Consider the following 115,343-nt stretch of genomic DNA (forward strand, 5'->3'; position numbering starts at 1 on the left):
TAACGCCAGAAATGGTGGAAAAAATAGCCTAAATAGGCTGATTCGATGTGTTTGCGGGAAAAAAATCGGCCCAGATCCGCGAAATTTTAATCAGCGAGTCAGCTTGGGAAGAAATGACCTGCTTATTCGCACCTTCCTTAGCTTCGGTGATGTGCGGCGTATATTGGCAGGTAAATTTCTCGAGCAAATGATCGCAAAACTACCCGCTGGATTGCGTGGTGCCGATCTATTAATTGAAACAAGCTTTGGCGAATTACTTCAGATTATTGAAAACGATCTGGAACTACAACACATTGTGCCCATTAACAATCGTCGAAAAGTTATTGAGCATGTCTTACTCTATCTTCATCGGCAGGAGATTTTAACGCTCAACCATGGCATGACGGTAATGCGCCGGGCCATGACCATAGAAGTGAATAAAGATGATAAGCGCAAGACTTTCCTTAAGGAAGATTTTTTGCGTCTTGATGAACATTATCGTGAAAAGCGTATACAGGTACACGTAATGCGCGAATATGCGGAACAAGCCCTCGAAAATATGGCAAAGGCACTACGGCTGGTTCTTGATTACTTCACTGGTTCCAAACAGGATTTTATAAAAGGGTATTTTACTGGTCGAGAAGAGGTGCTCAAACTGGCGACCAGTGAAGAATCCTGGAATTCGATTATAGGGATGTTAAATCCGACGCAAAAAGACATTGTAGCTGATGATGACGATCTCAATCGTCTAATTCTGGCAGGCCCCGGTTCTGGAAAAACGCGAGTGATCGTGCACCGCATTGCTTATCTACTTCGTGTGCGTCGCATTGCGGCATCTAGCATCGTAGCGTTGACGTTTAATCGCCATGCCGCTAATGAAATTCGTAAGCGTCTGTTAGCACTGGTTGGCGCGGATGCTTACGGTGTGAGCGTCATGACTTACCATAGTATGGCGATGCGTTTAACCGGTACTCGCTTTGAGCGTGGCTTTGACGTAAATAGTGGTTCCCTTGATCAAGTCTTAAGGGATGCAGTCGAGTTACTGGAGGGTAAACGGAATATCGAGGGTGAGGATGACCTTCGGGAACAACTACTCCGTGGCTATCGTTATATTCTGGTCGATGAATATCAAGATATTAATGAAATGCAATACCGATTAGTCAGTGCGCTTGCAGGCCGTCATGCTGAAGAAGATGGGCGTTTATGTATAATGGCAGTAGGGGATGATGATCAAAATATTTACGCATGGCGCGACACGAATAATATTTATATAGAGCGTTTCCGTGAAGATTATACGGCGTTAACCAGCTACCTGACTGAAAATTATCGTTCCTCCCGCAATATTATCGATTCCGCTAACCAAATAATTAGCCTGAATCCTGGGCGTATGAAAGCGGTGAATCCAGTACAGATTAATCACGCGAGAGCCGCTCTGCCTTATGGTGGAGAATGGGAAGTGCGCGACGCACAGCGGCAGGGGCAGATCCTGAGAATGCAGATCGACTCAGTGGATGCGCAGCAGGTGAATGTGCAGGCGCAAGCAGCCTTTAGTGAGTTAAGCAGACTTATTGCGCTTGATAATGGAGGCTGGAACGGGTGTGCGATTATGGCACGAACACACCGCTACTTAGTGCCGGTTCAGGCGTTGTGTGAAAAGTACCATATTCCCTATTTTATGGCCGCAGATAAAGACGCGCTTCCCCCGATTACTCGCCAACGCAGTTTTGTTGCTGTTATCGATTTCTTACGCAAAATCGACAGCGCATCCCCCAGCGAGGTTTGGGAACGCATAGCTGGCTGTTATTTATTGAAGGATGCAGAGTGGGAACGATTTTTTCGCGATGCTTTTGAACAACTGCAAGGAGAACTGGGTGATAGTCAGTTATGGGGGCAGGCCTTCATCGACTGGATGTATGACTATGCTCATGAAATTCGTCAGCAACCCAAAAGCGGGCTTTATCTTGGAACGGTGCATTCGGCAAAGGGGCTCGAGTTTCGTCACGTCGTGCTTTTGGATGGTGGCTGGAATACAGATAAAGAGAATATAGAAGCTGAGCGTCGTCTTTATTATGTGGGGATGACCAGGGCTGAGCAAACTCTTACATTATGCGAGCTTGCTGACGGTCACTCGTTAAGTCGTTCTTTGAAAAACAATGTTGCGCATGACGTATTCCAGGGGAAGTCACTCCCGGAACTGGAAGTTAGTTTTCAGTCTCTCGCGTTACAGGAGATAAATATTGGCTTTGCTGGGCGTCACTCTCCTGACGACCGGATACACTCGCATATCAGTAAGCTCCAGGAAGGTGATGTCCTTACTCTGAAACGGGATGGAGCGGTATATCAAATTCTGGATAACCAGGGATGTGTCGTTGGAAAAACCTCAAGTAAATTTATACCGCAAATCGATTTTGCTCACTGTGAAGTGGCGGCAATCCTTGTCCGGTTTGCTGAGGATGAGGGAGAGGAATACAGGAGCGGGATCAAATCTGCGCGTTGGGAAGTTGTTGTGCCACGCGGAAAGGGGAGAAAGCTGTAGAAATATTATCAGGCAAAATCAGGACATTTTAGGGGATTGGCCCTCTGTGCTTGATTGTGAGGGCCAGCGAATTAAGTGAAAACTCAGCTAGCGCTGCACAGGTGCCTCAATCGTCAGGTTCGTTGATTGTGATTCTTTTTTATCCTGATGATGGTGCCACGCGCCGATAGAAGAGTAGACGAAACGCCCAAGGAAGAACATCAAACTGATGAGTAGTATGATTCGAATCATTCGACCATTGAATTGGTGTCGTTTTCGCATACTGGTAGCCTGGCTCACAAAGGGGTCCTTTAACAATACCCACAAACGGGGCGATGTCTACATTAAGGCATAGGGAATCATCGGGGTCAATCAATGACAATGTAAAAAAACGTCAAATGAATCATTAATTAATGTTATATAAGATAATAATGCTATTTACAAAATCCATTAATTAATCTGCCCCACCGCAAAAAATTGAAACTTTATGTTTTTAGGCGCGTTATTTGTTGATTTGTATCAAGCGCTCATGCCTGTTGACCTCTAGAATTCCCAGTCCGAACCGCAGGATAACTTACTTTGCGGGCCACTAAGCCAGGTTGGATGCCTGTCTGAATATACCCAGCAGGATTTGGGATATCCTTAGAGCATCTATGTATTTCTGTAAAACATATAAAAAATATCGTGACTACTGGTGGGCATTACCGCTTGTTTTGCCCTTGATTTTACTACCAATCATAAAGCTTGCTAATACATATGCATGGATTGATGGGGGCAAGGTATCTCTTTATTATCTGCCACTGCCATTTATGCTGTCTCTGATGCTTTTTTTTGGCTGGAAAGCGATACCGGGTATTGCTGCAAGCATTTGGCTCTACCTGAGCAAAGACCTCTGTTTTCTTGAGAGAGTTGGTATCGTCCTGCATTTTCTAATCCCGCTGGTTCTTGCCTGGGGTGGATATCATATTTTTATCCCGCGTCGCCAAATGGTTTCTCATGGTGATACGCGGCTGATTGCACATCGCCTGTTCTGGCAGATGTTCTTCCCGGCGACCGTATTCCAGCTGTTGTTTCAGTTTGCAATCTACGTGGGGCTCTATCCCAGCCGCAGTGATTTTCAGTGGGTATCGCCGCTGACATTACGCAGCCTGATTAACTATCAATCGCTGTTAGTGAGTTGTTTAACCGGCGTACCGTTCTGCTACATGCTGATTCGTCTGGCGCGTAACCCTTGCTACATTCGTGGCCTGATTTCGCAGATGCGCCTCGATTTCGATCCTAAAGTAAAGTGGATGGAAGTCGTCGCCTGGCTGATTGCTCTCTCATCGCTGCTTGTTCTCCTGCTGATGCCTTTGACCAATCAGAGCACTATTTTCAGCACCAACTACACGTTGTCGCTGCTGCTGCCCGTGACGCTGTGGGGAGCAATGCGTTTTGGCTATCGTTTTATCTCACCGTTGTGGACTCTATTGCTGATTGTGGCGATTCATTTCCATTATCACTATTTGCCTATTCATCCTGGTTATAGTTCTCAACTGGCGATCACCTCATCCAGTTATCTGGTGTTCTCCTTTATCATTGCTTACATCGCCGTGCTGTCGACGCGTGAGCGAACTATCCATGCCCGAGTACGGAGGATGGCATTCCTCGACCCGGTAGTGCATTTACCCAACCTCCGCGCCCTGAATCGGGCAATTGATGCTGCGCCCTGGTCGGTGGTCTGTTTCCTGCGAATGCCCGATCTGGAAGTGCTGGGCCGCCATTATGGCGTGATGCTCCGCATAAACTATAAACAGAAACTGGCAGAGTGGCTGAGCGAGGTACTGCGGCCCGGGGAAGATGTATACCAGCTTTCTGGGCACGATCTGGCAATGCGGTTGAATACTGAAGACTACCAGCAACATATCGCGCGGGTAGATGCCAGAGTGAAGCAATTTCGCTATATCTGGAACGGGATGCCGCTTCAGCCACAGGTCGGAATGAGCTACTGCTACATTCATTCGCCGGTTTCACACCTTTCCCTGCTGCTGGGAGAGCTGAGTACCATAGCCGATTTGTCACTGATTTCTCACCAGCCGGAAAACCTTCAGCGGCGCGGCGCTCTTCATTTGCAGCAGGAGTTAAAAGATAAAGTGGCGATGATGCTACGCGTGCAGCAAGCGCTGGAGAACGATCGTTTTTGTCTGATGGCACAACCAATCGTCAGCGTTCGTGGCGATGATTATCATGAAGTACTGCTGAGGATGATTGGTGATAACGGGGAACTGATCTCCCCCAATGATTTTCTGCCTGTCGCCCATGAATTCGGTATGGCATCGCGGATTGATCTTTGGGTTCTGGAACATACATTGCGTTTTATGGATAACAATCGGGAACATCATCCTGGAATGCGCTTGTCGGTTAATTTATCGCCGTCGACGGCCTGCGGGCTGGATTTTTCTCAGAAGGTGGCTGATTTACTGGCGAAATATAATATTGAAGCCTGGCAGTTGATTTTTGAAGTCACGGAAAGCCATTCGCTGAGCAACCCGGAGCAGGCTCGTCAGACGCTGGCAGTGCTTCAGGATATGGGATGCCGCGTGGCGATTGATGATTTTGGCACCGGTTACGCGAGCTATGCGCGACTGAAAAACGTCAGCGCCGATATCTTAAAAATAGATGGGAGCTTTATCCGCAATATCGCGACCAGCAGCCTCGACTACCAAATTGTCGCCTCCATTTGCCATCTGGCACGGATGAAAAACATGCGCGTGGTTGCGGAGTTTGTCGAAAATGAAGAGATTCGTGAAGCAGCGATATCGCTGGGGATTGATTACCTTCAGGGATATTGCATCGGCAAACCAGCTCCTCTGGAGGAGCTGGCCACGGAGCATTTACCGCTACTGCCGCAATCAGGCAGCGATTTCCGGTGAACTTTCTTCGGTAATTTTTAACAACCAACCGGAAACGCCTTCCCAGTATTCCTGCTCTTTTTCCAGATCGAGCAGGACCAGCGCATTCTGGCTAAACCAGCCGTGCGGGAAACAGAGCGTCCAGTGATGGGCCTCTGTTTTCAGCGTCAGCGTCGGCGGTTTAGTGGTGGCCTGACGCTGATTATTCAGCAGCACGCCAAGGCGCAGTAACTGAATCATCGGCAGGAACTGTTTTTTCTTGAACAGTGTAAAGCGCGGAAGATCATCCAGCTTAATGCCTTTACGATGATAGCGAACCAGCGTCGCCATAAGTAATTGCTGTTCCTGATTGAATCCCGGCAGGTCGCTATTTTGCAGAATATAAGCGGAGTGGCGATGCATACCGCTGTGATTTATATTCAGTCCGACTTCATGCAGCAACGATGCCCATTGTAGCAGAGCCGCCAGCTGTGGGTGTCCCAGCTTCGGATTCTGCGCCAGCCACTGTTCATACATATGCGTGGTGGTTTCCAGCACGCGCTGTGCCTGCTCGCGGTCAATGTTGTACTGGTTTGCCAGACTTTGCGCGGTACGGCTACGAACATCCTGATGACGGAAACGGCCTTCCATTTCATACAGTACGCCTTCGCGTAGCGCGCCATCGGACAAACGCAGCTCTTTAATCGCCAGTGAGTCAAACACGCCGCACAGAATCGCAAGCCCTGGAACAAACACGTTTTTGCGCTCTTCGGAAAGACCCGGTAGGCTTAGCGCCGAAAAGTTCTTACATTTCAGCACGCCTTCCACCAGCATCTCGAGGCGTTCGGGGGTAATGAAACCATCCTTTTCACCCATTTCGATCAGCACTTCATGGGCGGCTTTTATCGTGCCTGATGCGCCCAGCGCAACATTCCAGCCCTGAATACGATATTGCCAGGAGAGCGTCTCTAGCTTTTGTACCGCCGCCAGACGGGCGCGCTGGAAGCTTTCGCGGGTAATCACGCCGCCCGGGAAAAATTGCTGTGCGAAGCTGACGCATCCCATGCGACGGCTCTCAACCAGTTTAGGTTCGAAATCTTCGCCGATCACCAGTTCCGTCGAACCACCGCCGATATCCAGTACCAGTTTGCGGCCTTTTTCCGGTTGGGTGTGCTCTACGCCCATAAAAATCAGACGCGCTTCTTCATTACCCGAAATGATTTCAATCGGGTAGGGGATCACTTTTTCAGCTCGGGTTAAAAAATCCGTGGCGTTCGCGGCCTGGCGCAGTGAGTGTGTACCCACGATACAGACGCTGGAAGGGGAGAACCCTTGCAGACGTTCGGCAAACAGCGCCAGGCAGCTTAACCCACGCTCCATCGCTTCTTCGCTAAGCATGTTATTTTCATCCAGACCATCAGCCAGATGCACACGTTGCTTCAGGCGGCCGATTATCTGCATCGCGCCGTCAACTACACGGGCGATGACCATATGAAAACTGTTCGAACCAAGGTCTACCGCCGCAAATTCTTGCGGGCGAGGGGCTTTGCTTTTTATGGGCATAGGTTATTCAGGTTGTTCAAGGGATTTTATATAGTCGTAGATCGCCTGCTGGGCCCGCACCTTACGGCGGTTACCACGTGGAACATAGCGATTACTCAGCTCTTTATCGATGTAACGTGCTTTGACCGTGTCGCTGAACAGAATCTCGATAATATCGAGAATGCGCTGCTTCAGGCGCGGATCGAGCAGCGGCGTCGCCACTTCAATTCGGTAGTCAATGTTACGCGTCATCCAGTCGGCGGAAGAGAGATAAACCTGCTTGTCGCCGCCGTTTTCAAAAATATAGACCCGGTCATGTTCGAGGAAGCGGTCAACGATACTGATAACGCGAATATTATCGCTCAGCCCTTCCAGTTCCGGGATCAGCGAACACATGCCACGAATCAGCAGGTTAACCTGCACGCCCGAGCCTGATGCGGCATACAGTCTGTCGACCAGGCCTTTATCAACCAGATTGTTCAGTTTAAGCGTAATGCCTGCTTTCTGGCCGTTTTGCGCGTTGGCGATTTCCCGGTCAATCATCTCATAGAGCAGACGGCGGGAGTTTTGCGGTGACACCATCAGGTAATCGAAGGTGACCGGGCGATACGGGTTCTCAATAAAGTTGAACACCCGACGCACTTCATTGGTGATACGCGCATCGGCGGTCAGCAATGAATAGTCGGTATAAATGCGTGCGGTTTTCTCGTTAAAGTTCCCGGTACCGATATGGGCGTAACGCACCACATCCTCGCCTTCTTTACGCGAAATAAGGAACAGTTTGGCGTGAATTTTGAGTCCCGGTGCCGAGAAGATTACGTGAACCCCCGCTTCCGTCAGGCGCTTGGCCCAATGGATATTGGCCTCTTCATCAAAACGCGCCTGTAATTCCACCACTACCGTCACTTTCTTGCCGTTGTGCGCAGCGTGGATCATGGCGTCGATGATGCGGGAATCTTTGGCCACGCGGTAAATGTTGATTTTAATGGCCAGCACGCTCGGGTCGAATGACGCCTGACGCAGCAGTTCCAGCACGTGCTCAAACGTGTGATACGGATAATAGAGCAGCACATCGCGTTCGCGAATGGCATCAAAACCGTTGCGGAATTTGTCGAACCAGATATGGCGTAAACGCGGCATCGGTTTATTCACCAGATTGGCTTTGCCGACGTTCGGGAAGCCAATAAAGTCTTTAAAGTTGTGATAGCGCCCACCCGGAACGATGGAGTCGTAGCGGGAGATAGTGAGCTTTTTACGCAGCATTTCCACCATCGCGTCAGGCATATCGCGCTGATAGACAAAACGGACCGGCTCGGCGGTTAAACGTTGCTTCAGACTGGAAGACATCAGCTCCATCAGGCTCGATTCCATTTCGTGAACCAGATCGTATTCGGCATCACGAGTCATCTTCATCGAGTAGGCGTTCAGGGCATCGTAGTCAAAGAAGCCTTTGAAGATGTCATCCAGACAGTAACGCAGAATGTTATCCAGCAGGATCATTGGTTTGCGACGACGCGGCGTTTCCGGCGGCAGATTCACAAAACGGGGAACCTTATCAGACGGAATTTCCAGCAGCGCGTAGTTGGTGTCGTTGCCGCGAATAATCTCCACCGCCAGATAGGTGTAATCATCTTTCAGGAACTGCACCAGGTCCGTTTCCCGGTTCAGCAGAATCGGGGTAATGTGTTGACGCAACTGATGTTTAAAGTAATGACGCAGCCAGCTTTGCTGATTCACTGACAGCTGACGCTCGTTAATCAGGAAGATCTGATTACGCGCCATTTCCAGCAGCAGTTCGTTGTAGAGACCGTCAAATTCCTGATCGGCTTTCAGTACGCGGGATTGGATCTTGCCCAACAGATGACGAGAGTGGGCCGTGGTGCCCTGTTCTTCGCTGATGATAATGCGCCGCTTCAGTTCGGCGAAACGCACTTTGTAGAATTCATCCAGATTATTGGAGTAAATCCCCAGAAAACGCATGCGTTCAATCAGCGGATTGCTTTTATCCGCGGCTTCCTGGAGAACCCGCTCATTGAAGGATAACCAGCTTAGCTCTTTCTCGATATACAGTTTGTCCTGACCCATTACTACTTACACTCCGTTCCATCCACGCGTTATGGCCTGGCTATTATGGCGAGCATTCCAGTTGAATGTCCAACTGTGCCAGAAGAGTATGACACTTATTAAGCGGTGGCAGGGAAATTCATGCCCAAAATACTATTCGCCGGGCGGCTTTGGTGGGAGGATTGATTGTATTAAAATCACCGCAGCGGAAACTGCGGTGAATAAGATTACTCATCTTCAGACGCATAACCACTGACTGGCAGTTTTACGCCATCCAGCCAGGCGCTGTTATCACGCATGGCCAGCCGACCGTCAACAAACCAGCTCACCACCAGTGGGTAAATGGCATGTTCCTGAGCCTGCACGCGCGCGGTAATATCGCCTTCGTCGTCACCGTCAAACACGGGGACTTTCGCCTGTAAAATTACCGGCCCGCCGTCCAGTTCTTCGGTGACAAAGTGTACCGAGGTACCGTGTACAGCATCGCCGTTTTCCAGCACCTGTCGATGGGTATCGAGGCCGGGATATTTTGGCAGCAGGGAAGGGTGGATATTCAGCAAACGCCCCTGATAGTGGCTGACAAACTCGGCGCTCAGAATACGCATATAGCCTGCCAGCACCACGACATCGGGCGCATAAGCGTCGATTTCGTGCATCAGCTCGCGGTCAAACGCTTCACGGCTGGCGTACTGGCTGGCGGTTAACGCGTGCTGCGGGATACCGGCATCAAGGGCGCGCTGAAGGCCGTACGCGTCGGCCTTATTGCTGAATACCGCACGAATGGTGCCCTTTATTCTCTTCTGCGCACAGGCGTCGATAATGGCCTGTAAGTTGCTTCCGTTACCGGAAACGAGCACCACGATATTTTTCATTATTCGATGACCACACGCTGTTCGGAATCAGTGGCTTTGATATAGCCGATTTTCCACGCGTTTTCACCTTTTTCGTTCATCAGGGCGATGGCTTTATCCGCTTCATCGGCTGCCAGCGCAATCACCATACCCACGCCACAGTTAAAGGTGCGGTACATTTCATGGCGGCTGACATTGCCTGCGTCCTGCATCCAGTTAAAGATGGCCGGCCACTGCCAGGAGGACTCGTCAATCACCGCCTGGGTGTTGTCCGGCAGTACGCGTGGGATATTTTCCCAGAAACCGCCGCCGGTAAGGTGGGCGATGGCGTGAACGTCGACATTTTCGATCAGTTCAAGAATCGATTTCACGTAGATGCGGGTTGGCGCCAGCAGATGGTCGGCCAGAGACTTGCCTTCCAGCTGTGTGGTTTCCGGGTCGCAACCGCTGACTTCCACGATTTTACGCACCAGTGAATAGCCGTTTGAGTGCGGGCCGCTGGAGCCCAGCGCGATCAGCACGTCGCCGTCGGTGACTTTTGAGCCATCGATGATTTCTGATTTTTCTACCACCCCGACGCAGAAGCCTGCCACATCGTAATCTTCACCGTGGTACATGCCCGGCATTTCCGCCGTTTCGCCGCCCACCAGGGAGCAGCCAGACTGTAAACAGCCTTCCGCGATGCCGTTGATCACGCTGGCCGCGGTGTCGACGTCCAGTTTGCCGGTGGCGTAGTAGTCGAGGAAGAACAGGGGCTCAGCACCCTGAACCACAAGGTCGTTCACACACATGGCGACAAGGTCGATACCAATGGTGTCGTGACGTTTTAAATCCATTGCCAGACGCAGCTTGGTGCCAACGCCGTCAGTGCCAGAGACCAGCACCGGTTCACGATATTTTTGCGGCAGCGCGCACAATGCGCCGAATCCACCTAATCCACCCATCACTTCCGGGCGACGGGTTTTCTTCACCGTACCCTTGATTCGGTCAACCAGAGCGTTTCCTGCGTCAATATCAACACCGGCATCTTTATAGCTGAGAGAGGTTTTGTCGGTCACTGCTAAGTCTCCACGCGTTTGCGTTAGCAAGAAAAATCGGCGCAATTCTAACAGTCTAAGCAAACGTTTGCGAGCCCATTATGCATCCATTTTTCAGGGCGTGGATTTTTGCCGTTCGGCCTGAGAACGCGGTCAAGTTTGATACCGTTCACGAAAATGAAACCGGGTACATTTTTGTCCTTGCATCAGTTGCATTGAATGCACATGATGCCACTGAAACCGGTTTCTGTTTTGGCGAAAACGAGAAGTCAGCGTGTCGTTTTACCATTCTGGAGGGATGAGAACGATGAGCATTGCAGCATTTGATATTGGCGGCACCGCGCTAAAAATGGGCGTTGTGGACGCACAGGGCTCGATTGTAGAGAAAGGCAAAGCGACCATCCTCGACAGCGACGGCGACCAGATTTTGCAGGCTATGCTCGACTGGGTTGCTGCGCATCCTCAATGCACGGGCATTGCTATCAGTGCGCCGGGCTACGTTAATCCTCATACCGGGTTTATCGAAATGGGCGGCGCTATTCGTCGCTTCGATAATTTCCCCATGAAAGCGTGGCTGGAGGCGAAAACATCACGCCCCGTAACGGTTGAAAACGACGCCAACTGCGTGCTACTGGCGGAGCGCTGGCTAGGTAAAGCTAAGAAGATGAATGATTTTCTGGTGCTGACTATCGGCACCGGTATTGGCGGCGCGATTTTCTGCAATGGCAAACTGGTTCTCGGTAAGCGTTTTCGCGCCGGCGAGTTTGGTTACATGTTTACAGACAGACCGGGCTCGCGTCACGTAACGAATTACACCATGAATACAACCTGTACGCTGCGCGTGCTGCGTAAACGCTACGCGGACAGCCTCGGGCAACCGCTGGATGCCGTCACCGGCGAAGCGGTTTTTGATGCCTGTGAAGCAGGCGATCGCGCGGCGCTTCGTCTGGTCGATGACTTCCTGAATGGCATCGCTACCGGGCTCTATAACCTGGTCAATCTTTTCGATCCTGAAACCATTTTTATTGGCGGCGGCATTATCGAGCGCCCCGGATTCCTGGCGTTGCTGCGTGAGCATCTGCGCTGGTTCGGAATTGACGACTTCGTGTGTGCGGCAAGCCAGGGCAACGACGCCGGGCTGTTGGGCGCGGTTTACCATTTCAATCAACAGAACGCGACTGTTTAATGAGGGAAAGCTATGTCTGGATTTAAAGCGGGATTTCTGTGGGGCGGCGCGGTGGCTGCGCATCAGCTGGAAGGTGGCTGGCAGGAAGGCGGGAAGGGCATCAGCGTGGCTGATGTCATGACGGCGGGTGCGCACGGCGTGCCGCGTGAAATCACCGATGGCGTATTGCCCGGCCAAAATTACCCCAATCATGAAGCCATTGATTTCTATCATCGCTATAAAGACGATCTCAAACTGTTTGCCGAAATGGGCTACACGTGTTTTCGGACCTCTATCGCCTGGACGCGTATTTTTCCGAAAGGCGACGAACTGGAACCGAATGAAGCCGGATTGCAGTTCTATGACTCTCTGTTTGATGAGTGCCTGAAGCTCGGCATTGAGCCGGTGATCACCCTATCGCACTTCGAGATGCCGTATCATCTCGTCACCGAATATGGCGGCTGGCGTAACCGTAAACTCATCGACTTTTTCGTACGCTTTGCACAGGTCGTTTTCGCGCGCTATCAGCACAAAGTGAAGTACTGGATGACCTTTAACGAGATCAACAACCAGGCCAACTTCCATGAGGATTTTGCGCCGTTCACCAACTCCGGGCTGAAATATCAGCCGGGTGAAGATCGCGAGCCGGTGATGTATCAGGCGGCGCACTATGAGCTGGTGGCCAGCGCCCTGGCCGTAAAAGCGGGGCGTGAAATTAATCCTTCGCTGCAAATTGGCTGCATGATTGCCATGTGTCCTATCTATCCACTGACCTGCGCACCTGGCGACATGATGATGGCGATGAACGCCATGCATCGCCGCTACTGGTTCACCGATGTGCACGTACGCGGGAAATATCCACAACATTTGCTGAACTACTTCGAACGTCGCGGATTTGCACTGGATATCACCGAAGAAGACAAACAGGCGCTCACCCAGGGTTGTGTCGATTACATCGGTTTTAGTTATTACATGTCGTTTGCCACCAAAGCGACCGACGATAACCCGCAGCTTGATTACGATGAAACCACCAGCCTGGTTTCTAACCCGTACGTGCAAAAATCCGACTGGGGTTGGCAGATTGACCCGGTAGGACTGCGTTACTCGCTGAACTGGTTCTACGATCACTATCAGTTGCCGCTGTTTATCGTCGAAAATGGCTTTGGCGCAATCGACGTGCTGGAAAGCGATGGCACGGTGAACGACCAGTACCGTATCGATTATCTCGCGGCGCACATTAGCGAGATGAAAAAAGCGGTTGTGGAAGATGGCGTTGACCTGATGGGCTACACCCCATGGGGCTGTATTGACCTCGTTTCCGCAGGCACCGGCGAGATGAAAAAACGCTACGGTTTTATCTACGTTGATAAAGATAACGAAGGCAACGGCACGCTGGCGCGCAGCCGTAAAAAATCCTTCAACTGGTATAAAGAGGTGATCGCTTCTAACGGCGAGAAGCTGTAATTGCTTTTAAGCGGTCAACCCCGGTTGGCCGCTTTCCTTTGACAACGCGTGTCTGCGCCGATAATCGTTTCTCTCTTCACTGCAACCCCGCCTATGCTTGATCAGCATCAAGTAAAAAAATGTTGCTGGCGAAAAGAATGGCGGTATAATCCGTCGATTTTTTTTGTGGCTGCCCTATTCAAAGGAGAAAGAGAATGAAGATTGTGGAAGTGAAACACCCACTCGTCAAACACAAGCTAGGCCTGATGCGCGAGAACGATATCAGTACTAAACGCTTCCGTGAACTCGCCTCCGAAGTTGGCAGCTTACTGACCTATGAAGCTACCGCCGATCTGGAAACCGAAAAAGTGACTATCGAAGGCTGGAACGGCCCGGTAGAAATCGACCAGATTAAAGGCAAGAAAATTACCGTTGTGCCCATCCTGCGTGCGGGCCTCGGCATGATGGACGGCGTGCTGGAAAATGTTCCGAGCGCACGTATCAGCGTAGTGGGTATGTACCGCGACGAAGAGACGCTGGAGCCGGTACCGTACTTCCAGAAACTGGTTTCCAACATTGATGAGCGTATGGCGCTGATCGTTGACCCGATGCTGGCAACCGGCGGTTCCGTTATCGCTACCATCGACCTGCTGAAAAAAGCGGGCTGCAGCAGCATTAAAGTGCTGGTGCTGGTTGCGGCACCTGAAGGTATCGCCGCGCTGGAAAGCGCGCACCCGGATGTCGAGCTGTACACCGCATCCATTGACCACGGGTTAAACGAGCAAGGATACATTATTCCGGGCCTCGGCGACGCCGGTGACAAAATCTTTGGTACCAAATAAGAGAATAAATCATCAAGAGCCGACTCAAGAGTCGGCTTTTTTTTGAATAAAACTAAATGCAAATCTAATAACACTGAGGAAAACATTATGACGCGCCGTGCTATCGGAGTGAGTGAACGACCGCCGCTGTTACAGACGATCCCGCTTAGCTTGCAGCACTTGTTCGCCATGTTTGGCGCCACCGTTCTGGTGCCCGTCCTGTTTCACATCAACCCGGCAACCGTATTGCTGTTCAACGGCGTCGGTACCTTGCTCTACCTTTTTATCTGTAAAGGCAAAATTCCGGCGTATCTGGGGTCGAGCTTTGCGTTTATTTCACCGGTAATGCTCCTGCTGCCACTGGGGTACGAAATGGCGCTTGGCGGCTTTATTATGTGCGGCGTGCTGTTCTGTCTGGTGTCGTTTATCGTTAAAAAAGCCGGTAGCGGCTGGCTGGATGTGATGTTCCCTCCGGCGGCGATGGGCGCAATCGTTGCCGTCATCGGTCTTGAACTGGCCGGCGTGGCGGCGAATATGGCAGGCCTGCTTCCCGCTGAAGGGCAAACACCGGATAGCAAAACCATTATTATCTCCATGGTTACGCTTGCGGTTACCGTATTTGGTTCAGTTCTGTTCCGCGGCTTTCTTGCTATTATCCCCATTCTTATTGGTGTGCTGGTGGGCTATGCGCTCTCCTTCGTAATGGGCGTTGTCGATACCACGCCAATTGCGCAGGCGCACTGGTTCGCGCTGCCAACCTTCTACACCCCGCGCTTCGAGTGGTTCGCTATTCTGACAATTCTGCCTGCTGCACTGGTGGTGATTGCAGAGCACGTCGGCCACCTGGTGGTGACCGCGAATATCGTTAAAAAAGACCTGATTCGTGACCCGGGTCTGCATCGCTCTATGTTTGCTAACGGTCTGTCGACGGTTATCTCTGGCTTCTTTGGCTCCACGCCAAACACCACATACGGCGAAAACATTGGCGTAATGGCGATTACCCGCGTCTACAGTACCTGGGTTATCGGCGGCGCGGCGGTGATTGCGATTCTGCTCTCCTGCGTCGGTAAACTGGCTGCGGCCATCCAGATTATTCCGCTGCCGGTGATGGGGGGGGTATCTCTGCTACTGTACGGCGTGATTGGCGCATCCGGTATTCGCGTCCTGATTGAGTCGAAAGTTGACTACAGCAAAGCGCAAAACCTGATCCTGACCTCGGTGATTCTGATCATCGGCGTCAGCGGCGCGAAAGTGCACATTGGCGCTGCTGAGCTGAAAGGCATGGCCCTGGCGACCGTTGTGGGCGTCTGCCTGAGCCTGATCTTCAAACTGATTAGCGTGCTGCGCCCGGAAGAAGTGGTGCTGGATGCTGACGACAGCGACGTCTCCACCCGCTGATCCTCTGACCGGGCGGTGCGCCGCCCGGTTCTCTCATGGGATAATTCTGTGATAAACTCATCGCGTTTTTACGTAAGCTCATGAAGAGGTCCCTCTGAACGCACCGGCACAGCTCTCTTTGCCACTCTATCTTCCCGACGACGAAACGTTTGCGAGTTTCTGGCCGGGTGATAATCCTTCTCTCCTTGCAGCCGTGCAAAACGTCCTGCGTCAGGAACACAGCGGATACATCTATCTTTGGGCGCGGGAAGGGGCAGGGCGTAGCCATCTGCTGCACGCAGCCTGTGCTGAACTCTCGGCGCGCGGTGATGCCGTGGGCTATGTTCCGCTGGATAAACGCACCTGGTTTGTGCCGGAAGTGCTGGAAGGGATGGAACAGCTTGCGCTGGTGTGTATCGATAACATCGAGTGCGTCGCCGGAGATGAACTCTGGGAGATGGCGATTTTCAACCTGTATAACCGGATCCTCGAAACAGGGAATACCCGGCTGCTGATCACCGGCGATCGCCCGCCGCGCCAGCTTAATCTCGGCCTGCCGGATCTCGCTTCTCGCCTGGACTGGGGGCAAATTTATAAGCTTCAGCCCCTCTCTGATGAAGACAAACTGCAGGCATTACAGCTGCGCGCGCGTCTGCGCGGGTTTGAGCTGCCGGAAGATGTGTGCCGTTTCCTGCTTAAACGGCTGGACAGAGAGATGCGTACACTCTTTTTAACGCTCGACCAGTTGGATCACGCGTCGATTACTGCCCAGCGAAAACTCACGATTCCGTTTGTGAAAGAGATTCTGAAGCTGTAACGGTTAGTGCGTGCTGCTACCTAACAGTTCCGTATCCAGGACGCCAGTAATCTCTTTTACCAGTACCGGCTCCATTCCGTTTTTCAGCAATGCAAGCGCAATGCGCCGTGCTTCTTCACCTCGCCCCTCTTCAACTCCTCTGGTCCAGCCTTTCTGCTCAAGATATTCGGCAATAGTCATAAGCGTTCCCTCATGATGTGACGTGCGCTGAGAAAGCTCCTGAATCAGCTTCTCAGGATTCTCGGCGGTACCGGTATGCAGCATGTAATTCAGTATGGCAAGCAGCCGATCCTTGCTAGTGTATCCCATCGTTAAAAGTGCAGCTAGCGGGGCGATCTGTTCGGAAAGATCCCGTAAACGGATGTGTTTTTGCAGCAGTTCAAGGGTGGCAATTCGTCGATGCTGCATAATTTCGCTGTCGGGAACGACGGTAATATCGACCAGCGGAAAAGGCTGGCTATACAGACGCTTAGCCAACTCTGGATCGGAAAACTCGTCAAACCAGCGCAGGCTGTAGGGATAGGGCGTCGCCTCGCCGTGATAAAACAGCAAGGGGATAACGATCGGCAACTGTTTATTTTTGGCATCCAGATGCCGTTGCATAACGTCCAGCGAGTAGCGCAGCATTCGAAAAGCCATGTGTTTTTCCGGACGACTTTGATGCTCAATCAGCGTGTAGATATAGCCGTCGCCTGCCTGTGTTTTCACCGAATAAAGAATATCAGAAATGCGCGATCGCAGATTCTTCTCCACCATGCTGGTGGCTTCCAGTTTTAAGGTGCTTAGATCACAAATGGCGCGTAACGGGGCGGGCAGATAAATGTCGAGAAAATCACGCGCCGTGTCCACGTGCGCCATGAAATGTTTAAAAATCGCATCGTGCGGCGTGGATGTGCTTTGTTCTTCCATAAATCCCTCCATGGGATGATGACCAATGGAGGGACTCTGGCAGGGGATAGGCCAAACAACAACATGAGGACTTGCAGGTTGCGAGGCGTTATCAGGAGAACATTCACTCGCATGCAACGTTGCATCAGAACGACGTAAATGCTCGCATTTCAGGGGGACGGAATGGGCCGCAGCCGGTAAAACACGGCTGCGGTAAACTCACACTAGCTAACGATTTCCAGAACCTGCTCCGGCGGGCGGCCAATTCGCGCCTGGCCATTGCTGACCACAATCGGGCGTTCAATCAGTTTCGGGTTCTCAACCATCGCCTGAATCAGTTGCGCTTCAGTCAGTTGGTTATCGGCCAGATTGAGTGATTTATAGAGATCTTCTTTCTGGCGCATCAGTTCACGGGCGCTGTTCATGCCCAGCATTTGCAGCAACTGCTTGATGCCTTGCGCATCGGGCGGCGTTTCCAGATAAAGCACCACTTCCGGCTCAACGCCGTTGGCTTTCAGCAGGCTTAAGGTTTCGCGGCTCTTGGAGCAGCGCGGATTATGGTAAATTTTTACCGCATCAGTCATAAAATCTCCCGTGATTCTGACGTTTTTTGCTCCGGCCTTACATTTTCGTGTAAGGGCGGAAACGTTCCTGTAATTGACGAAGCTGGTCGATACGCGCGTCGTAGCGCGCCTGTTCCAGACTTCTGAGTTTGACCTGGGCGCTGGCGCTGCTCAGAAGAGAAATCGCCTGGTCGAGCCTTCCCACTAACGCCATATTCTCGGCTCGGGCGGCCAGTTCCTGATCGCGATGGCCCAGTTTAGCCTGCGCCTGTGCCAGCAGCTCCCAACCATTGGTGTCATCTTTATAATTAAACGTGTAGCGGTTAAGAATTTTCACCGCTTCGGACGCCTGGCCTGCTTCCAGCAGGGCGTTGGCCAGGTTGAGCTGCAGCACCGGGTTGGTGCGCAGATCGCGCGCGCTTTTCAGGCGGGTAATGGCGTCGGCGGCTTTGTTCTGGCCCAGATCGATATCGGTCGCCAGGTCAAGATACCAGGGGTTTTGCGGGTCGGCGGCCAGTAATGGGCGCAGCAGGTTACTCGCCTGCGCGTTGTTCTTCGCTTCCATCGCCTGAAGCGCGCGGCCATACTGCGCGGCATTTTGTTCGCGAACATTGCCTTTTGACCAGGCGTCGAGCAGATCGCTGGTCAGTTGATTCTGCCCGGAGTTATACATACCAAGCGTACGCGCTTTCGCCAGATAGAAATCAGCGGAGGATTGCACCACCATCGGTTTCATCTGGTTGGCGCGGTTACGCGCATCGGCCAGACGGCTTTCCGGCAGGGGGTGAGTCAGCAGCATTTCCGGCGGGCGTGATGAGTAGCGCGCCTGGTCGAGCAATTTATCCATGAATGCCGGCATCGCCTGCGGGTCGAAACCGGATCGTTGTAACACCTGAATGCCGATACGATCCGCTTCTTCTTCATTCTGACGGGTGAAGCTTATCATGCTCTGTTGCGTACCAGCGAGCGTACCGCTCAGCGCCGCCATCCCTGCCTGCGGGCTGGCCATTGCCAGCAAGATTGAGCCGAGTGCGCCAACCCAGGTGAGCGGAGCGTTACGTTTCTGGTCTTCCATCGCTCGTGCCAGATGGCGCTGGGTGACGTGGGATATTTCGTGCGCCATGACCGATGCCAGTTGGCTTTCGTTATCGGAATAGCGGAACAACGCCGAGTGCAGCACCACGTTACCGCCGAAGAAGGCGAAGGCGTTGATATCGTCGTTGTTGATTAAATAGAAGTGGAACGGCGTACGTACCGACCAGGCGTGCGACACCAGACGCATCCCCAGCGTATTGATGTACTGCACCAGCAGGGGGTCATTAATCAGTGGCGCGCTGCCGCGCAGCTGGCGTACGTAGAAATCCCCCATTTGCATCTCCTGACCAATGGAGAGCGTGCTTCCTGCGGAGGTGCCCATATCAGGCAACGTATCAGCCGCATCCGCAAAAGCGGGGGCTACCTGGCCGAGCGTGAGCGTTGCAATAAGGGATGCCACCAGCGTTTTTTTCAACTGCCTGAACATAACCTCTGTCCTGTAATGTGGGATGTTTCAGTTTGACCGACAGGGCGGCGTTACGTTCCCTGAATGGCTGTTTGGGCAGTTTATCTGGCCTCATAGAGGTTGAAAATGATATTCACATAACTTTTGCTGTTTGTGTCGATAAATAGAAAAAGCGAAGTCTTTTCTGTGACATTTAGATACAATTCGGACACTGTGATCCGCCAATGTGCGTCAGGGAAGTCTATATGCTCGAAATGTTGATGCAGTGGTATCGCCGCCGTTTTAGTGACCCGGAAGCGATAGCGCTGCTGGTTATTCTGGTGGCCGGTTTCGGTATCCTGTTTTTCTTTAGCGGCCTGCTGGCGCCGCTGCTGGTGGCGATTGTGCTCGCGTATTTGCTGGAGTGGCCCACCATTCGTCTGGAGAAACTCGGCTGGTCGCGACGCTGGGCCACCACCGCCGTGTTGGTCGTCTTTGTCGGTATTCTGCTACTGATGGCCTTTGTGGTGATGCCGGTAGCCTGGCAGCAGGGTATCTATCTGATTCGCGATATGCCCGGCATGCTCAATAAGCTTTCTGATTTTGCCGCCACGCTGCCGCGTCGCTATCCGGCGCTGATGGACGCAGGCATCATCGATGCGATGGCGGAAAATATGCGCGCGCGCATGCAGACCATGGGCGACTCGGTGGTGAAATATTCGGTGGCTTCGCTGGTCGGCCTGCTGACGCTGGCGGTTTATCTGGTGCTGGTGCCGTTAATGGTCTTTTTCCTGGTGAAGGATAAAGAGCAGATGCTGAACGCCGTGCGCCGCGTGCTGCCGCGTAACCGCGGTCTGGCCGGGTTAGTCTGGAAAGAGATGAATCAGCAGATAACCAACTACATTCGCGGCAAGGTGCTGGAAATGGTGGTGGTCGGCGTAGCGACCTGGATAGGCTTTATTCTGTTCGGCCTCAACTATTCGCTGCTGCTCGCAGTGCTGGTGGGGTTCTCCGTCCTGATTCCCTATATCGGCGCGTTTGTGGTCACCATTCCGGTGGTGTGCGTGGCGCTGTTCCAGTTTGGCCTGGGGACCGAGTTCTGGAGCCTGTTTGCGGTGTACCTCATTATTCAGGCCCTGGATGGTAACCTGCTGGTGCCGGTGCTCTTTTCTGAAGCAGTGAATCTGCATCCGCTGGTGATTATTCTGTCGGTGGTGATTTTCGGCGGGCTGTGGGGATTTTGGGGCGTTTTCTTCGCCATTCCGCTGGCGACGCTGATTAAAGCGGTGATGCATGCCTGGCCGGATGGTCTGGTGGCCGACGAAGAGTAAATAAAAAGCCGACGCGAAAACGTCGGCTTAAGAACGCTGGCAAAGTGCGCTTTGTTCATGCCGGATGCGGCGTGAACACCTTATCCGGCCTACAAAATATTGCAGAAACCTTGTAGGCCTGATAAGCGTAGCGCATCAGGCGCTCTCTTTAAGCCAGTTCAGCACCACGTCGTGGTGATTGCTGGTTTTGAAATCATCAAAGACGTGCTCAACTTTTCCATCGCCATCAACCAGGAAACTGATGCGGTGGATACCGTCGTAGGTTTTGCCCATAAAGGACTTTTCGCCCCAGACGCCAAACTGTTCACAAACCTGATGATCTTCATCGGACAGCAGGGTGAAGTTCAGCAGCTCTTTTTCGGCAAAGCGGGAGAGTTTTTCCGGCTTATCGGTGCTGATGCCCAGCACTTCCACGCCCGCTTTTTTCAGTTCATCCATATTATCGCGCAGACCGCAGGCCTGCACGGTGCAGCCCGGCGTCATGGCCTTCGGGTAGAAATAGACCAGTACGCGTTGTCCCTGGAAGTCGGTCAAATTTACTTGCTCGCCGTCTTGATCGGGCAAACTAAATTTCGGTGCGATGTCACCGGCTTTCAGTGGGTTCATTAGGCAACTCCATCTTGTTCGTCATGCTGGGAATGATTTATGACGTTTATACTGCCTTGTGCATTCAATTCTGTACATAGGGCTTTGAACGCTTGCTCAATATTTGATGCATTTTTCGTAGCCGGGCTGTGCGCGGTTATCTGAATAAACAGCTGTGGCTGCGCACTTTCATCGCCGGGTTGGGTTCGGGAAACCAGTTCGGCAATGTTCATCTCCCATGAATCGATAAGCGCGGTGAAGCGTTCGATAATATGCGGAGAATCAGGCACCTCAACCTGTACCCACACGGTGGAAGGCATCGCCGGACGTGGTCGCGCGGTGGTGCGCTTCATCACAATCAGCAGATCCAGTTCGGCCCCTTTCAATGGCAGGGTGGACTCAATCAGGGTGATCGCATTCCAGCTACCGGAAAGCAGCATGATGAAAGTGAACTCATCACCCAGCATGGCCAGCCTGCTGTCCTCGATGTTGCAGCCGCAGCTACTGACGTGACGCGTGATGGTATTGACAATGCCAGGGCGATCGGCCCCCAGAGCTGTAATGACCAAATAGTGTTGTAATGTGGCTGTCAAACCGGTGCTTCCTTTAAAAAGGTGAGGTATTCCCTAGGAAAGCATAAAAAAAACCGGCATACAACATTCTGAGGGGCTTCAGTCGCTTGCTTTTATTACGGTACCAAACGTACCATTGAGACTCATGTCCGCACGTCAGCACAGAGGATGGCTCCATGTTCACGGGAAGTATTGTAGCGCTTGTCACGCCGATGGATGAGAAAGGTAATGTCGACCGTTCAAGCCTGAAAAAACTGATTGATTACCATGTCGCCAACGGGACCTCGGCGATTGTATCTGTAGGGACGACTGGAGAATCGGCGACGCTTGGCCACGACGAGCATGGCGATGTCGTGATGATGACCGTAGAGCTGGCCGATGGCCGTATTCCGGTTATCGCGGGCACCGGGGCGAACGCCACCGCAGAGGCGATAAGCCTGACCCAGCGCTTTAACAACACCGGCGTAGTCGGTTGCCTGACCGTGACTCCTTACTACAACCGTCCAACTCAGGAAGGTCTGTTCCAGCACTTTAAAGCGATCGCAGAACATACTGACTTGCCACAAATTCTGTATAATGTGCCGTCTCGTACGGGTTGCGATATGCTGCCAGAAACCGTGGGTCGTCTGGCTGAAATAAAAAATATTATCGCAATCAAGGAAGCAACAGGGAACTTAAGTCGTGTTCACCAGATCAAAGAGCTGGTTTCAGACGATTTCATCCTGCTGAGCGGTGATGATGCCACGGGTCTGGACTTCATGCAGCTTGGCGGTCAGGGTGTGATTTCCGTCACTGCAAACGTTGCTGCGCGTGATATGGCAGAAATGTGTAAGCTGGCCGCGGCTGGCGAGTTTGCGAAAGCGCGCGTCATCAATAATCGTCTGATGCCGCTGCACAATAAATTATTTGTCGAACCCAATCCTATCCCGGTTAAATGGGCGTGTAAGGAGTTGGGACTTGTAGCAACCGATACGATGCGTCTGCCGATGACACCTATCACCGACCACGGTCGTGATATCGTCGCCTCTGCAATGAAGCACGCCGGTTTGCTGTAAAGTTTAGGGAGATTTGATGGCTTACTCAGTACAGAAGTCGCGCCTGGCAAAGGTTGCGGGTGTTTCACTTGTCCTGCTGCTTGCAGCGTGCAGTTCCGACTCGCGTTATAAGCGCCAGGTGAGCGGCGATGAATCCTATCTGGATGCCGCGCCGTTAAGTGAACTTCACGCGCCGGCTGGCATGATCCTGCCGGTTCAACGCGGTGATTATAACATTCCGGTTGCTAACGGTAGCGGCGCAGTAGGTAAAGCCCTGGACATCCGTCCGCCGGCACAGCCTCTGGCGCTGGTTTCTGGTGCGCGCACGCAGTTCACGGGCGATACCGCCACGCTACTGGTTGAAAGCGGCCGTAGCGGTAACCTGTGGCCGCAGGTAGTGAGCATCCTTCAGGGTAAAAACTACACCATCGATAAACGTGATGATGCCACCCAAACGTTAACCACCGATTGGGTTGAGTGGAACCGTCTCGATGAAGACCAGCAGTACCGTGGTCGTTATCAAGTCTCCGTAAAACCACAGGGCTACCAACAGGCCGTAGTGGTTAAACTGGTTAACCTGGAACAAGCGGGCAAACCGGTTGCCGATACTGCATCGCTGCAGCGCTACAGCGCCGAGATGCTGAACGTTATCTCCGCAGGTCTCGATCAGAACGCCACCGCCGCGCAGAATGCTTCTCAGAGCACGGCAGGGTCTTCCTTCGATGTGCAGAGCGCAGCGGATGACACGGGCTTGCCAATGCTGGTGGTACGTGGTCCGTTCAACCAGGTATGGCAACGTCTGCCTGGCGTGCTGGAAAAAGTGGGCATGAAAGTGACCGACAGTACCCGTTCTCAGGGCAGCATCAACGTGACCTACAAGCCGCTGTCTGACAGCAGCTGGCAGGAACTGGGTGCGACCGATCCGGGTCTGGTCTCCGGTGATTACAAACTGCAGGTCGGTGACCTCGATAACCGCAGCAGTCTGCAATTCATCGACCCGAAAGGTCATACCCTGACGCAGTCTCAGAACGACGCGCTGGTCGCCGTCTTCCAGGCAGCGTTTAGCAAGTAATATTCAGGGCTGGAGCAATCCGGCCCTTTTTTCTGATATGATACGCAAACGTGTGCGTCGGCAGAAAAGCGGCAAGTTTATCGTTAAATCTCACCAGGAGTAATAAAGATGCAAAAGCAAGCTGAGTTGTATCGTGGTAAAGCGAAAACCGTCTACAGTACGGAAAACCCGGATCTGTTGGTGCTCGAGTTCCGTAACGATACGTCAGCAGGGGACGGTGCGCGCATTGAGCAGTTCGATCGTAAAGGCATGGTGAACAACAAGTTCAACCACTTCATTATGACCAAACTGGAAGAAGCGGGTATCCCGACTCAGATGGAACGTCTGCTCTCTGACACCGAATGTCTGGTGAAAAAACTGGATATGGTGCCGGTAGAGTGCGTAGTGCGTAACCGTGCGGCAGGCTCGCTGGTGAAACGTTTAGGGATCGAAGAAGGCATCGAGCTGAACCCACCGCTGTTCGACCTGTTCCTGAAAAATGATGCGATGCATGATCCGATGGTTAATGAATCTTACTGCGAAACCTTTGGTTGGGTGAGCAAAGAAAACCTCGCACGTATGCAAGAACTGACCTTCAAAGCCAACGATGTTCTGAAAAAAATGTTTGATGATGCGGGCCTGATTCTGGTCGATTTCAAACTGGAATTTGGTTTGTTCAAAGGCGAAGTCGTACTGGGTGACGAATTCTCGCCGGACGGTAGCCGTCTGTGGGATAAGCAAACCATGGATAAAATGGATAAAGACCGTTTCCGCCAGAGTCTGGGCGGTCTGATTGAAGCTTACGAAGAAGTGGCACGTCGTCTGGGTGTTAACCTGGACTGAGTCTCCTGAGTCTCCTGAGTCACTGCCTCACAGAGGGTGCCTGCACCCTCTGAATTTCCCCGTTATTTCCTGTGGTAATCCTTGTCTGAACCGCCTACGATCATAACTATAATTAATAGGATAGGTTCGAGGTAGATATGCGTTGGCAAGGTCGTCGCGAAAGCGACAATGTTGAAGACAGACGAAATGATTCCGGCTCGCCGATTTCAGGCGGCGGGCGAAACATTCGTATTCCCAGCGGGAAAGGCGGCATCATTCTGTTGATTGTCGTGGTTGTCGCGGGCTATTACGGCGTCGATCTTACAGGCTTTCTGACCGGAGAACCGGTATCACAGCAATCCTCCCAACAGCGGAGCGTTAGCCCTCAGGATGACGAAGCCGCCAAATTCACCTCGGTAATACTTGCGACCACCGAAGATACCTGGACCCAGCAGTTCGAAAAAATGGGTAAAACTTATCAGGTACCGAAACTGGTGATGTATCGCGGCGCGACGCGTACGGGTTGTGGCACGGGCCAGTCGGTCATGGGCCCATTCTATTGCCCGGCGGATACCACGGTATATATCGATCTCTCTTTCTACGATGATATGAAGGAGAAACTGGGCGCGGATGGCGACTTTGCTCAGGGCTATGTGATTGCTCATGAAGTAGGGCACCACGTGCAGAAGCTGCTGGGTATCGAGCCAAAAGTCCGCCAGATGCAGCAGAATGCGTCCGAATCACAAGTGAATCAACTCTCTGTGCGCATGGAACTGCAGGCGGACTGCTTTGCAGGCGTCTGGGGCCACGCGATGCAGCAGCAGGGCGTGCTGGAGCCGGGCGATCTGGAAGAAGCGCTTAACGCGGCGCAAGCGATTGGCGACGACCGTCTTCAGCAGCAGAGTCAGGGACGCGTCGTACCGGATAGCTTTACACATGGCACATCACAGCAGCGTTTTACCTGGCTGAAACGCGGCCTGGATAGTGGTGACCCGGCGCAGTGCAATACGTTTGGCAAAATGCTGTAAGTTAATGAATCGCCATCATGGATGAACTTTTCGCTCTCGCGCCGCGCATGGCGCAGGAAGGTGTACGCCGCTTGTTGGTTATCAGCGGCGAGTCACGCTGGGCACAGCAGCAGGCACAAGCCTTTCGTGACGCCGCTCAGACAGACGTATTGTGGGTGGGGCCCGAAGCGCAAGCGGAGCCGTACTGCGCGCCAGCAAAGTTGGTGACGTTGCTGGGGCGCGAGTTTCAGCACGCCATCTTTGATGCCCGCCAGGCTTTCGATGTCTCTGCTTTTGCCGCGCTTGCCGGTACGTTGCGTGCCGGAAGCTGGCTGTTGCTGCTGGTGCCGGAATGGGTGCGATGGCCTCATCAGCCGGATGCCGATTCCTTGCGCTGGAGCGACTCGCCAGAAGCGATTGCCACACCGCGCTTTGTGCACCATTTTTGCGAAGTATTGCGCGAAAGCCCGGAAGCACTGCTGTGGCGACAGGGGGATGCATTCCCGGAGGTCAATTTTCCCTCGCGCCCACACTGGCTGCGTGCCAGTGGTGAGCCGGATGCGGAACAAGCCACGATCCTCAACAAGCTGGCGATCAATCCGGGGGGCGTGACCGCCATTACCGCCGAGCGTGGGCGTGGCAAATCGGCACTGGCGGGGATGCACATCCGCAGCCTGAAGGGGCGGGCCATCGTGACTGCGCCGACGCGGGCATCTGCTGACGTGATTGCTGCTTTTGCCGGCGAGCGTTTTCACTTTATGGCGCCGGACGCCCTGCTGGCTTCTACGGAAACCGCAGACTGGCTGGTGGTGGATGAAGCCGCCGCTATTCCCGCTCCGCTGCTGGAAAAACTCGCCTTACGATTCCCACATCTTTTACTGACCACCACTGTTCAGGGCTATGAAGGCACGGGGCGGGGATTCCTGCTCAAGTTCTGCGCGCGTTTTCCCGCGCTCCGGCAATTTACCCTCAACACGCCCGTTCGCTGGGCTCAGGGCTGCCCGCTGGAAGCGGTGGTGAATGATCTGCTGATTTTTGCTGACGATAGCTTTACCGTTTCCCCGTCCGGCCTGTTAAGTTTCAGGGCGATAGAACAGGCGCAATGGTTGTCGCAACCTAAGCTCCCCACGGCGATGTATCAGCTACTGTCCGGTGCGCACTATCGCACCTCACCGCTCGATCTCCGGCGGATGATGGATGCACCGGGGCAACATTTTATCGCAGCCGACACGCCGAATGGCCTGGCAGGTGCGCTGTGGCTGGTGGATGAAGGCGGATTGCGTGCCGAATTAAGTCAGGCGGTATGGGCGGGTTTTCGTCGACCGCGCGGTAACCTGGTGGCGCAGTCGCTCGCCGCACACGGCGGTAGCCCGCTGGCGGCAACATTGATCGGTCGGCGCATTAGCCGGGTAGCTGTGCACCCTTTGCGCCAGCGCGAGGGTATCGGTTCTGCGCTCATCGCCCGTGCCTGTAAGCACGCCGCGGGCTGCGATTATCTCTCCGTTAGCTTTGGCTATACCGAAGCACTCTGGCAGTTCTGGCAACGCTGTGGCTTTACGTTGGTGCGCATCGGCACGCAGCGCGAAGCCAGCAGCGGCTGTTATGCGGCGATGGCGCTGTTCCCGCTCACCGATGCCGGAAAAGAGCTGACGCGGCATGAGCATTTACGTTTATGCCAGGAGTGGCGCTGGCTGCAAGGGTGGGTCGATGAGAAATTGACGCTGCCGCCGGGGCCGGAGTCTATGCTTAATGATGAAGCGTGGTGGGATCTGGCGGGGTTTGCGTTTGCTCATCGCCCGTTGCTGGCTACGCTGGGTAATCTGCATCTGTTGGCTTCTCTCAGCCCGTTAGCATTAACGGCGCTGCGCCGCAGATTAGCGCGGGAAGATGAAGCTAAACTTTGCGCAACGCTGGGTCTTCATGGGCGTAAAGCGCTGCTTATCCGACAACGGGAAGAGGTCGCCCAGGCGATGTTTGGGCTTAATCACGCGCGAACCGAACAGCTTCGTGAACGGATAAAGCAGGTGCAATTTTTTTAACTATCTCATTCAGTTAAATGGCATGGTCATTCTTTCCGGCCAGCGTAAACTGTGCGGTAACAAAGGAGATAGCCATGAAACACGATCATTTTGTCGTTCAAAGCCCCGCTAAACCCGCGCAACAGCTGCTGCTGTTGTTCCATGGCGTGGGTGATAACCCGGTGGCAATGGGGCAAATTGGCAGTTGGTTCGCACCGCTGTTTCCTGATGCGCTCATTGTAAGCATCGGCGGCGCAGAGCCTTGTGGCCCGGCTCCGGCGCGTCAGTGGTTCTCTGTACAGGGTGTGACCGAAGAGAATCGTCAGGCGCGCGTGGATGCGATTATGCCAACCTTTATCGAAACCGTACGCTACTGGCAAAAACAGAGCGGCGTTGGCCCGCTGGCAACCGCATTAATTGGTTTCTCGCAGGGCGCGATTATGTCGCTTGAGAGCGTTAAAGCGGAACCCCATCTGGCATCCCGCGTTATTGCCTTTAATGGCCGTTATGCGACGTTGCCAGAAACCGCATCGACAACCACGACGGTGCATTTGATTCACGGTGGTGAAGACCGGGTTATCGATCTTGCGCATGCTGTGGCGGGGCAGGAAGCTTTATTAGCAGCCGGCGGCGATGTGACGCTCGATATCGTAGACGATCTGGGGCACGCGATTGACGAACACAGTATGCAGTTTGCACTCGATCATCTGCGTTACACTATTCCGAAACATTACTTCGATGAAGCGTTAAGCGGCAGTACACCGAAGAATGACGATCTCATAGAGATGCTTTAAAACAAAATGGGCCGGATTTCCGGCCCGTTTATTATTACGGTTTTTTCGACTGATCGTGCTTCGGCCAATCGTCGTCTTCGTCCCACTTCGCGTTGTTGTCGCGATGCGGAGGAAGCTCCGGCTTATTGGCGAGGAATTTTTTGTGATCGACGCGGTTGAGATCTTTAATCACGTTGATCATTACGCCAACCAGAAACACCAGTACCAGAACCCACCAGTATTTTGACAGCCAGTCCATGTGCGTTACCTCTTAAATGTGTTGTCAGGCGACAAGCTGTTCCATAATGCGCTGATACATCCGCGCCAGCAGTTGCAAATCGGCAGCGTTCACACATTCATTAATTTTATGAATAGTGGCGTTGACTGGACCCAGTTCCACCACCTGTGCGCCCATTCTGGCGATAAATCGACCATCCGATGTGCCGCCCGTCGTCAACAGTTGCGGTTTAATTTCATTATAGTGCGCAATGGCGTTGACCACCGCATCGACCAGTTTACCGCGTTCAGTCAGGAACGGCTGCCCGGAAATCCACCACTCAACGCTGTAGCGCAACTGATGTTTTTCCAGCAGCGCAATCACGCGCGCCTTAATCATTTCGTCGGTCAGTTCGGTGCTGAAACGGAAGTTAAACTGCACGAACAGATCGCCCGGAATCACGTTATTGCTGCCGGTACCCGCCTGAATATTCGCTACCTGCATGCTGGTTGGCGGGAAGAAGTCGTTACCCTGATCCCACTCAACTGCCACCAGCTCGTTGAGCCACGGCGCGGCGCGGTGAACCGGGTTATCGGCCAGATGCGGATAGGCCACATGGCCCTGAACACCGTGGATCGTCAGGTTACAGGTCATCGAGCCGCGACGGCCATTTTTCACGACATCGCCCACCACTTCGGTGCTCGACGGTTCGCCCACCAGGCAGTAGTCCAGACGCTCGTTGCGCGCCATTAACGCGTCAACGACTTTCACCGTGCCATTTGTCGCGCTGGCTTCTTCATCGGAGGTGATGAGAAATGCCAGTCGCCCCTGATGATGCGGATGCTGCGCGACAAATCTCTCGGCGGCGACCACCATGGCGGCCAGCGAACCTTTCATATCTGCCGCACCGCGGCCAAACAACATGCCGTCGCGGATGGTGGGTTCAAAGGGGGGGTTGATCCAGCGATCGGCATCGCCGGAAGGTACGACATCCGTATGACCGGCAAAAGCCAGCGTCTCTCCCTGACCGCGCCACGCCCAGAAATTCTGCGTATCGCCAAAATCCATATGTTCGATGGTAAAACCCGCTGCGCGCAGGCGTTCAATCATTAGCGCCTGGCAGCCCGCATCATCGGGGCTAAGGGAAGGGCGGCGAATAAGCTGCTGAGCCAGCTCAATGACCGGGCAAGACATAGACTACACCTCATTGATTAACTGCTGATGTTTGCGTGTTTTCTTCATCGGTACGACGTCAGTTCGCGTGCTTCGCACCGAGTGTGCTGTTGCTGACAGGCGGTTTATTGACCGGCTGCCGGGGCGATGTCGGCAAGCCACTGGCTGTAACGTTCATCACTAAAACCCAGCAGCATAGGCTGTGCGGGCGCGCAGAGCAATGGGCGTTTGATGATTGCTGGCATTTCGAGCATTATCGCCGCGGCGCTATCCGCGTTATTGACACCGGCGCGAACGGATTCATCCAGTTTGCGCCACGTGGTGCCACGTGTATTGAGCAGCGCTTCCCAACCCAGCTCATTTATAAAGGTGGCTAATAATTCTGCCGTTAATCCATCGGCGCGATAATCATGAAAGCGATAGGTGACCTGGTGTTCATCCAGCCAGCGACGGGCTTTTTTTATGGTGTCACAATTTTTTATTCCATAAAGGGTGATCATGTATTGGCATCCTTATTTTTATCAATTAGCAGGTGTAATGAGAGAACAAATATACACGGAATACTCTTAGCAATCCGTATTATCAATTAATTCAGCGTGATTTCCAAAGGCTGATGAATAAAATTTCACTGGAGATGCATACTATTTCTGCCGAGAGCAGGAAAGGTAAGTTATTGGCTGGAAAGATGAACGCAACAATGCAGGCTTCTGGCGAGCAGGAATCACGCCCCGGCGCTACCATTATGGCCGTTATAACAGTTTCTGACGTCTGTTTTTCTCCATTAAATGCGGTGCGGGTAAACTATTTCAAAATGTTGCTGTGCATCACATAATTTTATATTCAGCGGGCCCATAGTTACCGCAAGAAGTGAAAGCAGTCCTGGAGGCAACAATCATAGCAATAGGGTAAACGATCTTCACAGGCCATAAAATTCCACGTAAGATAAGCATAATAATAAGAGAGGCTGTTATGATTGAACGTGAACTGGGGAACTGGAAAGACTTTATCGAAGTTATGCTTCGTAAATGATTCCAGCATTGTGAGTTAAGGGCGCGCTGTTCTTCTTCTCATTATATGTACGGACGTACAAATAAAAAGGCGACTGACCAGTCGCCTTTTTTGTTGGCTGCGATAAGAGGTTACTCGGGCTTCTCTTTCAACGGGAAACGACGGCGTACCAGTACAAAGAACAGCGGCACGAAGAAGATAGCGAGCACCGTTGCGGAAATCATCCCGCCCATCACGCCGGTACCCACGGCGTGCTGTCCGCCAGAGCCTGCGCCGGTGCTGGTAGCCATTGGCAGTACACCGAAGATGAATGCCAGCGATGTCATCAGAATCGGGCGCAGACGCTGACGGCAGGCATCCAGCGTTGCCTGAAGCAGGTCTTCCCCTTCCTGATTTCGCTCGTTAGCAAATTCGACAATCAGTATGGCGTTCTTCGCCGATAGCCCAATCACGGTCAACAGCCCCACCTGGAAATAGACGTCGTTCTCCAGTCCGCGCATCCAGGTTGCCAGTAATGCGCCGATAACCCCCAGCGGAACCACCAGCATCACCGAGAACGGCACCGACCAGCTCTCATACAGCGCGGCCAGACAGAGGAACACCACCAGCAATGAGATAGCATAAAGCGCCGGAGCCTGCGCGCCGGAAAGCCGTTCCTGATAGGACATCGCCGTCCATTCGAGGCCAAAACCCGCCGGAAGCTGGCGCACCAGATTTTCCATGATATCCATTGCCGTCCCGGTACTGACGCCCGGCGCGGCTTCACCGACAATCTCCAGCGCCGAATAACCGTTGTAACGCTCCAGACGCGGTGAACCGGTTTCCCAGCGCGAGGTCGCAAAGGCGGAGAACGGCACCATCTGACCGGACTGGTTACGCACATACCACAGGTTGATATCTTCCGGCAGCATGCGATATTTCGCCGCCGACTGAACGTACACTTTCTTCACGCGGCCACGATCCATAAAGTCGTTCACATAGCTTGAGCCCCACGCGGTTTGCAGGGTGTCGTTGATATCATCAATCGATACGCCGAGCGCCTGCGCTTTACGCTGGTCAATATCGACCTGCAACTGCGGGCTATCATCAAGGCCGTTGTGGCGCACGCGCGTCAGATCGGGATTTTTGGCCGCCATTTCCAGCAATTGGTCACGCGCTGACATTAGCGCATCGTGGCCGGCTCCGGCGTGGTCCTGAAGCTCCATATCAAACCCGGCGGAACTGCCCAGGCCGCTAATGGCTGGCGGGCTGCTGGCAAAAACGCGGGCTTCATTAATCTTGTTAAACGCTTTGGTCGCACGCTCAATAATGGCGAAGGAGGTACCGGTTTTGGCGTCGCGATCGTCCCAGTCCTTCAGGCGCACAAACATACGCGCCACGTTTTGCCCGTTACCGCCAGGGCCGGAACCGATGGTGGCGAAAATCGAGGTGACGTTATCTTTCTCGTTGGCGAAAAAGTAATCTTCAACTTTCTGCACCACTTTCAGCGTTTGCTGCTGGGTTGCGCCGCTGGGCAACTGCACAGAGGTGGTGAACATGCCACGATCTTCCTGTGGCAGGAAGGAGGTCGGCAGACGCAGGAACAGGAATACCATGCCGCCCAGCAGCAGAACGTAAATCACTATCCAGCGCAGGCTGCGATGCAGAATTTTAGCCACGCCCGATTCATAACGACGCGAGCTGGTATCAAAGACGCGGTTAAACCAGCCAAAGAAACCTTTCTTCGTATGCTGGGATTCCCCTTTATGAATGGGCTTCAACAACGTTGCGCACAGGGCAGGAGTGAGGATCATTGCCACCAGCACTGAAAGCACCATCGCCGCGACAATCGTAATCGAGAACTGACGGTAGATGGCCCCCGTGGTGCCGCCGAAAAACGCCATCGGGATGAATACCGCCGAGAGCACCATCGCAATGCCCACCAGCGCGCCCTGAATTTGCCCCATCGATTTACGTGTTGCCTGCCGGGGCGTCAGCCCCTCTTCACTCATGATGCGTTCGACGTTCTCGACCACCACGATGGCATCATCCACCAGCAGGCCAATTGCCAGCACCATCGCGAACATGGTGAGGGTGTTGATACTGTAGCCGAAGGCATAGAGGGTGGCGAAGGTCCCCATTAACACCACCGGAACGGCGATGGTTGGGATAAGCGTCGCACGGAAGTTTTGCAGGAACAGGTACATCACCAGGAACACCAGCAGAATGGCTTCCAGCAGGGTTTTTACCACATCGGTGATGGAGGCTTTAACGAACGAGGTCGTTTCATAAGCGACTTTGTATTCCAGCCCGCGCGGAAAATAGTCTTTAAGTTCATCCAGACGCGCGATAACCCGCTCCGCGGTTGCCATTTCGTTGGCGCCTGACGCGAGTTTCACCCCGAGGCCCGAGGCGGCATTGCGGTTAAAGCGGCTCAGATAATCATATTTTTCCGCACCCATTTCGACTTCAGCCACATCGCCAAGCGTGACGAAGGAACCGTCCTGGTTAACGCGCAGCGTGATATCGCGGAACTGCTGCGGCGTTTGCAGCAGCGACTGCGCGTTTATGGTGGCGTTCAGCGCCTGCTTATCCACAGAAGGCGTTCCCCCCAACTGACCGACGGCGACCTGAGCGTTTTGTGAGGATATCGCGTCGGTAACGTCTTTGGTGGTGAGCTGGAAACTATTGAGTTTGGCGGGGTCCAGCCAGATACGCATGGAGTATTGCGAACCGTAGGCATCAATATCGCCCACGCCGTTCACGCGGCTGAGTGGCTCCTGAATATTACTGGCGACGTAGTCAGCAATATCCTGTTTATCCATGCTGCCGTCAGTGGAGACAAAAGCGATGGTCAAAATGTTGGTATCACCGGTTTTACGAACCGTGACGCCCTGAGTTTGCACCGCCTGCGGCAGTTTACGCAGCGCCGATTGCAGCTGGTTTTGCACCTGCTGAACGGCTTCATCAGGATCGGTACCTGCAAGGAAGCTGAGCGTCACGCTCGCTTGTCCGGTCGCGCTACTTTGTGATGACATGTACATCAGGTTATCAAGGCCGGTCATGTTCTGCTCGATAACCTGGGTGACGGTGTTCTCCAGCGTTTGCGCGGACGCCCCTGGATAGTTCGCGGTGATGCGCACGTTCGGCGGCGCAAGATCGGGATATTGTTCAACCGGCAATGAAAAAATAGCCAGGGTTCCCGTCAGACATAACAGGATTGCCAACACCCAGGCAAAAATGGGGCGATCGATGAAGAAATTCGCCATCAGGAAGAGACCTCGTTATACGTATTTTTAATGACGCCAATGCTCCGAACACTCTAGCCGCAAGGCTTCCGGCAATCGTGGAGAAATTAAGGAGATAGTGTAAATTATCATGCCGCTTTTCTGCATAGACAGGCATTTCGTCAAGATTATTACGGTCACGTTACAAGAAGTTTTCAGCGGGGATCTTGCCATTAACTGAATGAAACGTAATTTCATTTAAGATGAAATTTTTTGATCTGCCACAGCATAGTGCTAAATAGTCATCATTCCTGGGCAAATGGACATTGCCTGCTGCATAGCTCCTCGGCTAATAAATAGACCTTATAAATATAAAGCTTATATAACCCGGACAGAGGGACGCTATGAACCGTTTTATAATGGCTGACAGCCAAAAATGCATTGGCTGTCGGGCATGTGAAGTTGCCTGCGTAATGTCGCATAACCATGAACAGCATGTCTTAACGCCTGCGCGTTTTCAACCGCGTATCACCGTCTTCAGAAATCAGACGCAGCGCAGCGCGGTCACCTGCCGCCACTGTGAAGATGCGCCGTGCGCACGAAGCTGCCCGAATGGCGCTATCAGTCAACGCGATGATGCAATCCTGGTTGACCAAAGCAAATGTATCGGCTGTAAATCCTGCGCCGTCGCGTGCCCGTTTGGCACCATGCAGATTGTCCTGACGCCCGCCGCCGATGGGCGGGTAAAGGCCAATGCGCAAAAATGTGACCTTTGCGACGGGCGTGATGGCGGCCCGGCCTGCGTGGAAAACTGCCCAGCGGATGCGCTGGCGCTGGTAAGCCCGCAGCGTCTGGCCGATATGTCGAAAAACCGCCGCATGCAGGCGGCCTGTCGCGATGCCCAGCCGTGGCACAGCGAAAGCACAGACCAGCAATCCATCATGCTCAGTAAACGTCAGCAGATGGCGCAAACGCCTGCGCGTGGTGAAGCCGACAAACTGGCGATTGACGCGCGAAAAACCGGCTTCGCGGAAATCTACTTGCCGCTCAGTGAAGATCAGGCGCAGCAGGCTTCTTCCCGCTGCCTGACCTGCGGCGAGCACAGTATTTGCGAATGGACCTGCCCGCTGCACAACCATATTCCACAGTGGATCGAGCGGGTGAAAGCCGGGGATATCGATGCGGCGGTGGCGCTGTCGCATCAGACTAACCCACTGCCGGAGATTACCGGACGCGTCTGTCCGCAGGACCGTCTCTGCGAAGGCGCCTGCACCGTGCGTGACGAACACGGCGCAGTCACCATTGGCAACCTTGAGCGCTACATTACCGACCAGGCGCTGGCGAAGGGCTGGCGGCCTGAAGTGGGCCCGGTAGCGGCAAGTGGTAAACGCGTGGCGATTATCGGTGCGGGCCCGGCAGGTCTGGCCTGTGCCGATGTACTGGTGCGTCAGGGCGTGGAGCCTGTGGTGTTTGACCGCCACCCGGAAATCGGCGGCCTGCTGACCTTCGGCATTCCTTCTTTCAAGCTGGATAAATCACTGCTGGCGCGACGCCGTGAAATCTTTACCGCGATGGGCATTCGCTTTGAGCTGAACTGCGAAATCGGGAAAGACGTGATGATGAATGACCTACTGGAAGAGTTCGATGCGGTCTTTGTCGGCGTGGGCACCTACCGCTCGATGAAAGCCAATTTAGCCAACGAAGATGCGCCTGGCGTGTATGACGCACTGCCTTTCCTGATCGCCAACACCAAAAATGTGATGGGGCTGAACGAACTGCCGAACGAGCCGTTCATCAACACCGCCGGATTAAATGTGGTGGTGCTGGGCGGCGGCGATACGGCGATGGACTGCGTGCGCACCGCGCTGCGTCATGGTGCCGCCAGGGTAACCTGCGCTTATCGGCGTGATGAAGCCAACATGCCTGGTTCCAGGAAAGAGGTGAAAAACGCGCGAGAAGAGGGGGCGGAATTTGAATTCAACGTTCAGCCGTTGACGCTCGAACTGGATAACGCAGGCAAGGTGAACGGGATTCGGTTCATCCGCACCGCGATGGGTGAGCCCGACAGCCAGGGGCGCCGACGCCCCGTACCAATTGAGGGCAGCGAGTTTGTTATGCCTGCCGATGCGGTCATTATGGCGTTTGGTTTCCATCCGCACAGCATGCCGTGGCTGAGCGCCCAGGGCGTCGAGGTGGATGACTGGGGGCGCATTCGCGCGAATGTTGAAAGCCGCTATCGTTATCAGACGACGAATCCGAAAGTGTTTGCCGGTGGTGATGCGGTGCGCGGAGCCGATCTGGTGGTGACCGCGATGGCAGAGGGTCGTCATGCCGCCCAGGGTATTATCGACTGGTTAGGTGTGAAAACGCACAGCGTACATTAACGACAAAACGGGCGCCACGGCGTAGTATGGTTCGCTTCGAATCGCGTTGTGGAGCCCGTATGTCATTTAAGATTGAACTGATTAAAGATAAAGTCCTCTCCGATAACTACTTTATTCTGCGCAATATTACCTACGATTTAACCCGCAAAAATGGCGACGTTATCCGGCATAAGCGCGAAGTTTATGACCGGGGTAACGGTGCCACCATTCTGCTCTACAACCCGCGAAAAAAAAGTGTGGTACTGGTTCGCCAGTTCCGCGTCGCCACCTGGGTTAACGGCAACGCTGACGGGCGATTAATCGAAACCTGCGCGGGTCTGCTGGATAATGACGAGCCGGAAGTGTGCATTCGCAAAGAGGCGATAGAAGAAACCGGCTATCAGGTTGGCGAGGTGCGCAGAGTGTTCCAGCTCTATATGTCACCAGGCGGCGTCACGGAAATCGTGCATTTATTTATTGGCGAATACGACGATAACCAGAGACAGACTATGGGTGGTGGCGTCGACGATGAAGACATTGAAGTGCTGGAAATCCCATTTACCGAGGCGCTGGCGATGATGGCGCGCGGTGAAATCTGCGACGGTAAGACGGTGATCTTGCTACAGTATTTGCAATCTTCTGGTTTAATGAATTGATTTTACTAAAGAAATAATTATGTATTTTATATGAATCAATCCGACAAATCCGATTGAGCGCAGCGCTCATGGCGTTGAAGATACCCCGGTAAATTGATGTTTTTTTCTTCTGGGGTTGTACCGTTCATGCGTTACCGCGTTCTTCTCTTATTGTTTTTGGGGCTGCTCCCAACGTCTCTGACGTGGGCGTCTCCTGTCCAGCAGGTTTTTTCCGACTGGCTGGTTACCTGCAATAATCAGAATTTCTGCGTCACGCGTAACGTGGGGTTGCATCACGGTCTGGTGATGACCCTCAGCCGCAGTGCGGGCGCGCATATGGACGCTGCGCTGCGTATCGAACTGGGCGGTCTGGTCAATCCGGTCGCCGCCGTACCACCGATTGCGCCGCGACTGCTGCTGGATGATAAACCGCTCCAGCGTGGGGAAGAGCACTGGAAGGTTCAGCCAAAGCTTCTCGCCACGGAAGACAGCGCGACGATAGATGCGTTTTTGCAACAGGTACAGGATGCGCAAGCGATAACCCTGCAAAAAGGGGTCCAGGTGATTTCTCTGAAAGGGCTAAAAGCCGCGCTGCTGTTTATCGATTCGCAGCAAAAACGGGTTGGCAGCGAAACGGCGTGGGTGAGAAAGGGCGACGAACCGCCGCTGAGCGTACCCCCTGCGCCAGCGCTGAAAACCGTCGCCAAAGTCAACCCGACGCCGACCCCGCTCAACCGCGATGAATATAACGATCTGCTCGATTATGGCACCTGGCGGATGAACAATACCCAGTGCTCGCTGGATCCGTTGCGCCGTGAAGTGTGGGTCACCGCACTCACCGATGATAAAGCGCTGATGATGATAAGTTGTGAATCTGGCGCCTATAACACGATTTACCGTGCCTGGCTGGTGTCGCGTAAAAAGCCCCATGCCTCGCATCCGGTACGTTTGCGTCTGCCGTTCCTGCCTTCCGGGCAGGACAATCGTGACGTCGAATTGATGAACCTGACCTTTAATGAAAATACGCGCGAGCTTATCACGCTGGAGAAAGGACGCGGTCTGGGCGACTGCGGCGTGCAAACCCGCTGGCGCTACGATGGGCAGCGTTTCCGTTTAGTGCGCTATGCGGGGCAGCCGGAGTGCGATAACTGGCAGGGTGCCGATGCGTGGCCTACCCAGTGGATCACCGGGTAGGTGTGGTGCGGAGAATTGCCGGATGCGGCTACGCCTTATCCGGCCTACAATACATCCGCCCATGCGAACATCCATTCGTAGGCCCGATAAGCGAAGCGCCATCGGGCATGTTGCGGGAGCCATTGCCGGGTGGCGGCTACGCCTTACCCGGCCTACAAAATATCCGCCCGTAGGAACATCCATTCGTAGGCCCGATAAGCGCAGCGCCATCGGGCATTTGCGCCATAACCTAGCGCTTCTTCAATACCGCTTTTGCCTTCTCGACAATATTCTCAACCGTAAAGCCAAAGTACGGGAACAGTTTCTCCGCAGGCGCCGATTCGCCATAGCCGGTCATCCCGACAATCGCCCCTTTCAGGCCGACATATTTGTACCAGTAATCAGCTATGCCTGCTTCGACCGCCACGCGGGCGCTGACGCCGGAAGGCAGTACCGACTCACGGTACTCTTCATCCTGCGCATCAAACGTATCCGTTGAAGGCAGCGAAACTACCCGCACGTTTACACCATCCGCGCGCAGTTTCTCTGCCGCCAGCACGGTAATCTCCACTTCTGAACCGGTGGCAATCAGAATCAGGTCCGGCTTACCGCCCGCATCCTTCAGCACATAACCGCCGCGCGCGATTTCCCGAACCTGCTCCGGCGTACGCTCCATTTGCGCGAGGTTTTGTCGGGAGAGGATCAGCGCCGTTGGGCCGTGGTGGCGCTCCACCGCCGCCTTCCACGCCACCGCAGTTTCCACCTGATCGCACGGACGCCAGGTGCTGAAGTTTGGCGTGAGCCGCAGGCTGGCAAGCTGCTCCACCGCCTGGTGCGTCGGGCCATCTTCGCCAAGGCCGATAGAATCGTGGGTATAAACCATAATCTGCCGCGCTTTCATCAGCGCCGCCATACGTGCGGCATTGCGCGCGTATTCTACAAACATCAGGAAGGTGGCGGTGTAGGGCACAAAGCCGCCATGGTGGGCAATCCCGTTGGCTATAGCGGTCATGCCAAACTCACGCACGCCGTAGTGAATATAGTTGCCCGCGAGATCCTCTTTCAGTGATTTCGAGCCGGACCAAATCGTTAAATTACTGGGCGCGAGATCCGCCGAGCCGCCCAGCAGCTCCGGAAGAATCGGGCCATAGGCATTGAGCGTATTTTGCGACGCTTTGCGGCTGGCAATTTTCGCTGGCTCCGACTGCATTTTCTCGATGTACGCCTGCACGGTACTCGCCCAGTTTTCCGGTAAGCCGCCGCTCATGCGACGGATAAACTCCGCCGCCAGTTCCGGGTGCGCCTTTTGATACGCGGCGAGCTTCTCTGTCCAGCTCTGCTGTTCTTTCTCACCGCGCTCGCGGGCATCCCACTTTTTGTAAATCTCTTTTGGAATTTCAAACGGTGGATGATTCCAGCCAAGCTGTTTACGCGCCAGCGCGACTTCTTCCGCGCCCAGTGCCGCGCCGTGTGCTTCCTCTTTACCGGCCTTATTCGGCGAGCCGAAACCGATAACCGTACGGCAGATAATCAGCGACGGTTTATCCTTAACGCTCTGCGCCTCTTCAATCGCTTTTTTCACCGCCTGCGGATCGTGTCCGTCGATTTCATGTACCACGTGCCAGTGATAGGCCTCGAAGCGTTTCGCCGTATCGTCGGTGAACCAGCCTTTGGTTTCACCATCAATCGAAATACTGTTGCTATCGTAAAAACCGATCAGTTTGCCCAGCCCCAGCGTCCCGGCAAGGGAACACACTTCGTGCGAAATCCCCTCCATCAGGCAGCCATCGCCCATAAATACGTAAGTATAGTGATCGACAATCTCATGCCCTGGCTGGTTAAACTGTGCGGCCAGCGTGCGCTCGGCGATAGCCAGACCTACCGCGTTCGCCAGCCCCTGGCCGAGTGGCCCGGTTGTGGTTTCAACGCCTGGCGTATAGCCAATTTCCGGGTGGCCTGGCGTTTTGGAATGCAGCTGGCGGAAATTTTTCAGCTCTTCAATCGGCAGGTTGTAACCGCTCAGGTGCAGCAGGCTATAGAGCAGCATCGAAGCGTGGCCATTAGAGAGAATAAAGCGATCGCGGTCATACCACGTTGGGTCCGTGGGGTTATGTTTCATGAAGTCGTTCCACAGGACTTCAGCAATATCCGCCATGCCCATTGGCGCGCCAGGGTGTCCGGAATTGGCTTTCTGAACGGCATCCATACTCAGGGCACGGATGGCATTAGCGAGATCTCTTCGTGACATTAACGACTCCTTAGCAAAAGTGGCGATCTTGATAAGTTATGAGATGCATAACAAAAAAGCATAGCAGACAGGCATAGCATTGTTTTCGATACTTGGTAACATGTTCCTCATATACCAATAACAATGTGAACCCACCAGCCAGACCGTGGCGCATCACTTTTTAGTTCGATACGTGAAAGGAACCCCAAATGGACGAGCAGTTAAAACAAAGTGCCCTCGATTTCCACGAATTCCCGGTTCCGGGGAAAATTCAGGTCTCTCCGACAAAACCGCTGGCGACGCAGCGCGATCTGGCGCTGGCTTATTCACCTGGCGTTGCCGCGCCGTGTCTGGAAATTGAGAAGGACCCGCTAGCCGCGTACAAATACACCGCCCGTGGCAACCTGGTGGCAGTGGTGTCTAACGGTACGGCGGTGCTTGGCCTCGGTAATATCGGCGCGCTGGCCGGTAAACCGGTAATGGAAGGTAAGGGCGTCCTGTTTAAAAAATTCGCCGGTATTGACGTGTTCGATATCGAGGTGGACGAACTCGATCCCGACAAATTTATCGATGTGGTCGCGGCGCTGGAGCCGACTTTCGGCGGCATCAACCTCGAAGATATCAAAGCGCCTGAGTGCTTCTACATCGAGCAGAAACTGCGTGAACGCATGAACATTCCGGTGTTCCATGATGACCAGCACGGCACGGCGATTATCAGTACGGCGGCTATCCTCAACGGCCTGCGTGTGGTTGAGAAGAATATCTCCGACGTGCGCATGGTGGTGTCCGGCGCGGGTGCGGCGGCAATTGCCTGTATGAACCTGCTGGTGGCGCTGGGGATGCAGAAACACAATATCGTGGTCTGCGACTCTAAAGGCGTCATCTATAAAAACCGCGAAGCCAATATGGCGGAAACCAAAGCGGCTTATGCGGTGGACGATGACGGCAAGCGCACGCTGGATGACGTGATTGCCGATGCGGACATTTTCCTCGGTTGCTCCGGGCCAAAAGTGCTGACCCAGGAGATGGTGAAGAAAATGGCGCGGGCGCCGATGATCCTCGCGCTGGCTAACCCGGAGCCGGAAATTCTGCCGCCGCTGGCAAAAGAAGTGCGCCCGGATGCGATTATTTGTACCGGTCGTTCGGATTATCCGAACCAGGTCAACAACGTGCTTTGCTTCCCGTTTATCTTCCGTGGCGCGCTGGACGTTGGCGCGACGGCGATCAACGAAGAGATGAAGCTGGCGGCGGTGCACGCGATTGCCGAGCTGGCGCACGCGGAACAGAGCGAAGTGGTGGCATCGGCCTATGGCGATCAGGATCTGAGCTTTGGCGCGGAGTACATCATTCCAAAACCGTTCGATCCACGCCTGATCGTCAAGATCGCCCCGGCTGTCGCCAAAGCCGCGATGGACTCCGGCGTGGCGACGCGTCCGATTGCCGACTTTGACGCCTACGTCGAAAAACTGAGCGAGTTTGTCTACAAAACCAACCTGTTCATGAAGCCGATTTTCTCCCAGGCGCGTAAAGAGCCAAAACGCGTGGTACTGGCGGAAGGGGAAGACACGCGTGTACTGCACGCGACGCAGGAGCTGATTACGCTGGGGCTGGCGAAACCGATCCTGATCGGTCGTCCGAGCGTTATCGAAATGCGCGTCCAGAAACTGGGCCTGCAAATTAAACCGGGCGTCGATTTCGAAATCGTCAACAATGAATCTGACCCGCGCTTTAAAGAGTACTGGAATGAGTACTATAACCTGATGAAACGCCGTGGCATCAGCCCGGAACAGGCGCAGCGCGCGGTGATCAGCAACACCACGGTAATTGGCGCAATCATGGTGCATCGCGGCGAAGCGGATGCGCTGATCTGCGGTACCATCGGCGACTATCATGAGCATTACGGCGTGATTCAGCCGCTGTTTGGCTATCGCGATGGCGTGCATACCGCCGGTGCGATGAACGCCCTGCTGCTGCCAAGCGGCAACACCTTCATTGCCGATACCTACGTCAACAACGATCCGACGCCGGAACAGCTGGCGGAAATCGCCTTGATGGCGGCGGAAAGCGTGCGTCGTTTCGGTATCGAACCGCGCGTGGCGCTGCTGTCTCACTCGAACTTTGGCTCGTCTGACTGCCCGTCAGCCAGCAAAATGCGCGATGCGCTGGCGCTGGTGAAAGCGCGAGCGCCGGAGCTGATGATTGACGGTGAAATGCACGGTGATGCCGCGCTGGTGGAAAGCATCCGCGCCGACCGCATGCCGGACAGCCCGCTGAAAGGTTCGGCAAACATTCTGGTGATGCCGAATATGGAAGCCGCGCGTATCAGTTATAACCTGCTGCGCGTCTCCAGCTCGGAAGGCGTCACCGTCGGCCCGGTATTGATGGGCGTGGCGAAACCGGTCCATATTCTGACGCCGATCGCTTCTGTGCGTCGCATTGTGAATATGGTGGCGCTGGCGGTGGTTGAGGCACAAACGCAGCCACTGTAAGCGATTTAATTAATATCAGGCGCGGAAAGTTATCCGCGCCTTTTTTATTTCCGTTCTTAGTGATCTACCTCTCCTTTTAAATCTCCTTGCCGAATTTTGTTATTTACTCTGCCAAAAAATTGCCACGATGAGGCACGTTTTAGCGGAGGCGGCGAGTCATGGATAAAGAACGCATTATTCAGGAATTTGTTCCGGGGAAACAGGTCACGCTGGCGCATCTTATTGCGCATCCGGGCGAAGAACTGGCCAAGAAAATTGGCGTTCCCGAGGCGGGTGCTATCGGCATTATGACGCTCACACCCGGCGAAACCGCGATGATTGCCGGTGATTTAGCGATGAAAGCCGCGGATGTCCACATTGGTTTTCTCGACAGATTCAGCGGCGCACTGGTTATCTACGGCTCCGTTGGCGCAGTGGAAGAGGCCTTATTGCAGACGGTCGCAGGCCTGGGGCGTTTATTAAATTACACGCTGTGCAGCCTGACAAAAAGCTAATCCGGAGGGGCGATGAAACGCATTGCTTTTGTGGGGGCCGTCGGTGCGGGGAAAACCACGCTCTTTAACGCATTACAGGGAAATTACACGCTGGCGCGTAAAACGCAGGCCGTGGAATTTAATGACAACGGCGATATTGATACGCCGGGGGAATATTTTAGCCATCCACGCTGGTATCACGCGCTAATAACGTCGTTACAGGATGTAGAAACGCTTATTTATATTCACGCCGCAGACGATAAAGAGAGTCGATTACCCGCCGGGTTATTAGATATTGGCGCGCGTAAACAGCATATCGCGGTGATCAGTAAAACGGACCTGCCCGGAGCGGACGTGGCGTATACCCGCCAGCTTTTGCAGGCAGCAGGATTTCAGTCGCCAATTTTCGAGCTCAACAGCCACGACCCACACAGCGTGCAGAGCCTGATCGATTATCTGGCCGAGCTTACCGAACAGGAGGAAGGGGCAGGTGAAAAAACTCATTACCGCTAACGATATTCGTGCAGCCCATGCGGATGGTGCAAAAGAACTCGCCGTTGTGCTGCGTGCCAGCATTATCACGCCTGAAGCGCGGGAAGTGGCTGACCAGCTCGGCATTGCTATTCGTGAATGCGATGAGCAAACCGCGCCGTCTGCGATTGAACCTCAGAGCGACAGCCAGCGCATTCGCGAAGCCATTATTGCGCAGTTGCCCGCCGGGCAGTTTACCGAAAGCCTGGTCACACAACTGATGGATAAAGTGATGAAGGAGAAGCAGTCGCTTGAGCAGAGCGCCATGCAGCCGAGTTTTAAATCCGTGACCGGTAAGGGCGGCGTGAAGGTGATTGACGGGAGTAGCGTCAGGTTTGGCCGTTTCGACGGCGCGGAACCGCACTGCGTGGGGTTAACGGATCTGGTAACGGAGCAAGACGGCAGCAGCATGGCGGCCGGGTTTATGCAGTGGGATAACGCCTTCTTCCCGTGGACGCTGAATTACGATGAAGTTGACATGGTACTGGAGGGCGAGCTGCACGTGCGTCAAGCAGGCGAAACCATGATTGCCAAAGCCGGGGATGTGATGTTTATCCCGAAAGGCGCCAGCATTGAGTTCGGCACGCCCTCGACCGTGCGTTTCCTTTACGTTGCCTGGCCTGCGAACTGGCAATCGTTATGAAAGACTTCATCACGGAAGCGTGGCTCAGAGCGAATCATACGCTCAGCGAAGGCGCAGAGATTCATCTCCCTGCGGACAGTCGCCTGACGCCATCGGCTCGCGAGCTGCTGGAAAGCCGTCATCTGCGCATCAAATTTCTCGATGAACAGGGAAGCCTGTTTGTTGATGACGAACAGCAGCAACCTCAGCGGGTCCATGGTTTAACCAGCAGCGACAGCCACCCACAGGCGTGCTGCGAGCTGTGCCGTCAGCCGGTAGAGAAAAAACCGGATACGCTCACGCACCTGACCGCCGACAAAATGGTTGCCAAGAGCGACCCGCGCCTCGCGTTTCGTGCGGCGCTCGACAGCACTATCGCCCTGGCGGTATGGCTGCAAGTTGAACTGGCGGAAGCCTGGCAGCCGTGGCTTGCCGATATTCGTTCGCGTCTGGGCAACATCATGCGTGCGGATGCGGTAGATGAGCCGCTGGCGATGCAGAGTATCGTCGGGCTTAACGAAGAGGAACTGCACCGTCTTTCGCACCAACCGCTACGTTATCTCGACCACGATCATCTGGTGCCGGAAGCCAGCCATGGCCGCGATGCCGCGCTGCTTAATTTACTGCGCACCAAAGTGCGTGAAACCGAAACGCTTGCCGCGCAGGTGTTTATCACCCGCGGTTTTGACGTGTTGCGTCCGGATATTTTGCAGGCGCTGAACCGTCTGTCCAGCGCGGTTTACGTGATGATGATCCTGAGCGTGGCAAAGCACCCGCTAACCGTAAATCAAATTCAGCAACGGCTGGGAGGCGCGCAATGATTATTGAACGCGCTCGCCAGTCGGCCCTGCGCACGCCGGCCCGCGTGGTGTTCCCGGATGCGCTGGATATCCGCGTGCTCAAAGCCGCGAACTCTCTGCATCAGCAGAAGCTGGCATTCCCCATTCTGGTCGCCAGTCCATTCGAACTTCGGCAATTTGCCCTCAACCACCGCATACCCATGGACGGTATTCAGGTTATCGACCCGAACGGCAATCTACCGATGCGTGAAGCATTTGCCGGGCGTTGGCTGGCACGCGCAGGTGAGAAAACCCCGCCGGATGCCGTGGAAAAATTACGCGATCCGCTGATGTTCGCGGCCGCGATGGTGAGTGCGGGCAGTGCGGATGTGTGCATTGCCGGCAATCTCTCTTCGACCGCGAATGTCCTTCGGGCCGGGCTTCGTATTATCGGCTTACAGCCTGGCTGCAAAACGCTCTCTTCGCTTTTCCTGATGCTGCCGCAGTACAGCGGCCCAGCCTTAGGATTCGCCGATTGCAGCGTGGTGCCGCAGCCGACGGCGGCGCAGCTGGCGGATATCGCGCTTGCCAGCGCCGAGACATGGCGGGCGATATCCGGCGAAGAACCTCGCGTGGCGATGCTCTCTTTTTCAACGAACGGCAGCGCGCGTCATCCCTGTGTGGCTAACGTACAGCAGGCGACGGCGATTGTTCGCGAACGCGCGCCGCAGTTGGCGGTGGATGGTGAATTACAGTTTGACGCCGCCTTCGTCCCGGATGTCGCGGCGCAAAAAGCGCCTGCCAGCCCGTTGCAGGGAAGGGCCAACGTGATGGTTTTTCCATCGCTGGAGGCGGGCAATATTGGCTACAAAATCGCCCAGCGTTTGGGGGGCTATCGCGCCGTAGGGCCGCTGATTCAGGGGCTCGCCGCGCCGCTCCATGACCTTTCCCGCGGCTGTAACGTACAAGAAATTATCGAACTGGCGTTGGTGGCAGCCGTGCCGCGCCAGACTGACGTGAGCTGCGAAAGTCGCTCACAAACACTGGTTGAATGAACGGTCCCGTTCTGGACCCCTTAAATGAGAGGAAAACACAATGGAAGCATTAGGAATGATTGAAACCCGGGGCCTGGTTGCACTGATTGAGGCTTCTGACGCCATGGTTAAAGCGGCACGCGTGAAGCTGGTCGGCGTGAAACAGATTGGTGGTGGCCTGTGTACTGCCATGGTTCGTGGTGATGTCGCAGCCTGCAAAGCCGCAACGGATGCTGGCGCGGCGGCAGCGCAGCGTATTGGCGAGCTGGTGTCTGTACACGTGATCCCGCGTCCGCACGGCGATCTGGAAGAAGTGTTCCCGATAAGCTTCAAAGGCGACAGCAACAACATGTAATGGCTCGATGCGGGATGGCGCATTCATCACAGGTCGGATAAGCGAAGCGCCATCCGGCAAATCTCACCCACGGAGGCGGGTATGAAACTGGCAGTCGTCACAGGACAAATCGTTTGTACCGTACGCCATCAGGGACTGGCGCATGACAAATTGCTGATGGTGGAAATGATCGATGCCCGGGGAAACCCTGACGGACAGTGCGCCGTGGCCATCGACAATATCGGTGCCGGAACCGGTGAGTGGGTGCTGCTGGTCAGCGGCAGTTCAGCCCGTCAGGCGCACCACAGCGAATTGTCGCCGGTGGATCTGTGCGTTATCGGCATTGTCGATGAAGTGGTGGCTGGCGGTAAGGTGACTTTTCATAAATAGGGCAGAAATCATGAATCAACAGGATATTGAACAGGTGGTAAAAGCCGTGCTGCTGAAAATGAAAGACAGCAGTCAGCCTGTTGCCGACGTTCATGAAATGGGCGTCTTTGCCTCCCTGGATGACGCCGTTGCGGCGGCAAAAATCGCCCAACAGGGGCTGAAGAGCGTGGCAATGCGCCAACTGGCGATTCACGCCATCCGCGAGGCGGGTGAAAAACACGCCAGAGAATTAGCGGAGCTTGCCGTCAACGAGACGGGCATGGGCCGTATCGAAGATAAATTTGCCAAAAATGTGGCGCAGGCGCGCGGTACGCCGGGCGTGGAGTGCTTATGTCCGCAGGTGCTGACGGGCGATAACGGCCTGACGCTGATAGAAAACGCGCCGTGGGGCGTGGTGGCATCGGTGACACCGTCCACCAACCCGGCGGCCACGGTGATTAATAACGCGATAAGCCTGATTGCCGCGGGCAACAGCGTCGTGTTTGCCCCACATCCGGCGGCGAAAGGTGTTTCGCAACGCGCTATTGCGCTGCTTAATCAGGCGGTTGTTGCCGCGGGTGGCCCGGAAAACCTGCTGGTGACCGTCGCCAATCCGGATATCGAAACCGCACAGCGATTGTTCAAATATCCCGGCATCGGCCTGCTGGTAGTGACGGGCGGTGAAGCGGTCGTTGATGCGGCGCGCAAACATACCAATAAACGCCTGATTGCCGCCGGGGCGGGAAATCCGCCGGTGGTGGTGGATGAGACGGCTGATCTTGCGCGTGCCGCCCAGTCCATCGTCAAAGGCGCGTCTTTCGATAACAACATTATCTGCGCGGATGAAAAAGTGCTGATTGTGGTCGATAGCGTGGCAGATGAACTGATGCGCCTGATGGAAGGTGAGCACGCGGTCAGGCTGACGACGGCGCAGGCGGAGCAACTCCAGCCGGTATTGCTAAACAAAATCGATGAACGCGGCAAAGGCACCGTCAGCCGTGATTGGGTTGGTCGCGATGCGGCAAAAATCGCCGCGGCGATTGGCCTGAAGGTACCGGAACAGACGCGTTTGCTGTTTGTGGAAACGTCGGCTGCGCATCCGTTTGCCGTGACTGAACTGATGATGCCGGTGCTGCCTGTCGTGCGCGTCGCCAACGTGGCAGAAGCCATTGCGCTGGCGGTGGTCCTTGAAGGCGGCTGCCATCACACAGCAGCGATGCACTCGCGCAATATCGACAACATGAACCAGATGGCGAATGCCATTGATACCAGCATTTTTGTCAAAAACGGGCCGTGTATTGCCGGGCTCGGATTAGGCGGGGAAGGCTGGACCACCATGACCATCACCACACCTACCGGTGAAGGGGTGACCAGCGCGCGGACATTCGTGCGCCTGCGCCGCTGCGTGCTGGTAGATGCATTCCGCATCGTATAAGGAAAACGAGATGGCATTCGACGAACAGTGGCTCAACCCGCGTCTGCACCAGGCTGCCCGTTTATGCCAGCAAACGTCCGTGGCGAGCGACTCGCCGCTGTGGCTGGGCGTGGATCTGGGCACCTGCGATGTGGTGTCGATGGTGGTCGACCACGAGGGGCAGCCGGTCGCCGTTTGTCTCGATTGGGCCGACGTTGTGCGTGACGGCATCGTCTGGGATTTCTTCGGCGCGGTGACGATTGTTCGTCGCCATCTCGATTCGCTTGAGGAGCAGCTTGGCTGTCGCTTCACCCACGCGGCGACCTCTTTTCCGCCGGGCACCGACGCGCGTATTTCTATCAACGTGCTGGAGTCTGCGGGCCTGGAGGTGAGTCATGTACTGGACGAACCGACCGCGGTGGCAGACCTGCTTCGGCTGGATAACGCCGGCGTGGTGGATATTGGCGGTGGAACTACCGGCATCGCCATCGTCAAACAGGGCAAGGTTGTCTATTCCGCCGATGAAGCCACCGGCGGTCATCACATCTCCCTGACGCTCGCGGGCAACCGCCGCGTTTCGCTGGAAGAGGCGGAGCAGTACAAGCGCAGCAATGCGCAGGAGATTTGGCCGGTGGTTAAGCCGGTGTACGAAAAGATGGCGGAGATTGTCACCCGACATATCGAAGGGCAGGGGATAACCGATTTATGGCTGGCAGGCGGCTCGTGTATGCAACCCGGCGTGGCTGATTTGTTTCGCAAACGCTTCCCGGAATTACGGGTGCATCTCCCGCAGCACAGTCTGTTTATGACCCCGCTGGCGATTGCCAGCAGCGGGCGCGAGAAAGCGGAGGGGATCTATGCAAAGTGAATTGCAGACGGCGCTCTTTCAGGCATTCGATACCCTGAATCTGCAACGCATGAAAACGTTCAGCGTCCCGCCAGTGACGCTCTGCGGCCTTGGGGCGGTGAGCAGTTGTGGGCAAGAAGCGCAGACACGCGGGCTGAAGCATCTGTTTGTGATGGTCGATAGCTTTTTGCATCAGGCGGGAATGACCGCCGCGCTGACGCGTAGTCTGGCCGTTAAAGGGATAGCCACCACAATTTGGCCGTGCCCGGTGGGCGAGCCCTGTATTACGGATGTTTGCGCGGCGGTGGCGCAGTTACGTGAATCTGGCGGCGACGGTGTTATTGCCTTCGGCGGCGGTTCGGTACTGGATGCGGCGAAAGCCGTTGCGCTGCTGGTGACGAACCCGGATAGCACGCTGGCAGAGATATCGGAAACTCGCGTTTTGAAACCGCGCCTGCCGCTGATGGCCATTCCAACCACGGCAGGTACCGGCTCCGAAACTACCAACGTAACCGTGATTATCGACGCCGCGACCGGGCGCAAGCAGGTGCTGGCGCATGCTTCCCTGATGCCGGATGTGGCGATTCTGGATGCCGCGCTGACAGAGGGCATTCCGTCGCACATCACCGCAATGACCGGTATCGATGCCTTGACCCATGCGATTGAAGCCTATAGCGCGCTGAACGCCTCGCCGTTTACCGACAGCCTGGCGATTGGCGCAATGGCGATGATCGCGCAATCGCTGCCTAAAGCGGTGGGCTACGGGCATGACCTGGCGGCACGCGAGAGCATGCTGCTGGCTTCATGTATGGCGGGAATGGCGTTTTCCAGCGCCGGGCTGGGGTTATGCCATGCGATGGCGCATCAGCCAGGGGCGACGCTGCACATTCCCCATGGTCTGGCGAATGCCATGCTGCTGCCCACGGTGATGGAATTCAACCGAATGGTGTGCCGCGAACGGTTCAGCCAGATTGGCCGGGCGCTGAGAAATAAAAAATCGGACGATCGCGACGCCATTAGCGCGGTAAGCGAGCTGATTGCGGAAGTGGGGATCGCCAAACGGCTGGGCGATGTGGGCGCGACACCTGCGCATTACACCGCCTGGGCGCAAGGCGCGCTGGACGATATTTGTCTGCGCAGCAACCCGCGCACCGTGAGCCAGGAGCAGATTGTCGGCCTGTACGCGGCAGCGCACTAAAGCATACCAGGACGTAGGCCGGATAAGGTGCTTGCACCGCCATCCGGCGTATTAGCCGCAGCATTGCCTGATGGCGCTGCGCTTATCAGGCCTACGAAACCACCTGAAAATGGAGATGACTTTATGGGAATTAACGAAATCATCATGTACATCATGATGTTCTTTATGCTGATTGCCGCCGTGGACAGGATCCTGTCGCAATTTGGCGGTTCTGCACGCTTCCTCGGTAAATTTGGCAAGAGTATAGAAGGTTCCGGCGGCCAGTTCGAAGAGGGCTTTATGGCGATGGGCGCGCTGGGTCTGGCGATGGTCGGTATGACTGCGCTGGCGCCAGTGCTGGCGCACGTGCTGGGCCCGGTCATTATCCCGCTGTATGAAATGCTTGGCGCTAACCCGTCAATGTTCGCCGGAACGCTGCTGGCGTGCGATATGGGGGGCTTCTTCCTCGCCAAAGAGCTGGCGGGCGGCGATGTGGCTGCGTGGCTATACTCAGGTTTGATTCTGGGCTCGATGATGGGGCCGACGATTGTGTTCTCCATTCCCGTGGCGCTCGGCATTATCGAACCTTCCGACCGTCGTTACCTCGCGCTTGGCGTGCTGGCCGGGATCGTCACCATCCCCATCGGCTGTATCGCGGGTGGCTTGGTAGCCATGTATTCCGGCGTGCAGATCAACGGTCAACCGGTGGAATTCACCTTCGCATTGATCCTGATGAACATGATCCCGGTATTAATTGTCGCGGTGCTGGTGGCGTTGGGGCTGAAGTTCATCCCGGAAAAAATGATCAACGGCTTCCAGATCTTCGCCAAGTTCCTCGTCGCGCTGATAACGATTGGCCTTGCTGCTGCGGTAGTGAAATTCCTGCTTGGCTGGGAACTGATTCCAGGCCTTGATCCTATCTTTATGGCGCCTGGCGATAAACCCGGCGAAGTGATGCGCGCCATTGAAGTTATCGGTTCTATCTCCTGCGTGCTGCTGGGGGCGTACCCGATGGTGCTGCTGCTCACCCGCTGGTTTGAAAAACCGTTGATGAGCGTCGGTAAGCTTCTGAATGTGAACAACATCGCGGCAGCTGGCATGGTCGCAACCCTTGCCAACAATATTCCGATGTTTGGCATGATGAAGCAGATGGATACCCGCGGCAAAGTGATCAACTGCGCCTTCGCGGTCTCTGCGGCGTTCGCCCTGGGCGATCACTTAGGTTTTGCGGCGGCCAACATGAACGCGATGATCTTCCCGATGATTGTCGGCAAGCTGATTGGCGGCGTCACGGCGATTGGCGTGGCAATGATGCTGGTGCCGAAAGATGATGCGGCACAGGTGAAAACCGAAGCGGAGGTTCAATCGTGAATACTCGCCAGCTACTGAGCGTCGGTATCGATATTGGCACCACCACCACCCAGGTGATCTTCTCTCGTCTGGAACTGGTTAACCGTGCGGCTGTGTCGCAGGTGCCGCGTTACGAATTCATCAAACGCGAAATTAGCTGGCAAAGCCCGGTGTTCTTCACGCCTGTCGATAAACAGGGGGGGCTGAAAGAGGCTGAACTGAAAAACCTGATTCTGCAACAGTATCAGGCCGCAGGCATCGCGCCGGAAAGCGTTGATTCCGGGGCCATTATCATCACCGGCGAGAGCGCGAAAACCCGCAATGCGCGTCCGGCGGTCATGACGCTTTCGCAGTCGTTGGGTGATTTTGTGGTGGCCAGCGCCGGGCCGCATCTGGAATCGGTGATTGCCGGACACGGTGCCGGAGCGCAAACCCTGTCGGAACAGCGGATGTGCCGGGTATTGAATATTGATATCGGCGGTGGCACCGCGAACTACGCTCTGTTCGACGCCGGAAAAATCAGCGGCACTGCCTGCCTCAATGTCGGCGGTCGCCTGCTGGAAACCGACAGCCAGGGGCGCGTGATTTACGCGCATAAACCCGGGCAGATGATTGTGGATGAGTGTTTCGGCCCAGGCACCGACGTCCGTTCACTGACCGGCGCGCAGCTGGTGCAGGTTACCCGGCGGATGGCGGAGCTGATTGTCGACGTGATTGACGGAACGCTCTCGCCGCTCGCGCAGGCATTGATGCAAACCGGTTTGCTACCCGCAGGTGTTACGCCCGAAATCATTACGCTTTCTGGCGGTGTGGGCGAATGTTATCGCCACCAGCCTGCCGACGCGTTTTGCTTTTCCGATATCGGCCCACTGCTGGCAACGGCACTGCATGAGCATCCGCGTCTGCGTGAGATGAACGTGCAGTTTCCGGCGCAAACCGTGCGCGCTACGGTGATAGGCGCGGGCGCGCATACGCTGTCGCTTTCCGGCAGCACAATTTGGCTGGATAGCGTTGATTTACCGATACGCAATCTGCCGGTGGCCATCCCACAGACGGAATCGAACCTGGTCGATGCCTGGCAGCAGGCATTGGTGCAGCTCGATCTTTGTCCTCAAACGGACGCATACGTGCTGGCGCTGCCCGCCGGGCTTCCCGTGCGTTATGCCGCATTACTAACGGTCATCGACGCGTTGACCCAGTTTGTCGCGCGTTTTCCGAATCCACATCCCCTGCTGGTGGTGGCCGAGCAGGACTTTGGTAAGGCGCTGGGCATGTTGTTACGCCCGCAATTACAGCAACTCCCGCTGGCGGTGATTGACGAAGTTTCCGTCCGCGCGGGGGACTATATCGACATTGGTACGCCTCTTTTTGGCGGATCGGTTGTGCCGGTGACGGTGAAATCACTCGCATTTCCTTCCTGAGGGAACGACTTATGAAACTAAAGACCACATTGTTCGGCAATGTTTATCAATTCAAGGATGTTAAAGAGGTGCTGGCGAAGGCCAACGAACTGCGTTCGGGGGATGTGCTGGCGGGGGTTGCGGCGGCAAGTTCGCAGGAGCGCGTAGCGGCAAAACAGGTGTTGTCGGAAATGACGGTGGCGGATATCCGCAATAACCCGGTGATTGCCTATGAAGAAGACTGCGTGACGCGTCTGATTCAGGACGACGTCAACGAAACGGCCTACGCCCGTATCAAAAACTGGAGCATCAGCGAGCTACGTGAATATGTGCTGAGCGATGAAACCAGCGTTGACGACATTGCCTTTACCCGCAAAGGGTTGACCTCGGAAGTGGTCGCAGCGGTGGCGAAGATTTGCTCCAACGCTGACCTGATCTACGGCGGGAAGAAAATGCCGGTTATCAAAAAGGCCAATACCACCATTGGCCTGCCAGGCACATTTAGCTGCCGTTTGCAGCCAAACGACACGCGTGACGATGTGCAAAGTATCGCCGCGCAAATCTACGAAGGACTTTCCTTCGGGGCGGGCGATGCGGTGATCGGCGTCAACCCGGTAACGGATGACGTTGAGAACTTAAGCCGTGTACTGGATACCGTCTATGGCGTTATCGACAAGTTCAATATTCCAACCCAGGGCTGTGTACTTGCGCACGTCACCACCCAGATTGAAGCCATTCGCCGCGGTGCGCCGGGCGGCCTGATTTTCCAGAGTATCTGCGGTAGTGAGAAGGGGCTGAAAGAGTTTGGTGTGGAGCTGGCGATGCTCGACGAAGCGCGCGCAGTGGGCGCGGAGTTCAACCGGATTGCCGGGGAAAACTGTCTCTATTTTGAAACCGGACAGGGCTCCGCGCTGTCGGCTGGCGCGAACTTCGGTGCCGATCAGGTGACGATGGAAGCACGTAATTACGGCCTCGCCCGTCACTACGATCCGTTTCTGGTAAATACCGTGGTCGGCTTTATTGGGCCGGAGTATCTCTACAACGACCGCCAGATTATTCGTGCGGGTTTAGAAGATCACTTTATGGGCAAGCTGAGCGGCATCTCTATGGGCTGCGACTGCTGTTACACCAACCACGCTGACGCTGACCAGAACCTTAACGAAAACCTGATGATCCTGCTCGCCACCGCAGGCTGTAACTACATCATGGGCATGCCGCTGGGTGATGACATCATGCTCAACTACCAGACTACGGCCTTCCACGACACCGCCACTGTGCGTCAGTTACTCAACCTGCGCCCGTCACCGGAGTTTGAACGCTGGCTGGAGAACATGGGCATTATGGCAAACGGTCGCCTGACCAAACGGGCGGGCGATCCGTCACTGTTCTTCTGATGACGCGGAGATAACACCATGGATCAAAAACAGATTGAAGAAATTGTACGCAGCGTGATGGCGTCAATGGGGCAGGCGGATGCCGCACCAGCGGAAGTGAAGTGCAGCACCCTAACCTGCGCGACGCCTGCGTCCACGGAATGCTGCTCGCTCGATTTAGGCTCGCCGGAAGCGAAAGCCTGGATTGGCGTTGAAAACCCGCATCGCGCGGATGTCCTGACGGAACTGCGCCGCAGCACGGCGGCGCGCGTGTGTACCGGTCGTGCTGGCCCACGCCCGCGTACTCAGGCGCTGCTGCGTTTCCTGGCTGACCACTCGCGCTCTAAAGATACGGTGCTGAAAGAGGTACCGGAAGAGTGGGTGAAAGCGCAGGGGCTGCTGGAAGTACGCTCTGAAATCACGGACAAAAATCTCTATCTGACGCGCCCGGATCTGGGGCGACGTCTGAGCGAAGAGGCCATTGATGCACTGAAAACGCAGTGTGTCGCAAACCCGGATGTGCAGGTGATTGTGTCTGATGGTTTGTCTACCGATGCCATCACCGCGAATTACGAAGAGATCTTACCGCCGCTGCTCGCCGGGCTGAAACAGGCCGGGCTGAAAGTGGGCACGCCATTCTTTGTACGCTACGGGCGCGTGAAGATTGAAGATCAGATTGGCGAACTGCTCGGCGCAAAAGCGGTGATTCTGCTGGTGGGAGAGCGTCCGGGGCTGGGGCAGTCAGAAAGTCTCTCTTGCTATGCCGTTTACTCACCGCGCGTGGCGACCACCGTGGAAGCCGACAGAACCTGTATTTCCAATATTCATCAGGGCGGTACCCCACCGGTTGAAGCGGCGGCGGTCATTGTGGATTTGGCAAAACGTATGCTGGAGCAAAAAGCATCCGGCATCAATATGACCCGTTAAGGAGGCATCATGCCAGCTTTAGATTTGATTCGACCGTCCGTTACCGCGATGCGCGTGATTGCCTCTGTTAACGCGGAGTTTGCCCGTGAACTTAAATTACCGCCACATATACGTAGTCTCGGACTCATCACGGCAGATTCTGATGACGTAACGTATATTGCCGCTGACGAAGCGACAAAACAGGCGATGGTTGAAGTGGTTTATGGTCGCTCGCTGTACGCCGGGGCGGCGCACGGCCCGTCACCGACGGCGGGTGAAGTGCTGATTATGCTGGGCGGCCCGAACCCAGCTGAAGTTCGCGCGGGTCTGGACGTGATGGTTGCCAATATTGAAAACGGCGCGGCGTTCCAGTGGGCTAATGATGCGGAAAATACCGCATTCCTGGCGCACGTGGTATCGCGTACCGGTTCGTATCTCTCCTCGACGGCAGGATGCACGCTGGGCGACCCGATTGCGTATCTGGTCGCGCCGCCGCTGGAAGCCACCTATGGCATTGATGCCGCGTTGAAATCGGCGGATGTGCAACTGGTAACCTACGTACCGCCGCCGTCGGAAACCAACTATTCCGCCGCGTTCTTAACGGGCAGCCAGGCCGCGTGTAAAGCCGCCTGTAATGCGTTTACCGATGCGGTACTGGATATTGCGCGCAACCCTATCCAGCGTGCGTAACGGAGGTAGCGGATGATCAACGCCCTGGGATTACTGGAAGTTGAGGGGATGGTCGCGGCGGTTGATGCGGCGGATGCGATGCTGAAAGCCGCCAACGTCCGCCTGCTGAGTCACGAAGTGCTGGACCCAGGCAGGCTAACGCTGGTGGTGGAAGGTGACCTTGCCGCGTGTCGCGCCGCGCTCGATGCGGGGTATGCAGCAGCAATGCGCACCGGTTGCGTTATCAGTCGCAAGGAAATCGGCAGGCCGGAAGAGGATACCCAGTGGCTGATTGGCCGATTTACCCGCCAGCCGACGCAACCGGTAAAAGCGCCTGAAGCGCCCGTGCTGGAGGCTGAATCTGCCGACGCGCTGATGGCGTTGCTGGCCAATGCACGTCAGGGAATGACCGCAGGTGAGGTGGCTGCACACTTCGACTGGTCGCTTGAACAGGCCAGAACGGTGCTTGAACAGCGCTTTTCTGATGGTGCGTTGCGAAAACGCAGCAGCCGCTATCGCGTCAAAAATTAACCCGCCGGAGGTGCCGGAAGTGCAAGCGCGCTTCCGGCATTCAGAATCATGAAAAAGACTCGTACCGCAGATTTGCACCATCTTTATCATGAAGCAGTACCTGATAACGTTAAGCTGACGCCGAAGGTTGAAGTGGATAACGTTCATCAGCGGCTGACGACGGATGTCTATGAACATGCGTTGACGATAACCGCCTGGCAGCAGATCTACGATCAGCTGCATCCCGGAAAATTTCGCGGTGAGTTCACGGAAATTCTGCTGGATGATATTCAGGTATTTCGCGAATACACCGGCCTGGCGCTGCGTCAGTCGTGCCTGGTGTGGCCAAATTCCTTCTGGTTTGGCATTCCCGCCACGCGCGGTGAGCAGGGGTTTATCGGTTCGCAATGTATTGGCAGCGCGGAGATCGCCACGCGTCCGGGCGGCACGGAGTTTGAACTGAGTACGCCGGATGACTATACCATCCTCGGTATTGTGCTTTCTGAAGATGTGATTGCCCGCCAGGCCAATTTTCTGCACAACCCGGAAAGGGTGTTGCATATGCTGCGCAACCAGTCGGCGCTGGAGGTCAAAGAACAGCATAAAGCGGCGCTGTGGGGATTTGTGCAACAGGCACTGGCAACCTTTAGCGCCGACCCGGAAACGCTGCAACGCCCCGCGGTGCGCAAAATATTAGGCGATAACCTGCTGCTGGCGATGGGGATGCTGCTGGAAGAGGCGCAGCCCATTATGACGGCGGAGAGTATCAGCCATCAGAGCTATCGTCGGCTGCTGGCGCGCGCACGCGAATACGTGCTGGAGAACATGTCCGAGCCGCTGACGGTGCTTGATTTATGTAACCAACTCCATGTGAGTCGTCGTACGCTGCAAAACGCGTTTCACGCTATTTTAGGCATTGGACCAAACGCCTGGCTGAAACGCATTCGCCTGAACGCCGTGCGCAGAGAGTTAATTAGCCCATGGTCAACAAGCATGACGGTGAAAGATGCGGCAATGCAGTGGGGATTCTGGCATCTGGGGCAGTTTGCGACGGACTACCAGCAACTGTTTGCTGAGAAGCCGTCGCTGACGTTGCATCAGCGGATGTGTCAGTAGGCGTAATGTGCGGCCTGTGTGCCGGATGGCGACGCGTTGCGTCTTATCCGGCCTACAGGTTCGGTGCTGGTAGGCCTGATAAGCGTAGCGCCATCAGGCAATTACACCCAGTCCCTGACCTTAATAAACTCGCTCAACGCCGCTTCCGGGCTGCCTGCTTGCGGCTGATAATCATATTCCCAGCGCACCAGCGGTGGCATCGACATCAAAATGGATTCGGTGCGCCCGCCAGTCTGTAAACCAAACAGCGTGCCGCGATCCCAGACCAGATTAAATTCGACGTAGCGGCCTCGGCGATAAAGCTGGAAATTACGCTCGCGCTCGCCCCAGATAGCCGCTTTACGCCGCTCAACGATCGGCAAATACGCGTCGGTAAAACCGTTGCCCACTGCCTGCATAAAGGCAAAGCAGCTGTCGAAGTTCGGTGTGTTGAGATCGTCAAAGAACAGCCCGCCAATGCCGCGCTGCTCGTTGCGGTGCTTAATGAAGAAGTAATCGTCACACCATTTTTTATAGCGCGGATATACGTCTTCACCGAAGGGCTGGCACAGGTCACGTGCGGTACGGTGCCAGTGAATGGCATCTTCTTCGAAACCATAAAACGGGGTTAAATCGAAGCCGCCGCCAAACCACCACACCGGGTCAGCGCCCGGTTTTTCAGCGATGAAGAAACGCACGTTGGCATGGCTGGTTGGCACATACGGGTTGCGCGGATGCACCACCAGCGATACGCCCATCGCTTCAAAGCTGCGCCCGGCAAGTTCCGGGCGATGCGCGGTGGCTGACGCCGGCATTGCATCACCGTGAACGTGCGAGAAGTTAACGCCCGCCTGCTCGAAGATATCGCCGTCGCGCAGCACGCGGCTGCGACCGCCGCCGCCCGCGTCGCGCTGCCAGCTATCTTCGATAAACGCGCCACCGTCCAGCGCAGAGAGTTGCTGGCAGATATCGTCCTGCAATTGCAGTAAAAAGGCCTTTACCTGGTTTGCATCAACGGTCATTAGCGTTTCCTGGCGTGGGCTTTTTGGTTATCGAACCAGTGGAAATAGCTGACGATACCTGAGGCTATCGCGTTGGCGATTTTCTGACGAAACGCCGTGGTGCCCAGCAGACGCTCCTCTTCCGGGTTGGTGATGAACGAGGTTTCAACCAGTACCGACGGAATGGATGGCGACTTCAGCACCACGAACGCGGCCTGTTCAGTGCCTTTACTGTGCAGCTTGTGCACCGGCTTAATCTTTTTCAGGATATGCGAGCCCAGCGTCAGGCTGTTCTTAATAGTATCAGTTTGCACCAAATCGAACAGGACCTGCTGGAGCAGGTGATCTTTATCCGTGGCTTTTTTGCCCGCCACTTCATCCGCCCGGTTTTCACGGTCGGAGAGGTATTTTGCCATTGCACTACTCGCGCCACGGTTGGAAAGCGCAAACACCGATGCACCGGCGGCCGACGGGTTGGTAAAACCGTCGGCATGAATCGACATGAAGAGGTCCGCGCCGTGTTTGTGGGCTATCTCTACCCGATCATAGAGCGGAATAAAGGTATCGCCAGAACGGGTTAAGCGCGCGTCAATGCCCTGGCTGCGCAGAATGGAACGCACGTTCTTGGCAATCGCCAGCACCACGTGTTTCTCTTTCGAACCGTTGCGGCCAATCGCGCCGGTATCAATACCGCCGTGACCGGGGTCGAGCACCACGATGCGTTTACCCGATTTTTTCGCCGCAGGTTTGCTGTGCCCGTTGCTGGTTTTTAACGGCGCCTCTTTGGCGGTTGCCTGTGATATTCCTGACAACGTCAGTGCTGCCAGTCCGGCTTTCAGCACCTGGCGGCGCGAAGCAAGTGATTTTAAAGGTTTAAAAGTGCTCATTCGGCCTGAGTTGTAAAAAATAGTGTTCCAGATGTTATATCGTATCGCGTTTCCCGTTACGACTACTGAAGATTAGAATTGTTTTACTTTTCATTTCAATACGTGACGAAGCGGCATTATGGCATTTTTTTGCGCTATTTTCGCCAGATATTGGCTAATTCGGACGATCACGCCATAATCACTGTTTTTAAACCCGAGAAGGGGCAGGGATACCATGGAGATACGCGTTTTTCGCCAGGCCGATTTCGAAGAGGTCATCACCCTGTGGGAGCGATGCGATCTGCTGCGCCCATGGAACGATCCGGAAATGGACATCGAACGCAAAGTGCATCACGACGTCAGCCTGTTCCTGGTGGCAGAAGTAAACGGCGAAGTGGTGGGGACAGTGATGGGCGGCTATGACGGCCATCGCGGCTCGGCCTACTACCTTGGCGTGCACCCGGAATTTCGCGGGCGCGGCATTGCCAATGCGCTGCTCAATCGTCTCGAGAAAAAGCTGATTGCGCGCGGCTGCCCGAAAATTCAGATCATGATCCGCGAAGATAACGACGTGGTGCTGGGCATGTATGAGCGCCTGGGCTACGAGCACAGCGACGTGCTGAATTTAGGTAAGCGTTTGATTGAAGATGAAGAGTACTAAGCCGCTACTTTTCTCCTCTGATTACGACGAGACGGGAAAGCTGAAATTGCCCTGGCTCATCTGGGGCGTATTGCTCCTACAGGTTCGCTCTCTATGGCTTGCGATGCATTCCGTTGCTTTTGAGGGGCGGCATTTTGAAGGTTTCGACACCTTTTGCGCCTTATTTCCGGGTATTCCTGCACTGATTGTTTTTGCTATGGTGGGGCGAGGACGGTTTTACTGGTGCTGGAGCTTTTGGTGTTCAGGACGCTGGATCTTGATTTTCGGGCAATGGCTGCAGCCTGGATGGTTATTGTTTAACTGGCTAAACGGTGAGCCAATAACGGCCTGGTCGGTGGTCTTTTTTATTGCAAATCTTCTTGCGCTGTATTGGGTACACACTAGCCAGCGCTTATGGGCATGTTTTACCCATGAATATGGCTATTCTTCATTTCATTACAAAAATATTCATTACTGAGAGGGATATCTCAGGTTGGCGGCAAGATGAAGCATACTGAGTTTTTCCCTTCCGATTACGACCATCATGGCCGCCTGCGTTTACCTTTCCTGTTCTGGCTTGTACTTTTGCTACAGGCCCGAACATGGGTATTGTTTGTGATTGCTGGCGCATCGCGCGAGCAGGGCGGCGCGTTGCTTGGGCTGTTTTACCCCGACCACGATAACTTCTGGCTCGGCCTGCTGCCCGGCGTGCCTGCGGTGCTGACTTTCCTGTTGAGCGGCAGGCGGCAGCATTTTCCTCGTTGCTGGCGCGCGCTGCGTCCGTTGCTGATTATCGCCCAGGGCGTGCTGCTGGTCTGGCAACCCTGGCTCTGGCTTCAGGGTGAACCGCTTTCCGGTATTGGTCTGAGCCTGGTGGTCATCGACCTGTTTGCGCTCTGGTGGTTGATGACCAATCCCCGATTACGCGCCTGTTTCCGGGAAATTACAGAATAAAGTGCACTTTTTGCTGAGAGCACACTCCAACAGGCGTTGAACAAATAAGAAAGGACTTAGAGATGAAATCGCTGCGTTTACTTGTATGTGCCCTGCCGCTGGCCTTAACCGGCTGTTCCACGCTCTCTTCGGTTAACTGGTCTGCGGCAAATCCGTGGAACTGGTTTGGTTCTTCGACCGAAGTCACTGAGCAGGGCGTCGGTGGCATCACCAGCACCACCGCGCTGGATGAACAGGCGATTAACGACGCGCTGGGCGGCGACTATCGCCTGCGCAGCGGGATGAAAACCGATAACGGTACCATCGTGCGTTATTTCGAAGCGTTGAATGGCGACAAGCTGGCATTGGTGGTGAACGGCGAAAACGGCAGCGTAAGCCGCATCGACGTACTGGATAGCGCCATCAAAACCGACAGCGGCGTAGAGATTGGCTCGACCTTCAGCGATATCTACAGCAAAGCCTACGGGCACTGCCAGAAAGCCACCGGTGATGACAGCGCAGGTGTCGAATGTAAAGCCGAAGGCAGCCAGCATATTAGTTATCTCTTCACCTGCGAATGGAGCGGCCCGCAGGATTTAATGCCGTCCGATGACGCGCTGAAAAACTGGACGCTGAAGAAGATCGTCTGGCGTCGTTAATTTTGCGCAAGGTTAATCCTTCGTTCTAAAAAAACGCGTACAATAGCCCCCATAAATTGAATGCCACGATGTCGTGGCATTTTTGTGGAGGGAGAGCGATGTCTCAGGTTCAGAGCGGCATTTTGCCGGAACATTGCCGCGCGGCGATTTGGATTGAAGCCAATGTGAAAGGGGATGTAAACGCCCTTCGTCAGTGCAGCAAAAATTTTGCCGATAAACTGGCTGGTTTTCAGGCTAAATTCCCCGATGCGCATTTAGGCGCGGTTGTCGCCTTCGGCCCGAAAGTGTGGCGCGAACTGAGTGGCGGCGTGGGTGCGGAAGAGCTGAAAGATTTTCCGGGCTACGGCAAGGGCCTTGCGCCAGCCACCCAGTTTGATGTGCTGATCCACATTCTTTCTTTACGCCAGGATGTTAACTTCTCTGTTGCGCAGGCGGCGGTGGAAGCCTTTGGCGACAGCATTGATGTACAGGAAGAGATCCACGGTTTCCGTTGGGTGGAAGAACGTGACCTGAGCGGCTTTGTCGATGGTACCGAAAACCCGGCGGGTGAAGAAACGCGTCGCGAAGTGGCGGTCATTAAAGACGGCGTCGATGCGGGCGGCAGCTATGTGTTTGTTCAGCGTTGGGAACATAACCTTAAACAGCTGAACCGCATGAGCATTCCTGATCAGGAAATGATGATTGGCCGTACCAAAGAAGCCAACGAAGAGATCGACGGTGACGAGCGCCCGGTGACCTCTCACCTGAGCCGCGTTGACCTGAAAGAAGACGGTAAAGGGCTGAAAATTGTTCGCCAGAGCCTGCCGTACGGCACCGCCAGCGGCACTCACGGCCTCTATTTCTGCTCTTACTGCGCGCGTCTGCACAACATCGAACAGCAACTGCTGAGTATGTTCGGCGACACCGACGGTAAACGTGACGCAATGCTGCGCTTTACCAAACCGGTTACCGGCGGCTATTACTTCGCACCGTCGCTGGATCGTTTGCTGGCACTGTAACAGTTGCCTGATGGCGCTACGCTTATCAGGCCTACCTGCTCATCCCCGCATACACGGGGATTTTTTTTACCTGAGATTTACCCTAATTAGTGAGCTGTTCGGCAGTATTCATTTGTTTTTAATGTATTTTCATTGTTAATGGAGTGTAAGGCTCTATCTTCAAAAGGGAGAACATTGAAATGGGTAAACTCACGGGCAAAACCGCATTGATTACGGGCGCGTATCAGGGTATCGGCGAAGGCATCGCCAGAACCTTTGCCCGCCATGGCGCGAACCTGATCCTGCTGGATATTTCCGATGAGCTTGAAAAACTGGCCTACGATCTGGCCGGACGTGGCTATCGTTGTACGGTCGTGAAGGCCGACGTGCGCGACTTCGCTGCTGTTCAGGCGGCCATTGCGCAGGCTAAAGAGCGGGAAAATAAAATCGATATTCTGGTCAATAACGCGGGCGTCTGTCGCTTAGGCAGCTTCCTCGAGATGAACGAAGAAGATCGTGATTTCCATATTGATGTGAATATCAAAGGCGTCTGGAACGTCACGCGAGCCGTATTGCCGGATATGGTGGCGCGCGGCGATGGGCGCATCGTGATGATGTCCTCGGTCACGGGCGATATGGTGGCGGACCCAGGCGAAACGGCATATGCGATGTCGAAAGCGGCGATTATTGGCTTAACCAAATCGCTGGCGGTGGAATACGCCCAGTCGGGTATTCGCGTGAATGCCATCTGCCCGGGTTATGTGCGCACGCCAATGGCGGAAAGCATCGCGCGTCAGTCGAACCCGGAAGACCCGGAATCGGTGCTGACGGAGATGGCGAAAGCCATTCCGCTGCGTCGTCTGGCGGACCCATTGGAAGTCGGCGAACTGGCGGCATTCCTCGCCTCTGATGAGTCGAGTTACCTGACGGGCACGCAGAACGTCATTGATGGCGGCAGTACGTTGCCGGAAAGCGTCAGCGTCGGTATCTGAGTCTGACTAATCGCCTCTTCACATCCTGTGGAGAGGCTAAAGCCTTATTCCCTTTTAAACTTCCAAATCACCAAACGGTATATAAAACCGTTACTCCTTTCACACCCGTTATAAATACACTGATGCTTAGAGAATCATCACACGACAAGGGTGCGCAATGGCCGTTAACTTACTGAAAAAAGGATACCTCACGCTGGCAACTTCCCTGTTGCTGGTCGCGCAGGCGCAGGCAACAGAGTTGCTGAACAGTTCTTATGACGTCTCTCGCGAGCTGTTTGCTGCCCTGAATCCGCCGTTTGAGCAACAATGGGCCAAAGACAACGGCGGCGATAAACTGACAATAAAACAATCTCATGCTGGGTCATCAAAACAGGCGCTGGCGATTTTGCAGGGCTTAAAAGCAGACGTTGTAACTTATAACCAGGTGACCGACGTGCAGATTCTGCATGATAAAGGCAAGCTGATCCCGGCGGACTGGCAGTCGCGCCTGCCGAATAACAGCTCCCCGTTCTACTCCACCATGGGCTTCCTGGTGCGTAAGGGTAACCCGAAGAATATCCATGACTGGAACGACCTGGTGCGCTCCGACGTGAAGCTGATCTTCCCGAACCCAAAAACCTCCGGTAACGCGCGTTATACCTATCTGGCGGCATGGGGCGCAGCGGATAAAGCTGACGGTGGCGATAAAGCCAAAACCGAACAGTTTATGACCCAGTTCCTGAAAAACGTGGAAGTGTTCGATACCGGCGGTCGTGGCGCAACTACCACCTTTGCCGAGCGCGGGCTGGGCGATGTGCTGATTAGCTTCGAATCGGAAGTGAACAACATCCGCAAGCAGTATGAAGCGCAGGGCTTTGAAGTGGTGATTCCGAAAACCAACATTCTGGCGGAATTCCCGGTAGCGTGGGTCGATAAAAACGTGCAGGCCAACGGTACGGAAAAAGCGGCAAAAGCTTACCTGAACTGGCTCTACAGCCCACAGGCGCAAACGATCATTACCGATTATTACTACCGCGTGAATAACCCGGAAGTCATGGACAAACTGAAAGACAAATTCCCGCAGACCGAGCTGTTCCGCGTGGAAGATAAATTTGGCTCCTGGCCGGAAGTGATGAAAACCCACTTCAACAGCGGCGGCGAGTTAGACAAGCTGTTAGCGGCGGGGCGTAACTAATGTTTGCAGTTTCTTCCAGACGCGTGCTGCCGGGCTTTACCTTAAGCCTCGGCACCAGTCTGCTGTTTGTGTGCCTGATTTTGCTGCTGCCGCTCTCCGCACTGGTGATGCAACTGGCTCAGATGAGCTGGGCGCAGTACTGGGAGGTGATCACCAACCCGCAGGTGGTCGCGGCCTATAAAGTGACGCTGCTGTCGGCGTTTGTGGCATCGATTTTTAACGGCGTTTTCGGCCTGCTGATGGCGTGGATTTTAACCCGCTATCGCTTTCCGGGCCGCACGCTGCTTGATGCGCTGATGGATTTACCGTTTGCGCTACCAACGGCGGTAGCAGGTTTAACGCTGGCCTCGCTCTTTTCCGTGAACGGTTTTTACGGCGAGTGGCTGGCGAAGTTTGATATCAAAGTCACCTATACGTGGCTTGGTATCGCGGTGGCGATGGCCTTTACCAGTATTCCGTTTGTGGTGCGTACCGTGCAGCCGGTGCTGGAGGAGTTAGGCCCGGAATATGAAGAAGCCGCAGAAACGCTCGGCGCAACGCGCTGGCAGAGTTTCTGCAAAGTGGTGCTGCCGGAGCTTTCTCCGGCGCTGGTGGCGGGCGTGGCGCTGTCGTTTACCCGTAGTCTCGGTGAGTTTGGTGCGGTGATTTTTATCGCCGGGAACATCGCCTGGAAGACGGAAGTGACGTCGCTGATGATTTTTGTTCGCTTACAGGAGTTTGATTACCCGGCGGCGAGCGCAATTGCTTCGGTGATACTCGCGGCATCCCTGCTGCTGCTGTTCTCAATTAACACTCTGCAAAGTCGCTTTGGTCGGCGTGTGGTAGGTCATTAATGGCGGAAGTGACACAGTTGAAGCGTTATGACGCGCGCCCGATTAACTGGGGCAAATGGTTTTTGATTGGCACCGGAATGCTGGTTTCGGCGTTCATCCTGCTGGTGCCGATGATTTACATCTTCGTGCAGGCATTCAGCAAAGGGCTGATGCCGGTGTTACAGAATCTGGCCGATCCGGACATGCTGCACGCCATCTGGCTGACGGTGATGATCGCGCTGATTGCCGTACCGGTAAACCTGGTGTTCGGCATTCTGCTGGCCTGGCTGGTGACGCGCTTTAACTTCCCCGGACGCCAGTTATTGCTGACGCTGCTGGATATTCCGTTTGCCGTGTCGCCGGTAGTTGCCGGTCTGGTCTATCTGCTTTTCTACGGCTCTAACGGCCCGCTCGGCGGCTGGCTGGATGAACATAATCTGCAAATTATGTTCTCCTGGCCGGGAATGGTGCTGGTCACCATCTTCGTGACCTGTCCGTTTGTGGTGCGCGAGCTGGTGCCGGTGATGTTAAGTCAGGGAAGCCAGGAAGACGAAGCGGCGATTTTGCTTGGCGCGTCTGGCTGGCAGATGTTCCGCCGCGTCACGCTGCCGAACATCCGCTGGGCTCTGCTTTATGGCGTGGTGCTGACCAACGCCCGCGCGATTGGCGAGTTTGGCGCGGTGTCGGTGGTTTCCGGCTCGATTCGCGGTGAAACACTTTCGCTGCCGTTACAGATTGAATTGCTGGAGCAGGACTACAACACCGTCGGCTCCTTTACCGCCGCGGCGCTGTTGACGCTGATGGCGATTATCACCCTGTTTTTAAAGAGTATGTTGCAGTGGCGCCTGGAGAATCAGGAAAAACGCGCGCAACAGGAGGAACATCATGAGCATTGAGATTGCCAATATTAAGAAGTCGTTTGGTCGCACCCAGGTGCTGAACGATATCTCACTGGATATTCCTTCTGGTCAGATGGTCGCGTTGCTGGGGCCGTCCGGTTCCGGGAAAACCACGCTGCTGCGGATTATTGCCGGGCTGGAGCATCAAACCAGCGGGCATATTCGTTTCCACGGCACTGACGTCAGCCGCCTTCACGCGCGCGATCGTAAAGTCGGTTTCGTGTTTCAGCATTACGCGCTGTTCCGCCATATGACGGTGTTCGAAAATATCGCCTTTGGCCTGACGGTGCTGCCGCGTCGCGAGCGCCCGAATGCCGCAGCCATCAAAGCGAAAGTGACAAAATTGCTGGAAATGGTGCAGCTTGCGCATCTGGCGGATCGTTATCCGGCCCAGCTTTCCGGCGGCCAGAAACAGCGTGTGGCGCTGGCGCGGGCGCTGGCTGTGGAACCGCAGATTCTGCTGCTTGATGAACCGTTTGGCGCGCTGGATGCGCAGGTGCGTAAAGAGCTGCGTCGTTGGCTGCGTCAGTTGCATGAAGAGCTGAAATTCACCAGCGTGTTCGTTACCCACGACCAGGAAGAGGCGATGGAAGTCGCCAACCGCGTGGTGGTGATGAGCCAGGGCAATATCGAACAGGCTGATGAACCCGATCAGGTCTGGCGCGAACCGGCGACCCGTTTTGTGCTGGAGTTTATGGGCGAAGTAAACCGCTTGCAGGGAACGATTCGCGGCGGACAGTTCCACGTTGGCGCACATCGCTGGCCGCTGGGATATACCCCTGCGTACCAGGGGCCGGTGGATCTCTTCCTGCGCCCGTGGGAAGTGGATATCAGCCGCCGCACCAGCCTCGATTCGCCGCTGCCGGTACAGGTGCTGGAAGCCAGCCCGAAAGGTCACTACACCCAATTAGTCGTGCAGCCGCTGGGGTGGTATGAAGATCCGCTCACCGTGGTAATGCGTGGCGATGATGCGCCAGTGCGCGGCGATCGTTTGTTCGTCGGGCTGCAACATGCGCGGCTGTATAACGGCGACGAGCGTATTGAGTCTCATGAGACGCTTGCTCTGGCGGAATCCGCCTGATAGGTTAATTTGCAGGTTTATCGCCCGGTGGCGCTTCGCTTACCGGGCCTACAGCATATATCATGATTTTGTAGGCCGGGTAAGCGAAGCGTCACCCGGCTTTTTCTTGGGCAGAAAACGTGAACACATTAGAACAAACCATCGGCAATACACCGCTGGTCAAATTACAACGTCTGGGGCCGGATAACGGCAGCGAAGTGTGGGTGAAGCTGGAAGGCAATAACCCGGCAGGTTCGGTGAAAGATCGTGCCGCTCTATCGATGATTGTCGAGGCGGAAAAGCGCGGGGAAATCAAACCGGGTGATGTGTTAATTGAAGCCACCAGTGGTAACACTGGCATTGCGCTGGCAATGATCGCTGCGCTAAAAGGCTATCGCATGAAATTGCTGATGCCCGATAACATGAGCCAGGAGCGTCGCGCGGCGATGCGTGCCTACGGAGCGGAGCTGATTCTGGTCACCAAAGAGCAGGGCATGGAAGGCGCGCGCGATCTGGCGCTGGAAATGGCAAATCGTGGTGAAGGCAAGCTGCTCGATCAGTTTAATAATCCCGATAATCCTTATGCGCATTACACCACCACCGGGCCGGAAATCTGGCAGCAAACCGGCGGTCGCATTACCCATTTTGTCTCCAGCATGGGGACGACCGGTACGATTACCGGCGTGTCGCGTTTTATGCGCGAACAATCCAAACCGGTGACCATTGTTGGTCTGCAGCCGGAAGAGGGCAGCAGCATTCCCGGCATTCGCCGCTGGCCGGCAGAGTATATGCCGGGCATTTTCAACGCCTCATTAGTGGATGAAGTGGTGGATATTCACCAGCGCGATGCGGAAAATACTATGCGCGAACTGGCTGTGCGGGAAGGAATTTTCTGCGGTGTCAGTTCTGGCGGCGCGGTTGCCGGTGCTCTGCGCGTGGCTAAAGCTAACCCCGGCGCGGTAGTGGTGGCGATCATCTGCGATCGCGGCGATCGCTACCTTTCTACCGGGGTGTTTGGGGAAGAGCATTTTAGCCAGGGGCTGGGGATTTAAGCTACGGGTGGGCTCAGTAAATCCGTCCCGTAGGAATTGTCGATGGTACAAAGCCAGCGCTCATCGCGGTGGGCAAACACATAGGTTGCCCGCCTGGTGACCTGCGTGCTGCCGCCGTCTTCCGTTGGAATATCCAGTCGGGTTTCCATAACCACCAGCGCCGTGTCGCCGCCTTCGATAATCTCCATCTTTCCCTGCGTGACCACTAGGCGATGCTGGAAGAAGTCGGCGATGGCGATAAACGCTTTATGAATATTCACTTTGCCTTTCACGATCATCTCCGGCTTCACCACAAGCGTAGCGTCCTCGGCGTAGTAGTTCATTAGCGTGTCGTAATCTTCCTGCGAAATGGCCTGGTCACAGGCTTCGATAACGGCCTTGATTTGGGTCTGTACCTGGGTCATCGCGATGGGCCTCGTGGGTTGTCGTGGTTCACCGTATTAATCGTAATGCTATTCAGTATAAGTTGGCTGCGAGAAAGCGCTGTTAAATTGTCGGGTTTCTCATTGAATTTGTGATGGTTTCTTCATTTTTGGATTTTCATCTTTCTGCATGATTACCCCGTGGGGGAATCGACCTTTGCCGCTGGCTGGCATAACATAGAGCGATAAGTGGATAGCGCATGACCCGCCGTCCAGCGGGAGGAGAAATCATGGACCAGCAAGACGACATACAATCGGTGCTGTTTAGCGACACGCGCCAGGCATTGCAGGCAGATATCGTTGCCGTGCAGTCTCAGGTTATTTATGGCAGCGTGGGCAACAGTATTGCGGTTCCAGCCATCAAGCAGCATGGTTGGCAGGTCATGGCAGTGCCGACGGTATTGTTCAGCAACACGCCGCACTACGATACCTTCTATGGCGGGGTGATCCCGGCTGAATGGTTCCGGGGGTATTTGCTGGCGCTGGAAGAGCGTAACGCGTTGCAAACGCTAAAAGCGGTAACGACCGGTTATATGGGCAGCGCGGAGCAGATTGCCTTGCTGGCCGATTGGCTGGCGACGATTCGTCAAACACACCCTGATATTTTTGTGTTGGTCGACCCGGTTATCGGCGACATTGACAGCGGGATGTATGTGAAGGCGGAGATACCTCTTGCGTATCGCCAGCATTTATTGCCGCAGGCGCAGGGCATTACGCCGAATTTGTTCGAGTTGCAGATGTTGAGCGATATGCCGTGTCATAACCTGGAAGAGGCGATTCTGGCTGCACGCAGTCTGCTGTCAGACACCTTAAAATGGGTGATTATCACCAGTGCGCCGTCGAAAAATCCGGAGGCTATCTCGGTGGTGGCGGTGACGGCAGAGGATATTCGCGTCATCGAGCATCCGAGAATTGTTACTGATCTGAAAGGGACGGGCGATCTGTTCTGTGCAGAGTTAGTGAGCCGTCTGTTGGAAGGCGCATCGCTTGGCGATGCGGCGGAACACGCGGCCAATCGCGTATTGCAGGTCATGACCTGGACCCACGAGCACGAGTGTCATGAGCTGATGCTCCCCCCGCTGTAAATCGGTTCCCACGTCGTCAGGCGTGGGAAATCTCTTCAAGCTGCGGAATACGATACGTTTTATTCACCGCGGCAGCCAGTTCGTTTACCGGTAATGGCTTTGAGAAGTAGTAGCCCTGGAAGTAGTCGACCTGTTTATGCGTCAGATATGCCACCTGATACTCTGTTTCCACGCCTTCAACGATAATTTTCATCCCCAGCGATTTTGCCATATCAATAACACAATCAATCAGTTTGGTGGAATCCGTAGCGCTGGAAATCCCGTTCACAAACAGCTTATCGATTTTAATCAGACCGACCGGCAACCCGGTGAGTAAATTCAGATTGGAATAACCGGTACCAAAATCATCCAGCGCGATGGTCACGCTGCGGCTTTCGAGAAATATGAGCGTTTCTTTTAGCTCATTCACCTTCTCAAACGGTTCACGCTCGGTGATTTCTGCGGTGAGGCGAATACTGTTTTCCGGGAAGCGTTTCAGAAATGCACGACACTCGTCGATAAAGTTGGGCGTCTGAATATGTGATGCGGTGAAATTAAAACTCACGTGGAAAGGCAGGGGCCGTGTCTCAAGCAGGGAAGGCAGTTCATCTCCTGCCAGCGCCATTAATTTGCGTGTCAACGGCACAATAAGCCCGCTCTCTTCAGCAAGCGGAATAAAACTGTCGGGTGAGATAATTTCGCCAGAAGGCGTCACCCAGCGCGCAAGCACTTCCACGCCGTAGAATTTCCCTGAGCCACTGTGGATGACCGGTTGATACCATGGGACGATTTCCCCTTCAGCGATGGCACGCTCAAGATTTTCATACAGCGTAGGGTGATGAAGAATATGTTGCCACAGCACCACCCCGACGATCAGCGCCAGGCACAGCGTCAGCAGCAACGACAGCCAACCCTGTTGCAGATACAACGAAACAGGAACTGTCTTCCAGGCCGGATAGTCGACCGAGTAGGGGAATTTATCTGACTGCACAATGACGTGCCTGGCGTTATCGTTCGGAACCGTTTTTGCGTTTTGCCGCATTACCGTATCGCCAATATGTAACGTCAGCGGCCGCTGATTGCTCAACAGTTCCAGCACCTCGCTCAGCCACTGACCGCTAAAGCTTGAGGTAATCATCCCTTCCGGATATGCCGTTTGCAGCACAATCACCTTATCACCAGGCGAGATGGTCTTATCATCAATGATGGTCAGTTCCTGCGCGGTATGTGCCGCATAATTCATATTGATAGCGTTGGCATCATTGTAGGAAGAGCAGAACAGGGTCTTCTCTTTATAAAGATTGATGATGCGGATATGCGGAACAGAAACCACCAACCGCTCAAGTTCGGTACGCGTTTGGGTGGTGCAGGGTTGTGAAAGCAGAGGATGCGCTTTTGTGGCAGCTTGTCGGGAGGCATTGAGCAGCGAATCGATTTTTTGTACGGTCTTTTTCGCCAGCGCTGAAGTCTGCTCAAGCTCCCCGCCAATCACCTGAAACCAGGTTAATACTGCGCCGCCCACGAGAATTGTCAGCACGCAGAAAAGGGTGGTGATAATTCTAAATTTTGTGCCGACCGCTTTCATCTGCCATCCATTTTTGTCTGATGTACAGGAAGTATACGCCAGCGTATCGGTAAAGAGATAACAGAGACAAAAAAGGCGCCTTTCGGCGCCTTTTTTAGTTCAGCAAGAATTACTTCTTGATGCGGATAACCGGGGTTTCACCCACAGTTACGCTACCGGACAGTTTGATCAGCTCTTTGATCTCGTCCATGTTGGAGATAACAACCGGAGTCAGGGTAGACTTGGCTTTCTCTTCCAGCAGCGGCAGATCGAATTCGATAACCGGGTCGCCGACTTTCACGCGTTGGCCTTCTTCAGCGATACGTTTGAAACCTTCGCCTTTCAGTTCAACGGTGTCGATACCGAAGTGAACGAACAGCTCGATGCCGCTATCGGATTCGATAGAGAAGGCATGGTTGGTTTCAAAAATCTTGCCGATAGTCCCATCAACCGGCGCAACCATTTTGTTGCCAGTTGGTTTGATAGCAATACCGTCGCCAACGATTTTTTCTGCAAAAACCACATCCGGCACGTCTTCAATGTTAACGATTTCGCCAGAGAGCGGTGCAATAATCTCAATAGTACCGGTGTCTTTTTTGTCGTCAGAAACCAGAGATTTCAATTTGTCGAACAAACCCATGATCTTCTCCTAAGCAGTAATTGGGCCGAACTCGTGGATTAGCAGATTGTTTTTTCTTCAATGAACTTGTTAACCAGCGCCATTAACTCGTCCGTTGTCGGTTGAGCAAGAGCTTGCTCTGCTAATACCTTCGCATCTTCGAAGTTCGTGTTACGAATGATCTTCTTAATGCGTGGGATAGAAATGGCGCTCATTGAGAATTCGTCCAGACCCATACCCAGCAACAGAAGTGTAGCACGTTCGTCGCCTGCAAGCTCACCACACATGCCAGTCCATTTACCTTCAGCATGAGAAGCATCAATAACCTGCTTGATAAGCGTCAGGACGGACGGTGACATGGGTTGGTAAAGATGTGAAATCATATCATTACCACGGTCAACTGCCAGAGTGTACTGCGTTAAATCATTGGTACCGATACTAAAGAAATCAACTTCTTTGGCTAAATGACGAGCAATCGTGGCCGCAGCCGGTGTTTCCACCATGACGCCAATCTCGATGGACTCATCAAATGCTTTACCTTCGTCGCGCAGTTCCTGTTTGTAGATTTCGATCTCTTTGCGCAGGGCGCGTACTTCTTCAACAGAGATGATCATCGGGAACATGATGCGCAGTTTACCGAAAGCGGACGCACGCAGGATGGCGCGAACCTGATCACGCAGGATCTCTTTACGATCCATTGCGATACGCACGGCACGCCAGCCCAGGAACGGGTTTTCTTCTTTCGGGAAGTTCATGTACGGCAGCTCTTTGTCGCCACCGATGTCCATAGTACGGACGATAACCGCCTGAGAGCCACAGGCTTCAGCAACGGCTTTGTACGCAGCGAACTGTTCTTCTTCAGTTGGCAGCGCGTCACGGTCCATGAACAGGAATTCAGTACGATAGAGACCCACGCCTTCTGCGCCATTGCGCTCAGCGCCTTCTACGTCACGCACGGTACCGATGTTGGCGCAAACTTCAACCTGGTGACCATCAAGAGTGATAGCCGGCAGATCTTTCAGTTTTGCCAGTTCAGCTTTTTCAGAAGCAACCTGCTCCTGAACGGCGCGCAGTTTTTCGATCTCTTCGTTGGTCGGGTTGACGTAAACCTGGTTGTTTACGGCATCCAGAATCAGATAGTCGTCGTTTTTCACCTGAGAGGTGACATTGCCGGTACCCACAATCGCAGGCAGTTCAAGAGAACGCGCCATGATAGAGGTGTGAGAAGTACGGCCACCGACGTCAGTGATAAAGCCCAGCACCTTGTTCAGGTTCAGCTGTGCGGTTTCGGACGGGGTCAGGTCAGCAGCAACCAGGATAACTTCGTCCTGAATTGCGCTCAGGTCGATGATAGCCAGACCCAGGATGTTGCGCAGCAGGCGCTTACCGATGTCACGTACGTCAGCCGCACGCTCTTTCAGGTATTCATCATCCAGTTCTTCCAGGGCAGTCGCCTGACCTTCGATAACCTCATGAGCCGCTGCGTCAGCAGTCATGTGCTTATCTTTAACCAGGGCTATGATTTCCTGCTCCAGCTCTTCATCTTCGAGCAGCATGATGTGCCCTTCGAAGATAGCTTCTTTTTCTTCACCGAAAGTTTCGCCAGCTTTAGTCTTGATGGCTTCTAACTGTGCCGACGCCTTGGCGCGACCAGCCAGAAAACGCTCAACTTCCTGATCAACCTTATCGGCAGAAATTTTTTTCCGGTCGATGACAATCTCATCTTCTTTCAGCAGCAGTGCTTTACCGAAAGCGATACCCGGGGATGCTAAAATGCCTGAAATCATAACCCTACCTTACTTGTGACTGATATGAAAAAGAACTCTGGAACTTACTCGAGTTCAGCCATCAGCTTAACGAGATGCTCAACTGCTTTTTGTTCGTCTTCACCTTCAGCAGAAAGGGTTACAACGGTACCCTGAGTCAGACCCAGAGTTTGCAGTTTGAACAGGCTTTTTGCGCTAGCGCTTTTGCCGTTGGAGGTCACAGTGATCTCAGAAGTGAAGCCTTTCGCTTCTTTAACAAACTGAGCAGCAGGGCGGGTATGCAGACCGTTCGGAGCGGTAATGGTAACTTCTTGCTGGAACATTATATTTCCCCAACTTATAGGTTTAGTGTTGTGGAACTAAAGTTTAGCCTGGCGGCCTGACTTTAGCCTGTAGTAATCAGCGATGTCACGATTCTGAGCGCCGGAATCGGTACACGTGTTTCCGATTCGTGCGCTACTGGCCTTCGGCGCTTCGCTTAACATTAAACATTATGCCGCGAAAGCGAGATTTGAACCAAATCATAAAATCGATTCAGCTTGTGCAAATCCGGAAATGAATAATTTCGCGCATCAAAATAAATCTGAATGTTAAATACCAGACCTGATGCAGTGAAGCAATGGCAGGGGGGGTAAAAGTTTGATGCGTGCCACAAAAAAGCACCCAAAAGGGTGCTTTTTTACGCGCTTTTAACACGCTGGCACTACTGTTGCAGTTCCTTCTCTGTGAAGAGATCGGCAAACAACGCAGTGCTCAGATAACGCTCACCCGAAGACGGTAGGATAACCACAATATTCTTATTGGTAAAGGTTTCATCTTCCTGAAGTTTCAATGCTGCCGCAACGGCTGCGCCGGAAGAGATGCCTGCCAGAATGCCTTCTTCTTCCATCAGGCGACGCGCGGTGGAAATGGCTTCTTCATTAGTGATAGCGACAACTTTATCAACCAGTTTCAGGTCGAGGTTGCCAGGAATGAAACCGGCGCCGATACCCTGAATTTTATGCGGGCCCGGTTTGATTTCTTCACCTGCCAGCGCCTGGGCGATGACCGGGGAGTCGGTGGGTTCAACCGCGACGGAAATCAAGTCGGTTTTGCCTTTAGTGCCTTTAATGTAACGCGACACGCCAGTCAGCGTACCGCCAGTACCGACACCAGCAATAAACACGTCAACCTGACCATCGGTGTCTTCCCAGATTTCCGGGCCGGTGGTTTTTTCGTGAATTTCCGGGTTCGCCGGGTTACTGAACTGCTGCAGCAGCAGGAATTTTTCCGGATCGCTGGCAACAATTTCTTCTGCTTTTTGAATCGCGCCTTTCATGCCTTTCGCGCCTTCTGTCAGTACGAGGTTTGCACCCAGCGCTTTCAACAGTTTACGGCGTTCAATACTCATGGTTTCCGGCATGGTCAGCGTCAGTTTGTAGCCACGAGCGGCGGCGACATAGGCCAGCGCGATACCGGTGTTACCGCTGGTGGGTTCAACCAGCTCTACGCCCGGTTTCAGCACGCCACGTTTTTCTGCATCCCAAATCATGTTGGCACCGATACGGCACTTAACGCTGAAGCTTGGGTTGCGTGATTCTACCTTCGCCAGAATGCGTCCGTTACCGATGCGGTTCAGTCGAACCAGTGGCGTGTGACCGATAGTCAGCGAGTTATCTTCAAAAATCTTACTCATGGCCTGTCCTTAACTGTATGAAATTTGGGGTACTGCCCCAGCATACCTGCTTAAAGAATCTGCGGAAGTAAGTAATTAGCATATCTATATTCAGAAGGGAAATAATGGCTGCCAGGATGGAATAAGGAAAGCATAACGGCGCTCACGGGCGTGAGCGCCTCAAGCAGTTACTTCCACATTGCGTGTTTATCGCGATAACAGTCGACCCACATCGCCGTTGCGCCGCAGATGGCAACCGGGATGATGACCAGATTTAACACCGGGATAAGGGTAAATAGACTCGCCAGCGCACCAAACTGCATGTTCAACACTTTGCGCTCACGCAGAGCCGTGCGCATGGTTTTAAACGGCACTTTATGGTTGTCGAACGGATAATCGCAGTACTGAATCGCCAGCATCCATGCGCTGAACAGGAACCATAATACTGGCGCGACGGTCTGCCCGATGCCGGGGATGAAATAGAGCACCAACAGCACCAGCGCGCGCGGCAGATACCACGCCAGCTTTTGCCACTCACGCTTCATTATGCGCGGCACATCCTTTACTACGCCCAGCACACCGGTATCCGGCGGCGTCGCACCGGTCAGACGCGCTTCCAACTGTTCCGCCAACAGGCCGTTAAATGGCGCGGCAATCCAGTTGGCGATGGTCGAGAAGAAGTAGCCGAACACCAGCAAAATCGAAATCACCGCCACCGGCCACAGCAGGTAGCTCAGCCATTGCAGCCAGTCAGGGATTCGCCCCATCAGCGAAGGGATCCACTCGCCGAGCTTACTGAACAGCCACCAGAACGCGCCTCCCATCAGTACAATGTTGACCAGCAACGGTAGAATAACGAACCGGCGAATGCCGGGTAACCCGATCAGTTTCCAGCCCTGCGAGAAATAGTAGAGACCGCTGCGCGGGGAAGGGGTGGATGATGAAACCATGGTCAGCAAATGCTCCTGTGTCTGACAGCTACGAAATTACCTGCGTATATTATCGGGTTGTCAGGGAATGACCAGTTAGGAAATGTTCGAAAAAACAGCAAAAAGCACGATTTAGGTTATCTTTCTGCGGGGAATGTCATGTGCGCACTTGCACTTGACGTGTTGGGCAAATACCCTTAGGGAGTAAATGTTTGCCGTGGTGGCAAGGTGTTAGAACAACAGAGAATATAATGATGCAGGATTTGCGTCTGATATTAATCATTGTTGGCGCGATCGCCATACTCGCTCTTCTGGTTCATGGTTTCTGGACCAGCCGTAAAGAGCGCTCGTCAATGTTCCGCGATCGCCCACTAAAACGCATGAAGTCTCGTGAAGACGACGAGTCTGATGATGGCTTCGATGAAAGTGATGAAGGCGTGGGCGAAGTTCGTGTCCACAAGGTCAATCACGCCCCGGGCGTAGCAGGGGAGCATGACGCACCTCATCAGGCGCCTTCGCACCAGTACCAGCCCCCTTATGAGCGTCAGGTGCAACAGCCTGTGCGCCACGAGGAGCCAGCCCGGCCATCCGCACCGCAGCCTCAACAGCCGCGCGTGCAGCAACCGCCTGTCCAGCCGCCGCATGCGCAGCCGCAGCCGGTTCATCAGCCACAACCTCATTCGCAGCCGCAGCCTGTTGCCGCACCTCAGCCGGTGCAGCCCGCCGCGCCGCAGCCTCAACCGGTTGCTCCGCCACAGCCTGCCGCGCCAGAACCTCAGGTCGCACAACCGCAACCTGCGCCAGCCACTGTGCAGCAGCCAGAGCCTAAGCCGGTTGAAGAAGCGCCTGCGAAGCCAGAGCGTAAAGAAACCGTCATTGTGATGAACGTCTCTGCACATCAGGGCACGCAGATCAACGGTGAACTGTTGCTGAACAGTATCCAACAGGCCGGGTTCAAGTTTGGCGATATGAATATTTTCCATCGCCATTTAAGCCCTGACGGCAGCGGCCCTGCGCTTTTCAGCCTGGCGAACATGCTGAAACCCGGCACCTTCGACCCTGAAAATATGGCGGATATGGCGACGCCGGGTATCACTATCTTTATGCAGGTACCGGCACACGGCGATGCACTGCAAAACTTCAAGCTGATGTTGCAGTCTGCACAGTACATTGCCGATGAAGTGGGTGGTGTAGTGCTTGACGATCAGCGTCGGATGATGACGCCGCAGAAACTGCGCGAATACCAGGACCGCATCCGCGACGTACTGGAATCGAACGCCTGATAACGGCTGGCGTTTTATCAACTCTCCCTGAACCCCCGCCTGTCGGGGGTTTTTTATCATTGATGGTGTGATATGGAACCGATCGAACAACAACTGAATGAACTGCGAACCACGCTTCGCCATCATGAATATCTCTACCACGTTATGGATGCGCCGGAAGTGCCGGACGCCGAGTACGATCGCCTGATGCGTGAACTACGCGAACTTGAGGCGCAACATCCCGAACTGATTACGCCAGATTCACCGACGCAACGCGTGGGCGCATCGCCGCTGGCCGCATTCAGCCAGGTGCGTCACGAAGTGCCTATGCTGTCGTTGGATAACGTGTTTGATGAAGAGAGCTTCCTCGCCTTTAACAAGCGCGTGCAGGATAGGCTGAAAAGCAGCGACGCGCTGGTCTATTGCTGTGAGCTGAAACTGGATGGCCTGGCGGTGAGCATCCTGTATGAAAACGGCGTGATGGTGCAGGCGGCGACACGCGGTGATGGCACCACCGGGGAAGACATTACCGCGAACGTGCGCACCATTCGCGCGATCCCGCTAAAACTGCGCGGTGACAATATTCCGGCGCGCCTTGAAGTGCGTGGTGAGGTCTTCCTGCCACAGGCTGGGTTTGAAAAAATTAATGATGATGCGCGTCGTACCGGGGGCAAATTGTTTGCCAACCCGCGTAACGCTGCCGCAGGTTCACTGCGCCAGCTTGACCCGCGTATCACGGCGAAGCGACCACTTACTTTCTTCTGCTACGGCGTCGGTATTCTGGAAGGCGGTGAACTGTCCGCCAGCCATATGGGGCGTCTGCAACAGTTTAAAGCCTGGGGATTACCAGTCAGCGATCGCGTAAAATGCTGCAACTCCCCGGAGGAAGTGCTTGCTTACTATCACAAGGTTGAAGAAGACCGCCCAACGCTCGGTTTTGATATCGATGGCGTGGTGATTAAAGTCGATTCGCTGGCATTGCAGGAACAACTGGGCTTTGTCGCGCGTGCCCCACGCTGGGCCGTGGCTTTTAAATTCCCGGCGCAGGAACAGATGACCTTCGTGCGCGACGTAGAATTCCAGGTGGGCCGCACCGGGGCGATTACCCCGGTTGCGCGCCTTGAACCGGTGCAGGTCGCGGGCGTGCTGGTGAGCAATGCTACGCTGCATAATGCCGATGAAATCGAACGTCTTGGGCTACGTATTGGCGATAAAGTGGTGATTCGCCGCGCCGGGGATGTTATCCCGCAGGTGGTGAATGTGGTGCTCTCTGAGCGCCCGGAAGAGACGCAGGAAATTGTTTTCCCGACCCATTGCCCGGTTTGTCAGTCTGACGTCGAGCGTGTGGAAGGCGAAGCGGTGGCGCGCTGTACCGGCGGCCTGATTTGCGGGGCGCAGCGTAAAGAGTCGCTGAAGCACTTTGTCTCGCGCCGCGCGCTGGATGTTGACGGCATGGGCGATAAAATTATCGATCAGCTAGTTGAAAAAGAGTACGTCCACACGCCTGCCGATCTGTTCACATTAACCGCAGGCAAGCTGACCGGGCTGGATCGCATGGGGCCGAAATCGGCGCAAAATGTGGTCAACGCGCTGGAAAAAGCGAAAAATACGACCTTTGCACGCTTCCTCTACGCACTTGGAATTCGTGAAGTGGGTGAAGCCACGGCGGCTGGCCTGGCGGCTTATTTTGGTACGCTGGAAGCGCTGGAAGCCGCATCGATTGAAGAGCTGCAAAAAGTGCCGGATGTCGGCATTGTGGTTGCCACACATGTATTCAACTTCTTTGCCGAGGAAAGCAATCGCGACGTCATTCAGCAGTTGCTGAAAGAGGGTGTGAACTGGCCTGCAGCGGTTATGATTAATGCTGAAGACATTGACAGCCCGTTCGCCGGGAAAACGGTGGTCCTGACCGGTAGCCTGAGCCAGATGTCACGCGATGACGCGAAGGCGCGTTTAGTGGAACTTGGCGCAAAAGTGGCGGGCAGCGTGTCGAAGAAAACTGACCTGGTGATTGCCGGGGAAGCGGCGGGTTCTAAGCTTGCAAAAGCGCAGGAGCTGGGCATTGAGGTCATTGATGAAGCCGAAATGCTACGGCTGTTAGGCGTCTGATATGGATAAGGCACAGCTCATTGAAATTGCCAATACGGAAATGCCGTTTGGTAAGTATAAGGGACGTCGGTTGATTGACGTCCCGGAGGAGTATTTGCTCTGGTTCGCTCGTAAGGATCAATTTCCTGCCGGGCATCTGGGCGAGCTGATGGCCTTAACGCTGCTGATTAAAACTGAGGGATTGACCCAACTGGTGCAACCCCTGAAGCGTTAAGCGTCGGAAGTCCTCGCCGCGCGGGCCTGCTCTTCGGCCTGCAGTTTTTCTGCCTGCTGTTTGTAGCGACGCGCCAGTACCGCGCACACCATCAACTGGATCTGATGGAATATCATCAGCGGCAGCACCATCATGCCGATAACCGATGTCGGGAACAGGATGTTCGCCATCGGTATCCCGTTCGCCAGGCTTTTCTTCGAGCCGCAGAAAACAATCGTAATCTCATCCGCTTTATTAAAGCCTGCTTTACGTGCGACCAGCACGTTCACGGCAATCACAATCGCCAGCAGGATGATGCTCACTACCACGATAAACAGCAGCGAACCCAGCCCCACTTTGTGCCAGATACCGTTCACCACCGCTTCGCTGAATGCGGAGTAAACCACTAACAGAATGGAGGTCTGGTCGGTTTTGCCAATCCACTTCTTATGTTTCGCGACAAATGTGCCGGTCCACGGGCGAGAAAGGTGCCCAAGCACGAACGGTAACAGCAGTTGCAGCATGATTTTGCCGACCTGCTCAAGGCTGCCTTCCGCACCGTGCATGTTCATCAGCAACCCAACCAGCAACGGCGACAGGAAGATCCCCAGCAGGCTGGACGCAGACGCAGAACAGACCGCTGCCGCAACGTTCCCGCCCGCAAGCGATGTAAATGCGATGGCTGACTGTACGGTTGCCGGCAGAATACACAGATAGAGGAAACCAGTATACAGCGCCGGGTCCACCGCTACCGGCGACCACCACACCAGCAGTACCCCCAGCACCGGGAAGAGAATGAAGGTGCTGCACATTACCCACAGGTGCAATCGCCAGTGGCTGCCCCCGGCAATAATCGCTTCGCGAGACAATTTTGCACCGTGCATGAAGAACAGCAGGGCAATTGCGGCGGTGGTCAGATGTTCAAAAAAAGGCACAAACTCACCGCGAGCCGGGAAGAAAGAGGCCAGCAGCACCACGGTAATGAGCGTCAGCGTAAACGGGTCAAGAATACGAAAAAGTTTCATAAAGACTCCTGAAAATCGATGGCGCTATTGTGCTTCTTTCAGTTTGAGAAATAAAATTGATTTATTGCATCCATTCATGAAGAAAATAGATGAATTACTCACTAAAGCAATTAAAGGTTTTCGTCACGGTGGCGCAGGAGAAAAGTTTCAGCCGCGCGGGAGAGCGTATCGGCCTGAGCCAGTCGGCGGTGAGTCACAGCGTGAAGGAGCTGGAAAATCACACAGGTGTTCGCCTGCTGGACAGAACCACGCGTGAAGTGGTGCTCACTGAAGCAGGGCAACAGTTAGCTTTGCGTCTGGAGCGACTTCTGGATGAACTGAACAGCACGTTGCGCGATACCGGGCGTATGAGGCAACAACTGAGCGGAAAAGTCCGTGTTGCTGCTAGCCAGACCATTTCCGCGCATCTTATTCCGCAATGTATTGCCGAAAGCCATCGCCGCTATCCGGATATTCAGTTTGTCCTGCACGATCGTCCGCAGCAGTGGGTGATGGAAAGTATTCGTCAGGGCGATGTGGATTTTGGCATCGTCATCGATCCAGGGGCAGTGGGCGATCTGCAGTGTGAAGCGATTCTTTCCGAGCCTTTCTTCCTGCTTTGCCATCGCGATAGCGCTTTGGCCGCAGAAGATTATGTTCCCTGGCAGGCTTTGCAGGGGGCGAAACTGGTGTTGCAGGATTACGCCTCAGGCAGCCGACCGCTGATTGACGCCGCGCTGGTGCGCAACGCTATTCAGGCGGATATCGTGCAGGAGATTGGCCACCCGGCGACGCTGTTCCCGATGGTGGCTGCCGGTATCGGCATCAGCATTCTCCCGGCGCTGGCCTTGCCGTTACCCGAGGGCAGCCCGCTGGTGGTGAAGCGTATTACACCGGTGGTGGAACGTCAGTTAATGCTGGCGCGCAGGAAGAACCGTTCGCTTTCAACTGCCGCTGAAGCATTATGGGAGGTGGTACGCGCCCAGGGGCGCGCATTGATGGCAGGGAGGGAAGGGGATCCCTTGTATCGGATTTAGTCTTACTTTTATCTGCCGGGAGCACCGGCAGATATCGATCAGAAATTAAATTTGATGGAGTAGATTATCGCATCCTGGTAAAAATCTTCGCCCAGTTTGTCATCCGCATAACGATACTGAATCCCCGTGGTGATGTGTGATGTTGCATTCCACCACAACCCCACGGCGCCGTTCAGACCTTCTTTGCCACCGTTACCTGCCGCGTAGGTGGCATCACGATCAAACTCGTACTCGTTCCAGTTGGTGAGAGTGAATTTCTCACTGCCCAGCATAAAGCTGTAACCTGCAACCCAACCGGCTACATAGCCGTTATCGCCAGTGTAATAGGTTTGATCTGTATAACGCTTAGCAAAGAACGGTTTGAACCACCAACCGTTGCCGGTGAAATTGTAGCCGATGCCGTAAAGGAACATATCGTCGTGGAAATTCACACGATTCGCAGAACCATAGGTGCCATACGCGTGTAGATAAAGATTGAATCCGGTATCACCCAGGTAAATACGATTGGTATTTTTAAATGTGTAGCGCTGCTCGCTGCCCGGTTTATCGTGGCGGCCGTTATAAAAGTTTTCCCAGTCGAAGAACCCGTACATTTCCCCCCAACTAAAATTAGCGCCGCCTTCCAGTTCCAGATATCCAAAATCATCTTTGTGTGATTTGGTCGACGATTTTTCAGTGGTTCTGCTAGTCCAGTCGAGGTAATGAACACCTATATCAGCGAAACCGCCTTTAAATTCTGCATGGGATAAAGCAGGTATCGCTAATAGCGAGGAGAGTGTCAGAGTTAAAAGATGTTTTTTCATAGCATAATTCCCTATGCCGATCGTTATTAGTAGATTGCTTAATAAAAAGGATTGTTAAAAACGGCATATTGTTAATGCAAGGGAAGAGAGAGTACCAATACAGTTTTTACTACTTATTAATAGTGAAAGAATATAAATATATCGATATCGAATCGCTATTGAATACAGGGTAAAAGTGTATTGGTAAGGGGTGGGGATATCTCGTTATAAAAAGGCTTTAGATTCAACCCTACCAAAAAAGGATCGATATGTCTCAGGCTCAATTTTCTCATAACCCACTGTACTGCGTCGATATTATCCGGGCTTACAAACCTGATTTCACTCCACGAGTGGCCTTTATTTTAGGTTCAGGACTGGGCGCATTAGCCGATCAGATTGAGAACGCGGTCGCAATTTCCTACGAAAAGCTGCCGGGTTTCCCGGTAAGTACCGTACACGGCCATGCGGGTGAGCTGGTGCTGGGTTATCTCCAGGGGGTGCCGGTGGCGTGCATGAAAGGTCGCGGACATTTCTACGAAGGTCGTGGGATGACCATCATGACGGATGCAATCCGTACCTTTAAGTTGCTGGGCTGCGAGTTGCTGTTTTGCACCAATGCGGCTGGCTCACTGCGTCCTGAAGTGGGGGCCGGCAGTCTGGTCGCATTGAAAGATCACATCAACACCATGCCGGGAACGCCGATGGTGGGTCTTAACGATGAGCGTTTTGGTGAGCGCTTCTTCTCGCTGGCAAATGCCTACGATGCGGATTATCGCGCACTGTTACAAGCAGTGGCGAAAGAAGAGGGATTCCCACTGACAGAAGGCGTGTTCGTCTCGTATCCGGGGCCGAACTTTGAGACAGCAGCTGAAATTCGCATGATGCAGATTATCGGCGGCGATGTCGTGGGGATGTCCGTCGTGCCTGAGGTGATTTCAGCTCGCCACTGCGACCTTAAGGTGGTTGCCGTTTCTGCGATTACCAACATGGCGGAAGGTCTGAGTGACGTGAAGCTTTCTCATGCCCAGACGCTGGCTGCAGCGGAACTCTCAAAGCAGAACTTTATTAATCTTATTTGCGGCTTTCTGCGCAAAATTGCCTGAGTAAAACAACAATAAACGGCCTCACTGGGTGAGGCCATATGATGCGACAAGGAAACGATTATGAGCATCGCTTTGCGCTTAAAGGTAATGTCCTTTTTGCAATATTTTATCTGGGGGAGCTGGTTGGTTACCCTCGGTTCTTACATGATTAATACCCTTCATTTCACCGGCGCTAATGTTGGCATGGTTTACAGTTCCAAAGGGATCGCCGCGATTATTATGCCCGGTATAATGGGGATCATCGCAGACAAATGGCTGCGCGCAGAACGTGCATACATGCTGTGTCACCTGGTGTGTGCGGGCGTACTTTTTTATGCGGCATCCGTAACTGATCCGGATATGATGTTTTGGGTAATGTTAGTCAATGCGATGGCGTTTATGCCGACTATCGCGTTATCGAACAGCGTCTCTTATTCCTGTCTTGCTCAGGCAGGGCTTGACCCGGTGACCGCTTTCCCACCCATTCGCGTTTTTGGTACGGTGGGGTTCATTGTCGCGATGTGGGCAGTAAGCCTGCTGCATCTGGAATTGAGTAGTCTGCAGCTGTATATCGCGTCTGGTGCGTCATTGCTGCTGTCGGCTTATGCGCTGACTTTGCCGAAGATTCCGGTTGCGGAGAAAAAAGCGACTACATCGCTTGCCAGCAAGCTGGGTCTGGATGCCTTCGTGCTGTTTAAAAATCCACGCATGGCTATCTTTTTCCTCTTCGCCATGATGCTGGGCGCAGTGCTGCAAATTACCAACGTATTTGGCAACCCGTTCCTGCATGATTTCGCCCGTAATCCTGAGTTTGCTGATAGCTTTGTGGTGAAATATCCGTCCATTTTACTGTCAGTTTCACAGATGGCTGAAGTCGGTTTCATTCTGACGATTCCGTTCTTTTTAAAACGTTTCGGCATTAAAACCGTCATGCTAATGAGTATGGTGGCGTGGACGCTGCGCTTTGGCTTCTTCGCCTATGGCGACCCATCACCAACCGGGTTTATTTTGCTGCTGCTGTCGATGATTGTTTACGGTTGTGCATTCGATTTCTTCAATATTTCTGGTTCGGTCTTTGTCGAACAGGAAGTTGATTCCAGCATTCGTGCCAGCGCCCAGGGGCTCTTTATGACCATGGTAAATGGCGTCGGCGCATGGGTTGGCTCGATTCTGAGCGGCATGGCCGTGGATTACTTCTCGGTGGATGGCGTGAAAGACTGGCATACCATCTGGCTGATGTTTGCAGGATATTCATTATTCCTCGCAGTCATATTTTTCTTCGGGTTTAAATATAAGCATGATCCCGAAAAATTAGCGCATCGTGCTATCACGCATTAAAAGGATTGGCAGCGCCGGTCTTCGGGGCTGCTTTTATGATAAAAGGTGTTCTGTGAAAGATATTTTATTTTCATCAGGCGTCGGTTTTGGTATCGGCGCGTTGTTTACAGTATTACGCTTACCTATTCCTGTTCCAAATGTATTGCCAGGAATATTATCAATTGTATTTATGTATATAGGCTATCTGGTGGTGAAATTCTTTATGCCATGATAGCGTAATGCTTTGTAACCATCAGGCGGAGCACTTAATTATGGAACGCGTTTACCGAACAGATCTTAAGTTGCTCCGCTATTTCCTTGCCGTAGCGGAAGAGCTACATTTTGGTCGCGCAGCGGCACGTTTAAACATGTCACAGCCGCCACTCAGCATTCATATTAAAGAGCTTGAGCATCAACTCGGGACGCAACTTTTTATTCGCCATTCGCGTAGCGTTGCCCTGACGCATGCCGGTAAAATCCTGATGGAGGAATCGCGCAGGCTACTGGCGAACGCGAATCAGGTTTTGGCGCGGGTTGAGCAGATTGGACGAGGTGAAGCGGGGCGGATTGAACTTGGCGTGGTGGGAACCGCAATGTGGGGACGTATGCGCCCGGTCATGCGGCGGTTCCTGAAGGAAAACCCCAACGTGGAAGTCCTGTTTCGCGAAAAAATGCCTGCGATGCAAATGGCACTCCTTGAGCGGCGTGAACTTGATGCAGGGATCTGGCGCATGGCGACAGAACTGCCGGAGGGGTTTACCAGTTTACGCTTGCATGAGTCTGCTTTTCTGATCGCAATGCCTGAAGAACATCACCTGGCATCCTATTCTGCCATTCCACTGGAAGCACTTCGCGACGAATATTTTGTCACCATGCCGCCCGTACACACAGATTGGGCATTTTTGCAGCGTGTATGCCAGCAGGCAGGATTTTCGCCGGTTATTATTCGCGAGGTCAATGAGCCGCAAACCGTGTTAGCGATGATTAGCATGGGTATTGGAATTACTTTGATTGCAGACAGTTACGCACAAATGAACTGGCCTGGTGTCGTTTTCCGCCCACTGGCGGAGAGAATACCGGCAGATTTGTATATTGTTTATGAAACACAGCAGGTGACGCCTGCACTGGTTAAATTGCTGGCGGCGTTGACGCGGTAGGTGATGAGAGATCGGAGCGAACTGTAGGCCTGATAAGTGAAGCGCCATCAGGCAGTTTCTCAAACCGCAGATAGCAAAAAAGCGCCTTTAGGGCGCTTTTTTACATTGGTGGGTCGTGCAGGATTCGAACCTGCGACCAATTGATTAAAAGTCAACTGCTCTACCAACTGAGCTAACGACCCGAAGTGGTGGGTGATGACGGGATCGAACCGCCGACCCCCTCCTTGTAAGGGAGGTGCTCTCCCAGCTGAGCTAATCACCCACTTCGGTACTTCACATTTTTGCAAGAAATCCAGCTGGCGAGAAAGTGGTGGGTGATGACGGGATCGAACCGCCGACCCCCTCCTTGTAAGGGAGGTGCTCTCCCAGCTGAGCTAATCACCCACTTCTCAATTTCTTGCTACACGGCGGAGACTACATAAAGTAGTTGGTGGGTGATGACGGGATCGAACCGCCGACCCCCTCCTTGTAAGGGAGGTGCTCTCCCAGCTGAGCTAATCACCCCCGCTGTGTGGAGTCGCATTATAGGGAGAGTTCAAAATGAGTCAACGCATTTTCTTAAGAATTTGTTCGTTCGTCGTAAAATTAAACAAAGCGGTGGGGTTTTATGCGCTCACGCATGATTTCTATACAAAAACGACTAACTTTGACCGTGATGAGGGATGAAGATTGAGGAATCAGCCAGGAGTGATAGAATATTGCCCTTCTCAGTTCCAGGTTTTGCCGGTTGTCGGCATCTTTAATAAACGTAAGGCCATTTAATGAAAATCAAAACTCGCTTCGCGCCCAGCCCGACAGGCTATCTGCACGTCGGCGGTGCTCGTACTGCTCTTTACTCCTGGCTTTTTGCACGTAATCACGACGGTGAGTTTGTGCTGCGTATTGAAGACACCGATCTCGAGCGCTCCACGCCGGAAGCTATTGAAGCCATTATGGATGGTATGAACTGGCTGAATCTGGAATGGGACGAAGGTCCGTACTATCAGACTAAACGTTTCGATCGCTACAACACGGTTATCGACGAAATGCTGGAAGCGGGCACGGCGTATAAATGCTACTGCTCCAAAGAACGTCTGGAAGCGCTGCGTGAAGAGCAGATGGCGAACGGAGAAAAGCCGCGTTATGACGGTCGTTGCCGCCATGACCATGCACATCACGCTGACGATGAGCCATGCGTAGTGCGTTTCGCGAATCCGCAGGAAGGTTCCGTTATCTTTGATGACCAGATCCGCGGCCCGATCGAGTTCAGCAACCAGGAGCTGGACGATCTGATTATCCGCCGTACCGATGGTTCCCCAACCTATAACTTCTGCGTTGTGGTGGATGACTGGGATATGGAAATCACCCACGTGATCCGTGGTGAAGACCATATCAACAACACGCCGCGTCAGATCAACATCCTGAAGGCGCTGAATGCACCGGTGCCGGTTTACGCGCACGTGTCGATGATCAACGGCGACGACGGTAAAAAACTGTCTAAACGTCACGGTGCAGTAAGCGTGATGCAGTATCGTGATGATGGCTACCTGCCGGAAGCGCTGCTGAACTATCTGGTGCGTTTAGGCTGGTCTCACGGCGATCAGGAAATCTTCAGCCGTGAAGAGATGATCAAATTCTTCGCACTGAACGCCGTTAGTAAATCCGCCAGCGCTTTCAACACTGAAAAACTGCAGTGGCTGAACCATCACTACATCAACAATCTGCCCGCTGAGTATGTTGCAACACATCTGCAGTGGCATATTGAGCAGGAAAATATCGACACCCGCATGGGGCCGCAGCTGTCTGAGCTGGTGAAACTGCTGGGCGAGCGTTGCAAAACGCTGAAAGAGATGGCGCAGAGCTGCCGTTACTTCTATGAAGATTTCGCTGAGTTTGACGCCGATGCGGCGAAAAAACACCTGCGTCCGGTTGCACGTCAGCCGCTGGAAGTGGTGCGCGATAAACTGTCTGCTATCACTGACTGGACAGCGGAAAATGTTCACCACGCAATTCAGGCAACTGCCGATGAGCTGGAAGTGGGCATGGGTAAAGTGGGGATGCCATTGCGCGTAGCCGTAACGGGTGCAGGTCAGTCGCCAGCATTGGACGTTACCGTACATGCGATTGGCAAAAACCGTAGCATTGAGCGCATCAACAAAGCGCTGGGCTTTATTGCTGAGCGCGAAAGCCAGCAGTAATCAAAAAAGGGCGTAAGCCCGTTTGAGACTGAAGGCAAATGCGAGATTGCCTGATGCGCTACGCTTATCAGGCCTACAGGACATCCTACAATGTATTGAATTTGCAATATTTTGTAGGCCGGATAAGGCGTTTACGCCGCATCCGGCAAGTACAGCGCGCACTTTGTCAGTAATAAAAAACGGGCGAAAGCCCGTTTTTTTACGCCTGTGTTTCGCTCAACCCAAGCCGCGACATAAACCCACAAATACCTTCACGCCGCAGTAAAACATTCAGCTTTTCCATCTCGTCTGGCGTCATCACCTGTAAGGTGTCGCTGATCTGCTGCCAGATAACGTCCGCTTCGTTAGTCGAGTAGCTTTTCGCCGGTTCATTCATTTGCGCGTCGGCTTCATCAACGTGGAGCAGGGCAGGTGTATTAGCCAGAAAGTCTCTCACCTGCTGCGTGATGTGTATCAACCTTGCACGGCCACCTTTCACGCCCGGCATCGGCTCGGTTTGCCAGTGTTGTTCGCGGATCCAGCGGTTGATGGTCTGACGCGTCATTCCCAGACAGTTCGCCAGCTCTTCAGTAGACATTTTATCTTTGAGTCTTTTCATCACGATTATGCGCCACGGATACCTAAACGTTGCAGCAGGCCGCTGATCCCTTCACGCAACAGTAAGGAGGTTAACTGTCGCTGTTCTTCAAGCGTCATTTCCTCCGCCAGATTCAGCAACAGGCCGTGAAACGTATTGTCATTCACACTCTGCGTGTTTGAAGTTGCGATAGTGTCGGATGCGCGTTGCGCGCTATAGATAAATTCCCTGACCTGATCGTTAATGTGGACCAGGCGGGCTTTTCCTCCCTGGACACCAGGACGAGGCGATGTTTGCCATCCTTCCTTGCGCACCCATTTATTAACGGTTTGTCGGCTGTAGCCAGTCAGGTGGGCGATTTCTTCCGGTGTCATTCGTTCCTTGAGCATGCTATTTCCTGAATCGCAGTGTGGGAATTACGAGTTCATTTTATAGCATCCTTTTACCTGAAAGCGTGACAGGTTTAACTTCTCTCTGCGAGCGTGCTCGGAATGTTATTCATCTGTCTGCTTTTTCAGCGATTAGTGTGCCACACAGCATTTTGCCGTTGACACCTCGCAATGGAATTCATATTATGCCGCCCGTCAACACGACATGCTTTACGTTGGGGCTATAGCTCAGCTGGGAGAGCGCTTGCATGGCATGCAAGAGGTCAGCGGTTCGATCCCGCTTAGCTCCACCAAATCCTGCTCCCATCAGGTTTGGAACGTAAAAGCACCGTTGGGGCTATAGCTCAGCTGGGAGAGCGCTTGCATGGCATGCAAGAGGTCAGCGGTTCGATCCCGCTTAGCTCCACCAAATTCAAACCCTCGCCTGTGGCGGGGGTTTTTTGTTTGTCTATACTGTTCCTAAACCAGCCGCAACAATATTCGTATTCCGCCTTGTTTAGTCGGAATTTCCTCCTTTAGCACCTTGATTCGCTCGAATAATGCCCATAGTATCATTCTGGGTTATAGGTGTACCGACAAGGATGCAGTTCTGAATACTAATGAGATTTAATACAGATATTTTGTCGCGCAAGTTTTTTGTAGCATTAACTCTTTCTTTAATCGCAATTCCTTTTGCTCGCTTTGTCTCGCCTAAAGCCGTTATTGATGGTACTGAAGCGTATCTTGCCTGGTTACCGCTTAGCGCAGCGTTTGCTATCGTTCTCTTGTTCGGTCGTCACGCCGTTATTCCTTTGATCATTAGCTTTTTAGTGGTCAATAATTTCGTCGTTAATCTTACGCTTTTCCAGGCTGTCATCTTACTCACCTGCCAGTTACTGGGCGTGCTTATTTCATCGGTGATGTTGCGCTGGATTGTTGGCCGACGATGGCGTTACGGATTACCCAGCCATCATATGGGCGCGGTCGTCTTCTGGATTGGCTTTGTAACACCGGCGATCATCAAAAGTGTTATGTACCTGGTTGGTCACTATCTTGATTTTCCGGTAAACGTCTCCAGCTACTTTGGCACCCACTCGTTGGTTTATGGCGTCGTGGATGTGCAAAGTCTGATATGTGCGGCCCTGATGTTTACGCCGCTTTTCTATTACCCAATGCGGATGATCCTTAATCCGCGTTATGCCAGAGCCTTCTGGCGTCGTCATGTGGCTGCTTGCCTGTCGTCGCAGAATCGAACTTTTGTGCTGTACTGGGTTCTCGGGCTCGTAATTTTGTTAACCGTACTTTGTTCGCCGTATGAGACGAAGTACATTGCCGGGTATCTGGTTCCCATTATCTTTATCCTGTTCTTCTCAGGAATCAGCCGCTTAAGCGGCGTACTGATTGTTCTGATTTGGTCTGTGTCAGCCTTCCTGCTGGTGCTGAATAACAAGCATTTCCTGTTTGGGGTGCTGAGTGCATACTCGGTTGCTTTTGTTCTGTCCGTGTTAATCTCGTTCACCATTTGTATTCTGTATATGGTGCAGATTTATGCACGCGGCGACGCGTTGAAGCGTAAATGGCACGACCAGGCGCTGATCGATCCGCTGACCGGGCTACCGAATCTGCGTGAGTTTGAATCGTGGTTAAAAGAGAACCAGCAGGCGACCGTGTGCTGCCTGCGCATCGATAATCTTGAGTTCTTAAGCCGTCATTACGGCATGATGATGCGCATTCATTGTAAGCGCGCGATCACCCGAAATTTACAACCGTTGCTGACGCGCGATGAAAAACTCTTTCAGATCCCCGGCAATGAACTGCTGTTGGTGCTGACCGGCCCGGAGACTGAAGCGCGCCTGACGCACATTGTTGAGTTCCTGAATAATCATAAAATTAGCTGGAATAATAATGTGATCGACCTGGAATTCGGCGCGTCCTGGGGCATCATTGACGGCAAAGAAGATAACCAGTTGCACCACACGCTGGGGCAACTAAGCTGGCTTTCTGAACAGGCGTGCAGCTCGCATCAGGTGCTGGCGCTGGACAGCCGGGAGGAGGCTATCTCGGGCTTCACGACTGAGCGCGTGATAATGCTAAACCGTGTTAAGCGCGCGTTGGCGCATGGCGGTATTCTTCTCTATGCGCAACCTATCGTCGATAAAAACGGTAAGGGCTACCATGAGATTCTGAGCCGCCTGCAGTGCGATGGTGAGCTGATTACACCGGATAAATTTATCCCGATTATTACCCAGTTTAACCTGAGCTACCGCTTTGATATGCAGGTGGTGGAAACGCTCTTCAGCAAAATGAAGCACTATTCGGGGCATCGTTTCTCAATCAATCTGATGCCGTTTACCCTGATGCAGAAAGGTGCGGCGGATGAAATTATTCGGCTGCTGAAACGCTATCGGGTAACGCCCGGGGCTATTACCATTGAGGTTACGGAAGAGCAGGCGTTCTCAGACTCGGAAAACAGTCTGCATAATATTCGCCAGCTCAGTGCCTGTGGCTGTCTGATTGCCATTGATGACTTTGGTACCGGATACGCCAACTATGAGCGCCTCAAGCGTCTGGAAGCGGACATCGTCAAGATTGACGGTTGCTTTGTCCGCGATATTGTCAGCGAAAAGATGGATCAGTTGATCGTTAAGTCGATTTGCGACATGGCGAAGGTGAAGAATCTGACGCTGGTGGCTGAGTACGTCGAAACGCAGGAACAGAAAGAGAAATTATTCGAGTTGGGTGTGGATTATCTGCAAGGTTATTTGATTGGTAAACCCGCACCACTTAGCGAGCTGAACAAATAAAAAACGGGACGATTATCGTCCCGTTTTTTTACGTTTGTAGACGCAGCTTAGCGTTACAGTACCAGCGCCGCAATTGACGCAGACAGCACGCTCACCAGCGTAGAACCGTAAACCAGTTTCAGACCGAAGCGAGAAACCACGTTACCTTGCTCTTCGTTCAGGCCTTTAATCGCCCCGGCGATAATACCGATAGAAGAGAAGTTCGCGAAGGAAACCAGGAACACAGAGATGATACCCACCGCGCGTGGAGAGAGCGTGGATGCGACTTTCTGCAGGTCCATCATCGCGACGAATTCGTTAGAGACCAGTTTGGTCGCCATGATACTACCCACCTGCAGCGCTTCGCTGGCCGGTACACCCATCACCCAGGCAACCGGATAGAAGATGTAGCCCAGGATGCCCTGGAAGGAGATACCCAGAACGGCAGCAAACAGGGCGTTCAGACCTGCAATCAGCGCGATAAAGCCAATCAGCATCGCCGCAACGATAATCGCTACTTTGAAACCTGCCAGAATGTATTCACCCAGCATTTCGAAGAAGCTTTGACCTTCGTGCAGGTTGGACATCTGAATGTTTTCTTCGCTGGCATCAACGCGGTATGGGTTGATGATAGAGAGGACAATAAAGGTGCTGAACATGTTCAGAACCAGCGCCGCCACCACGTATTTCGGGTCCAGCATGGTCATGTAAGCCCCGACGATAGACATCGACACGGTAGACATTGCCGTTGCCGCCATGGTGTACATGCGGTTGCGGGACATTTTGCCGAGAATATCTTTATAGGCGATAAAGTTCTCAGACTGGCCCAGAATCAGTGAGCTCACGGCGTTGAACGATTCCAGCTTGCCCATGCCGTTGACTTTGGAGAGCACGAAACCAATCGCCCGGATAACAATCGGCAGCACGCGAATGTGTTGCAGAATACCGATCAGCGCAGAGATGAAGACGATAGGGCACAGAACTTTCAGGAAGAAGAATGCCAGGCCTTGATCGTTCATACTACCGAAGACGAAGTTAGTACCTTCGTTGGCGAAACCGAGCAGTTTTTCGAACATTTCGGAAAAGCCTTTCACGAAGCCCAGACCGACGTTGGAGTTCAGGAAGAACCATGCCAGTAAAACTTCAATGACAAGTAACTGAATTACATAACGAATTCGAATTTTTTTGCGGTCATGGCTGACCAGCAACGCTAAAATCGCCACAACGCCAAGCGCCAGGACGAAATGAAGAACGCGGTCCATATTTGCTCCAAATATGAGGCAGGTTTAATTTTCTTGCACATTCTATGTAACGTAACTAAATAAAACGAGATCAAAGTCTCACTATATTCATAACCTGTGAGCAATCTCAAAAAGAGTGATCGAACATACATTTTTATTATGTTACGTAAATGTGTTTAAAGATTGTATAATGTACTAACCTCACAATAAGCGTATACCAAACCTTCCCAACCTCCAGCCCGACTATCGGTTTCGGCTATCAGAGCAATCATTATCACCTTTTTAAATGAACTTGATAATCATTCTCATTTTTATAGCATGAAACATAGCAAAGGCTATGTTTTTGAGGCAGAGAATGACAGACAGTCGCGTGGCAAGTAACAACAGCAGTCGTACAGCGCGCCGGATGAGGCTTGCGCTGATGGGGCCCGCATTCATTGCCGCCATCGGTTATATCGATCCGGGTAACTTTGCGACCAATATTCAGGCCGGGGCCAGCTTCGGCTATCAGCTTTTGTGGGTGGTGGTATGGGCCAACCTGATGGCGATGCTGATTCAGGTGCTTTCTGCCAAGCTCGGTATCGCCACGGGTAAAAACCTGGCGGAACAGATTCGCGACCATTACCCGAGACCGGTCGTGTGGTTTTATTGGGTGCAGGCGGAGATCATCGCGATGGCGACCGATCTCGCGGAATTTATCGGCGCGGCCATCGGCTTCAAGCTGATCCTGGGGATCTCGCTGCTTCAGGGCGCGGTATTAACCGGGATTGCGACCTTCCTGATTCTGATGCTGCAACGGCGTGGGCAAAAACCGCTGGAGAGAGTGATCGGCGGGCTGCTGCTGTTTGTCGCCGCAGCCTACATCGTCGAACTGATCTTCTCGCAACCCGCGCTGGCGCCGCTGGCAAAAGGGATGATTATCCCTTCTCTGCCCTCCTCGGAAGCCGTATTCCTCGCGGCAGGCGTGCTGGGTGCGACCATCATGCCGCACGTGATTTACCTGCACTCGTCGCTGACCCAGAATCTGCACGGCGGTAGCGCGCGTGAACGCTATAACGCGACGCGCTGGGATGTGGCGATAGCCATGACCATTGCCGGATTCGTTAACCTCGCGATGATGGCCACCGCTGCCGCCGCGTTTCACTTCCACGGGCATACCGGAATTGCGGATCTCGACCAGGCGTATCTGACGCTCGAGCCGTTGCTCAGTCATGCTGCGGCCACTATCTTTGGCCTGAGCCTGATTGCCGCCGGGCTCTCTTCTACCGTGGTGGGTACCCTGGCAGGGCAGGTGGTGATGCAGGGCTTCATCCGCTTCCACATTCCGCTGTGGGTGCGCCGCTCCGTCACCATGCTGCCGTCGTTCATCGTGATCCTGATGGGGATGGATCCGACCCGGATTCTGGTGATGAGCCAGGTGTTGCTGAGCTTCGGGATTGCGCTGGCACTGGTGCCGCTGCTGGTCTTTACCAGTAATCAAAAACTGATGGGCGAGTTGGTAAACTCCGCACGGGTAAGACGCACCGGTTGGCTGATTGTGGGCCTGGTGGTGGCGTTAAACGGCTGGCTGTTGGTGGGAACGCTGTTGGGGTTATAAAAAAACAGCCTTCCGGCTGCTTCAAATTGCTGACAAAGTGCGTTTTGTTCTTGCCGGATGCGGCGTAAGCGCCTTATCCGGCCTACAAAACATTCCAAATTCAATAGATTGCAGAAGCCTTGTAGGCCTGATAAGCGTAGCGCATCAGGCAATGTTGCGTTTGTCATCAGTCTCAAGCAGCCTTCCGGCTGCTTTCTGAAAAAAGATTAATGATGCTTCCCGTGCCCATGTTCATGACCACGACCCGGGCCACGCCCGCGCCCGTCATGGCGGCCATCGTGATAACCGCGCTCGTAAGCTCTGCGATTATCCCAGCCGCGATGCCAGCCATTGTCATGGCGGTGCCAACCGCGGTCGCGCCATTGATAGTGACGATGCCAGTAGTCCCGGTCGCGCCAGCGGCCGCCGTCCCAGTAGTTACCGTAATTGTCACGATCGCCAATTTGTAATTTTATCGATGGCAACAGGGTGATTTCGCCAGCATTAGCAACCATTGGTGCTGCTGAGGCCATCAATACTGCAGCCAGAATCAGTGACCTGAACATACTTTATCTCCTTCACGATCGGGGCCTTGTCCGGCCTGTTAACCCTATATTACGAACAAGTAAATATCCGTATCATCGGGGTAACTCTTAAATCGAAAGGAGCAGCACTTTTTGCTAAAAGTGCTGCTAATTTGCACTATTGTAAAATCGCGTCTATGTCAGCCCGTTCTTGCGCGCTAAAGTGCCTGTTATTCAACATGCCGACAGCGTCATCCAGTTGCGCGGTTTTACTGGCGCCAATCAGAACTGATGTCACTTTTTCGTCACGTAGTATCCAGGCCAGCGCCATTTGCGACAATTTCTGTCCACGCTGCGCGGCAATCTTATTGAGCTGACGAACTTTAGCGAGTTTCTCTTCCGTCAGTTGTTCCGGATTAAGAAAACGGCTGCCACTGGCGGCACGGGAATCTGTCGGAATACCATTGAGATAGCGATCCGTAAGCTGCCCGCCCGCTAACGGTGAAAAGGCGATGCTGCCAACGCCTTCCTGCTTCAGCAGATCGAGCAGCCCATCCTCAACCCAGCGTTCAAACATGGAATACTTTGGCTGGTGGATCAGGCAGGGCGTGCCCAGATCGTTAAGAATCGCAAGGGCCTCTTTCGCACGGTCAGCCGGGTAATTGGAAAGCCCGATGTACAGTGCTTTGCCCTGACGTACAATGTGATCCAGTGCACGCATGGTTTCCGCCAGCGGCGTATCCGGATCTGGACGATGATGATAAAAGATATCCACATACTCCAGCCCCATGCGTTTCAGGCTTTGATCGAGGCTGGCGACCAGATATTTACGCGATCCCCAGTCGCCGTACGGCCCGTCCCACATGGTGTAGCCCGCTTTGCTGGAGATAATCAGCTCGTCGCGCCAGGGCAAAAAATCTTCCCGCAGAATGCGGCCAAAATTACTCTCCGCTGAACCCGGTGGTGGCCCATAGTTGTTGGCTAAATCAAAATGGGTAATGCCGAGGTCAAAGGCATGGCGCAGCAGCTGCCTGCTGGTTTCGATTAACGTGGCGTCGCCAAAGTTATGCCATAAGCCCAGCGAAATGGCGGGAAGTTTCAGCCCGCTTACGCCACAGCGACGATATTCCATCGTGTTGTAGCGTGACGGATCTGCCTGATAAACCATAAGTTCCTCCGCAAAGCATCAGTAGTGTATGCGTTTACACTACGCATTGTTGCCCCCTCCGTATACTCTCTTCTGCTGTAAATTTTACTTTCCAATAGCATTTTCGTATCTGTCTGGACAGGTGAACCGCTTCTTCAATACTCAGAGATGAGCAAGTGGCTAAAGGGTACTTATCATGCAAACGTCTTACACTATTGCGGATTATCTACTGGATCGCCTCGCGGACTGCGGCGTGGACCATCTGTTTGGCGTGCCGGGAGACTACAACCTGCAATTCCTCGACCATGTGATTGCGCATCCTGCGCTGCGCTGGGTCGGCTGCGCCAATGAACTCAATGCCGCTTATGCCGCCGATGGCTATGCACGCGTTCAGGGATGCGGCGCGTTGTTGACGACTTATGGCGTGGGGGAGTTGAGTGCGTTAAACGGCGTGGCGGGAAGCTTCGCAGAATATGTGCCGGTGCTGCACATTGTGGGTGCCCCCTGTACCGGGTCGCAGCAGCGTCAGGAGCTTCTGCACCATACGCTGGGCGACGGAAAATTCGACCATTTTCGTCAGATGAGCGCCCCAATTTCCGTGGCGCAGGGCGTGTTAACAGTCCGCAATGCGACGGATGAAATCGACCGCGTACTGACTGAAATGATCAAACATCGCCGTCCGGGCTATCTCTCGCTGCCCGCCGACGTGGCCAAAGCGCCGACCAGCCGTCCGGTAAACGCACTTACGCTAACCGATACGGCTATCAACGACGGTCAGATTGAACGTTTTACGCAAGCCGTGCGCGACATGCTGCAACCCTGTCGTCGGGTCTCTCTGCTGGCTGACTTCCTCGCGCTGCGCTTTGGCCTGCAAGAAACGCTGCGTGACTGGATGGCGCAGACACCAATTCCTCACGCCTCGTTGTTAATGGGCAAAGGTCTGTTTGATGAGCAGCAACCGGGCTTCGTGGGGATTTACAGCGGTGTAGCGAGTTTGCCGCAAACACGCGAATCAATAGAGGATGCGGAGGCGATTCTGTGTATCGGTACCCGCTTTACGGATACCACCACCGCCGGCTTTACTCACAAAATTCCGGACAAAAAATCGATTTCCATTCAACCGTTTGCCGCGCGCGTCGGCGATCGCTGGTTCAGCGGTATTCCGATGGCGCAGGCGACGCAGGCGTTGATTGCCGTGAGCCATGAGCTATCGGCGAAATGGCGCACGGAAACACGCAGCATTGCGCCGTTTTTCTCTGGAAAAGAGGGCGAGTTAACACAGGCGCGCTTCTGGCAAACGCTGCAGAAACACCTCCAGCCTGGCGACATTATTCTGGGCGATCAGGGAACAGCGGCGTTTGGCGTAGCGGCCCTCAAACTACCCAGTGATGCTTCACTGATTGTACAACCGCTGTGGGGCTCAATCGGTTTCACGCTACCCGCGGCATTTGGCGCACAAACCGCTCGCCCGGAAAGACGCGTAGTACTGATCGTCGGCGATGGCGCGGCGCAACTGACGATTCAGGAACTGGGTTCAATGCTGCGCGATGGCCTGCGACCGCTCATTCTGTTGCTCAACAATGATGGCTACACGGTGGAGAGGGCGATCCATGGCCCCGAGGCGCGCTATAACGACATCAGTTTGTGGAACTGGACGCAACTGCCGCAGGCGCTGAATCTCGACAGCCAGGCACAGTGCTGGCGTGTAACGGAAAGCGTTCAACTGGACGAGGTACTGGCGAAAACCGCGCAAATTGAACGCTTAACGCTGGTGGAAGTGGTGCTGCCGAAGCAGGACATTCCTGACCTGCTTCGTGCTGTCACTCAGGCGCTCGAGACGCGCAACAGTAAAGGCTAGGGCTTCTCTTTACGCGGAACCATCATCATCGGCTTGCCCGCCAGCAGGAGCCAGGCGGGCAGCATCACAATACACAATAGCGGTAAAAGCGTGGTATCCGGCACGACCACGGCGGCCATAAACAGGCTCAGCCAGCCATCACGGGTGACGACCAGCACCAGCCCCAGAATCGCACAGGAGACGGTAATTGCCGCTGGAACGGCATCGACGTGAGCGTGCAACATCAGACCGAGCGCCACGGCGACAAATACGGCCGGGAAGATACGACCACCGCGGAAACCGCTGGCCGAAGCAATCACCAGCGCCGCCAGCTTCACGGCGGCAATCAGCATAAAATCACTGCTGGTCAGCGTCTGGCTAAAGGCGAGCTGCTGCATTTCATCGAGCCCTTTAAACAGCGTAATGGGTCCGCCGATAATCCCCAGCAGGCCCAGCAAAAAACCACCGGCGCTGAGCACCAGAACCGGATGTTTTAAGCGATGCATCAGGGCGTGCAGACGGGGCAGACACCATACCGCCACCATGCCCACGGCAATGGCGATCGCGGCAACCACCGCGCCGCTGAAAATATCGATAATCCGCATCTGCTGGTAATGGGGAATTGGCAGCGAAAAGTGCGGCTGGAAGAAGAGGCTGGTGGTGAGCGCCCCGGCAGCCGCCGCCAGCAGCGGCGCAAACAGGCGATCCCAGAGTGGCGCATCGTTATTGCCATTCAGGGTTTGCGAGAAAATCAGTGCCGCGGCGACCGGCGTGCCAAACAGCGCGCCGATGGTACCTGCGGCGGCAAGGATGGTCCATTCAAGGGCGCTGACGCGCGGGAAAAAGCGCGCGCCCAGCACCACCGCGATCGCGATATTCACCGACATAATCGGGTGTTCCGGGCCGAGGCTAACGCCGCCCGCCAGGCCAAGTATCAATGCCAGAATCAATCCTGGTAAGCAGTAAGGCGCAACGGGCACGCCAATCAGCGGCTCGGTTGCCGGATCAGGCCCCGCGTGACCCGGGCTAAAGCGAATCACCAGCCCTACCACCAGGCCGGTTAGCGTCAGCACCAGAATTATCCACCACGGTGACTCCCACGAGACGCCGATTGCGCCGGGCAGGGTACTCCACAGCAGATGCTGTAAAACCGAGGCAATTTTCATCACCACAATTAAAATCAGGCTGGCGGCAACACCAATAACCATCGCCGGAATGGCGAGTAATAACATCGTGCGGGCTCGCGGATGGAGCATGATGATTTCCTTTTGGCTAAAAGCTGGCATCACTTTGCCGGGTTCTGTAAATGCCTTCAGCGCAATAGATGCTGAAACGATACGGCGAAACAGAGATATCCTTAAGGTTGATACATAAAATTATGTGACGTAGATCGATAATCCTGGGGCGCTGACACAATCGTCATTGTTGTTACCGCGCCTTGAATTTACTCTGTGATATACACGTCATACTTCAAGTTGCCTGTGCGTTGGCTGCACTCGCTCACCCCAGTCACGTACTCATGTACGCTCCTGGGGATTCACTCGTTTGCCGCCTTCGTGCAACTCGAATTATTTTGGGTATATAGAATTATCCTGACTTTAGCGGAGCCGTAACGGAATGACAAAGTTTGCATTAACAGGAGACGTTGGGGGCACCAACGCGCGTTTAGCGTTATGTGACCTCGCCACGGGTGAAATCTCGCAGGCGAAGACCTACTCAGGCCTGGATTACCCCAGCCTCGAAGCGGTGGTCCGCGTCTATCTCAAAGAACACAATGTGGAAGTGGAAGATGCCTGCATCGCCATTGCCTGCCCGATCACCGGTGACTGGGTCGCGATGACCAACCACACCTGGGCCTTTTCCATTGCTGAAATGAAGAAGAATCTTGGCTTCGCGCATCTGGAAATCATTAATGATTTCACCGCCGTGTCGATGGCTATCCCGATGCTGAAAAAGGAGCACCTGATTCAGTTTGGCGGCGCGGAACCCGTAGAAGGCAAACCGATTGCGGTTTATGGCGCTGGCACCGGGTTAGGCGTGGCGCATCTGGTTCACGTTGATAAGCGTTGGGTCAGCCTGCCAGGCGAGGGCGGTCACGTCGATTTCGCACCGAACAGCGAAGAAGAGGGGATTATCCTTGAAGAGCTACGGGCGGAAATCGGCCATGTCTCTGCGGAACGTGTGCTTTCCGGGCCGGGGCTGGTCAATCTGTATCGCGCGATTGTGAAATCTGACGGTCGTCTGCCGGAAAACTTACAGCCGAAAGACATTACTCAGCGTGCGCTGGAAGATACCTGCATCGACTGTCGCCGCGCGCTGTCGCTGTTCTGTGTCATCATGGGTCGCTTTGGCGGCAATCTGGCGCTGACGCTCGGCACCTTTGGCGGCGTCTATATTGCGGGTGGCATCGTGCCGCGCTTCCTCGAATTCTTTAAAGCGTCCGGCTTCCGTGGCGGTTTTGAAGATAAAGGTCGTTTCAAAGCCTACGTGCAGGATATCCCGGTCTATCTTATTGTTCACGATAACCCAGGCCTGCTGGGCTCCGGGGCGCACCTGCGCCAGACGCTGGGGCAAATTCTGTAAGTTTTCCCGCTTTATACCGGGTGGCACTCACTCACCCGGTATCCTTACAAATGCATCAACTGACGAAACTCTTTCACCTTGCTGCGGCTGACGGGCACCTGAAAATCAAGGTCGCGCAGGCGCAGGATATAGGTGTTATTAAACCACGGCTCAATCTCGCGGATCTTATCCAGATTCACACAATACGATCGATGGCAGCGGAAGAAGTGAGTGGCCGGAAGCTTGCTGCAAAACTCCGTGATGTTCATGGGCATTACGTACGACTCGCGTTTGGTGTACACGAAGGTCATTTTCTCGTGCGCTTCGGCGTAGTAAATATCGTTGATGCTGGTAACGATAATGCGCTCATCTTTAATCAGATTGATGGTGTCATTTTCGCGCGCAGCCGTTCCCGGTATCGCACTACTGCCGCCTGCTTGTTGTTGCCAGGCGCTTTCCAGCTTCTGCAACATGCTGATAATGCGTGATTCCTGATAAGGCTTAAGAATGTAATCAAACGCCTCCAGCTCGAACGCCTCTACCGCATGTTCCTTCCACGCGGTGATAAACACGATAAACGGCTTATGGGCAAACTGGCTGATGCTTTGTGCCAGCAGCACACCATCCAGCGAAGGAATATTGATATCAAGGAAGATGGCGTCCACTTTGTTGTGCTGTAAAAAACGCAGCACGTCGAGGCCGTCGTCAAACGTACCGACAATCTCCATCTGGCTGTGTTCTTTTATCAGCCAGGTCAGTTCCTGTTGCGCCAGAATCTCGTCTTCAACAATGATGACTTTCATTTTCTCTCCCTTTTACGGCAGCAGAGTGGCGGGCGCCGTCACCGGCGTGCGCGCGTTGGGAACGTAAAAGGCGATTTCGGTGCCCGGTTCCAGACGGCGGATGTGCAGCCCCTCGCCATACAACAATTTTACCCGGTGATGAACGTTCAGCAGGCCAATTTTATTGCCCGGCATTTCATTGGCTTCAACGCGGGCAATGACCTGCGGGTCAATGCCGTGCCCGGTGTCACGCACGCTGATGCGCACGCGGTTGCCGCTTTCGGTGATGCTAATGGTGACCACACCCTTGCCCTTACAGGGCTGGATGCCATGGACGATGGCATTTTCGACCAGCGGCTGTATCAGCAGGCTTGGGATCACGCAATTCACCTCATCATCGATATCGTAGATAACCGTCAGCTTGTCGCCAAACCGCGCCTGCTCAATGGCGATGTAATCTTTGATTTGATACAGCTCTTTGCGGATATCAATCTGCTCATCGTCTTTCAATTCAATGTTATAGCGCAGATAGCGGGACAGATTAAAAATCAACTGGCGCGCGGTGTCCGGATTCAGGCGAATGGAGGAGGAAATCGCGTTCAGGGCGTTAAACAGAAAATGGGGATTAATCTTGCTTTGCAGGGCGCGCAGCTCTGCCTTATTTGCCATTTCCCGGAGCTGCTCGGCGCGCGAGACCTCCAGCTGCGTGGAGATAATCTGCGACAGACCAACCGCCATCTCCTGCAAGGATGAAGTAATCTGGTGCGCGTGGCAGTAGTAGATTTTCAGCGTCCCGGTCACCACGCCTTTCTCCCACAAAGGAATCACCAGCATTGAGTGAATTTCCGGCGTGCGATAAGCCTCATCATTGTTTTTAATGATGATTTTTCCGCTGGTAATCGCCTCAAAGGTGGTTGGGCTAACAATATCGTCCTGATCGCGATAGTTATTTTCCCCAACGCCGACGTACGCCAGCACGTGGTCTGTATTCGTAATCGCTACCGCATCGGCGTGGATATCCTTGCGGATAATGTCACACACCTGGCGCAGAGATTCGCTGTTCACATGGCGGAACAGCGGCAGTGTTTTGTTGGCGATATCGAGTGCCAGCTTGGCCTGCCGCGCGGCGCTGGCCTCTTTCTCCCCCTCAACGCTCTGCACCAGCAGCACGATAAAGCCAATACAGACGCTGCCAAGAATCATTGGAATACCGATTTTAGAGACGATATCGATACCCAGGGCAGTGGTTGGTGCCCAGACAATCACCAGAATCATGGTCAGCGTTTCACACAGCATCCCGGCCAGAATACCGATGCGCCAGTGTTGCGCTTTAGGAATTTTGACGTTTATCCAGCCCGAAAGCAGCCCGGCAATAATACTGGTGATGAAACAAGGCACGGCAGTAACGCCACCAATATCAATCAGATAGCGGTGAACCCCGGCAATCAGCCCGACAATTGCCCCAACCCATGGGCCAAACAGAATACCGCCGGACATCACCGCGATAATACGCACATTCACCAGCGATCCTTCCACCGGTACGCCGGACCAGGTGCTGAACAGGGCGAAAAGCGAGAAGATCGCACTCACGGCAAGCAGCTCTTTTGGGGTGTGGGCCGTTTTGTGCAGCAGTTCGCGGAAGAGGCGGATGCGGATCAGAAAGAACAGACAGATCAGCATCAGCGCTGCGCGGTCGAACACCGCCAGCAGCATGTTGAAAATTTCGTGCATGGGAACGCCGGGTTTATCAGGAAAGTCTTATGATAAGAAACCCCGCGCCAGATGACCAGTTGTCTGGATAGGAGGATGAAAATTCATAATCCACAAAATTAAAAGGGGATTAATCGATAATTGGCTAATCAATGGGAACCAGGGGATGCTTAAGAATTTCTCATGAGAACAATAGGATAAAATTGAGTTAAATAAATGTTGTTAAAAATGCCATTATGAACACAGGGATAATTTTCGTTTTATTAAGCTTCCTCTTTTTGCACCCAGAACTATTTTTTGCCTTACCCCTCGACAGAAGCTTTTTTTTCAGGCTATTTTCTAAACACGCCACTGTCGTGGCAGCGTCGCTCGGACGGTCCGGGCGCTAACGTGAATCTGAGGAACCTATGGCTGAATTCAGTCCTGAACGTCGTTTTACGCGTATCGATCGCTTACCCCCGTATGTTTTCAACATTACCGCTGAACTGAAAATGGCTGCGCGTCGGCGCGGCGAAGACATTATCGATTTCAGCATGGGTAACCCGGACGGTGCGACCCCGCCGCATATTGTCGAAAAACTCTGTACCGTCGCCCAGCGTCCAGATACACATGGTTATTCAACCTCGCGTGGCATCCCGCGTCTGCGTCGTGCCATTTCGCGCTGGTATCAGGATCGCTACGACGTTGAAATTGACCCGGAAAGCGAAGCGATCGTAACCATTGGTTCGAAAGAGGGGCTGGCGCACCTGATGCTGGCCACGCTCGATCATGGTGATACGGTGCTGGTGCCGAATCCAAGCTATCCGATTCACATCTACGGCGCGGTCATTGCCGGCGCGCAGGTGCGCTCGGTGCCGCTGGTGGAAGGCGTCGACTTCTTTAACGAACTGGAACGTGCCATTCGTGAAAGTTATCCTAAGCCGAAAATGATGATTTTGGGCTTTCCATCGAACCCGACAGCCCAGTGTGTTGAGCTGGAATTCTTCGAAAAAGTGGTCGCGCTGGCGAAACGCTATGATGTGCTGGTGGTGCACGACCTCGCTTACGCCGATATCGTCTACGATGGCTGGAAAGCGCCGTCGATTATGCAGGTGCCGGGGGCGCGCGATGTGGCGGTTGAGTTCTTCACGCTGTCGAAAAGCTACAACATGGCGGGCTGGCGCATCGGCTTTATGGTCGGTAACAAAACGCTGGTTAATGCTTTGGCGAGGATCAAAAGCTATCACGACTACGGTACGTTTACGCCGTTGCAGGTTGCGGCTATTGCTGCGCTGGAAGGCGATCAGCAGTGCGTGCGCGATATTGCCGCGCAGTATAAGCGTCGCCGTGACGTGCTGGTGAAAGGGTTGCATGAAGCGGGCTGGATGGTCGAGTGCCCGAAAGCGTCAATGTATGTGTGGGCGAAAATCCCGGAACCGTATGCCGCGATGGGCTCGCTGGAGTTTGCCAAAAAGCTGCTTCAGGACGCGAAAGTGTGCGTGTCGCCGGGCATTGGTTTCGGTGATTACGGCGATACCCACGTGCGCTTTGCACTGATTGAAAACCGTGACCGTATTCGTCAGGCGGTGAGGGGCATTAAAGCGATGTTCCGCGCCGATGGCCTGCTGCCTTCCGGCACGAAGCACACGGCGGAAAACGCCGAGTAATAAAACGCAAACAGGAGCCAAAAGGCTCCTGTTTTTTTTACATTCTTGGTTAGATCATCAGGGCAAATGTACCGGCCCAAACGATGACCATAAACGACACACCCATAAATAAATATTTCACGACTCATCTCTCCGCGTATTTCACGTTTATACGCTCTAACGAAAACATGTCCTGTTGTGACATTGTGAGCTGACGCACATTGGCATCACCTCAAAATTCGGCGCATCACTGCTCCAGATGGCGCTAATGTACGCTTAATTTTAGGGGGTGACAAGTCAGATTTTTTTATTAATTTTTAGTTACTTACAACTGTCGTGAATCGGCGACACATTAATTTCTTACGGTAATATATTGCCTTTCAGCGACGGGCTTTTTTTCAGATGTATTCTAAGTAAACCACATTGATTTAATGGTTAATTTTGTCTGAAACTCAGACGGGAGACCCTCATCTCCCGCCTGTATCACATCACTCAAACGTTCCTTTCACACAGGCATAGCCGTTACGCACCAGCATTTTTCCTTTCGCCCAGACCTCATCAATATGTAAGCCAGCCGTCAGGATAATAAAATCGGCATCGCAACCCTCTGCCAGTTGCCCTTTATGCGTAAAGCCGAGGAATTCAGCGACGGTTTGCGTGAACGGGCGCAGAGCCTGCTCCAGCGGAAGTTGATGGCGATGAACCAGTTGTTGAAGTGTACATAACAACGATTCAAATCCCGCGACGCCAATTCCCGTCAGTTTTCCTTCGGCATTAAACACGGGCTGGCTACCGTTACCGTCAGAACTCACCGTCATCCGCGCGAGGGGCACGCCGTCGCGAAGGGCACTGGCGATGGCGGTCGCCGCATCTATGGGTGTCTCAATGCTGCTGGTGATATCGATATAGCCGCCTCGCAGCGCGAACGCCTTTGCCTGTGCAAACAGCGGCTCAGCGCGGTTAACGTGAGTGGGCAGCAGCTTGTTAATCGGCACATCGGCGTGTTGCAGGATGGCCTCCAGCGGCGCAAGCCCGCGCGGGCTGTTGCCCATATGAAATACGCTAATGCCTGCTTTTTCGCCCAGCAAACCGCCGACGCGCGCGAGCGCCGCCATATTAGCAAGTTGCTCATTTCCCGGTGCGGAGGAGCGGTGATCGGAAATCGCGCATTTTACGCCAATCACTTTATCGATGAGCGCCACATCGCGATCCACGCTACCGGTGATAGTTGGTGAGGGCAGGGCGTACGCGCCCGTCAGCATCCACGCGCTAATGCCTTCATTTTCCAGCGCCCGGGTTTTCGCCAGCAGCGACTCCGGATGGCGGGTGATGCCATCGGTACCCAGCAGACCGACCACGGACGTAATGCCAGCTTCTACCAGCTTCGACAGACGCACTTCCGGCGTACGTGTATGCGGCCCTGCTTCGCCACCGCCGCCAATCAGATGCACGTGCTGGTCAATAAAACCGGGGCAGACAATGGCCTGTTGCAAATTAATGATCTCGCAGCCGGGCAGCCCGCTGGCGTCAATCTCCGGGGCGATGGCGACAATTTTGCCTCCGGCAACCAGAAAATCCTGTACGCCGAGACACTCCGGCGTATAGAGATGCGCTTGCTTAAACAGACGCAGCCCGGGAAGGGTGATTTCCATATAGAACGCCTCCTATACAAGCGCTTGCATTACCCAGATAGACAGCAGGGCGTTAATGACGCAAATAGTGATGATGTGCGGATAATATTTCGGGTTTACCCCCGCCGTACCCAGGCAGCGCCCGGTATTCTGCACCGGGTTACCCATCAGATATATCGCGGGAAGCAACACCGTCGCATCATGGCCATTCAGTGCGCCAGAAATCACCAGACTCGCGCAAACGCCGATACCGCCGCCCATACTCATCACCGAGGCCAACAATACAGCAGCGGCTTCACCGGGGAGGCCCCACAGCCCCATGACCGGTTCGAAAACCTTGCCAACAATATCCAGCAAGCCGGTAACTTTCAGCGCCTGGATGATCACAAATGCCATCACTACGTTGGGCAACAGGCTGGTGGTGGCGATGGTGAAACCGCGCCGGGCACCCTCGACAAACAGATCCATCACGTTCTTACGGGCGTGCGTGCTCATCCACAGCCTCCTTGCGCTGACGACTTTCGATTTGTGCAATCCACAACCGCAACAGGTTTGCGCCGACAAACTTAAACACCAGAATCACCGCCAGCGGGGTGATTACAGGAACAGTGATTACCGTAAACAGCGCCGCGCCAGAGGAAAAATAGTTCGTGATAATGGCGCTACCGCTGGTCTGAAAGGTGGCGAATATTGCGCGTTCCTGGTCGCTTATCGCGCCTTCCTCCGCCAGTTCTTTGGTCATCCCCGCAGCGGCATCGGTGTTTTGCAGATTGGCAATCAATGCCAGCGAGCAAATACCCGGCACGCCAAGAATCGGCCTGAGAATGGGGGTCATGAGCTGCTGCGCGGCGCGCAATCCGCCCAAGCCTTCGGTAACGGAAATAATGCCAAGCGACAAAATCACCGAAGGCGCCAGTTCAAGGGCAAAGAGAAAACCGTCCTTCGCTCCCGTCCCGCCTGTTCCGCGAAACGACACAACGTTCAGGCCGGCGCTGTTCACCGCGCCAAACGTGCCGTTCAGCACGGTAAAATCAAATACTCGCCACCATTCGGTGGATTTCGCAAAAAAGCCTGAAAAGAAAATGACGGTCATAAAAAAGGCGAGATAACCCACCCAACTGACCTTCTCCTGGATCGGGGATGTTTTTTCCATACTTCCCTCCGGTTGACGTTATCCCTGAAACGCAACCTCCAAAGTAGTTGAACCGCAGCGGGAAACGAACCCTAAGAGAAACTTTTCGGAATTCATAAAGGCACTGTCAGAGAGTGCCGTGGCGCGAAGCACTTCGGTACACCTTCTAAAACGTTGTTGCAGGATAACCATGCCTGATGGCGCTTCCTTATCAGGCATGGCTGCATCATGGGCGTAGGTCGGGTAAGGCGCAGCCACCACCCGACAATTAAGCTGAAGATTATCCGATAGAAACGCCGAACCGTAGGCCGGGTAAGGCGCAGCCGCATCCGGCAATGTCACTGCTCTGACTATTGAAAATAGTGGCGAAACGGCGGAAACCTCCGCTGCCGTTTCGTCGCTCTTCTCTTAATTGAAGGCGACCTTAATCGGCTGTTCAGAGAGTTTGTGGCACGCTTTTAACGTGTGGCTCTTTGCAAAATAGAACATGAACTTATCGCTCTTTGGGTTGTGCATTAAGGTATCGCCGTTACTGAATTTGAAATATTCCGTACCGTTATGCACTTCATGCCCTGCACCCACGTAATAATGTCCCTTCCACAACTCGGAGATATGACCAAAAGCATGCAGCGTGATTTCGATTAGCCCACGCGAGGGGCATTTCAGCTTCAGCACTGTCGAGTTGAAATTAAGTGCCAGGGCAGGGAAGGTCAGCGTCGTTAGTACGGCAATAAAAAACAATTTTTTCATAGGATTGTGTAGGACTTTTCTTATACGGGACGGGCTTTTTACCGTAACGGAAAGTTTACAAAATTGATGCTGGTCAACTAAAACGGCGTTTTGAATTCGCTACGGCGGGTTTTTCTTTATTTTGCGATCTGTATCGGAGCAATGAAGAGCAGCGCTCCGCAGAGCGCTGTAGATTAGGCGCGAATATCGGCGTATTCCGGGGTGGTATCAAATTCGTGTTTAGCGAAGGGGCACAGCGGAATAATTTTGCGATTCTCGTTACGCATTTTTTCCACCACCTTTGCCACCAGTTTCTTGCCGACGCCCTGTCCCTTCAGGCTAGGGTCTACATCGGTATGCTCAATAATACTGAGGTGCTCACCGGTGGGGACAAAAACCACTTCGGCCAGTTGATTACCGTCAGCATCGTTAACGTAAAAACGGTTGTTACCTTCCAGAATTTCCATTTTTTTCTCGCTATGGGTTATTTGGTACGGTATTTCAGCGCGCCGCTTGGGCAGGTATCGATCACCTGTTGCACCACGGTGCTCTCTACATTATCGGGCATAATCCACGGTTTGCGCTTCAAATTGAAGGGCTTGCTATTGCCACGCACGCAGTTGCCCGAGTGCTGACACAGAGTGGTGTTAAAATAGACGTCGATCTTTTCACCGGTGTATACCCGGTATCCGGCGTCGAGAAGTTCTTTATCCATGACATTGCCTCAATTCAAATAAAAGTACTGGCTGTGCTAATCATAGCTTGTCATGGCGTCAGGAGGGAAAGGAATTACTGATTGATTGGGCACGACCCGCTAACAAATATTGCAGAGCGGGTGTAGCTTTTTAAGAATCATTCTCAACTCAGTTATATCGCACTATCGCAGCTTTAGCGCGGACCACGCTTCGCTGGAAAAGCAGACAGAAGAGAGAATCTCAATGGTGCGGTTTTTATTGTTATTAATGTAGTAAGTCGCATCAAGCGTTGGCGTAAGAATATCGCCTTTGTTAATGCTGAAGGCCGATTTGATTTGAGTAATGGTTTTAATTTTGCCGCACTGGGTGACCACTGAAAAAATATCCTGTTTTTCAGTTTTTGAGGTGTCAATGACCTTCCATTCCATGAATATATCCCCAGAAAATATGTCTGATCTTATGCTAGCACAGCCAATCAGCGCTGAAGCCTAAACATTCGGTAAATGAACGTGCGAAACGGTATTTTATTATCCCTTCTCCGTGGTCGCTTACGTTGCCAGCCGGATGAAAGATGTTACATGGAAATTAGCTGCGAGATGCTGACTTCCGGCGACGGGGCTAACTTTGCCGCGCATTATCTATGTTGAGTATTTTCGCTTTCGGATGATTGCCGTTGCAGGATACGGCGCTCGCAAATCACCAGGTGGTGGCTATGCCTGACTCCGCCTGTAGTGAGCGCCGCAACCTGGTTTTTTTACAGCGCCAGACTCTTTTTTTGCGCCATTTTTTTCATCGGAATGAAGGCAATTACTACCGCGCCGAGCACGAGGAATGCGGCGACCATATAGATTCCGGCGTTGAAACTACCGGTGATATCTTTCATCCAGCCCATCAGCAGTGGCCCCAGTGCTGCGCCGGTCATCCCGGTGGCGTTAATCACCGCAATCCCCAGCGCGCGCGCCTGAATTGAGATCGATTGATCTGGCGTGGTCCAGAAAATCACCATCGCGGCAAATGCCCCGGCGGATGCCATCACGATACCGCTGAATTGCAGCATCGGGTTGCTACTGGTTGCCGTCAGTATCCAGCCTGCGGCGGCAAAAAGATAAGGCAGCAGCGTGTGGATTTTCCGCTCATTCAACCGGTCGGAACGCTTACTCCACCAAATCATGCCCACGATGGTGCACACCTGCGGAATGGCGCTGAGTAATCCAATGGTGATGTTATTACTCTCCTGATTAAAACTGCGTAGAATAAGTGGCGTCCAGACGCTTAATGCGCTCAGGGTATTCGTCAGGCAAAAATAAGCCAGCGTGTAGAGCATAATGACCGGGGTAAATAACTCCCGCAGCATGCTGCGCTGCGACATCATTCCGCTGCTGATCCCCTGTTGTGATTGTTGAACCGCGCGTTTATCGGCTTCCAGCATTTCATGAAGACAGGCTTTATCATCGTCGGTCAGCCATTTGGCTTTCGCCGGAGAGTCATCCAGCCAGAACCAGACCACCAGGCCTAATAATACGGAGGGGAAACCTTCCAGCAAAAATAACCACTGCCAGCCCTTCAGATTTAATAAACCATCCATATTCAAAATATAGCCTGATGCCAGCGAGCCTAAGGCCATGGTTACCGGCATCGCAATCATAAACAAGGCGTTAGCACGGGCGCGATACTGCGACGGGAACCAGTAGGTTAAATAGAGCAGCAGCCCTGGCAGGAAGCCCGCTTCGGCGATCCCAACCAGCATTCGCAGTACATAGAGGCTATTTGGCCCGGTGGCGAACATGGTCGCCGTTGAGGCAATTCCCCATACCACCATCAGCACCGCAATCCAGCGTCGGGCACCGACAATCCCTAACATAATATTGCTGGGGATCCCGCAAATGACATACATCACATAAAATAAGGTTGTTGCCAGACCGAACATGGTGCTGGTTAAACCTAAATCTTTGCCCATCGTTAAACCGGCAAAACCAATATTAATGCGATCGAGGTAAGAGAAAACAAATAAAATAAATAAGAAAACAATTAATCGGCGGAATAACTTTTTAATCACCGCTTGTTGTCGCGGGTCCAGTGTATCCTGCGTATCGGAAGGCGGCGATAATACGCTCGAAGAATCATTCATGTCGGGCTCCACATTGCAATGTAATATTATTTTGTTAGCAGGCGAATATTTATCATGCTCAGAATGTTTTATTGACAGAGGCCATCCGAACACGTGCGCTAACGTATAGGTAACAGCGTGATAAGGTGTCAATGGAATCCGTAAAAAATGAGACGGAATTGTTATCTGTGTGGCGTTTTGTGAATCATAAGGTGGGTTTTAGAACATTCATGACAGAGCGAATGCGTGATGATGCTATAGCGTGAACTTATAACCCGGTATACTCAGCGTATCGACGTCTTTTGACTAAGGAAGCTCATGAGTTCAATCAAAAAAACAGCGGATGTGAAGAGCGCGGATGCGGCTTTTCATCGTGAAGAGTTCCCGTTCTACTGGATTGTTAACGTCTATGCGCGCTACACCCAGGTAATGGAAGTGACGTTGAAAAAGGTGCAGCTCGACGTTTCTCGCTTTCGGGTGATGATGATTACCCATCAGTACGGCAAGGCCAGCATCTCGCAAATTTCTGAATATGCGATGGCAAAAATGCCGACCGTCACCAAAATTGTCGGCCGCCTGCGTGACGATGGAATGGTAACCACCGCCAGCAGCGAACAGGATGCCAGGGTGACGGAGGTCATGCTCACGCCTGCCGGAAAGGCGAAAATTGAAGAAGCGCACCGCCTGGCGCAGAAAGTCTTCGAAAAAGGGTTCAAGGGAATGACGCCTGCGCAGGTTGAAAAAATGAACCTGTCGCTGTCGAAAGTGCTGGGTAACCTCAACGAACTGTAGCTTCATAGAGCGATCGTTAAGATTTGTGATCGCGCTAAACTTTTCTTATAACTCCCTGTAATTACTATCGTTAATTCTTATCTGTCGCCCTGAGTTTTCACGGCGACTTCAACGCCTTTCCCTTCTTTTTCTGCGGAAATTCATCGACATAACACAATAGCCATAATGAATAAATGGTTATATTTGCGTTATCGAATTGTGAAAATAACGTGAAATATTACTTGAATATTCACGTAAATCTCTCATGATTGATTTATCGCCATTCAGGGTAAAAAAACAGCGATGACTGTTCGCCTGAATGTGATTCACTTTTTATGGTCAAGGTGTCAATCATGAAGCCAGTTTTTGAGAGCAATGGTTACGTCGAGCAGTTCACGCTCGGCGCGGGCGAACTGCGGTTCGCCGTCAAAGATACGCTGGATATCGCCGGTCACCCGACTCGCGCCGGATGCCCGGCGTTGGCCGATGCGCCGAAAGCGAAGCAGCATGCTCGTATCGTCAAGGTGCTGCTCAATAGCGGCTGCCAACTGACGGGCAAAACTACCCTGCACGAACTGGCGTTTGGCGTCACCGGGATCAACCCCTGGAGCGGCACGCCCGTTAACCCTCAATACCCTACGCTTATCCCCGGCGGTTCGTCGAGCGGCTCCGCAACCGTCGTCGCCAGGGGCGATGCCGATTTCGCCCTCGGTACTGACACCGGAGGTTCCGTCCGAATGCCTGCCGCGTGCTGCGGCGTGCTGGGGCTGAAACCGGGCTATGGCGTGCTCAGCCGACAGGGCGTATTACCTGCCTACAGCTCACTGGACTGCGTTGGGATTTTTGCCCGCGAGCCGCGTATTCTGCGCGACGTGCTGGCGCGCGTGGCGTTACCGGTTGATGCGCCGCTGGCATCTCTGCCCTCAATCGGTTTTATCTTTGCCGCGCAGCCGGACATTGACGCGCTGCTGGTGGATGCGCTGGAAGCGTTGGGCATTGCCGCAAACAGCGTGACGCTTCCGCTGTTAGGCGAAGCGCATCGTGCCGGGCTGACCATCATCAACCGCGAAAACTGGCTGGCGTTTAACGCGCTGCTGGCGAGCGGCGCGGTCTCCCCGGACGTTGCCAGCCGTATTCAGGCCGGAGAATCCATCACCAGCGACCAGCTCGCCAGCGCGGAAAACGTGCGCGCGCAGTTCACCGCTCAGGTGAATGCCCTGCTGGAAGGCACACCGCTGCTGGCGCTGGCGACGCTGCCGGAACTGCCGCCGACGCTGGAAGAGGCGGAAGATCCGCTTAGCGTGGTGAATCTGACGCGGCTGGTGCGCCCCTTCAACCTGAGCGGTCATCCGGCGCTATCGCTGCCGATGGGCGAACTTCAGGGCCGACCCGTCGCGTTGCAACTGGTGGCGGGCTTTGGCGAAGAGGGGCTTCTCGTCCAGGCCGCCGAATGGCTGATGCACCGCCGCCTCTGACGCTCACTGCGCCATAAAACCGTCGAACCGACCACTCAATGCCTTTCGGCGTTGCGGCATCGTGCACCTTTTTGCCGCCCGCCCACGTTAATCGGGAGTCAGCTATGTCCGTCGTACATGTCCGTGAAGAGCTTGTTCCGTTATTGACCGAAGTGACCGCGCGCAGCGCCGATTTCGAGCGCCAGCGCCATGTTTCAGACGACATCATCAGCCGCTTTAAACAGGTAGGCGTCTACCGTGCGCTGGTGCCGAAAATCTACGGCGGCGACGAGTGTTCTCCGGCGCAGTTTTGCGAACTGATTGAGCAAATCGCCACCGCAGATGGCTCGGCAGGCTGGGTCGCCAGTTTTGGTATGAGCCCGTTTTATCTCGGCGCGCTGCCGCCGGATACCCTGAAAGAACTCTATCGCAATGGCCCCGATGTGGTGTTTGCGGGGGGCATCTACCCGACGCACAAAGCGCAACTGGCCGATGGCGGCTATCGCGTAAGCGGACGCTGGTGCTTTGCCAGCGGCAGTATGGGCGCATCGGTGTTTGGCGTCGGCATTCAGCCGGAAGGGGAGAACACGCTACCGCGCATGGCGGTGCTGCCGCGCGAAAGTATTCATATCGACCCGGTGTGGGATACGGTCGGGCTGGCGGGAACCGGTAGCCATGATTTGCTGGTGGATGACGCGTATGTGCCGCAGGAGTGGACCTTTATTCGCGGCGGTGCGCTGAATCTGGAAGGCGCGCTGTATCGCTATCCGGTGCTGTCGCTCGCCACGCAGGTGCTGTCCGTTGTGGCGCTGGGCGCGGCCCGCGCGGCACTGAATGAAATCTATCAGATTGCCCATCGTCAGCAGTCAGTTACCGGCGCGCCGCGCCTGGCCGACCGACCGCAGGCGCA

General features: G+C 53.9%; 109 protein-coding genes and 6 tRNA genes (1 of these 115 running past the window's edge). 68 read left to right on the top strand and 47 right to left on the bottom strand.

Annotation, left to right across the window (positions count from 1 at the left end; genetic code table 11):
* Positions 1–2,515: UvrD-helicase domain-containing protein (locus tag F0Q32_RS02620; RefSeq protein WP_149461852.1), on the top strand; the 2,515-nt coding region annotated here is incomplete at its 5' end.
* 87 nt (positions 2,516–2,602) lie between these two features.
* On the opposite strand, the gene F0Q32_RS26395 is transcribed toward F0Q32_RS02620, so the two are convergent.
* Positions 2,603–2,794, bottom strand: a complete 192-nt coding sequence (locus F0Q32_RS26395; RefSeq protein WP_149461853.1) for a YfgG family protein — start codon at positions 2,792–2,794, stop codon at positions 2,603–2,605.
* A gap of 353 nt (positions 2,795–3,147) precedes the next feature.
* Between F0Q32_RS26395 and F0Q32_RS02630 the strand changes: the two genes are divergently transcribed.
* A complete protein-coding gene (locus F0Q32_RS02630) occupies positions 3,148–5,406 on the top strand; it encodes an EAL domain-containing protein (RefSeq protein ID WP_149461854.1) in 2,259 nt (752 codons plus the stop codon).
* Here F0Q32_RS02630 and ppx read toward each other — a convergent pair.
* The 4 genes from ppx to purM form a co-directional block, all read right to left on the bottom strand.
* A complete protein-coding gene (gene ppx / locus F0Q32_RS02635) occupies positions 5,386–6,927 on the bottom strand; it encodes an exopolyphosphatase (protein WP_149461855.1) in 1,542 nt (513 codons plus the stop codon). The two genes, F0Q32_RS02630 and ppx, sit on opposite strands and share 21 nt — an antisense overlap.
* A 3-nt stretch (positions 6,928–6,930) precedes the next feature.
* Positions 6,931–8,991, bottom strand: a complete 2,061-nt coding sequence (gene ppk1, locus F0Q32_RS02640; RefSeq protein WP_149461856.1) for a polyphosphate kinase 1 — start codon at positions 8,989–8,991, stop codon at positions 6,931–6,933.
* Positions 8,992–9,197: 206 nt separating this feature from the next.
* Positions 9,198–9,842, bottom strand: coding sequence for a phosphoribosylglycinamide formyltransferase (gene purN / locus F0Q32_RS02645; protein ID WP_149461857.1), 645 nt, complete (start codon positions 9,840–9,842; stop codon positions 9,198–9,200).
* Complete coding sequence (gene purM / locus F0Q32_RS02650) at positions 9,842–10,879, bottom strand: phosphoribosylformylglycinamidine cyclo-ligase (RefSeq protein WP_108473417.1); 1,038 nt, start codon at positions 10,877–10,879, stop codon at positions 9,842–9,844. The genes purN and purM overlap by 1 nt, the downstream gene beginning before the upstream one ends.
* A 286-nt stretch (positions 10,880–11,165) precedes the next feature.
* On the opposite strand from purM, the gene bglK reads away from it, so the two are divergent.
* The 5 genes from bglK to F0Q32_RS02680 all read left to right on the top strand — a co-directional run bounded on the left by bglK (position 11,166) and on the right by F0Q32_RS02680 (position 16,481).
* Complete coding sequence (bglK, locus tag F0Q32_RS02660) at positions 11,166–12,044, top strand: beta-glucoside kinase BglK (RefSeq protein WP_149461859.1); 879 nt, start codon at positions 11,166–11,168, stop codon at positions 12,042–12,044.
* Between the two features lie 12 nt (positions 12,045–12,056).
* Complete coding sequence (locus F0Q32_RS02665) at positions 12,057–13,487, top strand: 6-phospho-beta-glucosidase (RefSeq protein ID WP_149461860.1); 1,431 nt, start codon at positions 12,057–12,059, stop codon at positions 13,485–13,487.
* Between the two features lie 194 nt (positions 13,488–13,681).
* On the top strand, positions 13,682–14,308 hold the full coding sequence (gene upp / locus F0Q32_RS02670) for a uracil phosphoribosyltransferase (protein ID WP_149461861.1): 627 nt from the start codon (positions 13,682–13,684) through the stop codon (positions 14,306–14,308).
* An 87-nt stretch (positions 14,309–14,395) separates the two neighbouring features.
* The gene (gene uraA / locus F0Q32_RS02675) at positions 14,396–15,685 is read left to right on the top strand and encodes a uracil permease (RefSeq protein WP_149461862.1); all 1,290 of its coding nucleotides are present in this window, start codon (positions 14,396–14,398) and stop codon (positions 15,683–15,685) included.
* Between the two features lie 94 nt (positions 15,686–15,779).
* Entirely contained in the window at positions 15,780–16,481 is a 702-nt protein-coding gene (locus tag F0Q32_RS02680; protein WP_071843484.1) for a DnaA inactivator Hda, read from the top strand.
* A 3-nt stretch (positions 16,482–16,484) separates the two neighbouring features.
* Here the strand turns inward: F0Q32_RS02680 and F0Q32_RS02685 are convergent, their stop codons facing one another.
* The 3 genes from F0Q32_RS02685 to bepA all read right to left on the bottom strand — a co-directional run bounded on the left by F0Q32_RS02685 (position 16,485) and on the right by bepA (position 19,454).
* Positions 16,485–17,390, bottom strand: a complete 906-nt coding sequence (locus tag F0Q32_RS02685; protein WP_149461863.1) for an Rpn family recombination-promoting nuclease/putative transposase — start codon at positions 17,388–17,390, stop codon at positions 16,485–16,487.
* A gap of 203 nt (positions 17,391–17,593) precedes the next feature.
* Complete coding sequence (gene arsC, locus F0Q32_RS02690; protein WP_149461864.1) at positions 17,594–17,953, bottom strand: arsenate reductase (glutaredoxin); 360 nt, start codon at positions 17,951–17,953, stop codon at positions 17,594–17,596.
* A gap of 37 nt (positions 17,954–17,990) precedes the next feature.
* The gene (gene bepA / locus F0Q32_RS02695) at positions 17,991–19,454 is read right to left on the bottom strand and encodes a beta-barrel assembly-enhancing protease (protein WP_149461865.1); all 1,464 of its coding nucleotides are present in this window, start codon (positions 19,452–19,454) and stop codon (positions 17,991–17,993) included.
* A 224-nt stretch (positions 19,455–19,678) separates the two neighbouring features.
* Here bepA and F0Q32_RS02700 point away from each other — a divergent pair, with 224 nt between their 5' ends.
* Entirely contained in the window at positions 19,679–20,743 is a 1,065-nt protein-coding gene (locus F0Q32_RS02700) for an AI-2E family transporter (protein WP_149461866.1), read from the top strand.
* A gap of 135 nt (positions 20,744–20,878) precedes the next feature.
* Here the strand turns inward: F0Q32_RS02700 and bcp are convergent, their stop codons facing one another.
* Together bcp and F0Q32_RS02710 are read right to left on the bottom strand one after the other, a co-directional pair.
* Positions 20,879–21,349, bottom strand: coding sequence for a thioredoxin-dependent thiol peroxidase (gene bcp / locus F0Q32_RS02705; protein ID WP_013365301.1), 471 nt, complete (start codon positions 21,347–21,349; stop codon positions 20,879–20,881).
* Complete coding sequence (locus F0Q32_RS02710) at positions 21,349–21,921, bottom strand: glycine cleavage system transcriptional repressor (RefSeq protein WP_149461867.1); 573 nt, start codon at positions 21,919–21,921, stop codon at positions 21,349–21,351. Before F0Q32_RS02710 ends, bcp begins: the two co-directional genes overlap by 1 nt.
* 155 nt (positions 21,922–22,076) lie before the next feature.
* Here F0Q32_RS02710 and dapA point away from each other — a divergent pair, with 155 nt between their 5' ends.
* The 6 genes from dapA to ypfH all read left to right on the top strand — a co-directional run bounded on the left by dapA (position 22,077) and on the right by ypfH (position 28,626).
* Positions 22,077–22,955 (top strand): 4-hydroxy-tetrahydrodipicolinate synthase, encoded by an 879-nt coding sequence (dapA, locus tag F0Q32_RS02715; protein WP_015963466.1) that lies wholly within the window; start codon positions 22,077–22,079, stop codon positions 22,953–22,955.
* Positions 22,956–22,971: 16 nt separating this feature from the next.
* Positions 22,972–24,006: an outer membrane protein assembly factor BamC gene (gene bamC / locus F0Q32_RS02720; RefSeq protein ID WP_149461868.1), complete on the top strand. Its 1,035-nt coding sequence runs from the start codon at positions 22,972–22,974 to the stop codon at positions 24,004–24,006.
* 108 nt (positions 24,007–24,114) lie between these two features.
* On the top strand, positions 24,115–24,828 hold the full coding sequence (purC, locus tag F0Q32_RS02725) for a phosphoribosylaminoimidazolesuccinocarboxamide synthase (RefSeq protein ID WP_149461869.1): 714 nt from the start codon (positions 24,115–24,117) through the stop codon (positions 24,826–24,828).
* A 137-nt stretch (positions 24,829–24,965) separates the two neighbouring features.
* The gene (locus F0Q32_RS02730; protein ID WP_149461870.1) at positions 24,966–25,835 is read left to right on the top strand and encodes a neutral zinc metallopeptidase; all 870 of its coding nucleotides are present in this window, start codon (positions 24,966–24,968) and stop codon (positions 25,833–25,835) included.
* 8 nt (positions 25,836–25,843) lie between these two features.
* Positions 25,844–27,853: a tRNA(Met) cytidine acetyltransferase TmcA gene (locus F0Q32_RS02735; RefSeq protein WP_149461871.1), complete on the top strand. Its 2,010-nt coding sequence runs from the start codon at positions 25,844–25,846 to the stop codon at positions 27,851–27,853.
* 74 nt (positions 27,854–27,927) lie between these two features.
* The gene (gene ypfH / locus F0Q32_RS02740) at positions 27,928–28,626 is read left to right on the top strand and encodes an esterase (RefSeq protein ID WP_149461872.1); all 699 of its coding nucleotides are present in this window, start codon (positions 27,928–27,930) and stop codon (positions 28,624–28,626) included.
* Positions 28,627–28,660: 34 nt separating this feature from the next.
* Here ypfH and F0Q32_RS02745 read toward each other — a convergent pair whose 3' ends face one another.
* The 3 genes from F0Q32_RS02745 to F0Q32_RS02755 all read right to left on the bottom strand — a co-directional run bounded on the left by F0Q32_RS02745 (position 28,661) and on the right by F0Q32_RS02755 (position 30,495).
* Positions 28,661–28,864: a YpfN family protein gene (locus tag F0Q32_RS02745; protein WP_108473434.1), complete on the bottom strand. Its 204-nt coding sequence runs from the start codon at positions 28,862–28,864 to the stop codon at positions 28,661–28,663.
* A 24-nt stretch (positions 28,865–28,888) separates the two neighbouring features.
* A complete protein-coding gene (dapE, locus tag F0Q32_RS02750; RefSeq protein ID WP_149461873.1) occupies positions 28,889–30,016 on the bottom strand; it encodes a succinyl-diaminopimelate desuccinylase in 1,128 nt (375 codons plus the stop codon).
* 104 nt (positions 30,017–30,120) lie between these two features.
* Positions 30,121–30,495, bottom strand: a complete 375-nt coding sequence (locus F0Q32_RS02755) for an ArsC family reductase (RefSeq protein ID WP_149461874.1) — start codon at positions 30,493–30,495, stop codon at positions 30,121–30,123.
* A gap of 113 nt (positions 30,496–30,608) precedes the next feature.
* Between F0Q32_RS02755 and F0Q32_RS02760 the strand changes: the two genes are divergently transcribed.
* Positions 30,609–30,827: a hypothetical protein gene (locus F0Q32_RS02760; RefSeq protein WP_149461875.1), complete on the top strand. Its 219-nt coding sequence runs from the start codon at positions 30,609–30,611 to the stop codon at positions 30,825–30,827.
* 137 nt (positions 30,828–30,964) lie between these two features.
* Positions 30,965–31,024, top strand: a complete 60-nt coding sequence (gene ypfM, locus F0Q32_RS02765; protein WP_001386977.1) for a protein YpfM — start codon at positions 30,965–30,967, stop codon at positions 31,022–31,024.
* 110 nt (positions 31,025–31,134) lie between these two features.
* Here the strand turns inward: ypfM and acrD are convergent, their stop codons facing one another.
* Positions 31,135–34,251 carry a multidrug efflux RND transporter permease AcrD gene (gene acrD / locus F0Q32_RS02770; protein ID WP_149461876.1) on the bottom strand — a complete coding sequence of 1,039 codons (3,117 nt, stop codon included), beginning with the start codon at positions 34,249–34,251 and terminating at the stop codon, positions 31,135–31,137.
* 362 nt (positions 34,252–34,613) lie between these two features.
* On the opposite strand from acrD, the gene aegA reads away from it, so the two are divergent.
* The 3 genes from aegA to F0Q32_RS02785 all read left to right on the top strand — a co-directional run bounded on the left by aegA (position 34,614) and on the right by F0Q32_RS02785 (position 38,401).
* Positions 34,614–36,593 (top strand): formate-dependent uric acid utilization protein AegA, encoded by a 1,980-nt coding sequence (gene aegA / locus F0Q32_RS02775; RefSeq protein WP_149461877.1) that lies wholly within the window; start codon positions 34,614–34,616, stop codon positions 36,591–36,593.
* Positions 36,594–36,652: 59 nt separating this feature from the next.
* A complete protein-coding gene (gene nudK / locus F0Q32_RS02780) occupies positions 36,653–37,228 on the top strand; it encodes a GDP-mannose pyrophosphatase NudK (RefSeq protein ID WP_149461878.1) in 576 nt (191 codons plus the stop codon).
* Between the two features lie 126 nt (positions 37,229–37,354).
* A complete protein-coding gene (locus tag F0Q32_RS02785; protein ID WP_149461879.1) occupies positions 37,355–38,401 on the top strand; it encodes a DUF1176 domain-containing protein in 1,047 nt (348 codons plus the stop codon).
* 229 nt (positions 38,402–38,630) lie between these two features.
* Here the strand turns inward: F0Q32_RS02785 and tkt are convergent, their stop codons facing one another.
* Complete coding sequence (gene tkt / locus F0Q32_RS02790; RefSeq protein WP_149461880.1) at positions 38,631–40,628, bottom strand: transketolase; 1,998 nt, start codon at positions 40,626–40,628, stop codon at positions 38,631–38,633.
* Positions 40,629–40,816: 188 nt separating this feature from the next.
* Between tkt and maeB the strand changes: the two genes are divergently transcribed.
* From maeB to eutR, 18 genes are all read left to right on the top strand, one after another.
* The gene (gene maeB, locus F0Q32_RS02795; protein ID WP_149461881.1) at positions 40,817–43,096 is read left to right on the top strand and encodes an NADP-dependent oxaloacetate-decarboxylating malate dehydrogenase; all 2,280 of its coding nucleotides are present in this window, start codon (positions 40,817–40,819) and stop codon (positions 43,094–43,096) included.
* 158 nt (positions 43,097–43,254) lie between these two features.
* The gene (gene eutS / locus F0Q32_RS02800; RefSeq protein WP_015963481.1) at positions 43,255–43,590 is read left to right on the top strand and encodes an ethanolamine utilization microcompartment protein EutS; all 336 of its coding nucleotides are present in this window, start codon (positions 43,255–43,257) and stop codon (positions 43,588–43,590) included.
* Positions 43,591–43,602: 12 nt separating this feature from the next.
* On the top strand, positions 43,603–44,082 hold the full coding sequence (gene eutP, locus F0Q32_RS02805) for an ethanolamine utilization acetate kinase EutP (RefSeq protein ID WP_149461882.1): 480 nt from the start codon (positions 43,603–43,605) through the stop codon (positions 44,080–44,082).
* Positions 44,060–44,743 (top strand): ethanolamine utilization acetate kinase EutQ, encoded by a 684-nt coding sequence (gene eutQ, locus F0Q32_RS02810; protein WP_149461883.1) that lies wholly within the window; start codon positions 44,060–44,062, stop codon positions 44,741–44,743. The genes eutP and eutQ overlap by 23 nt, the downstream gene beginning before the upstream one ends.
* Positions 44,740–45,543 carry an ethanolamine utilization cob(I)yrinic acid a,c-diamide adenosyltransferase EutT gene (gene eutT / locus F0Q32_RS02815; RefSeq protein WP_149461884.1) on the top strand — a complete coding sequence of 268 codons (804 nt, stop codon included), beginning with the start codon at positions 44,740–44,742 and terminating at the stop codon, positions 45,541–45,543. Before eutQ ends, eutT begins: the two co-directional genes overlap by 4 nt.
* Complete coding sequence (gene pta, locus F0Q32_RS02820) at positions 45,540–46,556, top strand: phosphate acetyltransferase (protein ID WP_149461885.1); 1,017 nt, start codon at positions 45,540–45,542, stop codon at positions 46,554–46,556. The genes eutT and pta overlap by 4 nt, the downstream gene beginning before the upstream one ends.
* A gap of 40 nt (positions 46,557–46,596) precedes the next feature.
* On the top strand, positions 46,597–46,890 hold the full coding sequence (eutM, locus tag F0Q32_RS02825; protein WP_149461886.1) for an ethanolamine utilization microcompartment protein EutM: 294 nt from the start codon (positions 46,597–46,599) through the stop codon (positions 46,888–46,890).
* Positions 46,891–46,971: 81 nt separating this feature from the next.
* Complete coding sequence (eutN, locus tag F0Q32_RS02830) at positions 46,972–47,259, top strand: ethanolamine utilization microcompartment protein EutN (RefSeq protein WP_149461887.1); 288 nt, start codon at positions 46,972–46,974, stop codon at positions 47,257–47,259.
* Positions 47,260–47,269: 10 nt separating this feature from the next.
* Positions 47,270–48,673 (top strand): aldehyde dehydrogenase family protein, encoded by a 1,404-nt coding sequence (locus tag F0Q32_RS02835; RefSeq protein WP_149461888.1) that lies wholly within the window; start codon positions 47,270–47,272, stop codon positions 48,671–48,673.
* Between the two features lie 10 nt (positions 48,674–48,683).
* The gene (gene eutJ, locus F0Q32_RS02840) at positions 48,684–49,520 is read left to right on the top strand and encodes an ethanolamine utilization protein EutJ (RefSeq protein ID WP_149461889.1); all 837 of its coding nucleotides are present in this window, start codon (positions 48,684–48,686) and stop codon (positions 49,518–49,520) included.
* On the top strand, positions 49,510–50,697 hold the full coding sequence (eutG, locus tag F0Q32_RS02845; protein ID WP_149461890.1) for an ethanolamine utilization ethanol dehydrogenase EutG: 1,188 nt from the start codon (positions 49,510–49,512) through the stop codon (positions 50,695–50,697). Before eutJ ends, eutG begins: the two co-directional genes overlap by 11 nt.
* A gap of 123 nt (positions 50,698–50,820) precedes the next feature.
* On the top strand, positions 50,821–52,047 hold the full coding sequence (eutH, locus tag F0Q32_RS02850) for an ethanolamine utilization protein EutH (RefSeq protein WP_149461891.1): 1,227 nt from the start codon (positions 50,821–50,823) through the stop codon (positions 52,045–52,047).
* Positions 52,044–53,447: an ethanolamine ammonia-lyase reactivating factor EutA gene (gene eutA, locus F0Q32_RS02855; protein WP_149461892.1), complete on the top strand. Its 1,404-nt coding sequence runs from the start codon at positions 52,044–52,046 to the stop codon at positions 53,445–53,447. Before eutH ends, eutA begins: the two co-directional genes overlap by 4 nt.
* Positions 53,448–53,458: 11 nt before the next feature.
* Positions 53,459–54,820: an ethanolamine ammonia-lyase subunit alpha gene (gene eutB / locus F0Q32_RS02860; protein WP_149461893.1), complete on the top strand. Its 1,362-nt coding sequence runs from the start codon at positions 53,459–53,461 to the stop codon at positions 54,818–54,820.
* A gap of 18 nt (positions 54,821–54,838) precedes the next feature.
* The gene (gene eutC / locus F0Q32_RS02865; RefSeq protein WP_149461894.1) at positions 54,839–55,726 is read left to right on the top strand and encodes an ethanolamine ammonia-lyase subunit EutC; all 888 of its coding nucleotides are present in this window, start codon (positions 54,839–54,841) and stop codon (positions 55,724–55,726) included.
* A 9-nt stretch (positions 55,727–55,735) separates the two neighbouring features.
* Positions 55,736–56,395 (top strand): ethanolamine utilization microcompartment protein EutL, encoded by a 660-nt coding sequence (gene eutL / locus F0Q32_RS02870; protein ID WP_149461895.1) that lies wholly within the window; start codon positions 55,736–55,738, stop codon positions 56,393–56,395.
* 12 nt (positions 56,396–56,407) lie between these two features.
* On the top strand, positions 56,408–56,905 hold the full coding sequence (gene eutK / locus F0Q32_RS02875; protein ID WP_149461896.1) for an ethanolamine utilization microcompartment protein EutK: 498 nt from the start codon (positions 56,408–56,410) through the stop codon (positions 56,903–56,905).
* Between the two features lie 48 nt (positions 56,906–56,953).
* Entirely contained in the window at positions 56,954–58,000 is a 1,047-nt protein-coding gene (eutR, locus tag F0Q32_RS02880) for an HTH-type transcriptional regulator EutR (protein WP_149461897.1), read from the top strand.
* A gap of 101 nt (positions 58,001–58,101) precedes the next feature.
* Here the strand turns inward: eutR and hemF are convergent, their stop codons facing one another.
* Positions 58,102–59,001, bottom strand: coding sequence for an oxygen-dependent coproporphyrinogen oxidase (hemF, locus tag F0Q32_RS02885; protein ID WP_149461898.1), 900 nt, complete (start codon positions 58,999–59,001; stop codon positions 58,102–58,104).
* Positions 59,001–59,867, bottom strand: a complete 867-nt coding sequence (gene amiA / locus F0Q32_RS02890; RefSeq protein ID WP_015963499.1) for an N-acetylmuramoyl-L-alanine amidase AmiA — start codon at positions 59,865–59,867, stop codon at positions 59,001–59,003. Before amiA ends, hemF begins: the two co-directional genes overlap by 1 nt.
* Positions 59,868–60,081: 214 nt before the next feature.
* Between amiA and F0Q32_RS02895 the strand changes: the two genes are divergently transcribed.
* From F0Q32_RS02895 to cysM, 11 genes are all read left to right on the top strand, one after another.
* A complete protein-coding gene (locus tag F0Q32_RS02895; RefSeq protein ID WP_015963500.1) occupies positions 60,082–60,507 on the top strand; it encodes a GNAT family acetyltransferase in 426 nt (141 codons plus the stop codon).
* A complete protein-coding gene (locus F0Q32_RS02900) occupies positions 60,494–60,964 on the top strand; it encodes a DUF2919 family protein (protein WP_149461899.1) in 471 nt (156 codons plus the stop codon). The genes F0Q32_RS02895 and F0Q32_RS02900 overlap by 14 nt, the downstream gene beginning before the upstream one ends.
* A 26-nt stretch (positions 60,965–60,990) precedes the next feature.
* A complete protein-coding gene (locus tag F0Q32_RS02905) occupies positions 60,991–61,440 on the top strand; it encodes a DUF2919 domain-containing protein (RefSeq protein WP_149461900.1) in 450 nt (149 codons plus the stop codon).
* 62 nt (positions 61,441–61,502) lie between these two features.
* A complete protein-coding gene (locus F0Q32_RS02910) occupies positions 61,503–62,078 on the top strand; it encodes an RpoE-regulated lipoprotein (RefSeq protein ID WP_149461901.1) in 576 nt (191 codons plus the stop codon).
* A 98-nt stretch (positions 62,079–62,176) separates the two neighbouring features.
* A complete protein-coding gene (locus tag F0Q32_RS02915; RefSeq protein ID WP_149461902.1) occupies positions 62,177–63,076 on the top strand; it encodes a Dyp-type peroxidase in 900 nt (299 codons plus the stop codon).
* A gap of 179 nt (positions 63,077–63,255) precedes the next feature.
* Entirely contained in the window at positions 63,256–64,047 is a 792-nt protein-coding gene (ucpA, locus tag F0Q32_RS02920) for an SDR family oxidoreductase UcpA (RefSeq protein ID WP_149461903.1), read from the top strand.
* A 157-nt stretch (positions 64,048–64,204) separates the two neighbouring features.
* Entirely contained in the window at positions 64,205–65,221 is a 1,017-nt protein-coding gene (gene cysP, locus F0Q32_RS02925) for a thiosulfate/sulfate ABC transporter substrate-binding protein CysP (RefSeq protein WP_149461904.1), read from the top strand.
* On the top strand, positions 65,221–66,054 hold the full coding sequence (cysT, locus tag F0Q32_RS02930) for a sulfate/thiosulfate ABC transporter permease CysT (protein WP_000458406.1): 834 nt from the start codon (positions 65,221–65,223) through the stop codon (positions 66,052–66,054). Before cysP ends, cysT begins: the two co-directional genes overlap by 1 nt.
* Positions 66,054–66,929 (top strand): sulfate/thiosulfate ABC transporter permease CysW, encoded by an 876-nt coding sequence (cysW, locus tag F0Q32_RS02935; protein WP_000852696.1) that lies wholly within the window; start codon positions 66,054–66,056, stop codon positions 66,927–66,929. Before cysT ends, cysW begins: the two co-directional genes overlap by 1 nt.
* Entirely contained in the window at positions 66,919–68,013 is a 1,095-nt protein-coding gene (gene cysA, locus F0Q32_RS02940) for a sulfate/thiosulfate ABC transporter ATP-binding protein CysA (RefSeq protein WP_149461905.1), read from the top strand. The genes cysW and cysA overlap by 11 nt, the downstream gene beginning before the upstream one ends.
* 119 nt (positions 68,014–68,132) lie before the next feature.
* Positions 68,133–69,044 carry a cysteine synthase B gene (gene cysM, locus F0Q32_RS02945; protein WP_149461906.1) on the top strand — a complete coding sequence of 304 codons (912 nt, stop codon included), beginning with the start codon at positions 68,133–68,135 and terminating at the stop codon, positions 69,042–69,044.
* Here the strand turns inward: cysM and F0Q32_RS02950 are convergent.
* Positions 69,041–69,448 carry an SgcJ/EcaC family oxidoreductase gene (locus tag F0Q32_RS02950; protein ID WP_149461907.1) on the bottom strand — a complete coding sequence of 136 codons (408 nt, stop codon included), beginning with the start codon at positions 69,446–69,448 and terminating at the stop codon, positions 69,041–69,043. The two genes, cysM and F0Q32_RS02950, sit on opposite strands and share 4 nt — an antisense overlap.
* A gap of 248 nt (positions 69,449–69,696) precedes the next feature.
* Here F0Q32_RS02950 and pdxK point away from each other — a divergent pair, with 248 nt between their 5' ends.
* Positions 69,697–70,551 (top strand): pyridoxine/pyridoxal/pyridoxamine kinase, encoded by an 855-nt coding sequence (gene pdxK, locus F0Q32_RS02955; RefSeq protein WP_149461908.1) that lies wholly within the window; start codon positions 69,697–69,699, stop codon positions 70,549–70,551.
* A 16-nt stretch (positions 70,552–70,567) separates the two neighbouring features.
* Here the strand turns inward: pdxK and F0Q32_RS02960 are convergent, their stop codons facing one another.
* From F0Q32_RS02960 to cysZ, 6 genes are all read right to left on the bottom strand, one after another.
* Positions 70,568–72,115: an EAL domain-containing protein gene (locus F0Q32_RS02960; protein ID WP_149461909.1), complete on the bottom strand. Its 1,548-nt coding sequence runs from the start codon at positions 72,113–72,115 to the stop codon at positions 70,568–70,570.
* Positions 72,116–72,224: 109 nt separating this feature from the next.
* Positions 72,225–72,734: a PTS glucose transporter subunit IIA gene (gene crr / locus F0Q32_RS02965; RefSeq protein WP_008803873.1), complete on the bottom strand. Its 510-nt coding sequence runs from the start codon at positions 72,732–72,734 to the stop codon at positions 72,225–72,227.
* 38 nt (positions 72,735–72,772) lie between these two features.
* Positions 72,773–74,500 carry a phosphoenolpyruvate-protein phosphotransferase PtsI gene (gene ptsI / locus F0Q32_RS02970; RefSeq protein ID WP_149461910.1) on the bottom strand — a complete coding sequence of 576 codons (1,728 nt, stop codon included), beginning with the start codon at positions 74,498–74,500 and terminating at the stop codon, positions 72,773–72,775.
* 44 nt (positions 74,501–74,544) lie between these two features.
* Positions 74,545–74,802, bottom strand: a complete 258-nt coding sequence (gene ptsH / locus F0Q32_RS02975; RefSeq protein ID WP_002913505.1) for a phosphocarrier protein Hpr — start codon at positions 74,800–74,802, stop codon at positions 74,545–74,547.
* Positions 74,803–75,182: 380 nt separating this feature from the next.
* The gene (cysK, locus tag F0Q32_RS02980) at positions 75,183–76,154 is read right to left on the bottom strand and encodes a cysteine synthase A (protein WP_015963515.1); all 972 of its coding nucleotides are present in this window, start codon (positions 76,152–76,154) and stop codon (positions 75,183–75,185) included.
* Between the two features lie 167 nt (positions 76,155–76,321).
* The gene (gene cysZ / locus F0Q32_RS02985; protein WP_149461911.1) at positions 76,322–77,083 is read right to left on the bottom strand and encodes a sulfate transporter CysZ; all 762 of its coding nucleotides are present in this window, start codon (positions 77,081–77,083) and stop codon (positions 76,322–76,324) included.
* Positions 77,084–77,313: 230 nt separating this feature from the next.
* Here cysZ and zipA point away from each other — a divergent pair, with 230 nt between their 5' ends.
* The 3 genes from zipA to F0Q32_RS03000 all read left to right on the top strand — a co-directional run bounded on the left by zipA (position 77,314) and on the right by F0Q32_RS03000 (position 80,647).
* Entirely contained in the window at positions 77,314–78,345 is a 1,032-nt protein-coding gene (gene zipA, locus F0Q32_RS02990; protein ID WP_188016821.1) for a cell division protein ZipA, read from the top strand.
* A gap of 72 nt (positions 78,346–78,417) precedes the next feature.
* Positions 78,418–80,433 (top strand): NAD-dependent DNA ligase LigA, encoded by a 2,016-nt coding sequence (gene ligA, locus F0Q32_RS02995; RefSeq protein WP_149461912.1) that lies wholly within the window; start codon positions 78,418–78,420, stop codon positions 80,431–80,433.
* A gap of 1 nt (position 80,434) precedes the next feature.
* A complete protein-coding gene (locus tag F0Q32_RS03000; RefSeq protein WP_015963519.1) occupies positions 80,435–80,647 on the top strand; it encodes a DUF3820 family protein in 213 nt (70 codons plus the stop codon).
* Here F0Q32_RS03000 and F0Q32_RS03005 read toward each other — a convergent pair.
* Positions 80,644–81,651 (bottom strand): bile acid:sodium symporter family protein, encoded by a 1,008-nt coding sequence (locus F0Q32_RS03005; protein ID WP_149461913.1) that lies wholly within the window; start codon positions 81,649–81,651, stop codon positions 80,644–80,646. The two genes, F0Q32_RS03000 and F0Q32_RS03005, sit on opposite strands and share 4 nt — an antisense overlap.
* An 89-nt stretch (positions 81,652–81,740) precedes the next feature.
* On the opposite strand from F0Q32_RS03005, the gene F0Q32_RS03010 reads away from it, so the two are divergent.
* Positions 81,741–82,667, top strand: coding sequence for a LysR family transcriptional regulator (locus tag F0Q32_RS03010; protein ID WP_149461914.1), 927 nt, complete (start codon positions 81,741–81,743; stop codon positions 82,665–82,667).
* Between the two features lie 38 nt (positions 82,668–82,705).
* Here F0Q32_RS03010 and F0Q32_RS03015 read toward each other — a convergent pair whose 3' ends face one another.
* The gene (locus F0Q32_RS03015; protein WP_149461915.1) at positions 82,706–83,470 is read right to left on the bottom strand and encodes an outer membrane protein OmpK; all 765 of its coding nucleotides are present in this window, start codon (positions 83,468–83,470) and stop codon (positions 82,706–82,708) included.
* A gap of 248 nt (positions 83,471–83,718) precedes the next feature.
* On the opposite strand from F0Q32_RS03015, the gene xapA reads away from it, so the two are divergent.
* The 4 genes from xapA to F0Q32_RS03035 are packed head-to-tail and all read left to right on the top strand — an operon-like array spanning position 83,719 to position 87,005.
* A complete protein-coding gene (xapA, locus tag F0Q32_RS03020) occupies positions 83,719–84,552 on the top strand; it encodes a xanthosine phosphorylase (protein WP_149461916.1) in 834 nt (277 codons plus the stop codon).
* A 60-nt stretch (positions 84,553–84,612) separates the two neighbouring features.
* The gene (gene xapB / locus F0Q32_RS03025; RefSeq protein WP_149461917.1) at positions 84,613–85,869 is read left to right on the top strand and encodes a xanthosine/proton symporter XapB; all 1,257 of its coding nucleotides are present in this window, start codon (positions 84,613–84,615) and stop codon (positions 85,867–85,869) included.
* Between the two features lie 52 nt (positions 85,870–85,921).
* Complete coding sequence (locus tag F0Q32_RS03030; protein ID WP_149461918.1) at positions 85,922–86,080, top strand: DUF1427 family protein; 159 nt, start codon at positions 85,922–85,924, stop codon at positions 86,078–86,080.
* A 40-nt stretch (positions 86,081–86,120) separates the two neighbouring features.
* Positions 86,121–87,005, top strand: a complete 885-nt coding sequence (locus F0Q32_RS03035) for a LysR family transcriptional regulator (RefSeq protein ID WP_149461919.1) — start codon at positions 86,121–86,123, stop codon at positions 87,003–87,005.
* Between the two features lie 106 nt (positions 87,006–87,111).
* Here F0Q32_RS03035 and F0Q32_RS03040 read toward each other — a convergent pair.
* From F0Q32_RS03040 to F0Q32_RS03055, 4 genes are all read right to left on the bottom strand, one after another.
* Positions 87,112–87,187 (bottom strand) — tRNA-Lys (locus F0Q32_RS03040).
* Between the two features lie 4 nt (positions 87,188–87,191).
* Positions 87,192–87,267, bottom strand: a tRNA-Val gene (locus F0Q32_RS03045).
* 46 nt (positions 87,268–87,313) lie between these two features.
* A tRNA-Val gene (locus F0Q32_RS03050) sits at positions 87,314–87,389 on the bottom strand.
* Positions 87,390–87,433: 44 nt separating this feature from the next.
* Positions 87,434–87,509: transfer RNA gene (locus tag F0Q32_RS03055), tRNA-Val, on the bottom strand.
* 257 nt (positions 87,510–87,766) lie between these two features.
* Here F0Q32_RS03055 and gltX point away from each other — a divergent pair.
* On the top strand, positions 87,767–89,182 hold the full coding sequence (gene gltX / locus F0Q32_RS03060; protein ID WP_149461920.1) for a glutamate--tRNA ligase: 1,416 nt from the start codon (positions 87,767–87,769) through the stop codon (positions 89,180–89,182).
* Between the two features lie 199 nt (positions 89,183–89,381).
* On the opposite strand, the gene F0Q32_RS03065 is transcribed toward gltX, so the two are convergent.
* Together F0Q32_RS03065 and F0Q32_RS03070 are read right to left on the bottom strand one after the other, a co-directional pair.
* Positions 89,382–89,780 (bottom strand): YfeC-like transcriptional regulator, encoded by a 399-nt coding sequence (locus tag F0Q32_RS03065; protein ID WP_149461921.1) that lies wholly within the window; start codon positions 89,778–89,780, stop codon positions 89,382–89,384.
* A 5-nt stretch (positions 89,781–89,785) separates the two neighbouring features.
* Positions 89,786–90,148: a YfeC-like transcriptional regulator gene (locus F0Q32_RS03070; RefSeq protein WP_149461922.1), complete on the bottom strand. Its 363-nt coding sequence runs from the start codon at positions 90,146–90,148 to the stop codon at positions 89,786–89,788.
* A gap of 217 nt (positions 90,149–90,365) precedes the next feature.
* Here F0Q32_RS03070 and F0Q32_RS03075 point away from each other — a divergent pair.
* The 3 genes from F0Q32_RS03075 (at position 90,366) to F0Q32_RS03085 (ending at position 92,931) form a co-directional block, all read left to right on the top strand.
* A tRNA-Ala gene (locus F0Q32_RS03075) sits at positions 90,366–90,441 on the top strand.
* A gap of 40 nt (positions 90,442–90,481) precedes the next feature.
* Positions 90,482–90,557 (top strand) — tRNA-Ala (locus F0Q32_RS03080).
* A gap of 190 nt (positions 90,558–90,747) precedes the next feature.
* Positions 90,748–92,931, top strand: coding sequence for an EAL domain-containing protein (locus tag F0Q32_RS03085; RefSeq protein WP_149461923.1), 2,184 nt, complete (start codon positions 90,748–90,750; stop codon positions 92,929–92,931).
* 53 nt (positions 92,932–92,984) lie between these two features.
* Here F0Q32_RS03085 and nupC read toward each other — a convergent pair whose 3' ends face one another.
* Positions 92,985–94,172: a nucleoside permease NupC gene (nupC, locus tag F0Q32_RS03090; RefSeq protein ID WP_149461924.1), complete on the bottom strand. Its 1,188-nt coding sequence runs from the start codon at positions 94,170–94,172 to the stop codon at positions 92,985–92,987.
* Positions 94,173–94,506: 334 nt separating this feature from the next.
* On the opposite strand from nupC, the gene F0Q32_RS03095 reads away from it, so the two are divergent.
* Entirely contained in the window at positions 94,507–95,748 is a 1,242-nt protein-coding gene (locus F0Q32_RS03095; protein ID WP_149461925.1) for an Nramp family divalent metal transporter, read from the top strand.
* Positions 95,749–95,954: 206 nt separating this feature from the next.
* On the opposite strand, the gene F0Q32_RS03100 is transcribed toward F0Q32_RS03095, so the two are convergent.
* Positions 95,955–96,293 (bottom strand): DUF2502 domain-containing protein, encoded by a 339-nt coding sequence (locus F0Q32_RS03100; RefSeq protein WP_149461926.1) that lies wholly within the window; start codon positions 96,291–96,293, stop codon positions 95,955–95,957.
* Positions 96,294–96,429: 136 nt separating this feature from the next.
* Positions 96,430–97,419: an L-glyceraldehyde 3-phosphate reductase gene (gene mgrA, locus F0Q32_RS03105; RefSeq protein WP_149461927.1), complete on the bottom strand. Its 990-nt coding sequence runs from the start codon at positions 97,417–97,419 to the stop codon at positions 96,430–96,432.
* A gap of 175 nt (positions 97,420–97,594) precedes the next feature.
* On the opposite strand from mgrA, the gene F0Q32_RS03110 reads away from it, so the two are divergent.
* On the top strand, positions 97,595–99,256 hold the full coding sequence (locus F0Q32_RS03110; RefSeq protein WP_149461928.1) for an alpha-keto acid decarboxylase family protein: 1,662 nt from the start codon (positions 97,595–97,597) through the stop codon (positions 99,254–99,256).
* On the opposite strand, the gene F0Q32_RS03115 is transcribed toward F0Q32_RS03110, so the two are convergent.
* Positions 99,253–100,491: an ion channel protein gene (locus F0Q32_RS03115; protein WP_149461929.1), complete on the bottom strand. Its 1,239-nt coding sequence runs from the start codon at positions 100,489–100,491 to the stop codon at positions 99,253–99,255. The genes F0Q32_RS03110 and F0Q32_RS03115 overlap by 4 nt on opposite strands.
* A 361-nt stretch (positions 100,492–100,852) precedes the next feature.
* On the opposite strand from F0Q32_RS03115, the gene glk reads away from it, so the two are divergent.
* The gene (glk, locus tag F0Q32_RS03120; RefSeq protein WP_015963537.1) at positions 100,853–101,818 is read left to right on the top strand and encodes a glucokinase; all 966 of its coding nucleotides are present in this window, start codon (positions 100,853–100,855) and stop codon (positions 101,816–101,818) included.
* Positions 101,819–101,862: 44 nt separating this feature from the next.
* Here the strand turns inward: glk and F0Q32_RS03125 are convergent, their stop codons facing one another.
* Positions 101,863–102,600, bottom strand: a complete 738-nt coding sequence (locus F0Q32_RS03125) for a LytTR family DNA-binding domain-containing protein (protein WP_149461930.1) — start codon at positions 102,598–102,600, stop codon at positions 101,863–101,865.
* Between the two features lie 12 nt (positions 102,601–102,612).
* Entirely contained in the window at positions 102,613–104,310 is a 1,698-nt protein-coding gene (locus F0Q32_RS03130) for a sensor histidine kinase (protein ID WP_149461931.1), read from the bottom strand.
* Positions 104,311–104,696: 386 nt separating this feature from the next.
* Between F0Q32_RS03130 and alaC the strand changes: the two genes are divergently transcribed.
* Positions 104,697–105,935, top strand: a complete 1,239-nt coding sequence (gene alaC, locus F0Q32_RS03135; RefSeq protein WP_149461932.1) for an alanine transaminase — start codon at positions 104,697–104,699, stop codon at positions 105,933–105,935.
* A 49-nt stretch (positions 105,936–105,984) separates the two neighbouring features.
* Here alaC and ypdK read toward each other — a convergent pair whose 3' ends face one another.
* From ypdK to hpaX, 9 genes are all read right to left on the bottom strand, one after another.
* On the bottom strand, positions 105,985–106,056 hold the full coding sequence (ypdK, locus tag F0Q32_RS03140) for a membrane protein YpdK (RefSeq protein ID WP_108473772.1): 72 nt from the start codon (positions 106,054–106,056) through the stop codon (positions 105,985–105,987).
* 346 nt (positions 106,057–106,402) lie between these two features.
* The gene (gene iadA, locus F0Q32_RS03145) at positions 106,403–107,566 is read right to left on the bottom strand and encodes a beta-aspartyl-peptidase (protein ID WP_149461933.1); all 1,164 of its coding nucleotides are present in this window, start codon (positions 107,564–107,566) and stop codon (positions 106,403–106,405) included.
* A 12-nt stretch (positions 107,567–107,578) separates the two neighbouring features.
* A complete protein-coding gene (locus F0Q32_RS03150; RefSeq protein ID WP_149461934.1) occupies positions 107,579–108,040 on the bottom strand; it encodes a YjiG family protein in 462 nt (153 codons plus the stop codon).
* Positions 108,021–108,698, bottom strand: coding sequence for a nucleoside recognition domain-containing protein (locus F0Q32_RS03155; RefSeq protein WP_149461935.1), 678 nt, complete (start codon positions 108,696–108,698; stop codon positions 108,021–108,023). The genes F0Q32_RS03150 and F0Q32_RS03155 overlap by 20 nt, the downstream gene beginning before the upstream one ends.
* A gap of 387 nt (positions 108,699–109,085) precedes the next feature.
* On the bottom strand, positions 109,086–109,427 hold the full coding sequence (locus F0Q32_RS03160) for a hypothetical protein (RefSeq protein WP_149461936.1): 342 nt from the start codon (positions 109,425–109,427) through the stop codon (positions 109,086–109,088).
* A 173-nt stretch (positions 109,428–109,600) separates the two neighbouring features.
* The gene (locus F0Q32_RS03165; protein WP_015963562.1) at positions 109,601–109,873 is read right to left on the bottom strand and encodes a GNAT family N-acetyltransferase; all 273 of its coding nucleotides are present in this window, start codon (positions 109,871–109,873) and stop codon (positions 109,601–109,603) included.
* Between the two features lie 17 nt (positions 109,874–109,890).
* Positions 109,891–110,121, bottom strand: a complete 231-nt coding sequence (locus F0Q32_RS03170) for a (4Fe-4S)-binding protein (RefSeq protein ID WP_149461937.1) — start codon at positions 110,119–110,121, stop codon at positions 109,891–109,893.
* 162 nt (positions 110,122–110,283) lie between these two features.
* Positions 110,284–110,529 carry a hypothetical protein gene (locus F0Q32_RS03175; protein WP_149461938.1) on the bottom strand — a complete coding sequence of 82 codons (246 nt, stop codon included), beginning with the start codon at positions 110,527–110,529 and terminating at the stop codon, positions 110,284–110,286.
* A 326-nt stretch (positions 110,530–110,855) separates the two neighbouring features.
* Positions 110,856–112,229, bottom strand: coding sequence for a 4-hydroxyphenylacetate permease (hpaX, locus tag F0Q32_RS03180; RefSeq protein ID WP_149461939.1), 1,374 nt, complete (start codon positions 112,227–112,229; stop codon positions 110,856–110,858).
* A gap of 297 nt (positions 112,230–112,526) precedes the next feature.
* Between hpaX and F0Q32_RS03185 the strand changes: the two genes are divergently transcribed.
* From F0Q32_RS03185 to F0Q32_RS03195, 3 genes are all read left to right on the top strand, one after another.
* Positions 112,527–113,000, top strand: a complete 474-nt coding sequence (locus F0Q32_RS03185; protein ID WP_149461940.1) for a MarR family winged helix-turn-helix transcriptional regulator — start codon at positions 112,527–112,529, stop codon at positions 112,998–113,000.
* A 332-nt stretch (positions 113,001–113,332) separates the two neighbouring features.
* Positions 113,333–114,454 (top strand): amidase, encoded by a 1,122-nt coding sequence (locus tag F0Q32_RS03190; RefSeq protein WP_149461941.1) that lies wholly within the window; start codon positions 113,333–113,335, stop codon positions 114,452–114,454.
* Positions 114,455–114,558: 104 nt separating this feature from the next.
* Positions 114,559–115,343, top strand: partial view of an acyl-CoA dehydrogenase family protein gene (locus F0Q32_RS03195; RefSeq protein ID WP_149461942.1) — the 5' portion only. The gene runs 343 nt beyond the window's last position; 785 of the gene's 1,128 nt are visible here — the first part of the coding sequence; its start codon is at positions 114,559–114,561; its stop codon lies off the right edge, out of view.

This window comes from Pseudocitrobacter sp. 73, assembly GCF_008369545.1.
In the GTDB taxonomy this organism is placed as follows: Bacteria; Pseudomonadota; Gammaproteobacteria; order Enterobacterales; family Enterobacteriaceae; genus Pseudocitrobacter; species Pseudocitrobacter vendiensis.

Coding starts and splice junctions, on each gene's coding strand:
- glk (WP_015963537.1), top strand. CDS start 100,853: ATGACAAAGTTTGCATTAACAGGAGACGTTGGGGGCACCAACGCGCGT.
- F0Q32_RS03085 (WP_149461923.1), top strand. CDS start 90,748: ATGAGATTTAATACAGATATTTTGTCGCGCAAGTTTTTTGTAGCATTA.
- eutS (WP_015963481.1), top strand. CDS start 43,255: ATGGATAAAGAACGCATTATTCAGGAATTTGTTCCGGGGAAACAGGTC.
- uraA (WP_149461862.1), top strand. CDS start 14,396: ATGACGCGCCGTGCTATCGGAGTGAGTGAACGACCGCCGCTGTTACAG.
- bcp (WP_013365301.1), bottom strand. CDS start 21,349: ATGAACCCACTGAAAGCCGGTGACATCGCACCGAAATTTAGTTTGCCC.
- cysW (WP_000852696.1), top strand. CDS start 66,054: ATGGCGGAAGTGACACAGTTGAAGCGTTATGACGCGCGCCCGATTAAC.
- F0Q32_RS02950 (WP_149461907.1), bottom strand. CDS start 69,448: ATGACCCAGGTACAGACCCAAATCAAGGCCGTTATCGAAGCCTGTGAC.
- cysP (WP_149461904.1), top strand. CDS start 64,205: ATGGCCGTTAACTTACTGAAAAAAGGATACCTCACGCTGGCAACTTCC.
- acrD (WP_149461876.1), bottom strand. CDS start 34,251: ATGGCGAATTTCTTCATCGATCGCCCCATTTTTGCCTGGGTGTTGGCA.
- bglK (WP_149461859.1), top strand. CDS start 11,166: ATGAGCATTGCAGCATTTGATATTGGCGGCACCGCGCTAAAAATGGGC.
- F0Q32_RS03185 (WP_149461940.1), top strand. CDS start 112,527: ATGAGTTCAATCAAAAAAACAGCGGATGTGAAGAGCGCGGATGCGGCT.
- bamC (WP_149461868.1), top strand. CDS start 22,972: ATGGCTTACTCAGTACAGAAGTCGCGCCTGGCAAAGGTTGCGGGTGTT.
- F0Q32_RS03155 (WP_149461935.1), bottom strand. CDS start 108,698: ATGGAAAAAACATCCCCGATCCAGGAGAAGGTCAGTTGGGTGGGTTAT.
- alaC (WP_149461932.1), top strand. CDS start 104,697: ATGGCTGAATTCAGTCCTGAACGTCGTTTTACGCGTATCGATCGCTTA.
- eutL (WP_149461895.1), top strand. CDS start 55,736: ATGCCAGCTTTAGATTTGATTCGACCGTCCGTTACCGCGATGCGCGTG.
- F0Q32_RS02895 (WP_015963500.1), top strand. CDS start 60,082: ATGGAGATACGCGTTTTTCGCCAGGCCGATTTCGAAGAGGTCATCACC.
- dapE (WP_149461873.1), bottom strand. CDS start 30,016: ATGTCTTGCCCGGTCATTGAGCTGGCTCAGCAGCTTATTCGCCGCCCT.
- F0Q32_RS02630 (WP_149461854.1), top strand. CDS start 3,148: ATGTATTTCTGTAAAACATATAAAAAATATCGTGACTACTGGTGGGCA.
- F0Q32_RS02745 (WP_108473434.1), bottom strand. CDS start 28,864: ATGGACTGGCTGTCAAAATACTGGTGGGTTCTGGTACTGGTGTTTCTG.
- F0Q32_RS03170 (WP_149461937.1), bottom strand. CDS start 110,121: ATGGATAAAGAACTTCTCGACGCCGGATACCGGGTATACACCGGTGAA.
- F0Q32_RS03115 (WP_149461929.1), bottom strand. CDS start 100,491: ATGCTCCATCCGCGAGCCCGCACGATGTTATTACTCGCCATTCCGGCG.
- eutT (WP_149461884.1), top strand. CDS start 44,740: ATGAAAGACTTCATCACGGAAGCGTGGCTCAGAGCGAATCATACGCTC.
- ypfH (WP_149461872.1), top strand. CDS start 27,928: ATGAAACACGATCATTTTGTCGTTCAAAGCCCCGCTAAACCCGCGCAA.
- gltX (WP_149461920.1), top strand. CDS start 87,767: ATGAAAATCAAAACTCGCTTCGCGCCCAGCCCGACAGGCTATCTGCAC.
- eutN (WP_149461887.1), top strand. CDS start 46,972: ATGAAACTGGCAGTCGTCACAGGACAAATCGTTTGTACCGTACGCCAT.
- pdxK (WP_149461908.1), top strand. CDS start 69,697: ATGGACCAGCAAGACGACATACAATCGGTGCTGTTTAGCGACACGCGC.
- aegA (WP_149461877.1), top strand. CDS start 34,614: ATGAACCGTTTTATAATGGCTGACAGCCAAAAATGCATTGGCTGTCGG.
- F0Q32_RS02905 (WP_149461900.1), top strand. CDS start 60,991: ATGAAGCATACTGAGTTTTTCCCTTCCGATTACGACCATCATGGCCGC.
- eutB (WP_149461893.1), top strand. CDS start 53,459: ATGAAACTAAAGACCACATTGTTCGGCAATGTTTATCAATTCAAGGAT.
- tkt (WP_149461880.1), bottom strand. CDS start 40,628: ATGTCACGAAGAGATCTCGCTAATGCCATCCGTGCCCTGAGTATGGAT.
- maeB (WP_149461881.1), top strand. CDS start 40,817: ATGGACGAGCAGTTAAAACAAAGTGCCCTCGATTTCCACGAATTCCCG.
- ppk1 (WP_149461856.1), bottom strand. CDS start 8,991: ATGGGTCAGGACAAACTGTATATCGAGAAAGAGCTAAGCTGGTTATCC.
- eutR (WP_149461897.1), top strand. CDS start 56,954: ATGAAAAAGACTCGTACCGCAGATTTGCACCATCTTTATCATGAAGCA.
- F0Q32_RS03125 (WP_149461930.1), bottom strand. CDS start 102,600: ATGAAAGTCATCATTGTTGAAGACGAGATTCTGGCGCAACAGGAACTG.
- eutP (WP_149461882.1), top strand. CDS start 43,603: ATGAAACGCATTGCTTTTGTGGGGGCCGTCGGTGCGGGGAAAACCACG.
- F0Q32_RS03070 (WP_149461922.1), bottom strand. CDS start 90,148: ATGCTCAAGGAACGAATGACACCGGAAGAAATCGCCCACCTGACTGGC.
- ptsH (WP_002913505.1), bottom strand. CDS start 74,802: ATGTTCCAGCAAGAAGTTACCATTACCGCTCCGAACGGTCTGCATACC.
- ppx (WP_149461855.1), bottom strand. CDS start 6,927: ATGCCCATAAAAAGCAAAGCCCCTCGCCCGCAAGAATTTGCGGCGGTA.
- eutC (WP_149461894.1), top strand. CDS start 54,839: ATGGATCAAAAACAGATTGAAGAAATTGTACGCAGCGTGATGGCGTCA.
- F0Q32_RS02760 (WP_149461875.1), top strand. CDS start 30,609: ATGAATAAAATTTCACTGGAGATGCATACTATTTCTGCCGAGAGCAGG.
- mgrA (WP_149461927.1), bottom strand. CDS start 97,419: ATGGTTTATCAGGCAGATCCGTCACGCTACAACACGATGGAATATCGT.
- F0Q32_RS03010 (WP_149461914.1), top strand. CDS start 81,741: ATGAATTACTCACTAAAGCAATTAAAGGTTTTCGTCACGGTGGCGCAG.
- zipA (WP_188016821.1), top strand. CDS start 77,314: ATGATGCAGGATTTGCGTCTGATATTAATCATTGTTGGCGCGATCGCC.
- F0Q32_RS03130 (WP_149461931.1), bottom strand. CDS start 104,310: ATGCACGAAATTTTCAACATGCTGCTGGCGGTGTTCGACCGCGCAGCG.
- F0Q32_RS03150 (WP_149461934.1), bottom strand. CDS start 108,040: ATGAGCACGCACGCCCGTAAGAACGTGATGGATCTGTTTGTCGAGGGT.
- ligA (WP_149461912.1), top strand. CDS start 78,418: ATGGAACCGATCGAACAACAACTGAATGAACTGCGAACCACGCTTCGC.
- F0Q32_RS03165 (WP_015963562.1), bottom strand. CDS start 109,873: ATGGAAATTCTGGAAGGTAACAACCGTTTTTACGTTAACGATGCTGAC.
- dapA (WP_015963466.1), top strand. CDS start 22,077: ATGTTCACGGGAAGTATTGTAGCGCTTGTCACGCCGATGGATGAGAAA.
- cysA (WP_149461905.1), top strand. CDS start 66,919: ATGAGCATTGAGATTGCCAATATTAAGAAGTCGTTTGGTCGCACCCAG.
- cysT (WP_000458406.1), top strand. CDS start 65,221: ATGTTTGCAGTTTCTTCCAGACGCGTGCTGCCGGGCTTTACCTTAAGC.
- ptsI (WP_149461910.1), bottom strand. CDS start 74,500: ATGATTTCAGGCATTTTAGCATCCCCGGGTATCGCTTTCGGTAAAGCA.
- ucpA (WP_149461903.1), top strand. CDS start 63,256: ATGGGTAAACTCACGGGCAAAACCGCATTGATTACGGGCGCGTATCAG.
- F0Q32_RS02700 (WP_149461866.1), top strand. CDS start 19,679: ATGCTCGAAATGTTGATGCAGTGGTATCGCCGCCGTTTTAGTGACCCG.
- xapB (WP_149461917.1), top strand. CDS start 84,613: ATGAGCATCGCTTTGCGCTTAAAGGTAATGTCCTTTTTGCAATATTTT.
- F0Q32_RS03015 (WP_149461915.1), bottom strand. CDS start 83,470: ATGAAAAAACATCTTTTAACTCTGACACTCTCCTCGCTATTAGCGATA.
- cysK (WP_015963515.1), bottom strand. CDS start 76,154: ATGAGTAAGATTTTTGAAGATAACTCGCTGACTATCGGTCACACGCCA.
- F0Q32_RS03035 (WP_149461919.1), top strand. CDS start 86,121: ATGGAACGCGTTTACCGAACAGATCTTAAGTTGCTCCGCTATTTCCTT.
- F0Q32_RS03100 (WP_149461926.1), bottom strand. CDS start 96,293: ATGTTCAGGTCACTGATTCTGGCTGCAGTATTGATGGCCTCAGCAGCA.
- nupC (WP_149461924.1), bottom strand. CDS start 94,172: ATGGACCGCGTTCTTCATTTCGTCCTGGCGCTTGGCGTTGTGGCGATT.
- F0Q32_RS03190 (WP_149461941.1), top strand. CDS start 113,333: ATGAAGCCAGTTTTTGAGAGCAATGGTTACGTCGAGCAGTTCACGCTC.
- crr (WP_008803873.1), bottom strand. CDS start 72,734: ATGGGTTTGTTCGACAAATTGAAATCTCTGGTTTCTGACGACAAAAAA.
- F0Q32_RS02960 (WP_149461909.1), bottom strand. CDS start 72,115: ATGAAAGCGGTCGGCACAAAATTTAGAATTATCACCACCCTTTTCTGC.
- eutK (WP_149461896.1), top strand. CDS start 56,408: ATGATCAACGCCCTGGGATTACTGGAAGTTGAGGGGATGGTCGCGGCG.
- arsC (WP_149461864.1), bottom strand. CDS start 17,953: ATGACTGATGCGGTAAAAATTTACCATAATCCGCGCTGCTCCAAGAGC.
- xapA (WP_149461916.1), top strand. CDS start 83,719: ATGTCTCAGGCTCAATTTTCTCATAACCCACTGTACTGCGTCGATATT.
- F0Q32_RS03160 (WP_149461936.1), bottom strand. CDS start 109,427: ATGAAAAAATTGTTTTTTATTGCCGTACTAACGACGCTGACCTTCCCT.
- iadA (WP_149461933.1), bottom strand. CDS start 107,566: ATGGAAATCACCCTTCCCGGGCTGCGTCTGTTTAAGCAAGCGCATCTC.
- F0Q32_RS02665 (WP_149461860.1), top strand. CDS start 12,057: ATGTCTGGATTTAAAGCGGGATTTCTGTGGGGCGGCGCGGTGGCTGCG.
- amiA (WP_015963499.1), bottom strand. CDS start 59,867: ATGAGCACTTTTAAACCTTTAAAATCACTTGCTTCGCGCCGCCAGGTG.
- eutG (WP_149461890.1), top strand. CDS start 49,510: ATGCAAAGTGAATTGCAGACGGCGCTCTTTCAGGCATTCGATACCCTG.
- purN (WP_149461857.1), bottom strand. CDS start 9,842: ATGAAAAATATCGTGGTGCTCGTTTCCGGTAACGGAAGCAACTTACAG.
- F0Q32_RS02900 (WP_149461899.1), top strand. CDS start 60,494: ATGAAGAGTACTAAGCCGCTACTTTTCTCCTCTGATTACGACGAGACG.
- F0Q32_RS03065 (WP_149461921.1), bottom strand. CDS start 89,780: ATGAAAAGACTCAAAGATAAAATGTCTACTGAAGAGCTGGCGAACTGT.
- F0Q32_RS03110 (WP_149461928.1), top strand. CDS start 97,595: ATGCAAACGTCTTACACTATTGCGGATTATCTACTGGATCGCCTCGCG.
- upp (WP_149461861.1), top strand. CDS start 13,682: ATGAAGATTGTGGAAGTGAAACACCCACTCGTCAAACACAAGCTAGGC.
- hpaX (WP_149461939.1), bottom strand. CDS start 112,229: ATGAATGATTCTTCGAGCGTATTATCGCCGCCTTCCGATACGCAGGAT.
- F0Q32_RS02685 (WP_149461863.1), bottom strand. CDS start 17,390: ATGGAAGAACAAAGCACATCCACGCCGCACGATGCGATTTTTAAACAT.
- cysZ (WP_149461911.1), bottom strand. CDS start 77,083: ATGGTTTCATCATCCACCCCTTCCCCGCGCAGCGGTCTCTACTATTTC.
- F0Q32_RS03000 (WP_015963519.1), top strand. CDS start 80,435: ATGGATAAGGCACAGCTCATTGAAATTGCCAATACGGAAATGCCGTTT.
- purC (WP_149461869.1), top strand. CDS start 24,115: ATGCAAAAGCAAGCTGAGTTGTATCGTGGTAAAGCGAAAACCGTCTAC.
- F0Q32_RS03095 (WP_149461925.1), top strand. CDS start 94,507: ATGACAGACAGTCGCGTGGCAAGTAACAACAGCAGTCGTACAGCGCGC.
- F0Q32_RS02785 (WP_149461879.1), top strand. CDS start 37,355: ATGCGTTACCGCGTTCTTCTCTTATTGTTTTTGGGGCTGCTCCCAACG.
- eutH (WP_149461891.1), top strand. CDS start 50,821: ATGGGAATTAACGAAATCATCATGTACATCATGATGTTCTTTATGCTG.
- hemF (WP_149461898.1), bottom strand. CDS start 59,001: ATGACCGTTGATGCAAACCAGGTAAAGGCCTTTTTACTGCAATTGCAG.
- F0Q32_RS02910 (WP_149461901.1), top strand. CDS start 61,503: ATGAAATCGCTGCGTTTACTTGTATGTGCCCTGCCGCTGGCCTTAACC.
- bepA (WP_149461865.1), bottom strand. CDS start 19,454: ATGTTCAGGCAGTTGAAAAAAACGCTGGTGGCATCCCTTATTGCAACG.
- F0Q32_RS02755 (WP_149461874.1), bottom strand. CDS start 30,495: ATGATCACCCTTTATGGAATAAAAAATTGTGACACCATAAAAAAAGCC.
- F0Q32_RS03005 (WP_149461913.1), bottom strand. CDS start 81,651: ATGAAACTTTTTCGTATTCTTGACCCGTTTACGCTGACGCTCATTACC.
- eutJ (WP_149461889.1), top strand. CDS start 48,684: ATGGCATTCGACGAACAGTGGCTCAACCCGCGTCTGCACCAGGCTGCC.
- F0Q32_RS02730 (WP_149461870.1), top strand. CDS start 24,966: ATGCGTTGGCAAGGTCGTCGCGAAAGCGACAATGTTGAAGACAGACGA.
- F0Q32_RS02835 (WP_149461888.1), top strand. CDS start 47,270: ATGAATCAACAGGATATTGAACAGGTGGTAAAAGCCGTGCTGCTGAAA.
- F0Q32_RS02915 (WP_149461902.1), top strand. CDS start 62,177: ATGTCTCAGGTTCAGAGCGGCATTTTGCCGGAACATTGCCGCGCGGCG.
- nudK (WP_149461878.1), top strand. CDS start 36,653: ATGTCATTTAAGATTGAACTGATTAAAGATAAAGTCCTCTCCGATAAC.
- eutM (WP_149461886.1), top strand. CDS start 46,597: ATGGAAGCATTAGGAATGATTGAAACCCGGGGCCTGGTTGCACTGATT.
- F0Q32_RS03175 (WP_149461938.1), bottom strand. CDS start 110,529: ATGGAATGGAAGGTCATTGACACCTCAAAAACTGAAAAACAGGATATT.
- pta (WP_149461885.1), top strand. CDS start 45,540: ATGATTATTGAACGCGCTCGCCAGTCGGCCCTGCGCACGCCGGCCCGC.